This window comes from Streptomyces sp. NPDC005181, from assembly GCF_040608395.1.
Classification (GTDB): domain Bacteria; phylum Actinomycetota; class Actinomycetes; order Streptomycetales; family Streptomycetaceae; genus Streptomyces.
This window is the reverse complement of the sequence record NZ_JBEXID010000017.1, coordinates 1-115343: the sequence shown is the minus strand read 5'-3', so window position 1 is coordinate 115343 and position 115343 is coordinate 1. Positions and strand designations below refer to the sequence as shown.

The 115343-nt window shown below is 70.1% G+C and carries 95 protein-coding genes and 10 pseudogenes (1 of these 105 running past the window's edge); 63 read left to right on the top strand and 42 right to left on the bottom strand.

The window, feature by feature from the left end:
* The 4 genes in view from ABZV38_RS14550 to ABZV38_RS14535 are tightly spaced (each overlapping or abutting the next) and all read right to left on the bottom strand, a layout consistent with a single transcriptional unit that may run on beyond the window.
* Positions 1-634, bottom strand: partial view of an amino acid adenylation domain-containing protein gene (locus ABZV38_RS14550; protein WP_356327147.1) — the beginning only. 2597 nt of this gene lie to the left of the window's left edge; only the first 634 of its 3231 coding nucleotides appear in the window; the start codon lies at positions 632-634; its stop codon lies off the left edge, out of view.
* Positions 627-1958 (bottom strand): ATP-grasp domain-containing protein, encoded by a 1332-nt coding sequence (locus ABZV38_RS14545; RefSeq protein ID WP_356327146.1) that lies wholly within the window; start codon positions 1956-1958, stop codon positions 627-629. Before ABZV38_RS14545 ends, ABZV38_RS14550 begins: the two co-directional genes overlap by 8 nt.
* A complete protein-coding gene (argH, locus tag ABZV38_RS14540; RefSeq protein WP_356327145.1) occupies positions 1955-3427 on the bottom strand; it encodes an argininosuccinate lyase in 1473 nt (490 codons plus the stop codon). The genes ABZV38_RS14545 and argH overlap by 4 nt, the downstream gene beginning before the upstream one ends.
* Positions 3424-4503 (bottom strand): cysteine synthase family protein, encoded by a 1080-nt coding sequence (locus tag ABZV38_RS14535; RefSeq protein ID WP_356327144.1) that lies wholly within the window; start codon positions 4501-4503, stop codon positions 3424-3426. The genes argH and ABZV38_RS14535 overlap by 4 nt, the downstream gene beginning before the upstream one ends.
* A gap of 1330 nt (positions 4504-5833) precedes the next feature.
* Here ABZV38_RS14535 and ABZV38_RS14530 point away from each other — a divergent pair.
* From ABZV38_RS14530 to ABZV38_RS14475, 12 genes are all read left to right on the top strand, one after another.
* The gene (locus ABZV38_RS14530) at positions 5834-7609 is read left to right on the top strand and encodes a non-ribosomal peptide synthetase (RefSeq protein WP_356327143.1); all 1776 of its coding nucleotides are present in this window, start codon (positions 5834-5836) and stop codon (positions 7607-7609) included.
* Positions 7606-8832, top strand: a complete 1227-nt coding sequence (locus tag ABZV38_RS14525) for a cytochrome P450 (RefSeq protein ID WP_356327142.1) — start codon at positions 7606-7608, stop codon at positions 8830-8832. The genes ABZV38_RS14530 and ABZV38_RS14525 overlap by 4 nt, the downstream gene beginning before the upstream one ends.
* Complete coding sequence (locus ABZV38_RS14520; RefSeq protein WP_356327141.1) at positions 8832-11933, top strand: amino acid adenylation domain-containing protein; 3102 nt, start codon at positions 8832-8834, stop codon at positions 11931-11933. Before ABZV38_RS14525 ends, ABZV38_RS14520 begins: the two co-directional genes overlap by 1 nt.
* 13 nt (positions 11934-11946) lie before the next feature.
* On the top strand, positions 11947-12240 hold the full coding sequence (locus tag ABZV38_RS14515) for a nuclear transport factor 2 family protein (protein WP_356327139.1): 294 nt from the start codon (positions 11947-11949) through the stop codon (positions 12238-12240).
* Positions 12161-12340: a hypothetical protein gene (locus ABZV38_RS14510; RefSeq protein ID WP_356327150.1), complete on the top strand. Its 180-nt coding sequence runs from the start codon at positions 12161-12163 to the stop codon at positions 12338-12340. Before ABZV38_RS14515 ends, ABZV38_RS14510 begins: the two co-directional genes overlap by 80 nt.
* Positions 12341-12381: 41 nt before the next feature.
* Positions 12382-13191 (top strand): alpha/beta fold hydrolase, encoded by an 810-nt coding sequence (locus ABZV38_RS14505; RefSeq protein WP_356327138.1) that lies wholly within the window; start codon positions 12382-12384, stop codon positions 13189-13191.
* A 22-nt stretch (positions 13192-13213) separates the two neighbouring features.
* On the top strand, positions 13214-19621 hold the full coding sequence (locus ABZV38_RS14500) for an amino acid adenylation domain-containing protein (RefSeq protein WP_356327137.1): 6408 nt from the start codon (positions 13214-13216) through the stop codon (positions 19619-19621).
* Positions 19611-25223, top strand: coding sequence for a condensation domain-containing protein (locus ABZV38_RS14495; protein ID WP_356327136.1), 5613 nt, complete (start codon positions 19611-19613; stop codon positions 25221-25223). The genes ABZV38_RS14500 and ABZV38_RS14495 overlap by 11 nt, the downstream gene beginning before the upstream one ends.
* An 8-nt stretch (positions 25224-25231) precedes the next feature.
* The gene (locus tag ABZV38_RS14490) at positions 25232-25990 is read left to right on the top strand and encodes a GNAT family N-acetyltransferase (RefSeq protein ID WP_356327135.1); all 759 of its coding nucleotides are present in this window, start codon (positions 25232-25234) and stop codon (positions 25988-25990) included.
* A 147-nt stretch (positions 25991-26137) separates the two neighbouring features.
* The gene (locus ABZV38_RS14485) at positions 26138-27559 is read left to right on the top strand and encodes an MFS transporter (RefSeq protein ID WP_356327134.1); all 1422 of its coding nucleotides are present in this window, start codon (positions 26138-26140) and stop codon (positions 27557-27559) included.
* A gap of 205 nt (positions 27560-27764) precedes the next feature.
* Positions 27765-28106 (top strand): ATP-binding cassette domain-containing protein, encoded by a 342-nt coding sequence (locus tag ABZV38_RS14480; protein WP_356327132.1) that lies wholly within the window; start codon positions 27765-27767, stop codon positions 28104-28106.
* Between the two features lie 26 nt (positions 28107-28132).
* Positions 28133-28378, top strand: coding sequence for a hypothetical protein (locus tag ABZV38_RS14475; RefSeq protein ID WP_356327131.1), 246 nt, complete (start codon positions 28133-28135; stop codon positions 28376-28378).
* A gap of 299 nt (positions 28379-28677) precedes the next feature.
* Here ABZV38_RS14475 and ABZV38_RS14470 read toward each other — a convergent pair whose 3' ends face one another.
* From ABZV38_RS14470 to ABZV38_RS14440, 7 genes are all read right to left on the bottom strand, one after another.
* Positions 28678-29376, bottom strand: a complete 699-nt coding sequence (locus tag ABZV38_RS14470) for an alpha/beta hydrolase (protein ID WP_356327130.1) — start codon at positions 29374-29376, stop codon at positions 28678-28680.
* 124 nt (positions 29377-29500) lie between these two features.
* Positions 29501-30136 (bottom strand): tetratricopeptide repeat protein, encoded by a 636-nt coding sequence (locus ABZV38_RS14465; RefSeq protein ID WP_356327129.1) that lies wholly within the window; start codon positions 30134-30136, stop codon positions 29501-29503.
* A gap of 17 nt (positions 30137-30153) precedes the next feature.
* A complete protein-coding gene (locus ABZV38_RS14460; RefSeq protein ID WP_356327128.1) occupies positions 30154-30498 on the bottom strand; it encodes a hypothetical protein in 345 nt (114 codons plus the stop codon).
* 920 nt (positions 30499-31418) lie between these two features.
* Positions 31419-31580, bottom strand: coding sequence for a hypothetical protein (locus ABZV38_RS14455; protein ID WP_356327127.1), 162 nt, complete (start codon positions 31578-31580; stop codon positions 31419-31421).
* Between the two features lie 575 nt (positions 31581-32155).
* Positions 32156-33163: a thioredoxin-disulfide reductase gene (gene trxB / locus ABZV38_RS14450; protein ID WP_356327126.1), complete on the bottom strand. Its 1008-nt coding sequence runs from the start codon at positions 33161-33163 to the stop codon at positions 32156-32158.
* Positions 33160-33576 carry an arsenate reductase ArsC gene (locus ABZV38_RS14445; protein ID WP_315890426.1) on the bottom strand — a complete coding sequence of 139 codons (417 nt, stop codon included), beginning with the start codon at positions 33574-33576 and terminating at the stop codon, positions 33160-33162. The genes trxB and ABZV38_RS14445 overlap by 4 nt, the downstream gene beginning before the upstream one ends.
* 49 nt (positions 33577-33625) lie before the next feature.
* Positions 33626-34261, bottom strand: coding sequence for an arsenate reductase ArsC (locus ABZV38_RS14440; protein WP_356327125.1), 636 nt, complete (start codon positions 34259-34261; stop codon positions 33626-33628).
* 74 nt (positions 34262-34335) lie between these two features.
* Between ABZV38_RS14440 and ABZV38_RS14435 the strand changes: the two genes are divergently transcribed.
* The 3 genes from ABZV38_RS14435 to ABZV38_RS14425 are packed head-to-tail and all read left to right on the top strand — an operon-like array spanning position 34336 to position 36501.
* Positions 34336-34644, top strand: a complete 309-nt coding sequence (locus tag ABZV38_RS14435) for a metalloregulator ArsR/SmtB family transcription factor (protein ID WP_356327124.1) — start codon at positions 34336-34338, stop codon at positions 34642-34644.
* Between the two features lie 34 nt (positions 34645-34678).
* Entirely contained in the window at positions 34679-35443 is a 765-nt protein-coding gene (locus ABZV38_RS14430) for an MIP/aquaporin family protein (RefSeq protein WP_356327123.1), read from the top strand.
* On the top strand, positions 35440-36501 hold the full coding sequence (locus ABZV38_RS14425) for an ArsO family NAD(P)H-dependent flavin-containing monooxygenase (RefSeq protein ID WP_356327122.1): 1062 nt from the start codon (positions 35440-35442) through the stop codon (positions 36499-36501). Before ABZV38_RS14430 ends, ABZV38_RS14425 begins: the two co-directional genes overlap by 4 nt.
* On the opposite strand, the gene ABZV38_RS14420 is transcribed toward ABZV38_RS14425, so the two are convergent.
* On the bottom strand, positions 36484-36903 hold the full coding sequence (locus ABZV38_RS14420) for a heavy metal-responsive transcriptional regulator (protein WP_356327121.1): 420 nt from the start codon (positions 36901-36903) through the stop codon (positions 36484-36486). The genes ABZV38_RS14425 and ABZV38_RS14420 overlap by 18 nt on opposite strands.
* A 54-nt stretch (positions 36904-36957) precedes the next feature.
* Here ABZV38_RS14420 and merB point away from each other — a divergent pair, with 54 nt between their 5' ends.
* Together merB and ABZV38_RS14410 are read left to right on the top strand one after the other, a co-directional pair.
* On the top strand, positions 36958-37920 hold the full coding sequence (gene merB, locus ABZV38_RS14415; protein ID WP_356327120.1) for an organomercurial lyase: 963 nt from the start codon (positions 36958-36960) through the stop codon (positions 37918-37920).
* An 83-nt stretch (positions 37921-38003) separates the two neighbouring features.
* Entirely contained in the window at positions 38004-38546 is a 543-nt protein-coding gene (locus ABZV38_RS14410; RefSeq protein ID WP_356327118.1) for a DinB family protein, read from the top strand.
* Between the two features lie 8 nt (positions 38547-38554).
* Here the strand turns inward: ABZV38_RS14410 and ABZV38_RS14405 are convergent, their stop codons facing one another.
* Complete coding sequence (locus tag ABZV38_RS14405; RefSeq protein WP_356327117.1) at positions 38555-38947, bottom strand: hypothetical protein; 393 nt, start codon at positions 38945-38947, stop codon at positions 38555-38557.
* Here ABZV38_RS14405 and ABZV38_RS14400 point away from each other — a divergent pair.
* From ABZV38_RS14400 to ABZV38_RS14390, 3 genes are all read left to right on the top strand, one after another.
* Positions 38933-39100, top strand: a complete 168-nt coding sequence (locus ABZV38_RS14400; protein WP_356327116.1) for a hypothetical protein — start codon at positions 38933-38935, stop codon at positions 39098-39100. The genes ABZV38_RS14405 and ABZV38_RS14400 overlap by 15 nt on opposite strands.
* Positions 39097-39933: a spore germination protein GerW family protein gene (locus tag ABZV38_RS14395; RefSeq protein WP_356327115.1), complete on the top strand. Its 837-nt coding sequence runs from the start codon at positions 39097-39099 to the stop codon at positions 39931-39933. The genes ABZV38_RS14400 and ABZV38_RS14395 overlap by 4 nt, the downstream gene beginning before the upstream one ends.
* 91 nt (positions 39934-40024) lie before the next feature.
* The gene (locus ABZV38_RS14390) at positions 40025-40201 is read left to right on the top strand and encodes a MerR family DNA-binding transcriptional regulator (RefSeq protein WP_356327114.1); all 177 of its coding nucleotides are present in this window, start codon (positions 40025-40027) and stop codon (positions 40199-40201) included.
* Between the two features lie 43 nt (positions 40202-40244).
* Here ABZV38_RS14390 and ABZV38_RS14385 read toward each other — a convergent pair.
* The 3 genes and pseudogenes from ABZV38_RS14385 to ABZV38_RS14375 all read right to left on the bottom strand — a co-directional run.
* Positions 40245-40364 (bottom strand): annotated as a pseudogene (locus ABZV38_RS14385) (MerR family DNA-binding transcriptional regulator); the annotation flags it as partial.
* Positions 40361-40690 carry a hypothetical protein gene (locus ABZV38_RS14380; RefSeq protein WP_356327113.1) on the bottom strand — a complete coding sequence of 110 codons (330 nt, stop codon included), beginning with the start codon at positions 40688-40690 and terminating at the stop codon, positions 40361-40363. The pseudogene ABZV38_RS14385 and the gene ABZV38_RS14380, both read right to left, overlap by 4 nt.
* A gap of 103 nt (positions 40691-40793) precedes the next feature.
* Positions 40794-41162 (bottom strand): metalloregulator ArsR/SmtB family transcription factor, encoded by a 369-nt coding sequence (locus tag ABZV38_RS14375; protein ID WP_356327112.1) that lies wholly within the window; start codon positions 41160-41162, stop codon positions 40794-40796.
* A 222-nt stretch (positions 41163-41384) separates the two neighbouring features.
* On the opposite strand from ABZV38_RS14375, the gene ABZV38_RS14370 reads away from it, so the two are divergent.
* The 3 genes and pseudogenes from ABZV38_RS14370 to ABZV38_RS14360 all read left to right on the top strand — a co-directional run.
* Positions 41385-42758 (top strand): NAD(P)-binding domain-containing protein, encoded by a 1374-nt coding sequence (locus ABZV38_RS14370; RefSeq protein WP_356327111.1) that lies wholly within the window; start codon positions 41385-41387, stop codon positions 42756-42758.
* On the top strand, positions 42755-43987 hold the full coding sequence (locus ABZV38_RS14365; RefSeq protein WP_356327110.1) for an MFS transporter: 1233 nt from the start codon (positions 42755-42757) through the stop codon (positions 43985-43987). The genes ABZV38_RS14370 and ABZV38_RS14365 overlap by 4 nt, the downstream gene beginning before the upstream one ends.
* Before the next feature lie 676 nt (positions 43988-44663).
* Positions 44664-44762 (top strand): annotated as a pseudogene (locus ABZV38_RS14360) (IS5/IS1182 family transposase); the annotation flags it as partial.
* A gap of 113 nt (positions 44763-44875) precedes the next feature.
* Here ABZV38_RS14360 and ABZV38_RS14355 read toward each other — a convergent pair.
* Both ABZV38_RS14355 and ABZV38_RS14350 read right to left on the bottom strand, forming a co-directional pair.
* Positions 44876-45874 (bottom strand): winged helix-turn-helix domain-containing protein, encoded by a 999-nt coding sequence (locus ABZV38_RS14355; protein ID WP_356327109.1) that lies wholly within the window; start codon positions 45872-45874, stop codon positions 44876-44878.
* Between the two features lie 627 nt (positions 45875-46501).
* Complete coding sequence (locus ABZV38_RS14350) at positions 46502-46786, bottom strand: hypothetical protein (RefSeq protein ID WP_356327108.1); 285 nt, start codon at positions 46784-46786, stop codon at positions 46502-46504.
* Positions 46787-46809: 23 nt separating this feature from the next.
* On the opposite strand from ABZV38_RS14350, the gene ABZV38_RS14345 reads away from it, so the two are divergent.
* Entirely contained in the window at positions 46810-49695 is a 2886-nt protein-coding gene (locus ABZV38_RS14345) for an AAA family ATPase (protein ID WP_356327107.1), read from the top strand.
* A gap of 209 nt (positions 49696-49904) precedes the next feature.
* Here the strand turns inward: ABZV38_RS14345 and ABZV38_RS14340 are convergent, their stop codons facing one another.
* From ABZV38_RS14340 to ABZV38_RS14315, 6 genes and pseudogenes are all read right to left on the bottom strand, one after another.
* On the bottom strand, positions 49905-53531 hold the full coding sequence (locus ABZV38_RS14340) for a carboxypeptidase regulatory-like domain-containing protein (RefSeq protein WP_356327106.1): 3627 nt from the start codon (positions 53529-53531) through the stop codon (positions 49905-49907).
* A 123-nt stretch (positions 53532-53654) separates the two neighbouring features.
* Entirely contained in the window at positions 53655-54167 is a 513-nt protein-coding gene (locus ABZV38_RS14335) for a DinB family protein (protein WP_356327105.1), read from the bottom strand.
* A 143-nt stretch (positions 54168-54310) separates the two neighbouring features.
* Positions 54311-54909: pseudogene (locus tag ABZV38_RS14330) on the bottom strand (TetR/AcrR family transcriptional regulator).
* 90 nt (positions 54910-54999) lie between these two features.
* A pseudogene (locus tag ABZV38_RS14325) lies at positions 55000-55512 on the bottom strand (lipase family protein); the annotation flags it as partial.
* 303 nt (positions 55513-55815) lie between these two features.
* On the bottom strand, positions 55816-58047 hold the full coding sequence (gene katG, locus ABZV38_RS14320; protein ID WP_356327104.1) for a catalase/peroxidase HPI: 2232 nt from the start codon (positions 58045-58047) through the stop codon (positions 55816-55818).
* Positions 58048-58080: 33 nt separating this feature from the next.
* Positions 58081-58372, bottom strand: a pseudogene (locus ABZV38_RS14315) (transcriptional repressor).
* A gap of 215 nt (positions 58373-58587) precedes the next feature.
* Here ABZV38_RS14315 and ABZV38_RS14310 point away from each other — a divergent pair.
* Both ABZV38_RS14310 and ABZV38_RS14305 read left to right on the top strand, forming a co-directional pair.
* Positions 58588-59004 (top strand): Fur family transcriptional regulator, encoded by a 417-nt coding sequence (locus tag ABZV38_RS14310; RefSeq protein WP_356327103.1) that lies wholly within the window; start codon positions 58588-58590, stop codon positions 59002-59004.
* 595 nt (positions 59005-59599) lie between these two features.
* Positions 59600-60580, top strand: a complete 981-nt coding sequence (locus ABZV38_RS14305; protein WP_356327102.1) for an aldo/keto reductase — start codon at positions 59600-59602, stop codon at positions 60578-60580.
* 105 nt (positions 60581-60685) lie between these two features.
* Here the strand turns inward: ABZV38_RS14305 and ABZV38_RS14300 are convergent.
* The 4 genes and pseudogenes from ABZV38_RS14300 to ABZV38_RS14285 form a co-directional block, all read right to left on the bottom strand.
* Positions 60686-61057, bottom strand: a pseudogene (locus ABZV38_RS14300) (RraA family protein); the annotation flags it as partial.
* 55 nt (positions 61058-61112) lie between these two features.
* On the bottom strand, positions 61113-61784 hold the full coding sequence (locus tag ABZV38_RS14295; protein ID WP_356327101.1) for a DUF6445 family protein: 672 nt from the start codon (positions 61782-61784) through the stop codon (positions 61113-61115).
* Between the two features lie 59 nt (positions 61785-61843).
* Entirely contained in the window at positions 61844-62266 is a 423-nt protein-coding gene (locus tag ABZV38_RS14290) for a metalloregulator ArsR/SmtB family transcription factor (protein ID WP_356327100.1), read from the bottom strand.
* A gap of 157 nt (positions 62267-62423) precedes the next feature.
* A complete protein-coding gene (locus ABZV38_RS14285) occupies positions 62424-63974 on the bottom strand; it encodes an esterase (RefSeq protein WP_356327099.1) in 1551 nt (516 codons plus the stop codon).
* A 386-nt stretch (positions 63975-64360) separates the two neighbouring features.
* Between ABZV38_RS14285 and ABZV38_RS14280 the strand changes: the two genes are divergently transcribed.
* The 3 genes from ABZV38_RS14280 (at position 64361) to ABZV38_RS14270 (ending at position 68645) form a co-directional block, all read left to right on the top strand.
* On the top strand, positions 64361-65140 hold the full coding sequence (locus ABZV38_RS14280) for a VOC family protein (protein WP_356327098.1): 780 nt from the start codon (positions 64361-64363) through the stop codon (positions 65138-65140).
* A 279-nt stretch (positions 65141-65419) separates the two neighbouring features.
* Positions 65420-67687, top strand: a complete 2268-nt coding sequence (locus tag ABZV38_RS14275; protein WP_356327097.1) for an ATP-binding SpoIIE family protein phosphatase — start codon at positions 65420-65422, stop codon at positions 67685-67687.
* Between the two features lie 397 nt (positions 67688-68084).
* Positions 68085-68645 carry a hypothetical protein gene (locus ABZV38_RS14270; RefSeq protein WP_356327096.1) on the top strand — a complete coding sequence of 187 codons (561 nt, stop codon included), beginning with the start codon at positions 68085-68087 and terminating at the stop codon, positions 68643-68645.
* Positions 68646-68909: 264 nt separating this feature from the next.
* Here ABZV38_RS14270 and ABZV38_RS14265 read toward each other — a convergent pair whose 3' ends face one another.
* Entirely contained in the window at positions 68910-69077 is a 168-nt protein-coding gene (locus ABZV38_RS14265; RefSeq protein ID WP_356327095.1) for a hypothetical protein, read from the bottom strand.
* Between the two features lie 55 nt (positions 69078-69132).
* On the opposite strand from ABZV38_RS14265, the gene ABZV38_RS14260 reads away from it, so the two are divergent.
* Positions 69133-69645, top strand: a complete 513-nt coding sequence (locus tag ABZV38_RS14260) for a MarR family winged helix-turn-helix transcriptional regulator (protein ID WP_356327094.1) — start codon at positions 69133-69135, stop codon at positions 69643-69645.
* A 107-nt stretch (positions 69646-69752) separates the two neighbouring features.
* Complete coding sequence (locus ABZV38_RS14255) at positions 69753-69920, top strand: hypothetical protein (RefSeq protein ID WP_356327093.1); 168 nt, start codon at positions 69753-69755, stop codon at positions 69918-69920.
* Between the two features lie 133 nt (positions 69921-70053).
* Here ABZV38_RS14255 and ABZV38_RS14250 read toward each other — a convergent pair whose 3' ends face one another.
* The gene (locus tag ABZV38_RS14250) at positions 70054-70938 is read right to left on the bottom strand and encodes an SIS domain-containing protein (RefSeq protein WP_356327092.1); all 885 of its coding nucleotides are present in this window, start codon (positions 70936-70938) and stop codon (positions 70054-70056) included.
* 185 nt (positions 70939-71123) lie between these two features.
* Here ABZV38_RS14250 and ABZV38_RS14245 point away from each other — a divergent pair, with 185 nt between their 5' ends.
* The 20 genes and pseudogenes from ABZV38_RS14245 to ABZV38_RS14150 all read left to right on the top strand — a co-directional run.
* Positions 71124-71924: a DeoR/GlpR family DNA-binding transcription regulator gene (locus ABZV38_RS14245; protein WP_356327090.1), complete on the top strand. Its 801-nt coding sequence runs from the start codon at positions 71124-71126 to the stop codon at positions 71922-71924.
* Between the two features lie 651 nt (positions 71925-72575).
* Positions 72576-73253 (top strand): annotated as a pseudogene (locus ABZV38_RS14240) (Gfo/Idh/MocA family oxidoreductase); the annotation flags it as partial.
* A 51-nt stretch (positions 73254-73304) separates the two neighbouring features.
* Positions 73305-73760: a ricin-type beta-trefoil lectin domain protein gene (locus tag ABZV38_RS14235; protein WP_356327089.1), complete on the top strand. Its 456-nt coding sequence runs from the start codon at positions 73305-73307 to the stop codon at positions 73758-73760.
* A 181-nt stretch (positions 73761-73941) separates the two neighbouring features.
* Positions 73942-74940, top strand: coding sequence for an MBL fold metallo-hydrolase (locus tag ABZV38_RS14230; RefSeq protein ID WP_356327088.1), 999 nt, complete (start codon positions 73942-73944; stop codon positions 74938-74940).
* A gap of 92 nt (positions 74941-75032) precedes the next feature.
* Entirely contained in the window at positions 75033-76397 is a 1365-nt protein-coding gene (locus ABZV38_RS14225; protein ID WP_356327087.1) for an ATP-binding protein, read from the top strand.
* On the top strand, positions 76394-76819 hold the full coding sequence (locus ABZV38_RS14220) for a roadblock/LC7 domain-containing protein (protein WP_356327086.1): 426 nt from the start codon (positions 76394-76396) through the stop codon (positions 76817-76819). The genes ABZV38_RS14225 and ABZV38_RS14220 overlap by 4 nt, the downstream gene beginning before the upstream one ends.
* Positions 76816-77169, top strand: coding sequence for a DUF742 domain-containing protein (locus ABZV38_RS14215; RefSeq protein ID WP_356327085.1), 354 nt, complete (start codon positions 76816-76818; stop codon positions 77167-77169). Before ABZV38_RS14220 ends, ABZV38_RS14215 begins: the two co-directional genes overlap by 4 nt.
* Positions 77147-77761, top strand: coding sequence for an ATP/GTP-binding protein (locus tag ABZV38_RS14210; protein ID WP_356327084.1), 615 nt, complete (start codon positions 77147-77149; stop codon positions 77759-77761). Before ABZV38_RS14215 ends, ABZV38_RS14210 begins: the two co-directional genes overlap by 23 nt.
* Complete coding sequence (locus tag ABZV38_RS14205) at positions 77758-79026, top strand: cytochrome P450 (RefSeq protein ID WP_356327083.1); 1269 nt, start codon at positions 77758-77760, stop codon at positions 79024-79026. Before ABZV38_RS14210 ends, ABZV38_RS14205 begins: the two co-directional genes overlap by 4 nt.
* Positions 79027-79130: 104 nt before the next feature.
* Positions 79131-79529, top strand: coding sequence for a cell division protein SepF (locus ABZV38_RS14200; RefSeq protein ID WP_356327082.1), 399 nt, complete (start codon positions 79131-79133; stop codon positions 79527-79529).
* A 55-nt stretch (positions 79530-79584) separates the two neighbouring features.
* Positions 79585-80793, top strand: a complete 1209-nt coding sequence (locus ABZV38_RS14195) for an ATP-binding protein (RefSeq protein WP_356327081.1) — start codon at positions 79585-79587, stop codon at positions 80791-80793.
* The gene (locus ABZV38_RS14190; RefSeq protein ID WP_356327080.1) at positions 80790-81149 is read left to right on the top strand and encodes a nucleotide pyrophosphohydrolase; all 360 of its coding nucleotides are present in this window, start codon (positions 80790-80792) and stop codon (positions 81147-81149) included. The genes ABZV38_RS14195 and ABZV38_RS14190 overlap by 4 nt, the downstream gene beginning before the upstream one ends.
* A gap of 124 nt (positions 81150-81273) precedes the next feature.
* A complete protein-coding gene (locus ABZV38_RS14185; protein WP_356327079.1) occupies positions 81274-81813 on the top strand; it encodes a DUF6099 family protein in 540 nt (179 codons plus the stop codon).
* Between the two features lie 124 nt (positions 81814-81937).
* On the top strand, positions 81938-82861 hold the full coding sequence (locus ABZV38_RS14180) for an LLM class F420-dependent oxidoreductase (RefSeq protein ID WP_356327078.1): 924 nt from the start codon (positions 81938-81940) through the stop codon (positions 82859-82861).
* Positions 82862-82931: 70 nt separating this feature from the next.
* Entirely contained in the window at positions 82932-83906 is a 975-nt protein-coding gene (gene mmuM, locus ABZV38_RS14175; protein WP_356327077.1) for a homocysteine S-methyltransferase, read from the top strand.
* A gap of 53 nt (positions 83907-83959) precedes the next feature.
* Positions 83960-85438: a 3' terminal RNA ribose 2'-O-methyltransferase Hen1 gene (locus ABZV38_RS14170; RefSeq protein WP_356327076.1), complete on the top strand. Its 1479-nt coding sequence runs from the start codon at positions 83960-83962 to the stop codon at positions 85436-85438.
* Positions 85435-88008, top strand: a complete 2574-nt coding sequence (locus tag ABZV38_RS14165) for a polynucleotide kinase-phosphatase (RefSeq protein ID WP_356327075.1) — start codon at positions 85435-85437, stop codon at positions 88006-88008. The genes ABZV38_RS14170 and ABZV38_RS14165 overlap by 4 nt, the downstream gene beginning before the upstream one ends.
* A gap of 68 nt (positions 88009-88076) precedes the next feature.
* The gene (locus tag ABZV38_RS14160) at positions 88077-89309 is read left to right on the top strand and encodes an arginine deiminase (RefSeq protein ID WP_356327074.1); all 1233 of its coding nucleotides are present in this window, start codon (positions 88077-88079) and stop codon (positions 89307-89309) included.
* Between the two features lie 160 nt (positions 89310-89469).
* Positions 89470-90474, top strand: a complete 1005-nt coding sequence (gene argF, locus ABZV38_RS14155) for an ornithine carbamoyltransferase (protein WP_356327073.1) — start codon at positions 89470-89472, stop codon at positions 90472-90474.
* A gap of 29 nt (positions 90475-90503) precedes the next feature.
* Positions 90504-91075: pseudogene (locus ABZV38_RS14150) on the top strand (APC family permease); the annotation flags it as partial.
* Positions 91076-91096: 21 nt separating this feature from the next.
* On the opposite strand, the gene ABZV38_RS14145 reads toward ABZV38_RS14150, so the two are convergent.
* The gene (locus ABZV38_RS14145; RefSeq protein ID WP_356327072.1) at positions 91097-91528 is read right to left on the bottom strand and encodes an ATP-binding protein; all 432 of its coding nucleotides are present in this window, start codon (positions 91526-91528) and stop codon (positions 91097-91099) included.
* Between the two features lie 235 nt (positions 91529-91763).
* On the opposite strand from ABZV38_RS14145, the gene ABZV38_RS14140 reads away from it, so the two are divergent.
* Positions 91764-92591, top strand: coding sequence for an enoyl-CoA hydratase family protein (locus ABZV38_RS14140; protein WP_356327071.1), 828 nt, complete (start codon positions 91764-91766; stop codon positions 92589-92591).
* A gap of 4 nt (positions 92592-92595) precedes the next feature.
* A complete protein-coding gene (locus ABZV38_RS14135) occupies positions 92596-94878 on the top strand; it encodes a bifunctional salicylyl-CoA 5-hydroxylase/oxidoreductase (RefSeq protein WP_356327070.1) in 2283 nt (760 codons plus the stop codon).
* Between the two features lie 44 nt (positions 94879-94922).
* On the opposite strand, the gene ABZV38_RS14130 is transcribed toward ABZV38_RS14135, so the two are convergent.
* From ABZV38_RS14130 to ABZV38_RS14120, 3 genes are read right to left on the bottom strand one after another with little or no spacing between them, the layout of a single operon-like run.
* The gene (locus ABZV38_RS14130) at positions 94923-95741 is read right to left on the bottom strand and encodes a GNAT family N-acetyltransferase (protein WP_356327069.1); all 819 of its coding nucleotides are present in this window, start codon (positions 95739-95741) and stop codon (positions 94923-94925) included.
* A 40-nt stretch (positions 95742-95781) separates the two neighbouring features.
* Positions 95782-96609, bottom strand: coding sequence for a PaaX family transcriptional regulator C-terminal domain-containing protein (locus ABZV38_RS14125; protein ID WP_356327067.1), 828 nt, complete (start codon positions 96607-96609; stop codon positions 95782-95784).
* A gap of 4 nt (positions 96610-96613) precedes the next feature.
* Positions 96614-98239: an AMP-binding protein gene (locus ABZV38_RS14120; protein WP_356327066.1), complete on the bottom strand. Its 1626-nt coding sequence runs from the start codon at positions 98237-98239 to the stop codon at positions 96614-96616.
* A gap of 88 nt (positions 98240-98327) precedes the next feature.
* Between ABZV38_RS14120 and ABZV38_RS14115 the strand changes: the two genes are divergently transcribed.
* Both ABZV38_RS14115 and ABZV38_RS14110 read left to right on the top strand, forming a co-directional pair.
* Positions 98328-99494 (top strand): acyl-CoA dehydrogenase family protein, encoded by a 1167-nt coding sequence (locus tag ABZV38_RS14115; RefSeq protein ID WP_356327065.1) that lies wholly within the window; start codon positions 98328-98330, stop codon positions 99492-99494.
* Positions 99491-99892 carry a RidA family protein gene (locus ABZV38_RS14110; protein ID WP_356327064.1) on the top strand — a complete coding sequence of 134 codons (402 nt, stop codon included), beginning with the start codon at positions 99491-99493 and terminating at the stop codon, positions 99890-99892. Before ABZV38_RS14115 ends, ABZV38_RS14110 begins: the two co-directional genes overlap by 4 nt.
* A gap of 28 nt (positions 99893-99920) precedes the next feature.
* Here the strand turns inward: ABZV38_RS14110 and ABZV38_RS14105 are convergent.
* Positions 99921-100091, bottom strand: a pseudogene (locus ABZV38_RS14105) (FAD-dependent oxidoreductase); the annotation flags it as partial.
* 136 nt (positions 100092-100227) lie between these two features.
* On the opposite strand from ABZV38_RS14105, the gene ABZV38_RS14100 reads away from it, so the two are divergent.
* The 7 genes from ABZV38_RS14100 (at position 100228) to ABZV38_RS14070 (ending at position 107973) form a co-directional block, all read left to right on the top strand.
* A complete protein-coding gene (locus tag ABZV38_RS14100) occupies positions 100228-103197 on the top strand; it encodes a Na+/H+ antiporter subunit A (RefSeq protein WP_356327063.1) in 2970 nt (989 codons plus the stop codon).
* On the top strand, positions 103194-103805 hold the full coding sequence (locus tag ABZV38_RS14095; protein ID WP_356327062.1) for a Na(+)/H(+) antiporter subunit C: 612 nt from the start codon (positions 103194-103196) through the stop codon (positions 103803-103805). Before ABZV38_RS14100 ends, ABZV38_RS14095 begins: the two co-directional genes overlap by 4 nt.
* Positions 103802-105460: a Na+/H+ antiporter subunit D gene (locus tag ABZV38_RS14090; RefSeq protein WP_356327061.1), complete on the top strand. Its 1659-nt coding sequence runs from the start codon at positions 103802-103804 to the stop codon at positions 105458-105460. Before ABZV38_RS14095 ends, ABZV38_RS14090 begins: the two co-directional genes overlap by 4 nt.
* Positions 105457-106089: a Na+/H+ antiporter subunit E gene (locus ABZV38_RS14085; RefSeq protein WP_356327059.1), complete on the top strand. Its 633-nt coding sequence runs from the start codon at positions 105457-105459 to the stop codon at positions 106087-106089. Before ABZV38_RS14090 ends, ABZV38_RS14085 begins: the two co-directional genes overlap by 4 nt.
* Positions 106086-106415: an MrpF/PhaF family protein gene (locus ABZV38_RS14080; protein WP_356327058.1), complete on the top strand. Its 330-nt coding sequence runs from the start codon at positions 106086-106088 to the stop codon at positions 106413-106415. The genes ABZV38_RS14085 and ABZV38_RS14080 overlap by 4 nt, the downstream gene beginning before the upstream one ends.
* Positions 106412-106765: a monovalent cation/H(+) antiporter subunit G gene (gene mnhG, locus ABZV38_RS14075; protein ID WP_356327057.1), complete on the top strand. Its 354-nt coding sequence runs from the start codon at positions 106412-106414 to the stop codon at positions 106763-106765. The genes ABZV38_RS14080 and mnhG overlap by 4 nt, the downstream gene beginning before the upstream one ends.
* 71 nt (positions 106766-106836) lie before the next feature.
* Complete coding sequence (locus ABZV38_RS14070) at positions 106837-107973, top strand: PP2C family protein-serine/threonine phosphatase (protein WP_356327056.1); 1137 nt, start codon at positions 106837-106839, stop codon at positions 107971-107973.
* On the opposite strand, the gene ABZV38_RS14065 is transcribed toward ABZV38_RS14070, so the two are convergent.
* Positions 107948-109441, bottom strand: a complete 1494-nt coding sequence (locus tag ABZV38_RS14065; RefSeq protein WP_356327055.1) for a DUF6056 family protein — start codon at positions 109439-109441, stop codon at positions 107948-107950. The two genes, ABZV38_RS14070 and ABZV38_RS14065, sit on opposite strands and share 26 nt — an antisense overlap.
* Positions 109442-109645: 204 nt before the next feature.
* Positions 109646-110164, bottom strand: coding sequence for a helix-turn-helix domain-containing protein (locus ABZV38_RS14060; protein WP_356327054.1), 519 nt, complete (start codon positions 110162-110164; stop codon positions 109646-109648).
* A gap of 63 nt (positions 110165-110227) precedes the next feature.
* On the opposite strand from ABZV38_RS14060, the gene ABZV38_RS14055 reads away from it, so the two are divergent.
* Complete coding sequence (locus ABZV38_RS14055; protein ID WP_356327053.1) at positions 110228-110632, top strand: nuclear transport factor 2 family protein; 405 nt, start codon at positions 110228-110230, stop codon at positions 110630-110632.
* Positions 110633-110689: 57 nt separating this feature from the next.
* Here ABZV38_RS14055 and ABZV38_RS14050 read toward each other — a convergent pair whose 3' ends face one another.
* The 5 genes and pseudogenes from ABZV38_RS14050 to ABZV38_RS14030 form a co-directional block, all read right to left on the bottom strand.
* Entirely contained in the window at positions 110690-112930 is a 2241-nt protein-coding gene (locus tag ABZV38_RS14050; protein WP_356327052.1) for a xanthine dehydrogenase family protein molybdopterin-binding subunit, read from the bottom strand.
* A complete protein-coding gene (locus ABZV38_RS14045; RefSeq protein ID WP_356327051.1) occupies positions 112927-113922 on the bottom strand; it encodes a xanthine dehydrogenase family protein subunit M in 996 nt (331 codons plus the stop codon). Before ABZV38_RS14045 ends, ABZV38_RS14050 begins: the two co-directional genes overlap by 4 nt.
* A gap of 11 nt (positions 113923-113933) precedes the next feature.
* The gene (locus tag ABZV38_RS14040) at positions 113934-114446 is read right to left on the bottom strand and encodes a (2Fe-2S)-binding protein (protein ID WP_356327149.1); all 513 of its coding nucleotides are present in this window, start codon (positions 114444-114446) and stop codon (positions 113934-113936) included.
* A 358-nt stretch (positions 114447-114804) separates the two neighbouring features.
* Positions 114805-115068: a hypothetical protein gene (locus ABZV38_RS14035; protein ID WP_356327050.1), complete on the bottom strand. Its 264-nt coding sequence runs from the start codon at positions 115066-115068 to the stop codon at positions 114805-114807.
* Between the two features lie 33 nt (positions 115069-115101).
* Positions 115102-115343 (bottom strand): annotated as a pseudogene (locus tag ABZV38_RS14030) (ISAs1 family transposase); the annotation flags it as partial.

The following is a 115343-nucleotide window of genomic DNA, read 5'->3' as shown; positions in this document are numbered from 1 at the left end:
CGTAGAGCTGTGTGTCGACCTCCGCCTCGGACAGCAGGCTCTGCCGGTCGTGCCGCTCCCCGGGACCGGCCACGAGCAGCCGCAGCGCGGCGAGGTGGTAGCCGGCGAGCCGCTCGGCGTACGTCGAGTCGAGCGCGCCCCGGTCGTACAGGACCCGCAGCGCGAGCTCGTCGCCGTCACGGTCCCAGGCGACGCGCAGGACGACGCCGTCGGCCAGGGCGTCGTCCTGGGCGGCGGCGGTCCGCGCTGCCAGCCCCGACAGGTCGAGTACCAGCTCCGGGCGGGTCTCGGTGTAGTGCCCGGTGGCGGCCGCTTCGGCCGCGGCGGAGACGAGGTCCGCCCAGGTGGAGTCGGCGACGTCCAGGCGCATGGGGGCTTCGATCGTGCCCGGCTCCTGCGGTATGTGGCCGATGAGCAGGTCGCGTTCGGCGGAGACGGCCGCCAGGACGCGCGCGTGCGCGGCGGTCAGCAGGGCGGCCGGCGTGGTGCCCAGCTCCGTGGCGGTGCGCTCCAGCGCGGCCGTCAGTTCGGCGGGCAGCGGCGTGCGGTGCGCGCTGGTGCCATGCTCGCCGCCGGACGGTGCGGTCCACCGGGGGATCCGCGTGAACGCCTGCTTCTTCGTGTCGTCAGTCATTGGGGCCCGACTCCTTGTGCGGTGCGTGCGGTGTTTCCGGGATGCGCGGTTCCTCCGGCGTCGCCGGGTTGTCCAGATGGACGCCGATCAGCCGGGTGGCGGACAGGGCGCGCTGTGTGGCCTGGTCCGCGTCGGGACCGGTGGCGACCACGCAGGCCAGGCGGTCCTGGAACGAGTGCGTGATGCGTACGGTCCGGCCCGCGGCCGTGCTGGTCGTCGCGGCTACGACTCCGGGGGCCGCTACGGCGTCTTCGATCCCGTCGACGGCCGTGACCTGCCCCTCCTGCTCCGCCCGGAGAAAGCGGACGGCCGCGTGCCCAGCGCCGGACGCTGCGGGCGCGGGGGCTTGGCCGGCCGCCCGCGCGATGACCGCGTCCACGAGATCGACGCCGATGGCGGCGCGTACGGCGACGGGGATCATGCCGCCCGCGAGGCGCGGGTTGACCTCGATGACGACGGGGCCTGTGGCGGACAGGCGTAGTTCGGTGTGGGCTGCGCCCCAGCCGAGACCGAGCGCTGCCAGGGCCTTCAGGGCGATGTCACCGAGGGCGGTGGTGGTCGCGTCCGGCACGGGCGCGGGCACGTCGTGCCCGGTCTCCACGAAGTACGGCTCCGGTCCGATGTGCTTGGCGACGACGGCGACGACGGCGCCGTCGAAGGTCTCGACCGAGAACTCCGGTCCCGTGACGGCCTCTTCGACCAGAATCCGCGTCGGCACGGGGTTGCCGCGCTCGTCGGTGGCCCGGCCGAGCAGTTCGCCCGCCCACGACCGGGTCTCGTTCCGGTCGCGGCACAGCCGTACGCCGACGGAACCCGACCCGCTCACGGGTTTGAGTACGACGGGGTGGCCGATCGCGTCGGCGGCCTGTACTGCCTGCTCCACGTCCTCGACGGCGGTGAACGCGGGCACTGGCGCTCCGCCTGCTTCCAGTGCCAGGCGCTGGATGTCCTTGGCGCGGCAGCGGGCGATGGCGTCACCGTCGGCGGCGGGCAGTCCCATCTTGGCGGCCGCGTGGGCGGCGGCCGACACGAAGTACTCGGAGCTGGACGCGACCCCGGCGAGGCCTCCATCGGCGGCGAGCGCGGCGCAGGCGTCGAGGACGGCCGGCAGGTCGCCGGTGTCCAGGCCCCGCGTGTCGATGCCGTCCTGGGCGACGTAGGGATAGCGGTCGGGGTCGCGCGTCAGCAGCACGGGGCGCAGCCCGCGAGCCCGCGCTGCGGCACAGAACTCGCGCCCGGTGCCTGTGGTGTTGCTTTCGATGAACGCGAACCATGGCCCGTGGGGCCCGGCCTCACTCGCGTCTCTCCGCACTGCCTCGCTCACGCCGTTCCTCCGGTTCCGTGTTCTGCCACGACGGCATCGACCGCCGCCTCGAGCTCCCGTCCCGCGTCCCGCACCCGGGACCGGTGGGCCGCCAGCCAGTCGCTGTGGGCGGCGAGGCCCTGCCGCAGGACGTCCACCACCTTGTCGCACTCGCCGGGGCCGCCGCCCCGGTCGTGCCCGGAGACCACGTCGCGCAGCGAGGAGAGTTCGGTGCCCAGGTCGACGGGCGTACCGTCCGGCAGCGTGATCTTGGTGAGCTCGGTGTCCCCGGCCTCGACGGCCTCCCGGACGGCGGCGCCCACGACATGATGCGCGGTACGGAATGGCACGCCCTGGGCGACCAGCCGGTTGGCGATCACGGTCGCGGTCACAAAGCCTTCCCTGGCCCGCTGTTCCATCCGCGCGGCGTTCGGCCGGGCGCCGGTGACGAGGACCTGGGCCAGCAGTACGGAGTCCCGTACGGCGGCGAACGCCGGCCACGCCACGGCGACTGCTTCCGTGCCGACCTCGATGGAGTTCGTGAAGGGGGTCGACTTCATGGCGGACGCCGCCGCCGTCCAGGCCCCGACAGCCACCGCGGCCTTCGCCTTGACGTGTTCGAGCAGGAACGCGTTGCGCTTCTGCGGCATGGCCGAGCTGCCGCCGACGAGTCGCTCGGGAAACTCGATGAAGCCGAACTCCTGGGTGCTCCACAGCTGAAGGTCGGTGGCGAGCCGGCTGAGGGTCAGTCCGGCCGAGGCGATCGCGGCGAGCGCGCGCAGCACCGTGTCGCGGGCGGCCACCGCGTCGATGGCGTGCAGCGGCGGCTCGGCGAAGCCCAGCAGAGCGGCGGTGCGCGCCGGTTCGATGGGCAGATCGGTTCCCGCCACGGCGCCCGCGCCCAGCGGGCAGCGGCGCAGCTCGTCGACGGCGTGCCGCAGCGCGGCGATGTCGCGGTCGAGCGCGGTCGCCAGGCCGGCGAGGTAGTAGCCGTAGCCGATCGGCATCGCGGGCTGGAAATGGGTGTAGACCGGCATGACGACATCGCGGTGAACGCGGGCCCGGGACAGCAGGGCCGCCTGGAGCCGCAGGATTTCACCCATCAGGTCCGTCAGCTCGGTGCGCAGCCGGATCGAGGTGATGGTCGCCTTAATGTCGTTGCGGGAGCGCCCGGTGTGCAGCTTTCCACCGATGTCCGGTCCGAGTTCGGCCACCAGATGGCCCTCGTACATGAGGTAGAGGCCGCGGGGCGCGTCGAGGCCGTACAGCTCGCGGAAGTCGTCCGCCCGAAGGCTCCTGATGCGGGCGAGGAGCGCGGCGGCCGCGGGCCCGGGCAGCAGCCCGGCCTCACTCAGCATCACGACGTGCGCGAGGTCGATGGTGCTGGTGAACTCCAGCTCCTGGCGGATCTCGGCGGGGCCCGGTTCGCCGTACACGACGCGGCGGGTGCGTGCGCCCAGGGTACGGGTGAGCCGCCCGGTGCCCGTCATGCCTCGGTCCGCTCGGTGAGAGCGTCGGCGAAGCGGGGCACTGCGCCCGGTACCTCGTCGTAGGAGCGGCGGCCCCAGGCGAACCGGGTCCAGCGGTCCTCGGCCTTGTCCGGGGCCTCAACGGTCACCGGCTCGGCCGGGCGGTGCGCCCCGGCGAGCAGGAAGCCGTTGTCGGCGAGCCACGCGTCGTCGTACACCGTGGCCTGGTAGCGGTAGCCCTCGTCGGGCAGCATGACAACGCACGTCTGGTCGGGGTGGCGCTCGGCCCACCACTGGGCGACCAGATAGGCGGCGCCGCTCGTCGGCCCCTGGAAGAGAGCATGCCCGGCGTGCAGTTCGCGGGTGTGGGCGAAGGCCTCGGCGGCGGAGCACCAGTGGACCTCGTCGAAGACACTGTGATCGAGGTTGGCGGGCCACAGGCTGTTACCCAGACCGCGCAGCGCACGCGGTCCGTCAGGCTGGCCGAACAGGACACTGCGGTGGGAGTCGACGCCGATGGCGAGGGTGTCCGGAGTGCGCTCGCGCAGACCGCGCACGGTCCCACACATGGAGCCGCCGGAGCCGACCGGGCCGACGACGCAGTCGACCGTGCCGAGCGTGCGGGAGAGCTGCTCCGCGACCACTCCGTACGAGCGAGGGTTGTCGGGGTTGCTGTACTGCTCGGGGCAGAACGTGTCGGGCATTTCCGCGCGGATCTCGGCGAGCCTGCGCAGCCGCGCCTCCTGGAACCCGCCGACTTCGGCGGGCTCCTGACAGATCTCGACCTGCGCACCGAGATCGGTCAGCCTTCGGTACAGATTCCCGTCGATGGCGGGATCACTGACCAGGATCAGCTCGCGCTTCATCAGCGCCGCCTGCATCGCCAGGCCCAGCCCGAAGGTACCCGACGTCGTCTCCACAATGACCGTGTCAGGACCCAACTCACCGCGCTCGTCGGCATGCTGGAGTATGTACGTGGCGGGTAGCAGCTTCATCAAGGTGAAGGCCGCGCCGTACAGGTTTGGGCCGAGCCGGATCAGGCGCGGCATCATCTGCGCGTCGGCGATCGAGTCGTACGTCCGGGTGGTCACCGGCATGGGGGCTCCTCGGATTCGGGTCGGACAGCAACTCGGGAATTCGGCTCGGCGCCGCTTGCGACAGCAGGACTCGGGCCCGCGTCTGCCGCCTCACCGGGCGAACCGTTTCGTCAGCGCCTGAGCGTCCTTTGTCCGACAGGGATCACGCGCGGTTCTGGGCCCCGATGAAACGTGCAAACCCGTGCGGTTCCTTCTGAAATCTCTGAGTGCGTCACACAACTGACGGGCAGTCGGAGGCTGGGGTCTCCGCCGCCCTGAGGGCATAAACAGGACATCGGCGTCGGTATGGTTCGGAACTCCTCTGCCGAGCGCACCGGCGCGTCGTTGTACGCACGGAGCGGAACAGTGGCTGCGAGGAAAACGCCCATCCGGGGTCGTTCCATCCGATGCCGAGCGCTCGTCTTTGGAGAAGCGGTCTTCGAGCTATTCGAGCATGGCTCGCATCGCGTCCCCGTAGTCGAGCGGGTGTCTCAGTGTTGAGCTCAGCGGTCCGCCCGTCGGCGGTGAAGTGCATGCCCGCCACCACCGCCTGGCTCGCCGCAGAGGTTTTCGCCGCCACCGTACTCTAGATCGTGGAGACATCAGTACTCATAGATCCCTCCAAGAGGAACCGGAATTGTGGGGTAGGCCACAAGTCCTAAAGTGGTGAACTCCAGCCTTGCCGCAGGCTCTTGCGTGTGGCAGGGTTCCCAGTCGATCACAGGAGATCACAAACGGGGGTTTGGTAGATGTCGTCCGATATTGCCTTTGAGGGCAGTTGTTAATGCGATGAGCCCCATCTTCCGAATGGTGTGCGTTCCGGGGTGCCCAGTGCTTCCGCCGTCGGCGTCTTCACGCCCGAGATGTGATGGTCTTCGTCCGGCGGTGCGGACTGGCGATGGCCGAGCCCTCCGCTTTGACTCCCGCCGGCGTGTCCGTCCTACTGGGCAGGGATGCCGCGGAGGTGCAGGTCAAGCTCGCTGAGCACGGACCGACCGCGGCGAACTGCGGCGGCCGGCTCGTCGCCGTCGGCGCCCTGGAGTTCCCGGCTGCGCTGAAGTCGGACCCACCTCCGGATTTTCGCCCCGCGAATGCCACCCGAGATGCGGAATTGCGACCTCCTGGGGCTTTTCTCGCATCTGGCGCGTGGGCTGCCTCAACACTCCCTCAGGTCTCGTATAGTGAGATGCCGTCAGTTATTATTTCGAGTCTGGTTGTGCCGGTTCGCATCAATCCACATCCCGAGAAAACGATCGGCGATGCATCTACCTCTGCCCGAAATGCGTCATTAGCAATACACGACACTGCCATTGGCAAACACCAGCATCGCATGGAAAACCAGGAGGAAGCAGTGACAATCAGGGAATCCGTGGGCACGCTGACGGAGCTCTTCCATCGTTCGGTGGAGCGCTATCCGGACCGGTCGGCGGTCAGCGATGAAACGCGGATCCTGACGTACGCCCAGCTGGATCGGGAGTCCAATGCCGTCAGCAATCTGCTCCGCAGCCACGGGGTGGGCGCCGAGGACCGCGTCGGCCTGTACGTCAGCCGGTCCGTCGACCTCTTCGTGGCGGTGCTCGGAATCCTGAAGTCCGGCGCGGCCTATGTCGCAGTGGACACCCGCTACCCGGACAATCGCCGCGACCTCATGCTGGCCAGAAGTGGCGCAAAGGTTGTACTCACCGAGGCCGGTTGGGAGGAACGGCTGGGCGCGCTCTCCGCGAAGGTCGTTCCCATGTCGGACCGCTTCGGATTCGACGACGGTCCCGGCGGGGGGATCGTGGAGCCGGACGGCGCGGCCAGCGTGCTGTTCACCTCCGGTTCTTCCGGCGAGCCGAAGGCGATCGTCCTTGAGCACCGGAACATGGTCTCCTTCGCCTGCAACCCGAGCCTTCCCGCGCTGACGCCCGAGGACCGTACCGGACAGATTTCCAGCGTTTCCTTCGACGCTTTCCACTTCGAGATCTGGCGGACTTTCGCGTACGGTGCCCAGGCAGTTGTCCTGCCTCCCGTGCCGGACCTTCTTGCCGCTGACTTCCAGCGGCAGATGAAGAAGTACGGGATCACCGCGATGCTCGTCCCCACCATGGTCGTCAACCATGTGGTCAACGAGGACCGGGACGCCTTCGCCTCGCTGCGCATTCTTCAGGCAGGTGGCGACGTCATCCTTCCGTCGGCCTGCCGGGCGCTGCTCGACGGGCAGTTCACGGGGGAGCTCTACAACCTCTACGGACCGGCTGAGATCACCACTGCCTGCACAGCGCACCGAGTAACCGTCGAGGACGCGCAGTCCGACGTCATCCCGATCGGTCGTCCCCTCGCCGGGGTGTCCGTGCAGATCCTCTCCGCTGAGCTCGAGCCCGTCGCCGGCGGCGAGATCGGTGAGCTGTTCGTCAGCGGCCCCGGAGTCGCCCGCGGCTACCAGGACCGTGCCGACCTCACCGACGAGCGCTTCCTGACCCTGCCTTCCGAGGCGGGCAGCACCCGGATGTACCGCACCGGCGACCTGGTGCGGCAGCGGGAGGACGGCGTGCTCGTGTTCGTCGGCCGCGCCGACAACCAGGTGAAGGTCCGCGGCTACCGGATCGAGCCGGGCGAGGTCGAGCGGGGCCTGCGGCGCTACACCGAGGTGCAGGAGGCCGTGGTGCTGCCCGACGGGGAGGGCGACGACCGGCGCCTCGTCGCGTTCGTGGTACTCGAAGACGGCCTGGGTATCAAGGAGTTGCGCGAGCGGGCCGAGCGGGACCTGCCGGACTTCATGGTGCCCAGCCAGTTCATCGTGCGGGACCAGATCCCGGCCACCGCGCACGGCAAGCGTGACCTGGACGCCCTTCGGGCCGTCCTTGCCCAGCACTTGGAGCGCGAAGAGGCTTACGCAGGGCCGCAGACCGACACCGAGCGGTTCCTCGTCACCCTCTGGGAGGGCCTGCTGAGCACCGAACGCGTCGGCAGGGACGAAGACTTCTTCGGGCTGGGCGGCCACTCGCTCCTCGCCTTCCGCATGCACCACCGGATCAACCGCGAGCTCGGCGTCTCCTTGGCCTTCCCCGTACTGCTCGACAACACGGTTCTCAAGGACCTCGCGTCGGCCATCGACGCGTCGCGTGGAGGTGTCGAGACCGTATGAGCCCGCAGACACAGGCCGTCACCGGCATTGACCTCACAGACCTCGACCTCTTCGCCCGGGGCGAGCACACGGCCGCCTTCGCCACCCTGCGCGCAGAGCAGCCGATCTACTGGAACGAAGGCGCCGACGGCAGCCGGTTCTGGGCTCTGACCACGTACGACGACGTGATGTGGGCCTACCGCAACCACGAGAATTTCAGCTCCGGGCGCGGGGCCATCGTGGGCGGCTCCTTCCGCAGCGAGGACGACACCTCGGCCGGTCGCATGCTGGTCACCACCGACCTGCCCCGGCACCGGATGCTCAAGCAGGTGATCCACCCGTCGATGTCCCCGGGCGTCGCCAAGCGGGTTGCCAAGCAGGTCACCGAACTCGTCGCCAAGGCCCTGGAGCGCGTTCGCGCGACCGGCGGCTGCGACTTCTCCACCGACATCGCGCCGGAACTGCCGGCCGGCGCCCTCATGGTGATCATGGGCATCAGTCATGAGGAGGCCCACCACCTCATCGGGCTGACCCGACGGATGGTCGGCTACCGCGACGAGATCTTCGTGGACACCGGCGGCGACGCCCGACTGCGGCTTGCCTGGCTCCAGGCCGAGGTGTTCGAGTTCTTCTCCGACATCGTCGCCGAGCGCCGCCGCAACCCCGGCGACGACCTCATCAGTACGCTCCTGGAGGCGGAGGTCAACGGCCGTCGGCTGAACGAGGAGGAGATCTTCTACAACTGCATGAACGTCGCAGTAGGCGGCAACGAGACCTCCTCGTACACGGCGTGCACTGGACTGGTCGCGCTGATGGATCACCCCGAGCAGTACCAGCGGCTGCGCGAGACGCCGCAGCTCCTCGGCAGCGCGGTCGAGGAGATACTTCGCTGGAGTTCGACCAACGCGTACGTGCAACGGGCGGCCAAGCACGATGTCACGCGCGGCGGGATCGAGATCAAGGCGGGCGACTCCGTCACACTGTGGAACTACTCCGCCAACCGCGACGAAGCCCAGTTCCCTGACGCGCACCTCTTCGACATCGCGCGCACCCCCAACCGGCACTTGACCTATGGCTCCGGGCTGCACCGCTGCATCGGCGCCCCCATCGCGCAGGCCGAGCTGGCCCTGGTCTTCGAACAGATCATGGCCTCGGGCCTGACCTTCAAGATCGCCGGTGAGGTCCGCAGGCTGCGCTCGAACTTCCTGCTCGGAATCACCCGGCTCCCGCTGGAAGTCGTGTGATGGATGTTCCCACCAGCCGCAGCCCCTATGTATTCGGTGAACGCATAGACCGTGCAGTGGCGCACCATGCCGCGCAGCGGCCGCACGCCGTCGCCGTGCAGCAGGCCGAACGCACTCTCAGCTACGGAGAGTTGACTGAGCAGTCCGTCGTGGTCGCGGCGGCACTGCGGGGGCTCGGTGTCACACCCGGGCAGCACGTCGTCGTACGGATGGTGCGTTCGCCAGAGCTGGTGACCGCGCTGCTCGGTGTGCTGAGGGCGGGCGCCGCCTACGTGGCAGTGGACCCCGAATGGCCGCAGGGGCGAGTCGCCGAAACCGTACAGGGCACGTCCGCCGCGCTGGTCATCACCGACCTGCCGGGCGCGCCGGCCGAGGAGCAGGTGCGCTCCTTCTCCATCGCTTCCCTACTGAGCCTCGGAAGCAACACACCGGCACCCGAACAGCAGGACGACGGCACGGTGACGGCCAGCGTCTTCTACACCTCCGGGTCGACCGGCAAGCCCAAGGGGGTGCTCTCCCCGCACCGGGGAACGATCCGCACCCTGGTCAACTGCCCGGCCATTCCGCTGGATCAGGACTCGGTGTTCCTCCAAGCAGCACCGCTCCCCTGGGACGGTCTGTCGCTGGAGCTCTGGGCGCCACTGCTGAACGGCGGACGCTGCGTCCTGCTGGACCAGGGCCTCCGCGCCCTGGACTCGGAGGCCCTGGCGGAGGCGATACGGCAGGGTGTCGACAGCCTCTGGCTCACCAGCTCGCTCTTCAACGTGATGGCCGAAGAGCGGATCGAGGTCTTCGGCAAGCTCCGGCTGCTCCTCGTCGGCGGCGAACGGGTGTCGGTGACCAGCGCCCGCCGGGTGCTGACCGAGTACCCCAGTTTGCACATGGTCAACGGCTACGGCCCGGCCGAGAGCACCATCTTCGCCACCAACCACGTGATCCGACCTGTCGACGTGGCTGAGGACAGCACCGAGATCCCGATCGGGACGCCGGTGCCGCACACCACAGTGGTACTGCTCGGCGCCGACGGCCGGCCCGTCGCCGACGGGCAGACCGGTGAGATCACAGTCGGCGGCGACGGAGTCGCGCTCGGCTACGCGGGTAACCCCGAGGAGACCGCCCGCCGGTTCTACTCCGCGGACGGCATGCGCTTCTACCGGACAGGCGACCTGGCGGTCCGCGATGTGCAAGGACTGCTCCGCTATCGGGGGCGGGCCGACCACCAGTTCAAGATCCGAGGCATCCGGATCGAGCCCGGCGAGGTCGAAGCCGTCCTTGAGGCCCACCCGGAAGTCACCGCTTGCTGCGTCCTGCCGCTGGAGTTGGCGCCCGGCCGGGTGCAGCTCGCCGCGGTCTACACCACCGCCGACGGCCGCCCGGTGGAGGCCGAACAGCTGCGCAAGCACGCGGCGCTGGTCCTACTCGACGCGATGGTGCCGACGCTGGTGCACCACGTCGACCAGCTGCCCCTGAACACCAATGGGAAGGCCGACCGCAAGGCGGCCGAGCAACTGCTCCGCGAACAGTTCACCGGCACCGACGACGTAGCTGCAAGCGGGGACGACAGCGCGGTGCTCGGCGAGGTACGCGCGCTCCTGGGGCTCGTACGGCTGACCGAGCGCGACGACCTGCTCCTGGCGGGTGCGAACTCGCTCGACGCCATCAGGCTCGCGGCGCGGATCGGCGCCCGCTTCGGAGCCCGGATCACGGCTTCGGACATCTACCGGCTCCGTACGGTCGAGGCGATCACAGCCCACTGCGAAACGGCGATGGCACCCGCCGAGGAACTGCCCTCCCCCCAGGGCGACAGTGCGGCGGCCGCGCCCCTGTCCCACGCCCAGCAGCGCTTCTGGCTCACAGAGATGATGAATCCGGGCGCTGCGGACAACATGATCGTGCTGGCCTACTCGCTCACCGGGCCTCTCGCGCCACAGGTGCTTGAGGAGGCGCTGAACGATGTCGTCGCGCACCACCCCGTGCTGCGCACGATCTATCCGTGGGTCGACGAGGCGCCCGTGCAGCAGATCCTCCCGCCAGAAGCCGCGGTCCTCGCCCTGGAACACGTCGACCCGCCCGCGGCGGCCGCCGGCCCGGAGCCCCTGGGGCTGCAGGATCTGGCCGAAGCGGCGACGGCCGACTGGTGGCATACACCGTTCTCGTTGGGCGACGAAGTCCCGTTCCGGGTCCGACTGTGCCGGCTCGCCGACGAACGGCACCTGCTCTGCCTCCAGGTGCACCACATCGCCTTCGACGGGTGGTCGGAGTCAGTACTCATGACCGCGCTGCAGCGGGCCTACGGGGACCGGTTGGCCGCCCGAGCGCCGGAAGCGGCACCCCAACTCACCTACGGACAGTTCAGCGCCTGGGAGGCGACGCGCCTCGACCACTGGGCACAGCGCGACCTCCCCTTCTGGCGCGAGCAGTTGGACAGCGTTCCTCCTGCGTTCCTGCCCGCTCCCTCCGCAGCGCCGGCCGGATCCCCCCGTCGGCACGAGCTGGTGCTCACGGTCGACGCGGAGACGGTCGGCAGGCTGTCGCTTGCGGCTGCACGCCGCGGCGGCCCGGTCGTCGCGTCGCTGGTCGCCGCTGCCGGACGGGCGATCGCGCGCACTTTCGGGACCGGTGAGCTGGCCCTGGGGTCCGTCACAGCGGGCAGGTTCGATCCCGCCCTGGAGCCGGTGGTGGGTTACTTCGTCAACCCGTTCACGGTGACGCTGACCGCGGCCTTGGACAGTTCCCCCGTAGACCTGCTCAACCAGTCCGTCGCCCGGGTCGTCTCGTATCTCACCCACGTGAACACGCCCTTCGACGAACTGGTCCGGGCCTTCGCCCCGCCCCGGAATCGGCACCCCTGGTTCCAGGCGTGGGTCGTCCTGCAGGGACAGCCCCCGTGCGGGGACCTCGGCGGACAAGTGGCCGTCGAACCGATCCGCGTGCGCCCGCCGAACACGGACATCGAGCTGATGCTGGAGGCATTCCCGGCCGCCGGCGGCTCGTGGGACCTCGTCGTGCTCTGGCGCGAGGACGGTATCAGCGCGTCCCAGGCAGAGCTCCTTGTGGCCGAGCTGAGCACCGCGCTCGAAGAGACAGCAGATTGCGTTTGAGGGGGTAGCGCATATGGCGTCGCATGAAACTGAATCGGACGGGCAGGAGCCGCAGTCCTCGCAGCTGAAGCGCGTTCGCGAGTACTACGAACTCGTCGACTCCGGCCGGGTGCGGGAGCTGGTGGAGTTGTTCGCAGACAATGCCGAGTACCACCGGCCCGGTTATGAACCGCTGCAAGGGCGGGCCGGGTTGGGGAACTTCTACCAGACCCGGCGGGTGATCCGGGATGGTGCACACGCTCAGCACGGTCGTGGAAGCCGACGACTGCGTTGCCGTGCAAGGGGAGTTCAACGGGGTACTGCGTGACAACCGGGAGACAAGTCTGCGGTTCGCCGACTTCTTCCGGCTGTCCCCAGCCGGGCAGTTCATCCGGCGCGACACGTACTTCTTCGCCCCACTCGTCTGAACCCCCTACCCGCCGCCGAATACCGAAAGGCCCCGCGAGTCATGAGTTCGAATACAGCAGGGCGGTGGCTGCGTCGCTTCCATCCGTCGCCCGAAGCCGCCGTCCGGCTTGCGATCCTGCCCCACGCGGGCGGCTCGGCAAGCTTCTACTTCCCGTTCTCGGAGGCGCTTTCGGGGGCCGTCGAGGTGCTGGCCGTCCAGTACCCCGGCCGCCAGGAGCGCAGCCGTGAGCCCGGTATCACCGATCTCATGCAGTTGGCCGACCGCATCACCGAGGCGCTGACCGCCGAGGCGGACGACCGGCCGACCGCCCTCTTCGGGCACAGCATGGGGGCCATGCTGGCCTTCGAGGTCGCCAGCAGGCTCCAGTCGGCCGGCGCCGCGGTGCCCGTCCTGTTCACCTCCGGGCGGCGGGCCCCGTCACGCCACCGGGACATGGAGAGCGTGCACACCTTTACCGACACCCGCCTGGTGGCCGAGTTGAAGGAGTTGGACGGCACCGACTCCGAACTACTCGATGACCCGAACGTGCTGAGCATGGTGCTCCCCGCGATCCGCAGCGACTACGAAGCCGTCGAGACCTACCGCTACCAGCCGCAGCCGAAGCTGTTCTGCCCTGTCATGGCATTGGTGGGCGACAGCGACCCGCGCGTCGATCTCGACGAGGCCCGTGCCTGGGCGGACCACACGGCGCACTCCTTCGAGCTCCGGGTGTTCCCAGGCGGTCACTTCTACCTTTCCGCGCAGCGGACTGCGGTCGTCGAGGCGGTCAAGCAGCGCCTTGCCGCATCAGCTCTGCTCGGCATCGCTGGGGTGACCGTGCGGACTACGACGCGGCAATCCACGAACTAGAGGAAATGAAGAAGTGGTGAGCATGGACAGCACCGTGAACCCGAACGAAATCGCCCCCGCGCCCGCAGCCGACTGGTACCCGCTCTCGTCGGGGCAACTGGCGATGTGGCTGGTCGCCCAGACAGGTTCGGCGAACGCGGCCTACACCGTTCCGTCCATCTACGACGTGAGGGGCGAGCTTGACGCTGGTGCGCTGCGCTGCGCCTTCGAGTCCCTGCTTGCCCGGCACGAGTCCCTGCGCACCGCCTACGGTGACGAGGACGGCATCCCCGCGCAGCGCGTGGTCGAGGACTCCCCTCTCGACTGGTGCACCGAGACCGTGGCCGACGTCGACGAGGCCGACCGCCGGATCGACGACTTCGTCGCCCTCGACTTCGACCTCGCGGCCGGCCGGCTGCTGCGCGTCCTGCTCATCGAGCGGTCGAGCAATCACCATGTCCTGGTGGTCTCGGCCCATCACATCGCTGTCGACGGCTGGTCCCTCACCGTCCTGATCGACCAGGTCGTCACCGCGTACCAGGAGTATGCGGCAGGTGGCCAGCCGTCCGAGGACGTCCCGGCCATCCAGCAGAAGGACTACGCGGTCTGGCAGCAACGCCTGCTCGCCGAGGGCGCGTTCGACGAGTCGCGCCAGTACTGGCTGGAGAAGCTCGAGGGCGGCCTCGAACCACTCGACCTGCCGACCGACCGTCCCCGCCCCGCGGAGCGGACCTTCAAGGGAGAAGTGGTCCGCAGGGCGATCGCACCGGAGTGCCTTGCCGGGCTCAAGGCACTGTGTCGCGAGGAGCAGGCGACGCTCTTCGCCGGGCTGAGTTCGGTGCTGCGCGTTCAGCTCCACCGCTACACCGGGCAGCGGGACTTCGCGCTCGGCACCTCCACGCTGGCGCGTCCGGTCCCCGAGCTCTACGAGCAGATCGGCTACTACCTCAACAGCATCGCGCTGCGGGACGCCGTCGAGCCTGGTATGAGTTTCCGGAGCCTGCTGCGGGCTTCGCAGACCACCCTGCGCGAGGGCCTGCGGCACCACGACTACCCCTTCGACCGCATGGTCCGGGACACCGGCGTCGCTACGGACGGCAACCGCAACGCGCTCTTTGACGTGCTGGTGATGGTGGGCCAGGGCTGGGGGAGCCCGACCGAAGCGGCGGACGGGCTGAGGATCCGCCACCTCGGTGCCTCCAACGGTCACAGCAAGATGGACCTCACCCTGTTCTTCGAGGAGACCCCCACCGGGCTGAAGGCCGCTGCCGAGTACTCGACCGAGCTCTTCGACGCCGAACGCATCGAACGCCTCCTCGAACACTTCGAGACGCTGCTGCAGGCGGTGACCCGGGCACCCGACGAGCCGGCCGAAACGCTGCCGCTGATGACCGCGCGCGAACGCCACCAGGTACTGGTCGAGTTCAACCGGACGGACACCGCGTACGAGCTCGACACCCCTGTCCAGCAGCTCTTCGAGGAGCAGGTCCGGCTCAACCCCGACCGCACGGCGACCGTCGACGACCAGCAGACTCTCACCTTCGCCGAGCTCAACGCCCGGGCGAACGCGCTGGCCTGGACGCTCCGGGAGGACCACGGGGTGGGACCGGGGACCCTGGTCGCGATCCACATGGAGCGCTCGGTCGACCTCACGGTCGCAATCCTCGGCATCCTCAAGGCCGGCGGTGTCTACCTGCCGATCAGCGTCAAGGACCCGGGCGAGCGGATCGCCGCCATCCTCGACGACAGCGGCTGCGGCCTCGTCCTGGTACGGGACGCCCAGGCCGGTTCGTCGCCCGTGGCGGGCCGCCCCGTCATCGACGTCAGCGCCCTCAACGCGCTGTCGCCGCGCGTGGACGACCTGGCGCCGCTCGCGGGCCCCGACGACCCCGGCTACTGCATCTACACTTCCGGCTCCACCGGGATGCCCAAGGGCGTGCTCATTGAGCACCGCGGCATCGTCAACCGGATGCTCTGGATGATCGATGACCTGGGTCTCGACGCGAACGACGTCGTTCTCCAGAAGACCCCCTATGTTTTCGACGTCTCTGTGTGGGAGATCCTGCTCCCCGGTCTGATCGGCGCCAAGCAGGTCATGCTGCGGCCGGGCGGAGAGTCGGACCCGACCGTGATCCGGGACGCCATCGAGCGGCACGGCGTCACCACGCTGCACTTCGTGCCGTCGATGCTGAGCCAGTACTTGGCAGCGGTGGACGACGGATTCCACGGCGTGCGCCAGTGCGTGTGCAGTGGCGAGGCGCTTGACCGGGACCTGGCCGACCGGTTCTTCGCGGCCACCGTGGGCGGGCCGACCCGGCTCATCAACTACTACGGTCCCACCGAGGCGACCGTCGATGTCACCGCGCTGCACATCGAGCAGGGCCCCGGCCCCGTCACCATCGGACGCCCGGTGCCCAACACCCGGCTGTACATCCTCGACGAGCACGGTCACCCGTGTCCCGTCGGCGTGACCGGTGAGCTGTGCATCGCGGGCGTTCAGGTTGGCCGCGGCTATCTCAACCGCCCGGAGCTGACGGCGGAGCGCTTCACCACCGACCCGTTCCGCGCCGGGGACCGGATGTACCGCACCGGCGATCTGGCGCGCTGGTTGCCCGACGGGGAGATCCTTTACCTCGGGCGCCGGGACGGGCAGGTCAAGATCCGCGGTTTCCGGATCGAGCTGGGCGAGATCGAGCAGGCCCTGCACGAACAGCCGGGTGTCGAACGCGCCGTGGTCCTGGTACAGCGCGACGCGTCGGGCGCCGGTTTCCTGTGCGCCTACCTCACGGGCCCGCAGGAGCTCCCTGCGGGCCGGCTGCGGGACGGCCTGGCCCGCCGCCTGCCTCCATACATGATCCCTTCGCACTATGTGCGGACCGAGTTGATCCCCGTCACCCGCAACGGGAAGACGGACCGCAAGGCCCTGCTGGCGCTGGCCGGTGCGCAGACCGCAACCACCGAGTACCTACCCGCGCGTACTCCGTTGGAGCAGGAACTCCTCGACATCTGGAAGTCGCTCCTCCCGGCCGGCCGCATCGGAGTCACCGACGACTTCTTCGCCGTAGGCGGTCATTCGCTCAGCGCGCTCCAGCTGAGCTCGCGCATCAGCCGGGGCTACGGCGTACCGATGACGGTCGCCTCGATCTTCCGCCACCGGACGGTCGCCCAGCAGGCGCGCCTGGTCGGCGACGCGCCCGCGGGAGCCGAGGGCGGATCGGTCGAGCTGGTCCCGTGCCCGCGGACTGAGCGGCACACGCTCTCCTTCGCGCAGGAGCGCATGTGGTTCCTGCACATGCTCGACCCCGACAGCTCGGCGTACAACATCCGCGCGTTGGCCAAGCTCGACGGGCCGCTGGACACTGGGGCGTTCGAGGCCGCTGTACGGAGCTTGGCGGCACGGCACGAGATGCTGCGGACGACCTTCGTCAACGCCGGCGAGCGCGCCTTCCAGGCGCCCCACACCGACCTTCCGGTCCGCTTCGAGGTCCGTGACCTCACCGCACCGGACACCGACGCGGCCCGGGAAGAGGCACGGCGGGCGGTGCGGGAGGACGACGCGAAGCCGTTCCGCCTGGAGGAGGAGGCCCCGCTGCGGGTCGTCCTGTTCCGGATCAGCTCCACCGAGCACCAGTTGCTCGTCACCCTGCACCACATCGCAGGTGACGGCTGGTCGCTGCGGCTGATCATGCATGAGCTGTCCGTGCTGTACATGCGCCACCTCGGAGAGCCGGTGGCGGAGCTGCCGCCGCTGCCCGTGCAGTACATCGACTACGCGGAGGCGGTGCGCCGCCCCGGCCACCAGGAAGCCGTTGAGGCCGACCTGGATTACTGGGTGGACCGCCTTGCCGGCTGCCCCGCCCTCGAACTGCCCACCGACGTGCCGGAGCCGGGAGTCGACCGCACGGCGAGCGGGCGGGCGTCCGCACGGATTCCAGCAGACACCGTCCAGAAGCTGAGGAACCTCGCCGACCGGACCTCGACGACCTCGTTCGAGATCACCATGTCGGCCCTGAACCTGGTCCTGGCACGCCTGAGCGACCAGCAGGACCTCGTCGTCGGCTTCCCCGTGGCGAACCGACAGAGCGTCGAACTGGAAGGAGTCGTCGGGCTCTTCCTCAACACCCTCGCACTGCGCACCGACGTCTCTGGAGCCCCCGCCTTCACCGAGCTCCTGGAACGGGTCAGCGCCGGGATCCGCGCTGCGTACGACCACCAGACGGTCCCGTTCGAGCTGCTTGTGGAGCGGCTGAACCCAGTCCGGCACCTCGACCGGACACCGGTCTTCAACGTTCTCCTCAACTACCTGGGAACCCTGCGCGAGGAAGTCTCGATCAAGGGCGTCTCGGTCGAGTTCGACAACCAGCTCTTCGAGCCTGAGGCCAAGTTCCCGCTCTCGTTCTACGTAAGCGACGTGGACGACGGCATGCACGTCGAGCTGGTCTACCGGCCAGACCTGTTCTCCGCCGCCCGGGCCCAGTCGATGCTCCAGCAGCTCGGCTCCGTACTCATGCAGGCAGCCGAGACCCCGGACGAGTCCATCGCCCGCTACTCACTGGCCGCCCCCGGAGCCGACACCTCGGCCGCCGAGCTGACCCGGGCGATCGACGAGCCCGACCAGCTGCCGCTGACCGAGCTGATCACGGAGCGTGCCGCGGCCGCCCCTGAACACATCGCCATCACCCAGGGAGCCCATGCTCTCCCGTACGGCGAGCTGGTGCACCGCGCCGAAGTCATCGGCCGCGAACTGGCCGGCCACGGCTGCGGACCCGGCGATGTGATCGCAGTGACCGGGCCGCGCGGCATCGGCTTCGTGGCGAGCCTGCTCGGCGTGCTGCGCAGCGGCGCTACGGTCTTCCCCATCGACCCTGAGCTGCCCGAGGGACGGCGCCGGCACCTGCTGGAGATCGGCCGGCCGAAGATGTTCGTGCAGGTCGAAGACGGCACAGCCGACGCGGTGGACACGATCACCGCGGGGATGCCGACGGTCCGCGCGGACGCCTTCACCGGGCTGCTGTGCACCGCCCCGACGGAGGCCGCCGAACAGGCTCCGCTCCCGCCGGTGTCCGCTCAGTCGCCGGCCTACCTCTTCTTCACCTCCGGCACCACCGGCACCCCGCGTGGGGTGCTCGGCCGGCACGGGTCGCTCAGCCACTTCCTGCGCTGGCAGAGCCGGTCGTTCGAGATATCGACGGACGACCGTTGCGCCCAGCTCACCAGTGCTTCCTTCGATGTGATGCTGCGTGACACCTTCCTGGCGCTGGTCTCCGGCGGCACCCTGGTCGTCCCGGAGCCGAAGGACGTGCTGGGCGGGAAAGCGATCTTCAGCTGGTTGGAGCGCGAGCAGGTCACCGTTCTGCACGCGGCGCCCACGGTGCTCCAGTCGTGGCTCCTTGATGCGCCGTCCGGCGCTCGACTGCCCGCTCTGCGCTGGACGTTCCTCGCGGGCGAGCCTCTGAAGGCGTCCCTCGTCGAGAACTTCCGGTCGACGTTTCCCGGTAGCGGCGAGATCGTGAACCTGTACGGGCCGACCGAGACCACGATGGCGAAGTTCGCGTATCCGGTCCCGCACGGCCCCCTGCCGCCCGTGCTGCCCGTCGGATCGCCGCTGCCGCAGTGCCAGGGGATCGTGATGCGGGACGATGTCCTCTGCGGTGTCGGCGAGCCCGGCGAGATAGTCATCCGCACCCCGTTCCGCACCCTCGGCTACCTCGACAACCCGGAGGCGAACGCGGCCGCCTTCTTCCGCAACCCGTACCGCGACGACGAGCGGGACCTGCTGTACCGCACCGGCGACATCGGACGGCTGCGGCCCGACGGGCTCCTCGAAATCGTGGGGCGCCAGGACCATCAGATCAAGATCAGCGGGGTGCGGATCCACCCGGCCGAGATCGAGAACGCACTCGGCGCACACCCTCTGGTGTCGGCCTGCCTGGTGGTGGCCCACAAGTTCCCGCAGGAGCCGGACAGAGACGCCCACTTGGTCGCGTACGTCGTGGCCGACACGTCGGCCACGACCCTCACCGACCAGCTGCGCGGCCATCTCTCCGGCCTGTTGCCGCGAGCCATGGTCCCGGCCGAGTTCATCACCCTGGACCGGATCCCGACGACGTCGAACGGAAAGCCGGACCGGGCCGCGCTGCCCGCGCCCCGGTTCGCCCAGGGCGTCCCGGACACCCCGGCCGAGGCCCCAGGCACCGACACCGAGCGCACCATCCGCGACGTATGGGCGACGGTGCTCGACCGGCCGGTCACCGGTGTCAACCAGAACTTCTTCGAGTTGGGCGGCACTTCGCTCAAGCTGCTCAGGCTCTTTGCGCTGCTTGGTGAGAGCTTCCCGCGGACCTTCCGCGTCGCGCAACTGTTCACCTTCCCCACGATCGCCACCCAGGCACAGCTGGTCGACCCGGCGCCGCTGCACACCGAACACGAGGTTTCCGAGTATGACTTCTGACCAGACCGCGGCGCCCGCAGCGCGTGACGAGGCCGGGACGCGCGACATCGCAGTCATCGGAATGGCCGTCCGGATGCCCGAGGCCGACGACGCACAGCAGTTCCTGGAGAACCTGCGCACCGGCCGGGACAGCGTCCGTGAGCTGTCGGCCGAGCGCCGCAGCCGCACCTCGATGTCCGCCGACGCGGAGTACCAGCTCAACGGCTACATCGAAGACATCGACTCCTTCGACCACGCGTTCTTCGGCATCTCCAAAGGCGAGGCGCAGAACATGGCGCCGGAGCACCGGCTGCTGCTCCAGGTCGCCTACCAGGCGGTGGAGAACGCGGGCTACGACCCGGCCGCTCTGAAGGACCGCCGCGCCTCGGTGTACGTCGGCGACACCCGGCTGATGTACCAGCAGCTTGCCCGGACCGTCGAGCCGACGATGGTGATGGGGACGCACGCGTCGGCCACCGCCGGTCGTATCTCACGGTTCTTCGGGCTGCGCGGGCCGGCCGCCATGGTGGACTCCTCGTGCTCGTCGGCCCTGCTTGCGGTACACCATGCGGTGAACGACCTGCTGCTCGGTGACGCGGAACTGGCGCTGGTCTGCGGCATCAACCTGAACCTTTTCGGCGAACCGAAGCACGGGGAGGACGAACTCGACCTCGGCATCCGGTCTGCGGATGGCAAGACCCGCACCTTCTCCGCCGACGCGGACGGCACCGGTTCGGGTGAGGCCGTGGCGACCGTCCTGCTCAAGCCGCTCGACCAGGCGCTGCGGGACGGGGACCCCGTCCACGCCGTCATCAAGGGCATCGCCGCCAACAATGTCGCGGGCCGCTCCAGCACGCTCACCGCACCAGACAGCGCGGCTCAGGCCGAGGTGATCGAGCGGGCGTGGGCGAAGGCGGGCATCGACCCGACAACCGTCTCGTACATCGAGGCCCACGGCACCGCCACCCGGCTCGGCGATCCCATCGAGATCGAGGCCATCGATCTTGCGTTCGGCCGGGTCACCGACGAGAAGCACTTCTGCGCGCTGTCGTCGGCGAAGAGCAACATCGGGCACACCTGGAGTGCGTCGGGCCTGGTCGGCCTGGTCAAGGCGGTGCTCGCACTGCGGCACCGGCAGCTCTTCCCCAACCTCCACTCGCAGACCCTGAGCCCGCTGATCAATTTCGCGGACTCGGCGGTATCCGTCACTCAGGATCTGACGCCCTGGGAGCCGGCCGCCGGAGTGCGCAGGGCAGGGGTCAGTTCCTTCGGCGTGATGGGCACCAATGTGCACGCAGTCCTGGGAGAGGCTCCCACCCGCGAGGAGGAGGCCGCCGCGCCGCGGGAGGACGGGTACTGGGTACCGGTTTCGGCCAAGAGCGCGACTGCCCTGCAGGAGAACATCGCCGCGCTGCGGCAGTGGCTCGCCGACCGCCCGGAGCTGCGGATCGAGGATGTCCAGCGCACCCTGGTCGACGGACGGGGCCACTACCCGTACCGGGCCTGCGTGACTTCGGGTGACCTGGCCGGGCTCTCCTCGACGCTCGCCGTGCCTGCGACCGTCGGGCCCGAGAGCACCTGTGCGGTCACCGTGCTCCTGGTGTCGGGCCGGTGTACCGCGTCCCCGGAGGTCACCGGGGCCTTCCGCCGCGCCCACCCGCGGTTCGACCTGCTGTACACGCAGGTGGAGCAGGCCGCCGGAAGCACCGCCGCCGACCCCCGGGTCGGCCAGTTCGCCTTCCAGTACGCGATGTACGGGCTGCTGCGCCACCTCGGCCTGGAGTTCCGCCATGTGGTGGGGGAAGGCGCAGGCAAGCACGTGATTGACGCGAGCGCCGGCCGGGTCGAGCTCCGCGAGGCGCTGCGCAGGGCCGTGAGCGAGCACGGGACCGAGGTCACCGACCTCGATGCCCGGGTCGACCGGCTGCTGGCCAAGATGACCGGGGACCAGCGGGTGATGTTCGTCGAGGCGGGTCCGCTTTCGACGGTGTCCGCGGCGCTGACCGAGCGGGACGGCGCCGGGTACGCCGTGGTGGCGGTCCCGGAGCGCCTGGACGCATACGCCGCCTTCCTGCGGGATCTTTACCTGGGCGGCGCGCACTGGACCTGGCGGGAGACCGCGGGTGCGGGCCGCCGGATCGAGCTTCCCTCCTACCAGTTCGACCGCGTCCGGTGCTGGCTGGACGAAGCGAACACGGTGACGGCGGACGCGGCGACCACGGGCCCGGCGCCTGCCGGGGCCGCGGCGCTGAGCCGCCCCGCCGATGTGCTCAGCTCCGTCCTGCAGGTCTGGATGGACGTGCTCGGCATGGACGCCCTCGACGCTGACGCCTCGTTCTTCGATCTCGGCGGCGACTCCATCAGCGGCACCCAGGTACTCAACCGGCTGCAGACCGTCCACGGCATCGAGCTCGACCCGTTCGCGATCTTCGACCACGAGACCCCGCGCGCACTCACCGAATACATCGAGACGGAGCTGGGCGCAGGGCAGCCCGCCGAGGCGGAACCGGTCACGCAACCGGCCGAGCAGCCCGCTGCCGAGGCGGAGCCTCCGGGGACGGACCCTTTCCCGGTCTCCCCGGCCCAACTGCACATATGGATGGCCTCCCAGTTCGAGGGCGGCTCCGTCGCCTTCAACCTCACCCGCACGTTCGAGCTGACCGGAGCAGTGGACACTGAGGCCCTGCAGCGCGCCCTCGACGCGTTGGCCGGCCGCCACGACGCCCTGCGGGCGTCGTTCTCCTTCGTCGATGAGGTGCTGAGGCAGCGGATCGCGCCGAAGGACGGGTTCACCGCGCCGCTGGAGCTCCGTTCCCTGGACGGACAGCTGGTCGGTACGCCGGCCGCCGCCGACCTGCTGCGGGAGTTCGCCGCCCGCCGCTTCGACCTGCAGCAGGGCCCGCTGCTGCGGGCACAGCTGGCGTCGTTCCGCACCGACAGGCACCTGCTGACCCTCAGCACCCACCACATCGTCGCCGATGGCTGGTCGCTCGGGCTGCTCGTCCGCGATCTGGGCGCGCTCTACGCCTCGTTCGCCCGGGGCGCGACCCTCGAACTTCCCGAGGTCGGCGTCCGCTACCGGGAGTACCACCTGGAGGAGGCCCAGCGGGCGCAGAGCCGCCGCGAGCAGGCTGCCGCGTACTGGCTCGAGAGGTACCAGGAGCCCGTACCGACCCTCGACCTGCCCGTGCGGTCCGATGCAGGCGGCCCCGGCTTCATCGGCGCCTACCGCAACTACTCCCTCCCCCCGGAGCTGTGGCAGCGGCTGAAGTCGTTCAGCCAGTCCGAGGGCGGGACCGCCTTCACCTCGGTCCTGAGCGCGTTCGCCGCCGTGTTCTCCGGCTACAGCGAGCACGGCGAGTTGGTGCTCGGCACCTCGATCGCCGGCCGGAGCCGCCAGTCGCTGGAGCAGCTGGTCGGGATGCTGGTGCGGATGCTTCCGCTCCGGCTGCGGGCCGGTAGCCAGAGCAGCTTCCGGGAACTGTACGAGCAGGTGCGCGGCACCTTCGCCGACGCCCTGCGGAACGTCGACTACCCGTACGAGGAGCTGGTCCAGGAGCTTCAGCGGAGTGGCCGGGCCCACGCGCCAAACCTGTTCGACGTACTCATCGAATTCGAGCAGTTCGCCGGCTCCGGCCAGCCGCCGCTGAGCGCGATGGCGGGCCCCGCCCTTCAGGTGACCCCGGTCGAGGTGACACTGGACACCAGCGTCTTCCCGCTCAACATCATGCTGGCGGAGCAAGCCGCCACGCTCGAAGCGGCCATCCGCTTCGACACCCGCCTGTTCGACGAGCACACCGTCGATCAGCTCTGGTCTGCCTTCGCAAGCCTGCTCGAAGCCGCACTCGCCGACCCCTCTGCACCCCTGGAGAAGCTCCCGCTGCTCTCGGAGCGCGAGGAGTTGCGGGAGCGTACCTCTGGTCGGACCGATAGCCAGGTCGGAGAGCTGCCGCTGACCTCCGACGGCAAGGTTGACCACAAGGCGCTGGAACGTCGCGAGGCCCTGCGCCCCCGTACTGCGGATGCACTCCTGCCCCGCACCGACGACGAGCGAGCGCTTACGGAGATCTGGCAGGAGGTACTGGGAGTCGACGGGATCGGGGTCACCGACCGGTTCTTCGACGTGGGTGGCAACTCACTGCGCGCCATCAAGGTCCTGGCGAGGATTCACGGCCGGCTCGGCGTCAAGCTGGGCCTGGAGACACTGTTCGCCCAGCCCACCATCGCTGGTCTGGCGGCGGTCCTGGTCACCGCCCAGATGCCGGCGGTCGAGCCGATCGCCAGCCTGGGCGGCCCGGGTGCCTATGACGCAGCGTGCACCCAGGACCTGCTCCTGGAGATCGAGCGGACCTCACCGCAGCGAGGTGCCTTCCATCGCAACGACTTGCACGAGCTGCGCGGCTCCGTCGACCACGCCGTCCTGGAGCGCAGCTTCGCGCTTCTGGTGGAGCGGCACGAGAGCCTGCGGACGACCTACGGCACGGTGGCGGGGCGCGCGGTCCAGACCGTGCACGCGCCGGGAATCCTCCCGCTGTCCTATCGGGTCCACGACCTCTCGGGGCAGCCGGAGGAGGCGGTCCGCGCATTCGTGAAGACCCGGATCGGTGAGCCGTTCGACATCGCCGAGCAGCCGCTGGTCAGGGCAGATCTGATCCGTACCGGCGAGGACAGCCATCTCCTGGTCACCTCGATGCACCAGCTGGTGTCCGACGGCAGCTCTGCGCAGGTGCTGCAGCGCGATTGGCACGAACTGTACGAGGCCCTGGCGGCTGGCCGCGACGCCGAACTGCCGCAACTGGAGGTCCAGTACAAGGACGCGGCCGCCTGGCGCAACGGCCGGCTCACCCCCGAGCTGCGCGCGGAGCACCGGGAATTCTGGCTCCAAGAGCTGGAGGGCGCCTCCTCGTTCATATCAGTGCCCGCCGACCTGCCACGGCCCGCAGTCAGTGCGCTCGCCGGCACACGGCTTCGGCTTCCCCTCCCGGCCGGACTCACCGAGCAGTTCGCGGCGCTGGCGAGCAGGCACGCGGTAACCGAGTTCATGGTCGCGCGGTGCGCCGTCGGTCTGTTGCTGGCCGGGGCCGGGAACACGGACGTCACGATGGGGACGTACACTCTGGGCCGCAATCGGCTGGACTTGGAGAACCAGATCGGCTTCCACATCAACACCGTCCCGCTGCGGTTCCGGCTCCAGCCCGACGACGACGTGCGGTCGGTCCTGACCCGGACGCAGAACGAGGTCCTGCGGGCGTTCCAGCACGAGGACTATCCGTACGGCGAGATCATGCGGGACCTGGGCTGGAAGCGGGGCCCCGACCGGAGCCCGGTCTTCGATGTTGTGGTCGCTCTCGACCAACTGGATGCCGTCCCGGACGTCCAGCCGACGTCGACTCGCATCGAGTTCGTGGCGCAGGAACTGCCGCGCCGGTCCAAGGAGGCCGACCTGATGTTCGTCTTCCTGCGGTCCGCGGACAGCCTTGACCTCGCGATGACGTACAACAGCGAGATCTTCTCGCCCGAGCGGGCGCAGTCGATTCTGAGCCGGCTGCGGACGGTCGTCGAGGCCATGGTGGCGGAGCGGCCGATCATCGAGATCCTGAAGCAGGAGGAGTCCCCGAAGTGAGCGAATCCATGAGTGCAGACATCCTGGCGGACCTTGACGCCGAGCGCTTGGCCTCGGGTGAACCGGCCGGACGCGGGGGCGTGGTCCGCGAGTACGCAGCCGACGGTTCGGAGTGCCGGATCGTGTTCTCGCGGCTCTCTCTCGAGGACGCCGACGACGTCATCCGCGAGGAGATGGCCCTGGCCCGGGACGGCGGCTACACCCTGGAGTGGAAGCTCTACGGTCACGATGTTCCGTCCGGTCTGGATGAGCGTCTGCTCGCCGCGGGTTTCGAGGCCGACGACACGGAGCAGGTCCTGGTGCTGCCGGTGAACGAGGCGACCTTGGAGACCTTCAAGGCCCCCGGGTACGACGTCCGCCGAATCCACGACGAGGCGGGCCTGGCCGACTACGCCGAGATTGCCCGCGAGATCGGCCGCAAGAACCCGGAGGAAGAGAAGAAGCAGCTGGCCGCGGTTCTGCTGGAGGCGCCGGACTCGATGAGCGTCCATATCGCATACGTCGAGGGGGAGCCGGTGGCGTGCGGGCGCATCTACTTCAAGGAGGGCAGCGGCTACGCGGAGCTGGCCGGCGGCCGGACGAAGACGACTCACCGCAAGCGGGGACTGTTCACCGCAGTGGTCGGGGCCAGGCTGACGGAGGCACACGAGCGGGGCCGCGCGCTGGTCTTTACCGACGCGCTACCCACCTCGGAGCCGATCCTCAGGAAGCGCGGGTTCCGTGTGGTCACGTCTACCCAGCCCTTCGTGTACGAGCCCGCGTCCTGATCCCGTAGGAGCGACCGGCAGCCTACGGGTACCGCCGGTCGCTCCAAGGCCAGTACGAACCGACGAAGAGTACTGACAGTACCCAGTCGGCCACCACCAGTCCCCATTCCTCCTAGTAGCCCGTGAACGGGCAGGAGCTCCTCGCCCATGTCTTCCGATCGACCCGACGTCGCTCCGGCGACGGACACTCCATCCGAACCGCCGTCCTCCGGGCAGGAACCGCCCGCCTCGGCCAACCGCCTGCGTACCCTGACCCGTCGTGTACTGCCGGACCTGGCACCGTGGCGGTCCTCCCGTGACTTCCGGCTGCTGCTGAGCTCCGGGCTGATAACCACCTTCGGCAGCTACCTCACCTATGTCGCGGTTCCCCTGCAGATCATGAGGATGACCGACTCCCCGCTGGCGGTCGGCCTGGTCGGCCTGGTGGAGTTGGTGCCGCTGATCGTCTTCGGCCTGTGGGGCGGGGCGCTGGCGGACGCCATGAACCGGCGCCGTCTGATCATGGGCTGCGAGGCGGGGCTCGCCCTGCTTAGCCTGCTCCTCCTGGTCAACTCGCAATTGCCGAGCCCACAGCTGTGGCTGCTCTATGTGGTCGCCGGACTGACCGCGGTACTGGATGGGATGCAGCGTCCCTCTCTGGACGCCTTGACCCCGCAGGTTGTGCCCCACGACCAGCTGCCCGCAGCCAGCGCCCTGCTCTCGCTGCGCTCGAAGGTCGGCGCGATCCTCGCCCCGGCCCTGGCCGGCGTGATCGCGGCCACCGCCGGGGTCAGTGCCGCTTACGCCCTGGACTTCGTGACCTTCCTGGTGTCCATGGCGCTGCTCTCCCGGATTCGTGCCACCCCGCCGCCGGACGGCGGCGAGCCTCCCTCCCTTGCCTCGATCCTGGTAGGCCTGAAGTACGCCTGGAGTCGCAAGGACCTGCTGGGCACCTATGCGGTGGATGTCATCGCCATGATGTGCGCCTTCCCCACAGCGATCTTCCCGTTCCTCGCCTACCAGCTGCACGCTCCCTGGGCGCTCGGCATGCTCTATTCCGCCGGCGCGGTGGGTGGACTCGCGGTGTCGCTGACCAGCGGTTGGTACTCACGGGTGCACCGGCACGGGCGACTGGTCCTCATCGCCGCCGCGATGACCGGCGTTGCAATGGCCGGAGCCGGCTTCACCCAGAATGTGTGGTTGGTGCTGTTCTTCCTCGCGGTGGCGGGTGGGGCGGACATGGTGAGCGGCCTGGGCCGCGACACCATGTGGAACCAGTCAATCCCCGACGAACTACGCGGCCGGATGGCCGGCGTGGAACTGCTCAGCTACACCGTCGGACCGAAGCTCGGCGACGTCCGCGCCGGCTACTCGGCAAGCCGCTGGGGCGCATCAGGTTCCATGTGGGTGGGCGGCCTGGCCTGCCTGGTGGGCGTCGCGGCCCTCGCGGTGGCCCTACCGAAGATGCTGGCCTACGACGATCGCACCGATCCGAACGCGTTGGCCGTCGGCAGCAAGCGGAAGGCAGCCGAGGCCCCAGCAGCGGCTGAAGCCGGGAAGACGGCAGGGGAGGCGCTGCAGCCGGGCTGAGCAGGACCTGCCTGAAGAACACCGGCGAACGCCCCGGCTCGGCACCAGGGAACGGTCACGGCGTCTGCTTCCCACCGTCACGTTGGGAAGCAGACGCCGTCCTGCTCCTGTTCGGGAGTATAGAAACAGTTGAATTGTGCTATTCGTTCGACTATTTGGCACCTGCGGGTATACGGCCTCTGGTGGACGCCGCCGTGCCCACCTGATGGCTGTCGGCGCGCACCGGAGTCCTCGCCCGGGGAGGCGGCTGACATGGCGGGACTGCGCATCACCGACCTCTGCCAGGCCTATGGCAGCGTCCAGGCACTGGCTGGTGGGAACCTCACCGTTCGCTCCGGAGCACCGGTGGGCCGTGCTCGGCCCCTCAGGCTCGGGCAGGAGCAGGCTGCTGCGCGGCATCGCCGGCTTCGAGGTACTGGACGCGGGTGAGATCCGGGTCGACGTCCGCCGTGGGGCCACCCCCGGCGCCGCGGTACCCGCCCGAAGAGCGCCGGATCTCGGTGGTGGCCCAGGAAGGCGCGCTCTTAGCAGCAGCGCGTCGCCATAGCCCGCGCAATCGCTCCCCGACCACCGGTGGTCCTGCGCGACGGCCGGATCATTCCGAGCGGACCGTCGGAACTCCTCTACCGCTCACCAGCCGACCCATGGGTCGCCGGATTCGTCGGCGAGGCGGTCTGGCTGCCCGCAGCGCTGGAAGGCGACCGGGCCCGCACCCCGCTCGGCGCCCCCCACGACGCGGCGCTCGCCCTGCGCCTGGACGACGGCACACCGGTGGCCGCCCGGATCTTCGACCTGGCCGCAGCCGCGCCGGCCGTCTGAGACGAGGTCGGCCTACACGGCCGCGGCACCGCACGCGCCTTCCCATTCAGCGGACACCCGGCTCCCTCTCAGCCATCCGCCCCGGCAACCCCACCCGGATTCCACTCGGGACCGCTGAGCCCGAGCAACCACCCCGGTAGCCTCCGGCATTCACCGCTGCCCGGTTGGTCCGTGCAGAGGGGAACGCAGGGTGAGATCGGGTGCCATGAGGGAACTCCCGGGGTGGTGGGCTGGGTCGGGGTGTCCCGCCCGGGCGGGGTCGCCGCCCGGGCGGTGCGGCACGGTGGCGCCCGGGACCGCTAGGGCCGGCCGTTGAGGCTCTCGGCGGCCTGGGCGATGACGGCGGCCACCGTGGCCGGACGGGAGACGTAGACGGAGTGGCTTCCCGGGGATTCGGTGACGGTCGCGCCGGCCCGCTCGGACATGGCCCGCTGAGCGGGCGGCGGGATCATCCGGTCGTCGGTGGCGACCAGGTACCAGGACGGCTTGGTCCGCCAGGCCGGTTCGGAGACCGCCCCACCGAGCGCGTCGACGCCCCACGGTACCTGGGAGTCGGCCATGAACGCCGCCTGCGCCTCGGGTACGTCGGCGGCGAACGATGCCGCGAACTTGTCCCGGTCCAGGAACAGGAACCCGTCCTTGGGCGGCAGGATCGGCGGGACCGGCGCGCCAGGCGGCGGGTCGGCGATCAGAGAGCTGACCGACTCGGCCTTGTCAGGGGCGAACGCGGCGATGTAGACGAGCGCGGCGACGTTGGGGTGGTTGCCGGCTTCGGTGATGACGACGCCGCCGTAGGAGTGGCCGACCAGAAGAGCAGGGCCGTCGAGACCGTCGAGGACCTGGCGGGCGGCGACGACGTCACCGGCCAGCGACAGGGTCGGGTTCTGCACGACGGCCACCCGGTAGCCGTCGGCGGTCAGCTGCTCGTAGACGCCCTGCCAGCCAGATCCGTCCACGAAGCCACCGTGCACCAGCACGATGTTCCTGATTGCCGTCATGGTCACTCCTGACGTGGATGGACAGGCCCAACGCCCGTCCCGCGCAGCCAAGTCAAGTCGCGTGGAAGCGGCCGGACCATGCAGAACAGCACGCAGAAGTTCTGCACACATCGGCTGAGGCGGGTCAGGGTGCGCCGGTCGCCAGGTCGTGGCAGCGGCTGTGCGCCTCGGCGTCGCCGATCACCTCGTACACCTCCGCCGCACGCGCATAGGCTCGGCGGCTCCCGCCGGTTTGGCCTTCCTCGGCCAGCAGGGCCGCGAGCGTCTCCAGCGCGAGAGCCTGCATAATGTTGGAATCGAACGACTCCATCACTGCGGTCGCCGCGGTGAGCGTGGTGATCGCTTCGCCGCGGTGGCCCAGCAGCCCCAGACACCGGCCGAGATCAGCCAGCGTGTACGGCCGGAGGTGCGCCGCGATGCTAGGAGTCATCCCGGACTCGTCGTCGCTCACCAAGGCGAACGCTTCGCGGTATCGCTCCAGCGCTTCGTCGTAGCGTCCCTCGTCACGAAGGCAATGACCGAGGTTGCTGATGGACGCATAGTACGAATCGATGTCACCGAGGGACTTGAACAGCCCCGTCGCCTGCGACGCCGACGCAACGGCTTCGTCGCTCCTCCCGAGCTTGCGGAGTGCGATGGCGGTGTAGTGGTGCGACCAGGCGATCTGCACTGTGGTGCCGTTGCGGGTGGCGAGGTCGGCATCAGGTCGCTCGGGACGGCCGTACGCCGGCTCGAACCACCGTCCGGCCGTCGTTGCCATCCTCAGCAGCCACGACGTCACCCTGCCGGTGAGCACATCGCGGTCGACCGGGCTCTCCCCTTCTGAAGCCGCTCGCGGGCGAGGAGTCGCACCAGGTCGTGGAAGCGGTAACGGCCCGACGTGCTGTCCTGCAGCAGACCGAGGTCGACGAGTTCGTCCAGCGCGTCCCAGGCATCCTCGATCGAGGTCCCGCCGACGACTGCCGCGAGGGCGGCGCCGAAATCCTGGCCAGGCACCACGGCCAACCGGCGGAAGACCCGCCGGGCGGAAGCCGCCAGCTGTTCATAGGACATCCCGAACGCATTGGCGATCTTGAGGTCGCCGGCCTTGAACTGATCGAGACGGCGCTCCTCATCCGACAACCGGACGGCGAGTTCGACGGCGCTCCGTCCGGGCCGGCTGGCCAGCCGATTTCCGATAATGCGCAGCGCCAGCGGCAGCCCTCCGCACAGCTGAGAGGGGGTTCAGGCGTTGCACGTGGCTCTCGGCCCATGCGATCCATGCCTCGGCTTCGTCCCTGGCCGATCCGGTCGGCAGACTCTCTGCGTGGACGCGGAGCGCGCTGACGTACTCGGCCAAGCCCGCTGAGCGCCGCCACGCTTCTGCTTGCGCTTCGAGGTGCCGGACACGGTATGCCTCTGCGTATTCGGTCGTTGCCCGCCGCTTCGCGGCTTCCCAGCGCAGGCGCTGCTGCTGTGCTGCCTCCAGGTCGGCCTGACGCTTGCGTTCGGCCGCCTCTCCGCGGAGACCGACCTCTTGCGCGATCTCGGCGAGCTGGTCCTCAAGAGGGTGTGCGACCGTGTCGGCCCACTCACCGGCCCGGTGCGGCCGCCCACCGCTGACACAGATTCTCAAGCGGTCAGCGGGGGAGTAGTCGTAGCGAGGGATCCTGACCCAGGAGTGCTTCCCAGCGTCCGCGAGTTCCTTCTGTGTGGGGACGTGCGCGACCCGGTCCTTTTCCTGCAGGACGAGGAATTCGCATTTCTGACCTTGTGCCGTGATGGTGAAGTGAGGTGGGCCGCTTCGCCGACGATGCGGTGGCGGTGCACCGTGCGCTGTGCCGATTGCGCTGATGTGACCCACCCTCTGCGTTGCCGTGAGCAGGGCGTGGATGAGCCGGAAAGCTCGGCTTTGGACGGACTTGGTGAGCCCCATGGGCTGGGGAAGGCCCTGTAGGGCTTTGACGACTGGGTGTGGTTTTGCGAGTCGTGCTGGTACCGGAATGGGTGGCAGCGTGGCCAAGCGCCAGGCGGGGGTGTCGACCAGCCGGATCTCGTAGCCGTCACGGCACCAGCCCCCGTACAGCTCCTTCGCCTTCGGGATCCTTCCCGACCTGCGCGCCGCAGGTGGACGGCCAGTTCACGGAGTCCGGAGCACCGCCGCTCTTGACGATCCGGCCTCCGGCGTCCGCGAGGTCTCGCAGCAGCTGTTCCGTGAACGTCACGCGATTCTGTTAGGGGGCGCGTGGCTTTCGCGCAGGGGCAGGAGCCGCCTGCTCTCCGGCGGAGGGAGGCTGCCCGGCCTGGGTCTTCCGCGTGGGCAACTCGCCGGAGGGATACGTACCGTGAGTCAGGTAGTGTCGGCCGACGCTCGTCAGGACGACGTTCCATTGCCTGGCCCGCCGGGAGACCTTGACCAGGCCCCTGTTCTGCAGTGCTTGGCAGCTGGTCTTGTAGGAGCTGAACTCCCATACGCCAGGAGGGCACCCCGCCCCCACCCACTGCAGTACCGCAAGCTGACGTTCATTGACTTGCCGCTCCAATGGCCCGCCTTCGACTCGAGGCTGACGTTCGGCGGTCGGATGTTCTCAGCTTTGGCCGTCAACGACGGGGGCTTCACGACAGATTCGCTCGAAGGAGCATTTGACGTCGGTTCCCTTTCCGGTTCTGGTCTGACGCCAGAAGGCGGGGCCGAGCTGGAGGCCGCTCGCGCTACCAACTGGGAGTTGACCCGCTCGCTGAACCAACGTGTCCGACCAGTGCGGTGGGCAGGACCCTGAGAGGCCCTGCCCACACGTGATCAGGCGGAGACGCCGACTGGCTCCACGGGAGAGGCCAGTGCGGCGAGGTAGCGCTCGGTGTCGAGGGCTGCGGCACAGCCGGATCCGGCGGCGGTGATGGCCTGACGGTACGTGTGGTCGACGACGTCGCCGGCGGCGAAGACGCCGGCGATGTTCGTACGGGTGGAGGGCGCCTCGACCTTGATGTAGCCCTCGTCGTCGAGGTCGATCTGGCCGGTGAAGAGTTCGGTGCGCGAGTCGTGGCCGATGGCGATGAACAGGCCGGTGACGTCGAGGGCGCGGGTCTTGCCGGTGATGGTGTCGCGCAGGACGGCGCCGGCGAGCATGCCGCTTTCTTCCTTGATCTCGGCGATCTCGGCGATCTCGCTGTCGAAGGCGAAGGAGATCTTGTCGTCGGCGAACGCGCGGTTCTGCATGACCTTGGAGGCGCGCAGAGTGGAGCGGCGGTGGACGACGGTGACGGAGCGGGCGAAGCGGGTGAGGAAGGTGGCTTCCTCCATGGCGGTGTCGCCACCGCCGACCACGACGATGTCGCGGTCGCAGAAGAAGAAGCCGTCGCAGGTGGCGCACCAGGAGACGCCCCGGCCGGAGAGCTCCTCCTCGTTCGGCAGGCCGAGCTTGCGGTAGCCGGAGCCGGTCGCGATGATCACGGCCTTCGCGCGGTGGACAGTTCCCTCGGAGTCGGTGACTTCCTTGATGTCGCCGGTGAGGTCGACAGAGACGATGTCGTCGTCGATCATCTCGGCGCCGAACTTCTCGGCCTGGGCCCGCATGTTGTCCATGAGGTCGGGGCCGTCGATGCCGGTGGGGAAGCCGGGGTAGTTCTCGACCTCGGTCGTCGTGGTCAGCGAGCCGCCGACGAAGATCGAGCTGCCGAAGAGCAGGGGCTTCAGCTGGGCGCGCGCGGTGTAGGGGGCGGCGGTGTATCCGGCGGGGCCGGAGCCCATGACGATGACGTTGCGCACGTCGCCGCTGGTGGCGGCGGTCGTGTCGGTCACTGAGGTCATGCCTCCTGCTTCGCGTCGATCTCGGCGATGAGGCCCTCGATGAGGCCCTTGATCTCGTCGCGGATCGGGCGGACTGCCTCCACGCCCTGGCCGGCCGGGTCCTCCAGGGCCCAGTCGAGGTACTTCTTGCCGGGGAAAATCGGGCAGGCGTCGCCGCAGCCCATGGTGATGACGTAGTCGGACGCCTGGACGGCCTCGGTGGTGAGGATCTTCGGGGTGGCGGCGGAGATGTCGACGCCGACCTCCTTCATCGCCTCGACCGCGGCCGGGTTGACCTGGTCGCCCGGGATGGATCCGGCGGAGCGGACCTCGATCCGGTCGCCGGCGAGGTGGTTGAGGAATCCGGCGGCCATCTGGGAGCGGCCGGCGTTGTGGACGCAGACGAAGAGCACGGAGGCGAGCGGAGCGGTCATCGGTTCTTCCTTAGGGCAGGGATGGAGCGTGGTGCGGGGACGGAAAGACTCAGGCGCCGGGCAGGGTGTCCAGCAGGGCGGTGATCCGGGCGTCGAGGGCGTCGCGGATCGAGCGCACGACGGCGATCGGGGCGCCGTCGGGGTCGGGGACGGGCCAGTCCAGGTAGCGGTGGCCGGGCACTACAGGGCAGGCGTCGCCGCAGCCCATGGTGATCACGATGTCGGCGGCCTGGACGATCTCGTCGGTCAGCGGCTTGGGGTAGACCTCGTCGAGCGCGACACCGGCCTCGGTGAGTGCCTGGACCACGTGTGGGTCGACGGCACCGGAAGGGTGGGTACCGGCGGAGGAGACGATCACGTCGTCCCCGGCCCGGTGGGCAAGCAGGGCTGCGGCCATCTGGGAGCGGCCGGCGTTGTGGCTGCATACGAACAGCACCCGCGGCCGTTCGCCGCCGGTCGGGCTCTCGATGTGCGCCAGTGCGTCCAGGCGCTCTGCGGCGAACCGCTCCGCCAGCACCACGAGGTGGGTGCGGACGTGCGCGTTCGCGGCGAGCTGCTCGTAGGAGTCGGCGATCAGCCGCTGTACCGTCTCCACGGAGTACCGGCCCTGGTGACGTACGGCGAGGCGGGCGACACCGGCCGCGAGCCGTTCGTCGGGGAGGACCGGGTACGAGGACGCGGTCATGGCGAGAACCCCCTGGGTTCAAAGAGGTCAGCCCAGGCTGGTATCAGCTCCAGGTGATGTGAGAGTATCAGCCCATGATGACGTCAGTCGATACTGATCTGATCCGGGTTCTGGGTGATCCCCTGCGCCTCCAGATCGTGACCCTGCTCGCCCGCGAGACGCTGTGCACCACCCATCTCGTGGAGGAGACCGGTGCCAAGCAGACCAACCTCTCCAACCACCTGAGAGTGCTGCGCGAGGCCGGGGTCGTCGAGACCGAGCCTTGCGGCCGGTTCATCTACTACCGGCTCAAGCCGGACGTCATCGAAGCCCTGGCCGGCCAGTTCGCCGCCCTCGCTGAGACCGCGCGCGCCAACGCCGACACCAAGAGAGCCTGCCCGTAGCCTCTCGCCTCACCTGCCCGAGGAGACCCTGCCCGTGACCGCCACCGAGCCCGCCGCGAGCGACGCCATAGCCGTCGACACGTCGCCGCAGCCCGCGCCCGGCGCCACCCCGCCCCGTACCCCGCTTGCCGCCCGAGCGGCCGCGGAGCTCGTCGGCACCGCCGCTCTGGTGGCGATCGTCGTCGGCTCCGGCATCCAGGCCACCCAGCTCACCGACGACGTTGCGCTGCAGTTGCTCGCCAACTCCACCGCCACCGTCTTCGGCCTCGGCGTCCTCATCGCCCTCCTCGGGCCCGTGTCGGGGGCGCACTTCAACCCGGCGGTCACGCTGGCCGAGTGGTGGACCGCCCGCCGCGGCGGCGGCGGGGGCGTGAACGCGCGCGAGCTCGCCGTCTACGTCCCCGCCCAGATCGTCGGCGCGATCGCGGGCGCGCTGCTCGCGGACGCGATGTTCGGCGAACCGCTGGTGAAGTGGTCCACGCACGACCGCTCGGCGGGGAACCTGCTGCTCGGCGAGGTGGTAGCCACCGCCGGCCTGATCCTGCTGATCTTCGGCCTGGCCCGTACCGACCGCCTCCGCTTCGCACCCGTCGCGGTCGCCTCGTACATCGGCGCCGCCTACTGGTTCACCTCCTCCACCTCCTTCGCGAACCCGGCGGTCACCATCGGCCGCGCCTTCACCGACACCTTCGCGGGCATCGCCCCCGCCTCCGTGCCGGCGTTCATCGGCATGCAACTGATCGGCGCGGTCGTGGGCCTCGCCATGGTGGCGGTCGTCTTCGCCCGGCCCAAGGGATGACGGACCACACCGATGTCGTGGTGATCGGCGGCGGCCAGGCCGGGCTCGCCGCCGGCTACCACCTGCGCCGCCTCGGCCTCGACTTCGTCATCCTCGACGCCCAAGCCACCCCGGGCGGAGCGTGGCAGCACACCTGGGACTCCCTCCACCTCTTCTCCCCGGCCGCGTACTCCTGCCTGCCGGGCCGGCTCATGTCGCCCCAGCCCGGGGAGACGTACCCGGACGCCGCACACGTCGTCTCGTACCTCACCGACTACGAGCAGCGCTACGAACTCCCCGTTGTCCGCCCCGTCCGCGTCGAAGCGGTCCACCGCGACGGCGACCACCTGCGCGTCGAGGGCGACACTGGTACGTGGCGGGCCCGTGCGGTGATGAGTGCGACCGGCACCTGGTGGCGGCCGTTCGTCCCCGCAGTCCCCGGGCGTACAGAGTTCAAGGGCACCCAACTCCACACCGTGGAGTACCGGCGACCGGCCGACGGCGCGAGGCAGCGCGTGATCGTCGTTGGGGGTGGGAACTCCGGCGCCCAGATTGCCGCCGACGTCGCCTACGACACCGATCTCACCTGGGTCACCCTCCGCGAGCCCCATTACCTCGCCGACGACATCGACGGCCGCGCCCTCTTCGACCACGCCACCGCCCGCCGCCGCGCCCTCGACGGGGGCGGTACGGACACGGGAGGCGTGGCCTCGCTCGGCGACATCGTCGCCGTCCCGCCCGTACGCGAAGCCCGCGACGCCGGACTCCTCAAGGCCCAGCCGATGTTCACCCGCGTCACTACGACGGGAGTGGAATGGGCGGACGGTACGACCGCCGAGGCCGACGCGATCATCTGGTGCACTGGTTTCCGCCCGGCTCTCGCCCACCTGGCACCGCTGGGACTCCGTGGCCCGCGCGGCCACATCCCCACCCACGGCACCCAGGCCGTCGACGAACCCCGACTTCACCTCCTCGGCTACGGCGACTGGACCGGACCGGCCTCCGCCACCCTCATCGGCGTCGGCCGCCCCGCCCGCGAAGCCGCCCGGCAGATCGCCGGCCTACTCGGCGCTGCGTGAGCCGGCGGGGCGCGTGAGGATGGTGCAGATGTCGCCGTCCGTGCACGTGTCCGGGTCGGTTGCGGCGGCCCGGTGGGCCAGCTCGCGCAGGGCGGCGCGGGCCTCACGTAGTTCGGTCATACGGTGTTCGATGTCGGCCAGGTGCTGATCGATGAGTGTGCCGACCTGGGCGCACGGGGCTTGGCCGCTGTCGCGCAGGGCGAGGACCGAGCGGATTTCGGCCAGGGTGAGTCCGGCGGTCTGGGCGTCGCGGACGAAGGACAGTCGGGTGGTGGCCTGCTCCGGGTAGTCCCGGTAGCCGCCGGCGGTGCGCGGGGGTGCGGGCAACAGGCCCGCCTGTTCGTAGAACCGGATCGTCTTGGTCGACAACCCGGACTTCGTGGCGAGCTCTCCGATGCGCATACCGCCAGGGTACGGCTTGACCTTCCAGCGCACTGGAAGGTCTACGGTCGCCCTATGAGCGTCACGAGGATCACCGTGCTGACCGTGCCGGACTGCCCCAACGCCCCCATCGCACGGGAGCGGATCACCGCCGCGCTGGACGGGCGCGAGGCGGAGCTGGAACTGGTCGAGGTACAAGATGAGGCGGAGGCGGCCCGGCGGGGCATGACCGGTTCCCCGACCGTCCTCATCGACGGTGTCGACGCGTTCGCCGTGCCCGGAGCGCCGCCCAGCGTCTCCTGCCGCCTGTACCGGGACGAGGAGGGCCGGGCAGCTGGTGCGCCCAGCGTCGAAGCACTGCGGAAGGCGCTCGCCGGCGCGAAGGAGTGCTGCGACGACGATCTCCTTGATCCGATCGGACGGGCGGGACGTGGCCGCCGGGCACCCGTCGAGCGGGGACTGCGCGCCGTCCACCAGGCGGTGCTGCGGCACTTCGCCACGACCGGCTCCGCACCGAGCACGTCCGATCTCGAAGCGGTTGCCGCCGAGGCCGGCCGCATCGCCCACGACGTCCTCGCCGAGCTGGACGCCGAGGACTTCCTCGCCCTCGACGCCGAAGGCAGGGTGCGAGCCGCGTACCCCTTCTCCGCAGTTGAGACGCCTCACCGGGTCAAGCTCGGCAATGGGGTGGAAGCGTGGTCGATGTGCGCGATCGACGCCCTCGGCATCGCCGCGATGCTCGACCAGGACATCCGGGTCACCTCCTCCGACCCGGTCAGCGGTCACCCGGTCACTGTCTCCTTCACCAGCGTCACGGCACGGTGGGAGCCCGAGGGTGCGGTCGTCTTCGTCGGCCGACGACCGGGACGCGGCCCGGCAGCCGACGTGTGCTGCGACGCCCTGAACTTCTTCGCCGACCGCTCCACAGCCGAGACGTGGGCGCGCCGCCACCCCGACGTCCCCGGCCGCATCATCAGCCAGGCCGAGGCCGTCGCCATCGCAACACAGACCTTCGGACCGCTGCTCGCCGAGGACTGAACGAGAGCATCGGGTTCCACAGCGCATCCGGGCGGGAATCATCCAGGCCCCGGGGGCCCCGGGCTCCGAACAGGAGCGGAGTGATGACGGGCGATCGTTCAGAGTTGGACCGGCAGGCCGTCCTCGACGACTACGCCAGGGCCCGCCGGACCTTCCACGCGCTCCTGGATGACGCAACGCCGGCCGACCTCGCCCGCCCGACCAGCGGCACCCGCTGGACCAACAGGCAACTGATGTGGCACATGCTCTTCGGCTACCTCATCACGCGCGTCCTGCTGGGCCTCGCACGCGTCTTCGGCCGGTTGCCCCGGAGCGCGAGCAGGGGCTTCGCCGGAGTGCTGAACGCGGGGACGAGGCCCTTCGACCTGATCAACTACCTCGGGCCGTGCGGGGCGGTGAAGGTCTTCGGGCCCCGAAGGATGGGCGCGGCGTTCGACCGCATCACCGGCTCGCTGGAGGGGCGGCTCGCGAAGGAGTCCGAGCGGGACCTGGCGCGGGGCATGCGCTATCCGGTCCGGTGGGACCCGTTCTTCAAGGACTTCATGACCCTCGCGGACCTCTACCGATACCCCACCCAGCACTTCGACTTCCACCATCGCCAGCTCACCCTCGGCGAGAGCGGCTGAGGCGCCTGTCAGTCGATGTGAGGGCTGCGGCGTTCGACCAGGACGGTGTCGCGCCAGCGGCTGTGGTGGCGGCCGATACGCTCGCGGGTGCCGATGACGCGGAATCCGGCCCGCTCGTGGACGGCGAGGCTGGCGGCGTTCTCAGGGAAGATGCCGGACTGGATGGTCCAGATCCCGGCCGCCTCGGTGGACTCGACCAGCGCCCCAGCGACCGCAACCGCTCGATCACAACCTCCACCCCCCTGGAACGCCTCCAGTTGCGCGGCAGGCATGTCACCGAACAGCACGGCGGCCATGGAGTCGCGGCCGCCCCGCAGGGCAGCCGTGACCGTACGGCCCTTCGCGGTCAGGGACACCAGGGTCGCGCGCCGGTCTGGCCGCTGCTGATGGGCGGCTGCCACACCGGCCGCGACACCCAGTCCGCCATCACCGCGGCCGGGTTCACCCTCACCACGGTCGATCGGTTCGCCTTCCCCGAGACCCGTCTTCCCTCGCCCTCCGCCACCCACATTTTCGGCACCGCCGAACGCAACCAGGCGGGAGGCGCCGTATGACCACTCAACCCGCCAGCCCGACCGAGGAGCCGAGCGCGGCCCATGCGTCCGTCACCTTGCTGGAGCGCCTCGCCGAGAAGCTCGGCAGCCGGGCCTCCGTCACCGCCGTCTACGCCGAACCGATCACGCGGAACGGCATCACCGTCATCCCCGTCGCCAAGGTCGGCTTCGGCTTCGGCGGCGGCGCGGGTCGCGAAGTCGGCGCCACCAAGAGCGGCGAGGGTGGAGGGGGCGGTGGCGGGGCGGAGGCCCGCCCGCGCGGTTTCATCGAGATCAGGGACGGGACCGCGACGTACAGGCCGATCCCCGACCCCTGGGTGGATGTCGGCGTACCACTGGTGGCGCTGCCGGCGGGAAGCGCGGCCCCGAAGATTGTCCGCGCGTCCAGGTCGCCGGGAACGGGTGCGTGGCCGGTGGCCGCGAAATGCCGCAGCACCGCCTGCTGTACGGCCCGCAGGCCGCTGGTGGGCGGCGCGGAGGCGCCCTCGTCCGGCGCGCCCGGCAGCATCCATCGGCAGATCCTCACAGTCCGCGGTGGCGTCCGCGACGTGCAGCGCACGCTGCAGGTCGGCCACGCTCGGTGTCCCCTCGACCCGTCCGTCCGGTCCCCGGTACAGGCGGCAGAAGACAGAGGCGGGAACCCCCAGCACGGCGAAGGGGTCGACGCCGTCGATGAGGATGGTCGGCGAGCCGTTCATGCCGAACCGGGCAGCCTCTGCCTCGTCGGCGACCTCGACCACCTCCGCGCTCCGACCGTCGAGCGCCTGGTCGATCCGCTCCCGCGCCAGCGGCCTGTGTGTGTGGGGGGCAGTCGGGCACCGTCAGAACCGTGATGCGCATGGTCGTGTCCTCCCAGGTCACTGCGGCTGCCACCGACGTTAGACCTTTCAGCGCACTGGAAGGTCAAGGCGTAGCCTCGGTCGTATGCGCATCGGAGACCTGGCCGCCGCGAACGGCCTGACGGTCACGACCATCCGCTTCTACGAGCAGACCGGGCTGCTGCCCGCACCTCCCCGCACGCCGGGCGGCTACCGCGACTACCCGCCGCAGACCGGCACCCGGCTGGCCTTCGTCCGCGACGCCCAGTCGGCCGGGCCTTGATCACCCGCAGCACGGTGACCGCTTCCTCGCCGTACAGGCGGTGCCCGCCCGGGCTGCGGACGGGCTCGGCCAGCAGACCGCGCCGCTCGTAATAGCGCAGGGTCTGGATGTTCGCCCCGGCCGCATCCGCGACCTGCCCGCTGCGCAGCTCTTCGCCGGTCACGGCACATCCCGGCGGGCGGCGGCCCGCTCCTGGAGAGCGTCCAGCACGGCCTCGTGGGCGCCATCGACGGAGATGTCCAGACGGATCAGCTCCGGGTCAGGGCTGACGGTGAACGTGAAGAACGAACAGCAGCCGCTCTCGCGCGCGACCAAGTCGCGCACCTTTTCCTCGACACCGTCACCGCCGGCGAGCGCAAGGGACAGCCGGAGCCGGTCCGGCCGGGCCAGATGCGTCAGGCTACCGGTGAACAACGTGTCGACCTCGGCGACCCGCAGCGGCTGCTCGGTGGTAGGCAGGGTGCAGGAGTCCGGTACCCAGGTACTCATCGTGGCCGCTTCCGTCGACGTCGTTTCCCCCTCGTGGGCGGGCACATCTCCGACGGTAAACCTGTACCTGGGTACAGGATGCAAGTCCGAGCCCCTGCCAGGACTAAGCGGCGGCAGCCTTGGTGAGGAGCGCGCCCATGGCGGCGAGGACGGCGGGCTCGACGCGGTAGTAGACCCAGGTACCGCGCCGCTCGGAGGAAAGCAGCCCGGCCTCCTTGAGCTTCTTCAGGTGGTGGGAGACGGTCGGCTGGGAGACGCCGACGTCGGAGATGTCGCAGACACATGCCTCGCCGCCCTCGTGCGAGGCGACCGAGGAGAACAGCCGCAGCCGGACCGGATCGCCCAGCGCCTTGAACATGACCGCGGTCCGCTCGGCCTCCTCGGCCGTCAGGGGGCGCTCGGTCAGTGGCGGGCAGCAGGGCTCCACAGCGGCTTCCGGCTCCAGCAGGGGCAGCACCTTCGCGTTCGACATACGTCTATGTTGACACATGTCGAACCAACCCCCCAGAGGCTGCGAGCTGGCACGTAGTGGGGCGGCCGGCGGCCAGGGCGGGCCCCCTAGTGGCGACATCGGGCGCAGTTCGGTTCAACGAAGCCCTCCGATTCGATGAATGTCTATGTTGACGCTTATCGATACAGGTGTAATGCTGAGAGCGCAAGAGATCGACAGATGTCGAAACAAAGGGGAGTCGCCATGAACGCCACCGCCACCGAGCAGCTGCCGGTCGTGGTCATCGGGGCAGGCCCTGCCGGTCTGGCTGCCGCTGCCCATCTCGTCGAACGCGGCCTGGAGCCTCTGGTCCTGGAGACGGGTGCGCAGGCGGGTGCGGCGGTGCGCGAGTGGTCGCATGTGCGGCTCTTCTCCACCTGGGCCGAGGTCACCGACCCGGCGGCCGAGAAGCTCCTCGCCCCCACCGGCTGGGTGAAGCCGGACGCGGCGACCTACCCGACCGGCGGCGACTGGGCGGAGCAGTACCTTCAGCCGCTCGCCGATGTACTGGGCGACAAGGTGCGCGTCGGCGTCCGGGTCACCGGTGTCTCCCGCTCGGGCCGCGACCGGATCGTCGACGCCGATCGCGAGACCCAGCCCTTCACCGTCCACGTCGCCTACGCCGACGGGCGAGAGGAGCGAATCCTCGCCCGCACTGTCATCGACGCTTCCGGCACCTGGGCCACCCCGAGCCCGGCCGGCGGCGACGGACTCCCCGCACTCGGCGAGCGCGCGGTCGTCGACCGGATCTCCTACCGCGTCCCGGACCTGAAGGACCCCGCCGTACGGGTCCGTTACGCCGGGAAGCGCACCGCCGTGATCGGCTCAGGTGCCTCCGCCTTCACGGCCCTGGCCTCGCTCGCCGACCTCGTGAAGTCTGAGGACGGCACTGGCACGCACGCGACCTGGATCCTGCGTCGGGGCATCTCCGGCTCCACCTTCGGCGGCGGCACCGCCGACCAACTCCCCGCCCGTGGCGCCCTCGGCCTCGCCGCGAAGGCCGCGGTCGACGAGGGGCACGCGGACGCCGTTACCGGTTTCCGTACGGACGCGATCGAGCGCGACGGCGAGCAGCTCGTGCTGGTCGCCGAGGACGGCCGCCGGCTCGACCCGGTCGACGAGATCATCGTCCTGACCGGCTTCCGCCCCGACCTGTCCTTCCTTGACGAACTCCGCCTCGGACTCGACGAACGCCTCCAGGCTCCCGTCGAGCTGGCACCGCTCATCGACCCGAACCAGCACTCCTGCGGCACCGTCTACCCGCACGGTGTGAAGGAGCTCTCCCACCCGGAGGAGGGCGTCTACCTCGTCGGCATGAAGTCCTACGGCCGCGCCCCGACGTTCCTCGCCCTCACCGGCTACGAGCAGGTCCGCTCCGTCGTCGCCGCGATCGCCGGCGACCACGAGTCCGCTGAACGCGTCGAACTCGTACTCCCAGAGACGGGGGTCTGCGGCGGCGCCGGCCTCTTCGACCAGCCGCGGACCGACGACGCGGCCGACGGCGGCGGCTGCTGCCCACCCGCACCCGCGCTCATTCAGCTCGGCGCCACGACCCCGGCGCCCTCCTACGGCTCGTGACCGATCTCAACACCCGCCTGGACGGGGCCGCGACCGGAACTGGGGACCGGTCGCGGCCCCGCGCCGTCCTGCCCGCGCTGTGCGCCACCCAGATCACCAGCTGGGGAATCGTCTACTACGCCTTCCCCGTCCTGAACCCCCAGATCACCGCCGACACCGACTGGTCCGCGAGCGTCACGATGGCGGCGTTCTCGCTCGCCCTGGTCATCTCCGGTCTCGCCGGAATACGGGTCGGCCGGACCATCGACCGACGTGGCCCCCGTACGGTCATGACCGCAGGCTCCGCCGTTGGCACCCTGAGTCTGGTGATCGTGGCCCTGGCCCCCAACTTGCAGGTGTTCTTCGGCGGTTGGATCCTGGCCGGCTTCGCCATGGCCGCCACCTTCTACCACCCTGCCTTCGCCGCCGTTACCCGCTGGTGGGCACCCGACCACGTCCGTTCTCTCACCATCGTCACCCTTGCCGGCGGCCTCGCCTCCACCGTCTTCGCCCCGCTCACCGCCACCCTCGCCGACCACCTGACCTGGCGCACCACCTACCTCGTGCTGGCTGCCATTCTGGCCGTCGTCACGATCCCTGCCCACGCCTTGGCCCTCAAGGCGCCCTGGCCCCCGGCCCCGGAGACACCGGCCGACATGGAGGGAACGCCCGGGACGGTCGTACGCAGCAGGCCGTTCCTGATGCTCGCGGTCGCCTTCGCCTTCTCGGCGTTCGCGATGTACGCCGTCGTCGTCACCCTCGTACCGCTCCTCGAAGGACGCGGCTACACCACCAGCCAGGCCGCCTGGGCCCTCGGGCTCGGCGGCGCCGGCCAGACCCTCGGCCGCACGCTCTACGCTCCGCTCGCCCGCAACACCGGTACGACCGCCCGCACGGTGGCCCTCATCGCACTCGGCGGCTTGACCACCGCGGTCTTCGCCCTCACCTCCGGCCCGTACGGCCTCGTGATCGCCCTATCGGTGATGGCAGGCATGGTCCGCGGCAACCTCACGCTCCTGCAGGCCACCGCCATCACCGACCGATGGGGCACACAGCACTACGGCAGACTCTCCGGACTCCTCAGCGCACCCGCCATGACTGCATCAGCCCTCGCCCCCTTCGCCGCCGTCCTCCTCGCAACCGCGATGGGCGGCTACCCACGGTTGTTTGGACTGCTCGCCGCCCTCGCCCTGCTCGCCGCACTCATCGCCACCGGAACAGCCGTCCGCGCAGGACGGCGGAGAGCTTGAATCAGGGACCCGTGGAACTCCAAGCCGATGTGCCTGCGCTCACCACTGTGCACACCAGCATTGGGACGGCGCGGTGCGCAGCCAGAAGGGAGGACCTGGGGCCGCGGCAGCCCGAAGGTTGGAGCTGGTCGTGGTCGCGGGCAGCCCGGCCAGCCGTGCCGGGTCCGGTAGGCCCGGCAGGACAGCCCTCAGGGCGGTTGGGGCGGCGAACGCGGCAAATCAGCGTCGCGTTTCCGAGCGTAGCGCCGATAACGCACACCATTCGCGTCGCGGAGTCAGTCCCGCAAGGCTCTGACGCGTAAATACCAACCGGTGCGGGCAAAACCGCAGGTAGCTGACCTCGCCTCCTGCGCTGCCACCCCGCGGCGCGGTGTTGATCAAGGGCTACGGGGTGTCCGATGTGCCCATTTACCTGCCTCACGGCGGGCGGCGAAGCCGCCCTGAGTCGCTGACCTGCGGTTTCCTTCCACCTGTTGTGGATAGACCTGTTTCTTGTGACGCACCACGTGGAGTGCGTCGCGATCCTTGAGCCCGCCGACAAGGGTGCCTGATCTGCTGTTTTCACGTGTGCGTCAGGTGCGTTGAGTGCGTTACCTCGACGCTGAAATGACGCTCGTGAGGCTTGTCCTGACAGGGCATCACCTCGCTGCTGATGCTGATGACGGTCACGGTCACTGCGCTGGTGAGACCACAGGGTGGTGGCCAGCGTCGGCGGGGGCCGTGGGGTGCTGCGGCGATCGTGTTCGTGGCCACGCTGGGCTGCACGTGGCAGCAGTGGCACAGCGTAGGGCGTTGACGCGCCGCCGGGGGTGCGTGTCCCAGTTGTACGACCTCGCCGGCATCACCGCCGCCGAAGTAGTCGCAAGGTTGGCCGGCCTTGAGAGGAACTCAGCCTCCCTCTGGGGTGTTGAGGAGGGTCAGGCCGAGGGGGGTGAGGCTGTGAAGCACGGAGTTTCGATGGCGGAGGGAGCGGATTAGTCCGGCTTCGCGAAGAATGGTTGCGTGTTCGCTTGCGCTCGCGGGTGCGATACCTGCACGAGCGGCCAATTCCTTGGTGGAACAGCCTTGGTGCTCTGCGATGGTGGTGAGCACCGTAGTGCGCGTGCGGCCCAAAAGCGTCGACACACCGGGGGAGCGCGCCTGCTCATGTGCGGAAGCAAGGGTGGTGAGCTCACGGGGGCGCTGGTCGGGGAAGGCGGGATAGCTCACGGAAACGGGCCGGCCGTCGGTGACGATGGCGCGTGTGCAGAACATCGACGGAATGAGTAGGAAGCCCTCCCCGTCCAGGTGAAGGTCACGGTCGGCTCCGCTCACCATCCGGACTTCCAGAACGGGCGGGTTCCACCGCATCCACTGGGGGTTGGCCTGGGTCAGCAGCTGCTCGACACCGCCGGTGAGCAATTGCTGCAGGCGCAGAGTTCGATCGACCGCCAGGTGTTCCGTGAACTGGACCCAGTACGGACCGAGCAGGCATGTGTGGAGATGGCTGAGCCCCGTGCAGAGCTCAGCAAACAGAGACGCATCGTCTGCCAGGCGGCGAGTCCACGCCGGCAGGGAAGGTCGATGCTGTGCAGTTTCCAGCAGATTCGCCCTCACGCGTTCGCGAGGCGTGCCGCGTACCTGTTCCAGAAGTTCTTCGACAGCGCCCACTTTGGTGGGGCTGAGGAAGCCTGGCGAATATCCCACGGCAGGCATGAGGGCCAGGGCCATGCGCGCCTGTGCAGACAGCTGTGCGCGGGCCCGGTGCCGCCAGGCACCGAATCGGGCCGGCTGGCTGCGGCTTTGTACGGCTCGCGCTGCAAGTTCCAACTCGTGCAGCGGCATCGGCCCCTCGGCCACACGAGTCCGGGCCAGATCCTGAACCGTGAAGTGTATGCGGTAGACCATGACAGCCTGAGGCGTTCCTTCCGGAATGTCGTTCTTCGGTCCAGGCCGAATCAGATCGAGATCGTAACGTTCGAAGGTGAGGCTGAACCCACAGTCAGCAGGAGTCGACGGCGCACGGGTACCTGAGCAGCCACGAGTTGGTCATGCAGTCAAACGACCGATGCAACCCTGGGCCCGGGTGCATGGTCGGTAAACGCACCCCCAGGTGGTGGCGGAGGACGCCCGACAACGTACGTGCTCTTGCGTTTTCACCTCACTCGAGGGGTCTCCTTGCCCAGCGTTCCCATTCCACGACCAGGGACGATCGCGCTTGCCGCGGTCGCCGCTCTGACGGTAGGGGTCACACCAGCCACCGCCGCGCCGGGCGGACCGGCAGGCCCAGCTGACGGTGACCGCCTCCCATCTGTCCGGCACGACAGCCGTCATCGGCAAGTCCTCGCTCGAGGTCTCGTACGACGACGGGGTGACCTCCTAGGGGGCCAAGCCGAGCCGTAAGGGTGACGCATGGCGGACGGCCCTGCACATGCCGAAGTCCGCGCACTTCGTCACGCTCCGGGTCACCGCCAAGGGCAGCGCCGACAACAGCGTCTCTCGGACGATCACCTGGGCCTTCGGCCTGCGCTGACGTCACCTGATGTAGCAACCCCGGCGGGCAGGGCCGCAGCCGGCGACCCCGCCCGGGATCGCGACGAGGCCGCTGAGCGGCCCGAGAGTGGTGAGCACCAGCCGATGGCTACCGAAGATGTGGTCACCGTCCGCACCCGCTCTGTCGAACTCGAAGCGTCCCCCGGCGTCCAGGGCCACGCCCTCGTCCCTGAGGACGTGCCCGGTGCGACGGGAGCAGCTGTGCGCCAAGAGCCCCAGCACACCGGGGCAGCCCGGCGAGCTGCTGGCCGGCCACCTGCCGAACACATGGGAAGCGTTACTTGAGATCCGTGACCGCACCGACGACATCCCCGGTATGCCGCCGCCCCCGTTTTGTCGGGCGCGAAGCAGAACTGAGGCGTGTGACGGACGCGCTGCGGCGATTGCCCGCGCTTGTGCTGGTGGAGGGCGAGGCGGGTATAGGCAAGAGCCGCTTGGTGCAGGAGGCCTTGGCGGCGGTCGCCAATGGGGGTCCGCGCACGCTGGTGGCGGTGTGCCCGCCGTTCCGTGAGGCGCTGACCCTTGGCCCGATCGTTGATGCCGCCCGGCAGGCCGCACCGAGTGGCGCCGATGTGGCGGACCTCGGACTGTCGGCGTTGGCCGGTACGCTGCGGCCGCTGTTCCCGGAATGGGCGGACGGCCTACCGTCCGCGCCGGAGCCGCTGGCCGATGCCGGCGCCGCCCGGCACCGGTTGATCCGGGCCTTCGCCGAACTCCTGGACCGTCTCGGAATCGACGTCCTGGTCGTCGAGGACGTGCACTGGGCGGACGAGGCGACGCTGGAGTTCCTGCTGTTCCTGGCCTCCCGGCAGCCGTTCCCGCTCACTCTGGTGATGACCTGCCGTCCCGAGGAGGTGGCCGCCGACTCCCTGCTGCTGCGCCTGTCCTCCCGGGTACCGACGAGTGCGGGGATCAGTCACGCACGCGTCGGCCTGGCCGGACTCGCGGTGCCCGACACCGCGGAGCTCGTGTCGTCGATGCTGGACGACGAACACGTCTCCACCGAGTTCGCCACATTCCTGCACGACCGCACCGAGGGCGTGCCGCTCGCGCTGGAGGAGTGCGTCCGACTGCTGCGGGACAGGGCCGACCTGGTCCGGCGGGACGGCGAATGGATGCGGCGCACCCTCGACGAGATCGCCGTGCCGCCGACGATCCGGGACGCCGTCACCGAGCGGGTGGCCCGGCTCGGGGCCGACGCCCGGCGGGTGCTGCTGGCGGCTGCCGTCCTGAGCGATCCGGCGGACGAGAGAACGCTGGGTACGGTCAGTGGGCTGACCGGGGTCGGGAGCGGCGAGGAGGCGGGCCTCGGGGACCGGACGGGCCGTCCGGCAGGTTCCGCCATCGCGCCGGCCTGGGGGTCTGGCGCCGCTACGGTGGTCGAATCAGCCGTCTCCGACGCGGTACGCAGTGGCCTGCTGGTCGAGGACGGCTCCGGTTCGGGCCGTATCGCGTTCCGGCATACGCTCGCCGCCCGAACGGTATATGACCGGGCGTCGGCGTCCGAACGGCGAGCCGCCCACCGCCGCGCCGCCGCGCTGCTGGAGACCGCCCGGCCCCGGCCCGTCGGCCGGCTCGCCCGTCACTTCCGGCAGGCCGGCGAGGTCGCGCGGTGGTGCGAGTACGCCGAGCAGGCAGCGGACATCGCCCTCGCGTCCGGTGACCACGTCACCGCCCTCGCCTTTCTGCACGAATTGATCACCGAACCGGAGCTGCCCGCGGAAGCGGTCGCCCCATTGGTGCGGAAGATGCCGTTCCAGGCGTTCACCGGCTACACCCGGCGTGCGGATGTCCTGGCCACGTTGCGCGCCGTCCTCGAAACGGACCGGCTCAGCGCGCGCGACCGCGCGGAAGTGCGGGGCCAGCTCGCTCAGATCCTCATCCAGCTCGGTGAGTACGCCGCCGCGGCAGCGGAGTTGGAGCCGGCGATACCCGACCTCGTCGACGGAACATACGCCGTCGCCTGGGCGATGACCGCTCTCGGATACCCGGTGCTGAGCGGAACGTGGCCGGCCAAGACCCATCTGCGCTGGCTGGAGCGGGCTCGGCAGTTCACTGCCGGTGCGGCGCTCTCCCCGCATGAGCGGCTGTCCTTGTTGGTCAACCGTACGACCGCGCTGCTCGAACTCGGCGAGGAGTCGGGCTGGGTGCTCGCCGAGGAACTGGGCGACGACGAGTCGACACCGCAGCTGGCCCTCCAACGCGGCCGAGCCGAACTGAACATCGGCGACGCGGCGATTCGGTGGGGACGATACGCAGAGGCCCGACTGCGACTGACGAGCGCCGTCGACGTCGCGGGGCGGCACGCGTACCAATTGCTCGCGGACCTGGCCGGGGTGACGCTCCTCCACCTCGACTACCTGACCGGCACGTGGCAGGGCCTGGCCGAGCGGGCCGGGCAGTGGTCGGACGTGGCCGAAGAGCCCTTGTGCCGGCTGCAGGCCCTGCTGGTGGTGGCTCAGGTGAAACTGGCGACCGTGGGCGCGGATGAGGACGTCGAAGATCTGCTGCGGACGGTGCGGGAGGAGGGCGAACGCCGCGGCGCCATCGGTCTGTGGCTGGAGCCTGCAGCGGCGCAGGCACGGCTCAGGCTCGCCGCGGGTGACACCGAGGAGGCACTCGCACTGACCGAGGACCCCATACGTCTGGTCATGCGCAAGGGCATCTGGTTCTGGGCGACGGATGTCGCACCCGTGCGAGTGGCGGCACTGGCGGCGGCCGGGCGGCATGCGGAGGCGGAGCATCTGGTGACCGCGTTCGAGGAGGGGCTGAGCGGGCGGCGCACGCCCGCTGCGCATGCGGGACTGGAGGAGTGCCGGGCGGCGCTCACCGAGGGCCGGGGAGAGTTCGAAGCGGCGGCGCGGGCCTGGGGCAACGCGGCTCAGGCGTGGTCGCAGCTGCCGAGGCCGCATGCAGCGGCACGGGCGCAGGAGGGCGTCGAGCGCTGCACGCCCGCCACGCGGGGCGGGCGGCGCGGATACGGGAACCAGTTGTCGCCGCGGGAGGTGGAGGTGGTCCGGCTGATGCTGCAGGGCCTGACGAACCGCCAGATAGCCGTCGAGCTGTCGAGGTCGCCCAGCACCGTCACGGCGCAGTTGAAGTCGGCCATGCGCAAATACGGGGTGACGTCCAGAACGGCATTGGCCGTGAACGTGACGCAGGCGGGGAGCGTCTGAAAGCGCGGACTCGTCCTTGCACTTCCACGCACTCTTCAGCCCATTTGGCAATCGCGCATGCCTACGCTGCCCGCTGCCCGCTGCCCGACCAGGCCCGGCGCCCGGAAGCTCTCGGCGCGCGACGAGCGTCGCCGACGGCACTTCGTCTGCTGACAGAGCGGTGGGACCGGGCGCGATTGCACCCGGTCCCACCGTCGATTCGGACGTCGTCAGTGACGGTCGCCGGCGCCCTTCGCCGGCGTCTGCACCGTCATCGAGACCGGGACGGTGTCTCTGTCGTAGAACCCGTCGGTACCGAGCCCGAGAGTCGCGGTCACCGTCCCCGGCTGAGCCGGCGCCGCATGACGCGCGTTCAACCGCACCCGCACGGTGGTGTGACGGCCCGGCTGGATGGTGAGCGTCGTCTTGCTCTCCGCCAGCCACGGGACGTCGACCGGTCCGGCCTGGTTGAAGCCGGACAGCACCGAGCCGGCCGTCAGCGCGAGCGCATCGGAACTCGAGCCGCCGAGCGCGTAGAAGCCCCGCGCACCGACGACACCGATCGCGTTGTTCCGCGCATGGTCGGCGCTGGGCAGTGCCGTCCACCAGTTCATCGCCGGATCGTAGACATAACCCCGCTCGGTCGCCGCCGCGTTGTTGTCCGTGAACCCACCGGAGACGAGCAGGCGTCCATCGGCCACGCCGTATGCCGACTGCGCCAGGTCGATCGGGAGGTCGGCGATCCGCTTCCATGTGTCACGGGCGGGGTCGTAGACGAAGGCGTCCTTGACCTCCCGACCTCCGGGGGCGTCGACGAGGTTGGTGTAGCCCCCGGCGCAGTAGAGCTTGCCGGCGATCCCACCGCACGAAGCGCCGTTGATTTCCTCGGGATAGGGGTGGACGGTGCTCCAGGTCTTCGTCTTCGGGTCGTAGGCGCTGACGGTGGAGTGGAAACTGTCGTCCACGGACATGCCGCCGACGACGTACAGCTTGCCGTCGAGCACCGCCGCGCCGCCGCCTGCCAGCGCGTGGGGATTGTCAGCTGCGGTGCTCCAGGTGTCGGCGGCGGGGTCGTAGACCTGCGTCCTGGTCTCGATCCCTATCGCCGAGAAGTCCGCCGCCACCCAGTAGCCGCCGCTGACATAGAACTTGCCGTCGATGAAACCGCCGGACGCCGATGCCACCGCAGACGGCGCGTCGGCCTTCTGCCGCCAGGTGTTCGCGGCGGGATCGTAAGCGTAGAAGGAAGCCAGCGGTACAAATCCGTCGGTGCCCAGACCGAGCCCCGTGTACACCGTGCCGTGAGAACTGCCGGCGACCATGGCAGTGGCGGAGGCAGGCAGGTCAGCGGTCGATGTCCATGCCGGACCCGAGGCCGTCGTGCTGGTGGACTCGTTGAGTTTGACCCTGAGGGGCGCGTCGCCGGTGTTGGTGAGCGTCAGGTCACGGGTCGCCGAACCCTTCCATGGCACGGTCGCGCTGACCGGACCACTGGTCACAAGCCGGCCGGCATGCAGGGTCAGGTCGGCCGCGGTGACCTTGTTCACGGCCAGTTTCACCTTGTGGGATGCCGAGTGGTACGGGTACTTCGCCGCGGTGACCGTCCGGTGGCCCGTCAGCGAGGAGAAGAACCAGTAGAAGCCACTGGCCCGACCGGGGATACCGGCCATGGGCGCGCTGGTCACATACTGCGCCGGCCGGTCCGTGAGGGAGACGGTCACGCCGTCGACCGGCTTCGAGGTGTTGCCGTCGGTGATGTTGCCGACGACGAGGCCTCCGGGCTGCGGGGTCACCCATGCGCCGCCCAGTCGGACGTTGTCGATCCACCACCCTCCGCCTGGGCCGGCGTTCGGTGTGTCGATCTGGCGCCGGAACCTGACCCGCGCGGAAACTGCCTCTCCGCTCGTGGGCAGTGCGACCGTCACCGAGTCCAACTTCAACGAGTCGTCCGACCACTCGGTCGTCCAGGTCTTGCCGCCATCCGTGCTGTAGTCGACGCTCGCAAGGCCGAAGGCGTTGTCGGTGCGGAAAGACACAAACGGCGTCTGAGAGGCGGGAACCGTGAATTCGGGGGAGAGCAGCGACGTGTCAGTCGGCTTTCCAGCCGTGTGACCCATGACGTACGCAGATCTACCGGTAAAGGTCCATGGATCTCCCGCCGCGGTGTCGACAGTCCGGCCGGCCGGCGCCGTGGTTTCGTCGAAGGTCTCGGTGTCGCCTTCGGACTTCTGGGTGTAGCCGGACGCGGAGCCGAGCGACGACACCGGCGACGCGCTGAGGCCGATGTTGTGGACCACGCTCGTGGTCTTCGTCGTCACGCTGGTGTCACGCTCCAGGTAACCGGGGTAGTTGGAGGTGACATGCAGCGTGTAGCGGCCGTTCACCGGCAACCGGACCGAGTACTGGCCGGTGACCGGGTCGCTGTAGATCGGGCCACCGGGAATGCCGTTGTCGACGACGATTCCGGCGTAGAGCGACCAGCCGTGGCCCGATGCGTCGGCGACGGTACCGCTGACCGTCACCAGGGGTACCTTGGTCAACTTCACGTCGGCCGTAGTGGTCTTGTCAGCGCTGACCGTGACATCGTTCGTCGTCTTGTCCGCGTAGGCGAAGGCGCTCACGTCGAGGTCGTACGAGCCGGCGGCCAGCCGCATCCGGTACGTGCCGTCGGGGCCCGTGGTCGTGGTCATCGACGACGCGCCGGTGACGTTGACCTTGGCGCCGGAGACGGGCTTGCCGGTCGACGCCTCGGTGATGGTGCCGCTCAGTGTTCCGGCCGGTCCGCTGGAGAACGCAGCGGTCCCGTTCGGCGTGCCGAGTCCGGTGGGTCCGTCGTAACCGGGTCCCGCCGTGCACAGGTATGTGGGGTCACAGGCGCCGTTGGCACCCGAGGTCACATCGTTGAGGCTGCCGGTGTGAGCGTAGGGATAGCTGTTGGGATACGTGCCGTCGAGCATCGACCCGCCGAGTGCGTAGGTCGCGGCGATGATCGGCGCCGAAGCGCTGGTGCCGCCGTACTGCCCCCAGCCGGTGCCGTAGGTGGAGCCGTACGTGTTGTACACCGCGACCCCGGTGACGGGATCGGCGACCGCTGACACGTCGGCGACGGTGCGATGGGCGCAGCCGGTGTCCTTCTGGAACGAGGGCTTCGGTTGGGTGGTCGAACAGCCGGAACCGGGACCGCCGCCGAGGCTGCTCCACACCGATTCCCTCCAGCCGCGCGCCGTGTCCGGATCGCGTACCAGTGACGTGCCGCCGACGGCGGTGACGTGGGGCGAGGACGCGGGGAAGGAGACGCCGTAGCTCGAGTCGCCGCTGCTGGCGACGACTGCGACACCGGGATGGTCGTAGTACTGCTGCGCGGCCTGCCGGTCCGTCGGCCACTCGCCGCTTCCGGGTGTGGACGAGTACCCGGTTCCGTAGCTGTTCGACACGTAGCTCGCACCCAGCGCGACCGCCTGGTTCACTCCGGCGCCGAGGTCGGCCACGGCGGCGCTGTCGGCCTCGACCAGGATGATGTTGGCGTTGGGAGCGATGGCCGACACCATGTCGAGGTCGAGCGAGATCTCAGCCGCCCAGCCTTCGTGGGCCTGAGGGTAGTCGCCCTGGAGACCGCGCTGATTGACCTTGATGAACTGACCGGGCTTCAGCGGCGGCAGGCCGAACTGCTCGCGGTACACGGCAAGGTCCGAGGCTGCGTTCGGGTTGTCGTAGGCGTCGACGATGGCGATCGTCGCACCGGCACCCCCGTCCTTCGGCAGGTTGTAGGCGCTGAGCAGGTCGCCGGGCGCCAGCCCATGCGGAGTGGCGGAGGCGGCCCGGACGCCCTTGCCGCCCTCGACGCCGTTGACCCGCACCGCGAAGCACCGGGCCTCTGCTCCACAGGGTGAGCCAGGCGGGTAGCTGATCTGCTGCCATGCCTCGTCGGGGGACGGTGTGGATGGCCGTGAGGCCGCAATGCGGTCGTCTCGGTCCGGAGATCAGACGCCGGTGCTTCCGTCGATTCGCTCGCGGATGAAGTCGGCGTGCCCGTTGTGCCGGGCGTATTCGGCGATCATGTGCGTGTAGATCCATCGCAGGCTCACCTCGCCGCCCATGAACGGGCTGGTGTCTTCCAGCAGCCGGGTGGCGCAGTTGGCGCGGGCGCGGGCGATCTCGTCCTGCCAGGTGGCCTGGGCCGTCTCGAAGGAGATGGTGTCGGAGAGGCCGAACCCGTCGTCGCGGCCGTCAGGGCCGGCCTGCGGACTGTGGATGGCCGGTACGTCCTCGCCCGTCAGCACGCGGCGGAACCAGTTACGCTCGACTTCGGACATGTGCTGGACGAGACCCAGCAGGGTCAGCGGCGAAGGAGACACGGAGGCGGTCCGTAGCTGCTCCTCCGTGAGGCCGCCGCACTTCATGGCCAAGGTGGTCCGGTAGAAGTCGAGCCAACTCTCCAGGCTCGAACGCTCGTCGGCGTTCAGGGGCGGCATCGGCCGTTCAATGGTCGTCATGATCGCAGATCATGTCAGCGGGGTCTGACATCGCCTCCCTGCCTGCCGCCTTGAGGACTCGGCGCCGCAAGGTAAAGCGCTTATCCGCCGAATGAAGTGCTCAGCAACACCAGCGTCCCTATACGAACGTGCGCCGAGCAGCACTAGTAGGGCAGTCCTTCCGACGCGGCGTGCAGGGCGGTGTGCAGGCAGACGGCGATTTCGGCGTCCGAGGCGTCGTTGTCGTCGGCGAAGCGCTGGGCGAAATCCTCGGCCGCGGCGCGCAGCGCGCCGTTGATGGTGGCCGCGTGCACTTTCACCCGCAGGTCGTCGGGGCTCCTGCCGGACCGGCCGGCGAGTAGTTCACCGAGGACGGGCAGCGCGTCGTCGTGTGCCTGGAGCCAGACGGCGCGCAGGGCCGGCTCGGTGAGGGTCATGCGGATCAGGTCGAGGACGGCAGGGTCGGCGGTCGGCAGCGTCCCTGTCGGCAGGAGTCGGTGAGGAAGTCCAGCAGGCCGGTCTGCGGCGGCCAATGGCGCAGCCGGTCCGTGGCGGCGTCCAGGCTCGCCGTGAGCAGAGGGCGCACACAGCTTTCCTTGGTGGGGAAGTGGCACCACAGCGTGCGGGTCGAGATGCCCACGGCCTGGGCGATCTGCTCACCCGTGGTGCCGGTGACGCCTTGTGAGGTGAACAGGCGGACGGCCTCGCGGGCGATCTCCAGGCGGAGTGCCGTCCTGCGCCGCTCGCCGAGCGACGGCCTCATGGCCGGCCCTTCTGTCGTCACCTGGTCCCCGGGTGCCGCATATTTGCCGGTGATCGGCGACACAGGGGTGGTGGGGCAACGGTGCGCGATCTACCGGCTGCTGGCCTCCGGCGCGGCGGTGGTCGCCACCAGGTCCTCGTAACCGACCGACACCGTCTCGCCGTTCAGCGTGATCGGGTGCTGGAGCCCGCCGGAGAGGCGGTCGGTGAGCCAGGAGATGGCGGCGCCCTGGTCGGTGAGGAGCGGTACCAGGTGGTTGGTGAGCAGTCCGTCGCCGGGGTTGGGCAGATTGATGGCCTCATAGGTGACGTTGGCGCCCTTGGGGCACCAGTCGACGGCGAGTTGGCGTGCCTGGGGGTGCGGGACGATGTCGTCCTGGATGCCGGTCGCCAGGCGCACCGGGCCGGCCGGCTTGAGCGTGCCGATGCGCTGGGCGTCGAGCGGGGCCCGGAGTCGCGGCTCATGCCGGACGATGTCGTTGACGGACTCACCGGTGGTGGTCCACGCGGTGCTCTTCTTGAAGGCGTATCCGAAGATGGCGTCGCCGACACACATGGTGGACAGGTCGTTCAACGCGGCCTTGCCGGCGGCGTTGAGCGCTGACGGAGAGATTCCAGCCGGGACCCCGAGCCACGGCCCGCAGGAGGGGGCCAAGCGATCACGACCCCCTCCTGCGCCGACCTGGAGGGCACGGAGCACGGGCCGGGCCCGTACGTCCTGGACGGCGCGCTCACCCCGGGCACCACGGGAGCGTACAACCCCTCGATGACCATCGCCGCCGTGGCCGGCCGGGCGGCCGGGCGCCATCGACACCCAGGACGTCGGCAGCGTCGTCTGAACCGGGGCGGACAGACCATCGCCGAGTCCAGGCCGGCGGGCGCGGGCCGGCCGGCCTGGACGTCGTGATCAGACGAGGTCGAACCGGTCGAGGTTCATGACCTTGACCCACGCCGCGACGAAGTCGTTCACGAACTTCTCCTTCGCGTCATCGCTCGCGTAGACCTCTGCGAGCGCGCGGAGCTCGGAGTTCGAGCCGAAGACGAGGTCGGCGCGGCTGCCGGCCCACTTGACCTCGCCCGTGGCGGCGTCGCGGCCCTCGAACGAGTTCGCGTCCTCGGACGTCGCCTTCCACGTCGTGCCCAGGTCGAGCAGGTTGACGAAGAAGTCGTTGGTCAGCGAGCCGGGGGCTTCGGTGAAGACGCCGAGCGGCGACTGCCCGTAGTTCGCGCCCAGGACGCGGAGGCCACCGACGAGGACCGTCAACTCGGGGGCGCTCAGGGTCAGCAGGTTCGCCCGGTCGAGCAGCAGGTACTCGGCCGGGAGCCGGTTGCCCTTCCCGAGGTAGTTGCGGAACCCGTCGGCGGTCGGTTCGAGCGCGGCGAACGACTCCACGTCGGTCTGCTCCTGCGACGCGTCCGCGCGGCCCGGCGTGAAGGGGACCTCGACGCCGATGCCGGCGTCCTTGGCTCCCTGCTCGACGGCCGCGCCACCGGCGAGCACGATCAGGTCGGCGAGCGAGACCTGCTTGCCGCCGGTCCGGCCGGCGTTGAAGGCCTCCTGGATTCCTTCCAGGGTGCGCAGCACCGTCGCCAGCTGGTCGGGGTCGTTGGCCTCCCACCCGCTCTGCGGCTGAAGGCGGATGCGCGCGCCGTTGGCGCCGCCGCGCTTGTCGCTGCCGCGGAAGGACGAGGCCGACGCCCACGCGGTGGACACGAGCTGGGACACCGTGAGGCCCGAGGCGAGGATCTGGTCCTTGAGGGAGGCGATGTCCTCGGCGTCGACGAGCTCGTGCGTCACCGCGGGAAGCGGGTCCTGCCACAGCAGCGTCTCGCTCGGGACCTCCGGGCCGAGGTAGCGCACGATCGGACCCATGTCGCGGTGGGTCAGCTTGAACCAGGCACGGGCGAAGGCGTCCGCGAACGCGTCGGGGTTCTCGAGGAAACGACGCGAGATCTGCTCGTAGGCCGGGTCGAACCGGAGCGAGAGGTCGGTCGTCAGCATCGTCGGTGCCTGGCGCTTCGACGGGTCGTGCGCGTCGGGGACGGTGTCCGCACCAGCGCCGTCCTTCGGCCGCCACTGGTGGGCGCCGGCGGGGCTCTGGAACAGCTCCCACTCGTAGCCGAACAGGATCTCGAAGAAGCTGTTGTCCCAGGTGATCGGGGTGTTGGTCCAGATGCCCTCGAGGCCGCTGGTGATCGCGTCGCCGCCCTTGCCGGTGCCGAAGGAGTTCCGCCAGCCCAGGCCCTGCTCCTCGAGCGGGGCGGCCTCGGGGTCGGGGCCGACGCTCTCCGCCGGGCCTGCGCCATGGGTCTTGCCGAAGGTGTGACCGCCCGCGATCAGCGCGACCGTCTCCTCGTCGTTCATCGCCATCCGGTGGAACGTCTCGCGGATGTCGCGGGCCGCCGCGATCGGGTCCGGGTTACCGTTCGGACCCTCCGGGTTGACGTAGATGAGGCCCATCTGGACCGCACCGAGAGGGTTTTCCAGCTCCCGGTCGCCGGTGTAGCGCTCGTCGCCGAGCCACGTGGTCTCGGGACCCCAGTAGACGTCCTCGTCGGGCTCCCAGACGTCCGCACGACCGCCGCCGAAGCCGAATGTCTCGAAGCCCATCGACTCCAGGGCGACATTGCCGGTGAGGATCATGAGGTCGGCCCACGACAGGTTCTTGCCGTACTTCTTCTTGACCGGCCACAGCAGGCGGCGGGCCTTGTCGAGGTTCCCGTTGTCCGGCCAGCTGTTGAGGGGGGCGAAGCGCTGCTGGCCGGCGCCGGCGCCGCCGCGGCCGTCGCTGATCCGGTAGGTACCCGCGCTGTGCCACGCCATCCGGATCATGAACGGGCCGTAGTGCCCGAAGTCGGCGGGCCACCAGTCCTGCGAGGTCGTGAGGACCTCCGCGATGTCCCGCTTCACGGCCGGGAGGTCGAGGGTCTTGAAGGCCTCGGCGTAGTCGAACTCCTCGCCGAGGGGGTTGGCCACAGCAGGGTTCTTGGCGAGGATCTTCAGGTTGAGCCGATCCGGCCACCACTGGCGGTTTCCGCCGCCCTGAGTCGGGTGCGGGGCACGCCCGTGCGCGACCGGGCAGCCACCTGCGCCTCCCGTCTTGGCGTCTGTGACGATTGCATCGGGGTTCTCAGACATGGCAATCCTTCTTGACTTGGTGGATCACGGAGCTCAGGAACTACGGGCGGCAGAACAGTCGGAGCGCAGGCCCCAGGGGGTGACCTCGGCCTCGTCGATCGAGAAGCCGTGGTCGTCGGACGCGGCCGGGCAGGGGCCTCGCCGACCTCGGCCATGCCACGGCACGATCTGCACACGGTGCGGTGAGCGAGGGGCGGGCCCCTCGCTCACGACGTGAAGAGAGAAAGTGGCCTGCACGATCACGCGCCCCGGAAGCCATCGCCTCGGCGTCGAGGTGGTCACCGTCCTGGACGGCCCCGGACAGCGTGACGCGGGCGGCCACCACCCGCGGGCCGGCACGGTGCACCTCCGCGACGGTAGTCGCCTCACGTCTCTGTCTCCTGCCGGGCCGGAGTCTTTCTGTCTCTGGTCTATCCTCGGCACCGAGCCTACGATAGACAGAGTCCAAGTCAAGAAGTACGCCAAGCCCATATCCAATCGGAACACGGACGCGCACTTCAGGTTCCGTGTATCCCACGGAACCTGAACAGGTGAAGCGATATGAGTGACCTGCTGGAGCGGTTGCGAGGGCGTGGCTGGCGGATGACGTCCCAGCGGCGTGTTGTTGCGGAAGTCCTCGACGGCGACCACGTGCATCTCACGGCAGACGAGGTGCACGTCCGCGCGACGCAGCGACTGCCCGAGATCTCCCGGGCGACCGTCTACAACACCCTTGGCGAGCTGGTCTCCCTCGGTGAGGTCATGGAGCTCTCCACCGAAGGCCGCGCCAAGCGCTACGACCCCAACGCGCACCACCCGCACCAGCACCTGGTGTGCTCCGGCTGCGGCGCCATCCGCGATGTCCACCCGACCGGCGATCCGCTTGCCGACCTCCCGGCGGAGGAACGGTTCGGGTTCACGCTGTCCGAGGTCGAGGTCACCTATCGCGGACTGTGTCCATCCTGCGCCTCCCGATGAGGTCACGCTGTCGTGACGCCGAAATGGCGCCCGTAACGCCCATGTGACGTTCGTTCTGATGGATCGCCGGCTTGCGCGTCGCAGCCGTGCCGACCTGGCCGGCTGATTCGCTCGCCCGGCAGCGGCTCATCGCTGCTGCGGATCAGTCACCGCGCCCGGATGGAGAGCGGGCCGGCCGGCTTCAGGGGTGTGGTGCCGCTCGCCGTGGGCTTGTCGGTGCCGCACTCGCTCGGACTGACCCATCCCGGGCCAACTTCCAGCACATCCAGCGAGCATGACGTTGCGACAGCACAGCCACGATGCGGCTGTGGGGCACACTGCAGGGGGCGGCGTCGCTCGCGCGCCTCGCTCCCTGCCACGCAGTCCGGCAGCACTGTGACCTGCGGGGCAGCTGAGTGAGGGGCCCTGCCGCACCCCGCTGGTGGCTCCCCGGAACAGCACGGCCTGCCACGCGGCGAGCCCGTCCAGCACGCTGGACGGGCGCTGAAGATCTGCTTCCCGTACGACGCGTCGGGCGAGCACGTCACCGACGAGGAGTACCCGGCGAAGCCCTCCTCGAGCTGATCCGGACCGAAACGACCGAGAGGAAGAACGCATGCGTACCACCACACTGGGCAGCAAGGGACCGGAGGCCGGTGTCATCGGCCTGGGCTGCATGGGCATGAGCTTCGGCTACGACATGGCGGCACCGCGGGACGACGACACGTCGATCGCGGTGATCCGTCAGGCACTCGACCTCGGTGCGACGCTCATCGACACCGCCGACGTGTACGGGCCGTACACCAACGAGGAGCTGGTGGGCCGGGCACTGGCGGGCGGGCATCGCGAGCGCGCGGTGCTGGCCACCAAGGTCGGCCTGGTCGTGAGCGACCCGACCGGTGGCCCCGACAACTCCCCTCTCATCGTCAACGACGGCCGCCCGGAACGCGTACGCAAGTCGATCGACGAGAGCCTGCGCCGGCTCGGCACCGATCACGTGGACCTCTACCAGCTCCACCGGGTGGACCCGCAGGTGCCGATCGAGGAGACCTGGGGAGCCATGGCGGAGACCGTTGCGGCGGGCAAGGCGCGGCACATCGGCCTGTCCGAGGCGACGGTGGACGACATCAAGCGGGCGCAGGCGGTACACCCCGTGACGTCGGTGCAGTCCGAGATGTCGCTCTGGACCCGCGACGCGCTGGCCGATGTCCTGCCCTACTGCAACGAGCAGGGCATCGCCTTCCTGCCGTTCTCGCCGCTCGGGCGGGGCTTTCTCACCGGGCGGTCCTCGTCGTTCGACGACCTGCCGGAGGACGACTTCCGGCGCCGGCTGCCGCGCTTCCAGCAGGACGCGCTGCGCACCAACCTCGCCATCGTCGGCCAGGTGCGGGAGATCGCCGAGCGCATCGGTGTCACCCCGGCGCAGGTGGCGCTGGCCTGGGTGAGGGCCCAGGGGCAGTACGTCATCCCCATCCCCGGGACCAAGACGCCCAAGTACCTGGCGGACAACGTCGGGGCAGGGGACCTGGAACTGGGCGCGGCGGACCTGGCCGAGCTCGACGCACTTCCCGCGCCGGAGGGCGGCCGCTACCAGTGAGCCGCTGACACAAGGGCCGGGCGTGATCGCCCGGAGGCCTGCGTGACCCCGGGCGACCGCCGGCCTCGGGCCGGGGCGCGGGGGCGCCCCGGAGCCGGTGGGCTGCTACGCGGCGCCGTTCTCGCCCAGGATCATGTCGATGCGGGCGCGATGCGCCTCCTCCCACGCATCGAGGGATTCGGCGGCCTTCTTGGCCAACTTCGCCCGGGCATCGAGGAGTACCTGCTCCCGGCGGGCGCGGGGAGTGACCACAATGCCCTCTTCGTCGGCCACCACGATGTCGCCGGCATGCAGGTTCACCCCGCCGCACCGTACCTGGCCACCCAGCGGCACAACGGCCGACTTCGTCCCCGGGACGGGGATGACTCCCCTGGCAAAGACGGGAAAGCCCATCTCGCGCACCTCGGCGAGGTCACGGATCATCCCGTCGAGCACGAACCCCGCGACCCCTCGGCGCTGGGCGACCGTGCATCGGTGGCGTCCTTCATGTTCTTCCTTCGTTCCGGCATTCGTCCCACCGTGGGCCGTGGAGTCAGGCCTTCCAGAAGAAGACGGCCGTCATCCGCTTCTCCGCCAGGGTGCGACCCCAGTAACCGCTGGCGCTGTGGATCATATTGGCGGAGTAGAGCAGCAGTCGGTTGGCGCGGTGCGGGACCCGTACGTCCTCGACGAAGGAGTCCGGCGACACGAAACGGGTGCCCAGCGCGTCGACGAGGTTGTTGTGCGGCGCGGTCACCTGGTTGCCGCCCAGGACTCCGCCGGGCAGGCTCTGGCGGTAGAAGCTGGTCCCGCAGTCCTTGGGCACCCCGGGGTTGAGATAGAGCACCGCGGCGTAGCGGCAGAGTGTCCGCGAGTCGGTGTGGGGGCGCGGCTCGCATTCACCCTCACCGACGACCTGGACACAGTTGTGGTTGAACGTGCCGCCGCCCGAGGGGTGTTCGGCCCGGAGTTCCTGGGCGCCGGTCGCCTTTCTCACCAGCCGCTCCACCTGCGCCAGTTCGCCCGGCTCGAGCCCCGGCATGGCGCGCAGCCCCGGCCAGCTCTCGGGTTTGTGAGGGTAGCCCTCCGTCCAGTCCTCCCTGGCCAGGCAACGCTCCCGGGTGGTGTCCGCATCCGGCAACACGTCGTCCAGCACCCAGTAGTCCCGGCCGCGCGTCGGCTTGCGGTACGGGAGGACCGGGAGGGGAGGAGGTCTCAGAGACATGGGAGGGACCGTAGCCGCCGGGGTTCCCTCGGATCTCCAGGCAAGCGGTCAACCTTACGTCAAGGGTTTCCCATGCCGGTTGTGCCTGCCGTCTCGTCAAGGTGGCTCACCGGAGCCTCGGTTGGGGTGTCGGTGAGGCCGGGGCGGAGGTGCTCCACGCGGTACAGGGCCTGATCGAGGAGTGCGGCGACCTGGTCGTCGTGGAGTGCGTAGACCACGGAGCGGCCCTGGCGGGTGCCGGTGACCAGGCCGAGATTGCGCAGCAGGCGAAGCTGGTGGGAGCAGGCGGACTGCTCCATGCCGACAGCGGTCGCCAGCTCGGTCGCGGCGCACGGCCCTTCGCGCAGCCGCGCCAGGATCAGCAGTCGGGAGGGCGCGGACAGCGCCTGGAGCATGGTGGCGACCTGCGGAGCGTTCTGCGGGGTCAGGCGGGTATGCGGCGCCGCGGCTCTGCTGTCGGGGGTGTTCACTCCGTGGCCCATGGTCACCATCCTACGGAGATGAATACATGAATGAATGTTCAGGCATACCTGCGCGGCGAGGTTCGGCAGCGGCCAAGGACGCGGGAGGACCCGGTGCCCCGGAGCTCGCGCTCCGGGGCACCGATGACGCATGACGGACGGGTGTCCGGCACGCCCGTCAGTCGTCGATCGCCGCCCCGTACAACGCGTCCGCCGTCGGGCCGCCGAAGGCGCTCGCGCCGTAGCTCCAGGAACCGGAGGTGGTGATGCCGCCGGTGCCCGCGGAGAAGACCCAGACGAAGCCGTCGTTCGTGTTCTCGCTCGGTGCCGAGACGAGCAGGCCGAACCGGCCGTCGTCGTTGGGGTCGGTGAAGGAGACCTGGCCGCCGAACTTGTCGCCCTTCTCGACGGTGCCCGGGACACGGGTGGTGCCCTGGTTCGCCGACAGCGCGCCGGTGGACGTCAGGCCCCGGGCCGCACCGCGCAGGACGATGAAGGCGCCCGCGTCCGGCACGGTGCCGATGTCCTCGCCGGAGACGCCGATCGCCAGGTCCGCGAATCCGTCCTTGTTCGTGTCGCCGACGGAGAGGTCGGTGCCGAAGCCGTCGCCCCGCTCGTTCGTGCCCGGCACGCCCGGCGAGTCCTGGGTCCACCACACCGGCGGGGTGCCAGGGCCCTCCTGCCCCGCGGGTCCGGCCGAGCTGCCGTAGTAGACGCCGACCATGCCGCCGGTCATGCTCTCGCCGCCGTCGTCCGGGCTGTGCGGCTCACCGGTGACCAGGTCGTCGTAGCCGTCGCCGTTGATGTCGCCGGAGGCGACGACCGGGCCGCCGCGTACCGCGGTGACCGGCAGCGGCTCGTCGTTGGACGCGGTGCCGGGGAGGATGTACGACCAGCCGTGGCCCGGTTCGTCACCCACGCTGGTGCCGGAGACGATCAGGTCGGCATAGCCGTTGTTGTCGTAGTCGCCGGTGGTCATCGACTTGGGCTGGATGCCCGGCGGCTCGTCGGCACCGGACCTGGCGAGCGCCGTCTTCGGCGGCGAGGTGAGCGTCGTACGCGCCTTCTGCTGCGGCTGCCGCGACTGCGGGCCGACGCTCTTCGCGCCGGGCTCGGTGGCCGGCTCGAACTGGTAGGTGGTCAGTCCGACCGAGTCCATGACTGCCAGCAGGTCGCCGGGTGTGGTGTCCGAGAAGCGGGCCGCGGCGAGTGCGGTGCCGAATCTGCCGCTCGTGGTGAGATCGTCGGCCTGCAGCCAGTTGCTCACCGACCCGGTGAGGCCCTTGGGCGTGCCCCACAGGACGACCACGCCGCCCGCGTTGGAGACGGCACCGATGTCCTCGCCGGGGATACCGACGACCGCGTCGTCGTAGCCGTCGCTGTCGAGGTCGCCGGTGGCCACGGCCTTGCCGAAGTTGTCGCCGGTCTCGGCGGCTCCGGCCACCCCGGAGGAGTTCTGGCTGAAGGCCCGGACATTGGTCGTGCCCATGCCCTTCGGGCCGCCGTACTGCACGGTGACCATGCCCGCGCCCTTGTACCCGCCGACCGCCGCACCGGGAGAGCCGACGAGCACGTCGTCGTAGCCGTCGCCGTTGAAGTCGGTGTTGCGGTCGTTGGCGTGCGTGCCGCCGGGGGTACCGGCGTACGCGGACGGGGCCGAGGCGATGGCCGCGCCCGTCACGAGGAGAAACGATGCCGCCGCAACGGCGGCCGAGCGGTTCTTGCGCATGAGCGGCTCCTTGGCTCACGAAGGGCCGGGCTTGCTCGGGGGCGCGGGGGGTAATCCGGAGAGGGCCCGTTCCTTGTCCGGTGCCGTGTATGACAGCGCATGGGGCACAAGGGTTGTACGTAGGGTGTGTCCGGTTTTCCGAAGAAGATCACTTTGGGGTCGTTGCGGTCCGTGCGGGCGGTTCACGCCGGGTCCAGGTCCTTCGGAGGAACCTCATGATTCGGAGGACTCCGGAGCGTCATTCCCCCGTCCCCAGGGCTTTGGGTGTCAGATGGCCGTGACCATCTCCGGGGCGACCCGTGCGGGACTCGGTCCGGTCGATACGGCAGCGTGACCGCGGTCCCACCGGATCGGCCGCGCGTCGATCCGTCGAAGGAGGACATCCCATGCTCAGCACTCATTTCGTGACCGGCGCACCCAGCTGGCTCGACCTCGGCAGCACCGACACCGCGGCCGCCGCGAACTTCTACGGCGCGGTGTTCGGCTGGAACTTTGATTCGGCAGGGCCCGAGGCCGGCGGCTACGGCTTCTTCCAGAAGGACGGCAAGACCGTCGCTGCTGTCGGCCCGCTCACGGAGGAGGGCGCAAGTCCGGCCTGGACGGTCTACTTCCAGACCCCCGACGCCGACGCGACGGCGAAAGCCGTGGAGCAGGGCGGCGGGACCGTACGGGTCGAGCCGTTCGATGTCATGGACGCCGGACGGATGTCCTGTTTCACCGACCCGGGCGGCGCCGAGTTCTCGGTCTGGCAGCCCGTTGGTGTCAGGGGCCTGGAGAAGACCTCGGAGCCCAACACGCTGTGCTGGGTCGAGCTGCACGTCGGCGACACTTCCGCGGCACTGGCCTTCTACCGGTCGCTGTTCGGCTGGCGGAGCCAGGAGATGGAAGTCCCCGGAATGACCTACATCGTGCTCTCCACCGCGGACGGCGATCAACAGGACGCGAGCTTCGGCGGCCTCGCCCAGGCCCAGAACGGCATGCAGCCGCGCTGGATGCCGTACTTCGACGCTGCGGATGCCGACGACATCGTCTCCAGGACGCAGGAGAACGGCGGAGCGGTGCTGATGCCCGCGGCGGACGTTCCGGACGTCGGCCGGATCGCCTGGCTCGCCGACCCGTTCGGCGCGCCGTTCGCCGTCCTCAAGCCCGCACCCCCGTCGGCCTGACGGGGGAGCCGCACACCTCCGGGAGGCCGCTCTGCCCGTCGGCCGGCGGGCCGAGCGGCGTCCCGGCCTGTCCGCGACCGTACGCACAGGGCGGGCATTCCGGGGCGTGGCGCCACTGAGGGCATCGGATCACGGATGCCACGCGGGTACCCGGATGGCGCCGCGAGGGGGCGCGTACCTAGCGGTTTGCGCCCATACTGAAATGGCTACGGCATATATCGCCGAGCAGCGGGGCAGCCGCACCCCCCCACCTGTCGTCGATGCCCCGGGGTGGATCTCATGGACTCCCCATCCTCCGCGGCACACCCCCAGGGGCCGACCGGGCCGCCGCTGACGTCGCGCGACCGCGTCATCGCCGTCGCTCTGCGGCGGCTCGACCGCCGCCTCGACTGCAGCACGTGCACCGCCTATCTGCTGACCGAGGACGACCGGGCGCTCGCAGCAGCGATGATGGTCGACACCACCCTGAGCTTCACTGTTCCGTCGGGCATGGCGGCGGACGACCGTAACTTTTCCACGGCGAGGGCGCACCAGGCCGGGAAGCTGGTGCTGTTCGAGAACACGGATCTACGGGAGCTGACCCGCCGGTCCCCGGCGCTCTTCCTCCACAATCCGTATCCGATGATGGTCGCCTCCGCGCCGGTGCGGACCGTCCGGAACCGGTTCGGTGCGCTGAGTGTGCGCTGGGTGCCGCCGCGGCCGGTGGCCACCGATACGCTGGATTTCCTTCAGGCCGTCGCGGACGACCTGGCTGTCGAGCTGACGGATCTCGCGGCGCGGGGCGCGTGGATGAAGGCGCCGTACGTCCCGCTGTTCATCGCCGAGGTGCCGCGTGACCGGGGCGCCCCCGTCACGGGAGCGGCTGTTCAGGCCGACCCAGGCGGACCGTGGGCACCGGCAGTTCCCAAACCGACCGGCAGCACGTTTCTCTACCAGTTGCAGAGGCTCGCCGCCGAACTCACGGCCGCGGTGCACATCCGGGACGTCCTCGCCGCCGCGGACAGCCAAGTGGTCCGACCCTTCGGCGGCCGGGCGGTGATGCTGTGTCTCGCCGAGCAGGGCCGCCTCCATGTGGTCGGCGCGGCAGGGTTTTCGCGCGAGGCGGTCCAGCGGGTCGAAGGCACCCTGCTGTCCCACCGCACCCCGGAGACGGACACCCTTCGCACGATCGAGATCCAGTCCTTCCCGACGGCCGAGGCGCTGCGGCAGGCCTATCCGGACATCGACCCCGACCCGGAAGCCCAGGCCCGCGCCTACCTCCCCCTGGTGTCCAACGGGCGGGCCATGGGCTGCTGCGTCCTGGAGTTCCCGGAACCCGCGCCTCCGTTCGCGCCAGAGCAGCTTGCCGTACTGACGATCATGCTGGAGCAGGTGGGCCAGTCCCTGGAACGGGCCCGCTCCTACGAGATCGAGCACGCGCTCACCCAGACCCTGCAGCGCAGCCTGCTGCCCCGCAGCCTCCCGCACATGACCGAGGCGGTCGCCACGGCCCGCTACCTCCCGGCGACCGACCGGGCGGAGGTGGGAGGCGACTGGTACGACATCGTCTCGCCGCCCGGCGGCGGAATGGGCCTGGTCATCGGCGATGTGGAGGGCCACAGTCTGGAGGCGGTGGCGGTGATGGGCCAACTGCGCAGCGGCGTCAGGGCGTACGCCGCCGAGGGGCACGACCCGGCCACGGTGCTGGAACGGAGCAACCGGCTGCTCTCCGGGCTGGGAACGGATCTGTATGCCACGTGCTGCTGTGTGTGGCTCGACCTCGCGAGCGGGACCGCCACCACGGCGACCGCGGGCCACCCGAGCCCGCTCATCGTCGACTCGGACGGAAACGGCGTTACCGAATCGCTGCCCGTGGGGCCGCCGTTGGGCGTCGATGCACAGGCCCGGTACGAGCAGAGCGAGGTGCAGGTGGCGGCGGGGTCGGTGATGGCGCTCTTCACGGACGGTCTGCTGGACGGGCGGCTGCTCGGGTCGGACGCGGCGATGGAGAGACTCGGCCGTGTGCTGGCCGACCACTGCGGCGACAACCTGGAGGTGCTGGCCGACCGTCTCGTCCAGGACCGCCGCGGGTGGCGGGTCCTCGCCGACGACGCGGCCCTGCTGCTGGTGCGGTACGAGGGAGCCCAGCCCCGGGGGCACCGGCGGGTGGCACGGACGTCGGTGCAGCGTCACCACCTGCAGGGGGTCTCACAGGTCCGGGAATTCCTGCGGGACCTGCTGAGTGAATGGGACATGGTGCCGCTGCTGGAGACCATGGAACTGTTGACCTCCGAGGTCGTCACCAACGCTCTGATCCACGCTCACAGCGAAGTGGAGCTGCGGTTGCGGGAGTACCCGGACCGGATCCGGGTCGAGGTCCGTGACAGTGACCCGCACCCACCCGTGCCCACCTCGATCGTCGCGGACGAGGAGAACAACCAGGAAGCCGAGTCCGGGCGCGGTCTGCTGATTGTCGACGCGCTGGCCGGCGATTGGGGTAGTTCGCCGGCGGGGCGCGGAAAAACGACCTGGTTCGATATTGCGATTCCGGATTGCGATTCCGGCTGAATGACGGTGTTGATGCGCCATCTCGCGGGGTGGCAGGAATATCGCTGTGCGGGAGGGGTGGAGATGACGAGCGCGGGGCCCGTTCGTCGAAGAAGTCCCAGCGTGCCGCAGCTGGTGCCGTCGATTCCACCGAATGATCTGTCGGTGAAATGTGTGGGGCGGGCACGGATGCCGTGTCCGCCCCTTTTCTGGTCGGCGGGTGAATGACGGTCAGATCTCTGCGTGACCAGTGGTGTTGGTCTATCTGGCGGTGTGCGGTCCGGCGGCGTCGGCCGAGGTCCGGTCTTCCGTGCGGCGAGGTCCGCGCTCGTCCGGAGCGTGCCGGCGTGCGCGGCCCGCGCCGACTCCGTCCGGCACTTGCTGGTCTCGTACAGGTTCGTCGGCCATACTGCCCGCCGTGGAGCAGCGCATAGACCCGAAGACTCAGCCCGCGTACGCCGCAGGGACAGACCCGGCGTACATCCCTGGTCTCACGGCCCCCCGCATCGCCGGGGCGTCCGACGAGGACCAGGAGAAGACCGAGGAGCCGGCGCCCGAGGACGCCACCCCCGAAGACCCGGCCGCCGCAGAGGCTGCCGCTTCCGACGCGCAGGACGCGCAGGACGCGGCGGACGCGGCGGATGCGGCGGATGGGGCGGACATGGAGAAGGGGGGAGAGGAGAAGGACGAGAAGGCAGCGGACGGGCCCGTATTCGAGGTCAGCGACCGCCGGGGTTCGATCACCGCGGACCGTCATGGCATCCGGTTCACGCTGGACGATCAGGAGGCCGATTTCCGCTGGGACGAAATCGGTGCGGTCGAGGTGAAGTCGTCCCGGTTCGGGCGCAGGTTCACCGTCACTGTCCATATGTCGACCCGCCGCTGGTTCAATGCCGAGGTCGAGGCGGCAGCCAGGAGCAGCCTCAAGGAGTGGGCGGAAGAACTCGACGCCGTACTGGACGCCTACTTCGAGGAGTAGTGAAAGGCAGCCCGACCCGTGTCGGCAGTGAGAGTCCGGGGCCCGCGGCCGTGAAGGCCGGCGGGCCCCTTCGCGGTTGCACATCCACCGCAAGGACTCGGCGGACCCGACCCGCCCGGTCGCCACGGGCAATGAGGAGCTGTCGTCGGGCAGACGCTGCTGAGTGCGTGCAACGCCGACGGCATGGCGAGGGGGACCGGAAGTTCAACTTCCAGTGCCCCTGGCGGAGCGCCGCCTGCGTGGATGCGCTCGGTGCAGGTGCGCTCAGTCGGTCACGGCGACGGTCTGGGACGCGCCCGACTCGGTGCCGTCCGCGTAGTGGACCGTGACGCGGTAGTACACCGTGGTGCCGGTCGGCTGGGTGCTGTCCCACCAGTAATCGGTGTGCGCGGCACAGGGGCCACGGCCGCATTCCGGCAGTTTTAACGTCACACAGACATCGTGGCACGATGACATGATTACATCAGAAAATTGCTACGCCGGTTCCATGAAGGAAGCCGAGATCTGTGGCCCGGGCGCTCCGGGGCAGCCGGGCGGCAGTGAGGTGCTGCGGCCGCCGGGCCTGCTCACCCTCCCCTCCTGTCTGGCGAGCCATGTCGCCGGGATCGGGCACGACGCGCTGATCTGGGGCATCGCCGAATACGGCCTGCGGCTACCGCACTTCGCCGCACTCACGGCGCTCGCGGACTTCGGCGTGCTGCCCCAGCACGAGCTGGCCGACCGGCTCGGCCGCAACCGCAGCCACCTCGTCGGCCACCTCGACACCGTCGAGAAGCGCGGCCTGGTGCGGCGCGACCGCGACCCGGCCGACCGCCGCAGACAGGTTGTCGCGCTCACGGCCGAGGGGCGGCGGCTCCAGCGGGAGCTGCGGGACGTGGCCGAGCGCTCACAGGCGGCGTTCCTCGGGGAACTGTCCCCGGCCGAGCGGGCGACCCTGTCCGCACTGCTGCGCCGGGTGCTCGTCGCCGACGACCGGGCCCGCACCCGGGTGGAGGTATGAGCCGGTGACGCGAGGGCCGCGGTGGGGCGCGGACGAGGCGGGGTTACGGAACGGTCCAGAGGGGCGACGGCTGCCCGGGGGGACACCCGCAGGGTTCTCAGCGGCAGATGGTGCGCTCGGTCGCGCGCACCAACGCACGCCTGTGGCAGGTCCCCGTCGGCACGGTCTACCGCCTGGCCAGCGAACAACGCCGGCGCCGGTACAGCCGCTCCGGCCGCACCTACTACGCGGAGACCGACGCCCACAACTGCATCGCCCGGCGCCGGGCCGCCTGAGCCCGAGCCGGAGACAGCAACAGTCACCGGCCAAGCCGGCCGCCTCAGGTGCCGTCCGGCCCCCGGCAGCACATCAAGTGCGTACGGCCGGGCGGCAGCGCCGAGTGCCGCGTCGACGATGTCCATCCACCGGTCAGGCGTCCGCGAGGACCACCGAGCGGGTCAGGTGGCGAGGGCTGTCCGGGTCGATGCCGGCGGCCTCGGCGCGGGCGATCGCCAGGCGCTGTACGCGGACCAGCTCGGCCAGGGGGTCCAGGCCGCTCTCAACCCAGCGGGCCCCGGTCGACAGCACCTGGTCGTCGAGCCCCTCCGGAGCGGCGCCGAACATCCAGGTGGCGGTGCCGGTGGTGGCGATGCTGATCGGGCCGTGGCGGTACTCCATCGCGGGGTACGACTCCGTCCAGGACAGCGATGCCTCCTTCATCTTGAGCGCGGCCTCGTTGGCAAGGCCGGCCGTCCAGCCCCGGCCGAGGAAGGTGAACTGGGTGCAGTCCAGCAGGCCTTCGGGCAGCGGCTCGGCGAGTGCGGTCTCCGCGTCGCGGACCGCGGCGTCGGTGTGCAGGCCGAGGTGGGCACGGAGCAGCGTGAGCGCGGTAGTGGCGAAGCGGGTCTGCACCACGGACTGCTCGTCGGCGAAGTCGAGCACGACGACATCGTCGGCCGAGGTCATCACCGGGGTGTTCGGGTCGGCCGTGATCGCGACGGTACGGGTGACGCCGCGGAGCCGGCCCAGCAGGTCCAGCACCTCGGTCGTGGTGCCCGAGCGGGTGAGCGCGACGACCCGGTCGTAGCGGCGGCCGAAGGGGAACTCCGACGCGGCGAACGCGTCGGACTCACCCTGTCCGGATTCCTCGCGGAGCGCGGCGTACGCCTGAGCCATGTAGAACGACGTGCCACAGCCGACGACGGCGATGCGCTCGCCGGTGGCGGGCAGGGCGGCCGACTGGCTCGGTGCCAGGTCGGCGGCGCGACGCCAGCACTCCGGCTGACTGGCTGTCTCAATCTCTACAAATGACACTTTTGCACTCCGTACAGGTGATGGGATGCTTGTTCGCGCACGTTATAGCTGAACTGCAAGCATTATCAAGCATTCTTGTTGCAGGCGGCTTGACTGATCAGCACCTTGTGCGACGCTTGCGCGTGTCCGGTGACCGCGCCCAAGGGGATGGGTGCTCGAATCCCGGACCTGTAAGGAGAATTCTCTTGTCCAGGGATACCCGGTGGAACGCGCTGCTGGAGCTGGTCGGGAAGCACGGCAGGGTGGAGGTCGAGGACGCCGCGACGACGCTGGATGTCTCGGCCGCGACCATCCGTCGTGACCTGGACCAGCTTGCCGAGCAGCAGCTGCTCACCCGTACCCGCGGTGGCGCCGTCGCGCACGGGGTCTCGTACGAGCTGGCACTGCGCTACAAGACGGGACGCCACGCCCCGGAGAAGCAGGCCATCGGCCGCGCCGTGTCCGAACTCGTGGCCGTGGGCGAGGTGGTGGGACTGACGGGTGGCACCACGATCACCGAGGTCGCCCGCTCGCTGGCCGTGCGCTCCGACCTTGTCGGCGACACCGGCCCCGGGATGGGGGGCCAGCCGACGCTGACGGTGGTGACCAACGCCCTCAACATCGCCAATGAGCTGGTGATCCGGCCGCAGATAAAGATCGTGGTGACCGGAGGCGTGGCCCGGCCTCAGTCGTACGAGCTCACCGGCCCGCTGGCCAGCGGCGTGCTGGGCGAAATCACTCTGGACGTCGCCGTACTGGGCGTCAATGCGATCGACACCGAGCGCGGGGCGTACGTCCACCACGAGGGCGAGGCCAGCATCAACCGGCTGCTCGCCGAGCAGGCGCAGCGGGTGGTCGTGGCCGCAGACTCCTCGAAGATCGGCAAGCGGGCCTTCGCCCGGGTCTGCGATCTCAGCCAGGTCGATTTCCTGGTCACCGACACCGGCATCACCCCCGACGCGAAGGCCCGCTTCACCGAGGCCGGCGTCACCGTCATCGCTGTGTGACGGTGACACCGGTCCGTCCGGCGAGGATGCCGTCGCGCAGGATCAGCTGCGGGGCGCGGTCCACCGCTGGTCCGCCTTGCCGGTGCAGTCGCGCAGCTCCACGCGGTGCCCGGTTGCGTGACCGCCCGGCGTGTACAGGCACTTGGCCGGTCGCGTCGTTCACGATCGAGCCGTGTGCGCCGTACGCCCAGGTCGTCAGCGGCCCCGGGGTGCCCGGCCGCGGTAGTGGACACTTCCTGGTCCGGCCTCAAGTGGCAGTGCCTCGACGGCACTTCCGGCGATGCGGCCGAGCCGGCCGAGCCGGCCGAGGCTGGGCGCAGCATGCGGGGCATGCGGGTCCGCCCATCTCTGCTTGAAAATGTTGGAACAGGCACCGTCGGTGCAAGTTTGAACGCGTTGAGCATTCTGTGGTGAACCCGCTGATAAGAGACTTGGCCATCTCATTAGGGCGCTTTCGCACTCCCACCGCGCCTCTGCCGCGCCGGACTTCGGGCGCCAACGGGCTTAAAGCGGATGTCCCCGCTGCTATTTCTATGTCTATAAATACTTGATACCTCATCAAAAAGAACAACTCTTGCCATCTAGACGCACCGTCGTGAACTATGTGGTGTGTGTCGTGAGCGACACCGTCCTCGACGTCGTCGATGTCAGCACGCCGACCGGACCCGCACCACCGGACTGCTGCTCCAGAAGGCCGCGCACGACATCGACGTCCTGCACTGGCTGGCCGGCGGCTACACCCGCCGGGTCAACGCCCTCGGCGATCTCCTCGTCTACGGCGACCTGCCGCGCCGCGAGGCGGACACCCCGCGGCCGGACAACTGGCTGCGGGAGTTCGACTGGCCGCCGACGGCCCGCAAGGACCTGCACCACATCGTGGACGTCGAGGACGTCTCGGTGATGAACATGCAGCTCGACAACGGCGTCGTGGCCGCGTACCAGCAGTGCCACTTCACCCCGGACTGCTGGCGCAACTACACCGTCATCGGCACCGAGGGGCGGCTGGAGAACTTCGGCGACAGCCCGGGTGACGAGGTCAAGGTCTGGAACACCGGCCCCAGCGGTTACCGCGCCGAGGCCGATATCACCTACCGGGTGCCGGAGGCGTACGGCTCGTACGGCGGCGGGGACAGCCGGATCATGGCGGAGTTCTGCCGGTTCATCCGCGACGGCGGCGTCACCGACACCTCTCCGGTCGCCGCCCGGATGAGTGTCGCCGCCGGTGTGCTCGCGACCCGCTCTCTGCGTGAGGGCGGTGCACCGTACGACGTGCCGGGTCTCGACCCCGAGTTGATCGCGTACTTCGAACGCGGTCAGGTTCGCGAGTGAGACCCGTCGGACAGGGCCGAAGCCCTGTCCGACAACGACAGCCAGGCATGGGTGAAGGCGGCCGACGCCACCCTGCGGCTGTCCTCCGACTACTGCCTGACTGCGGCCGGTACGGGTAACGGAGCGGCCGTTCTGGTCCGCGACTGTGCCGGTACGGGCACCGGAGGCGCCGTCACGGGCACGGCCAAGCAGTGGACGTACAACACCTCCACGCACGCGCTCGTCAACGAGGCCTCCGGCCGCTGTCTGGATGTTTCGGGGAGCGACAGCACCAGAGTGGGACCGCACTCGATCTCTGGGACTGCCACGGCGGCGCCAACCAGCAGTGGACGGTGCCCGCCACGTACTGACCACTCCCGGCCACGATGTCGAGGAGGCCTCCGGGGGCAGCGCTGTCCGGCGCTGTCACCGGGGATCCCTCCAGCGTCTGTTTTCAGCCATGCTCGGTGGGTAATCGACGCATTCCGGTGCGGCGACCACTCGATCGGCCGTCGCCGCGGTACGTGACGCCGGCGGGCGAATTGAACCGATTATCCGGAAGGTGTCGTACGGAGGCGCCGGAGGCCGGTCTCGCACCGTCACCGCCGCACTGTCACCGGCAGGCATGACCGTCGATTTTGCGCCAACCAGGACGCCCGGCGGCCGGGCTCGAACGCGCGGCCGGATCGGGGTCGGCATAATCGCGTCCATGTCGATCACGGGTGGAGATTTCGTCGAGCTGGGGCGGGACCTGTACGCGTGGCTCCCGCCGAAACGCGGATGGGGCCTCGCCAACTGCGGTCTGCTCACCTCGCCGCGTGGCGCGATCTGGATCGATACCCCGTACGACCCGGTACTCGCCGGCCAGTTCCTGGCCGAGTCCACGAAGCGACTGCCCGACGGTGTTTCCATCGACCGGGTGATCGTCACCCACGCCAACGGGGACCACTTCTGGGGCGCGGGCGTGCTCCCGGACGCCGAGATCATCGCGACCCGCGAGGCCCGGGAACACATCCACTACGAACCCACGCCGAAGCAGCAGCACGCGCTCGTGCAGGGAAGCGATTCGGCCACCGCGCTCGGCGCATACCTCAAGCGCCACTTCGGCACGTTCGACTGGTCGCAGACCGAACCCGTGCAGCCGACCACATACTTCACCGGGGAGCTCGAACTGACCCTGGGGGAGTACCCGGTCCAGGTGTCGGCCCTGCCCGCCGCCCACACCACGGGCGACCTGATCGTGCACCTGCCCGCGCAGCGCACCGTGTTCAGCGGCGACGTCATCTTCGCCTCCACACCGCAGCAGCCGGGCGACCACCCGGTGCACTGGGCGGGCCCCCTCTCCCAGGTGATCGCGGCCTGTGAACAGGTGCTGGCCACCGGTGCCGAGACCGTCGTCCCCGGCCACGGTCCGGTCCTCGACCCGGCAGGGGTGCGCGCTCACATCGGCTACCTCGAGTACGTACGGGATCGCGCACACGCCCTCCACGCGGCCGGGGTGCCTGCGCTGGAGGCGGCCCGCCGGGTGATCGGCGAGCGGCGCCACCCCGAACTCGGCCTGGCCGAACGGCTCGTGGTGACCATCGGCAGCGAGTACCGGCAGCTCGACGGTTCCGAACTGCCCAGCGTGCTGCAGGTGATGACCGATGTCGCCGTTGTCGCCGAAGAAGTCGCCTCTGCAGAACTCTCCGCTCAAGAAGGGGAGTAGTCCCGTGGGGCAGCAGGCCGCGCGGGGTGACAGCCGGATCTCCCGCCGCCCGGGCAGGGAGACGGCCCCGACAACAGAAATGCGGTGACGGCATGGCATGGATCGTGGCGCTGATCGCCGTCGTCGCTGCCGTGACGGCCGTGGTCCGCTCCCAGAACGCGGCCCGTGACGCCCATGTGGCGTGGACCCGCGTCGAGCTGGCCGAACGTCAGGCAAAGGCGGCCGATGCCCGCACGGTCGCCCTCACCGACGAGATCCGGCAGCTCGCCCAGAAGCGGATACCCGCTGCCGCGCTCGCCCTCTCCCACCCCAGCGCGCCGGTGCCCGGCCTGCGCGAGGCGGCCGAGGTCGACGGCGGCTCCGCACGGCTGCTGACCGAGGCGGTTCAGGCCGCCCGAGCCGCGGTCATCGAGGAGCGGCAGCGCGTCGACGCCGCCGCCCGCGCGGCGATGCGCGGCACCTCCGCCAAGATCCAGTCCCTGCTCAACCAGTCCCAGCAACTGCTGCACGAACTTCAGCACGAGTACGACGACCCGCGGATCCTGCAGCTGGACTTCCGTAACGAACTGGCGCTGCGCCGCACCCAGGCCACCGCGGTGCTCTGCGACGCCTGGCCGGGGCTGGCCCGGCAGAGCTCGCCGCTCGTCGAGATCGTGCTCGGCGCCCAGTCCCGCGTCGCCGGCTACGAACGCATCAAGGTCGCCAACCATCTGCGCGACGAGTGGCTCGCCGTCGTCGCCCGAGCCGCCGAACCTCTCGCGATCGCCCTCGCCGAGCTGCTGGCCAACGCCACCGCGTACTCGCACCCCGACACCGACGTCCAGGTGACGGTCCAGCAGAGCGGCGGCCGCGGTGCCTTCCTGGTGGTCGACGACGCGGGCATCGGCATGGATGACGAGGCGCTCGAACGGGCCCGCACCCTGCTGGTGGGCCCCTCCGAAGTGCTCCTGACCGAGCTGGGTGATCCGCCGCAGACCGGCTTCGCCGTCGTCGGCCGGCTGGTCGTTCAGTACGGCCTCAGCTGCCACATCGAGCCCTCGCCGTTCGGCGGGATGCGCACGATACTGCGGGTCCCCGCCCACCTCCTGACGGTGCTGGAGGACGACCGCAGCCTTTCCGCCCTCGCCCCGAAGCCGGTGCCCACGCACACCGCCACCACGTCCGATGCCGAGCCGGAACCTGCTGCCGAGCCGGAATCCGACACCGAGGAGCGGGGCGGACTGCCCAGCCGGCGCCGCCGCGCACCCCGCCCGGCACCCGTAGGGTCCGCGTCCGCCGCCGTGACTTCGGCCGGCCCACCGGTGCCCCGTACCCCCGAACAGGCCGAGGCGTCGTGGGCGGCACTCCAGCAGGGCACGCTCAGCGGCCGCAGTGCCCCCGCGTCACTGGAAGCGGAACGCCATGACACCAACGACGGCCAGGACGACCGGAACGACCAAGGAGACGACGAGACGTGAGCACCCGTACCCCCACCACCGGTGACCTCGCATGGGTGCTGACCCCGCTGCTGGAACTGCCCGGAGTGCAGCACGCCGTGGTCGCCACCGGCGACGGCCTCGTCGAAGGGGCCTCACCCGGACTGGACCGCGCCTCCGGCGAGCGGGTCGCCGCCATGACCGCCACCCTGCACGCCGCGGCCCGGGCCTTCACCACCGCGTTCACCGATGTCGAGGTGCCGCAGCTGGCCCAGACGGTCGTCGAATCCGACCAGGGCTTCGCCATCGTCGTCCCGGCCGGGAAGAACACCACGCTCGCCCTGTTCGCGGAACCCGGGGCCAAGCTCGGCGACATCGCATACCAGATGCAGGTGCAGGTCACCGCGCTGACCCGGGCGATGAACGCACCCGCCCGCCGACCGGACACCGCCCCCCGGCCATGACCCCTGGTCCAGGACGCCGTCTGATCCCCGCCTACCTGGTCACCGGTGGCCGGGCCCGGCCCACCGGCCCCGCACTCGACCGGCTCGCCGTGCTCGTACGCACCGACTCGGTCCTGCCCGATGACACCGGCTCGGAACAGCGCAGCCTGTGCGCGCTGCTCGAACCCGGCGCCCTCAGCGTCGTCGAGTGCGCGGCCCACCTGGACCTTCCGGTCAGCGCCACCGTCTTCCTGGCCACGGACCTCGCGGCCGCCGGACATCTGCACACCCGACCGCCGATCCCCAGCGCCGGGGAGATCGACCGGTCGCTCGTCGAGAGGCTGCTCGTTGGACTCCGCTCCCTCCACTGACCGGACCGGCATCGGCTATCTGCCGCATGCCGACCAGACCCTGATGAAGCTCGTCGTCACGGGTCCCTTCGGCGTGGGCAAGACGACCCTGATCCGTACGCTGTCGGAGATACCCACGCTCCACACCGAAGAGGTGATGACCCAGTCCAGCACCCATCTCGACGACACCGCGGGACTGCCGGACAAGACCACCACCACGGTCGCCGTCGACTTCGGCCGGCTCACCGTCCTCGACGACCTGGTGCTCTATATGTTCGGCACCCCCGGCCAGGAACGGTTCTTCCCACTCTGGGAGGACATCGCGCGCGGCGCCCTCGGCGCTCTCGTGCTGGTCGACACCCGCCGGCTCGGCGACTCCTTCGCCGTCATGGACATGGTCGAGGAGCAGGGGCTGCCGTACGCCGTCGCCGTCAACCGCTTCCCGGACGCCCCCGCCCACCCCGACGAGGTGCTGCGCAAACACCTCGATCTCCACCCCGGCACCCCCCTGCTGCAGTGCGACGCCCGCGAACGCCGCGGCAGCATCGACGCCCTGATCGCCCTCGCCGAGCACGTGCTGACCCGCCTGCCCCAGCCTCAGGACCCGTCATGACACCTCCCGTGGCCTCCGTGCGCTCCGTACAGCCGCCGCAGCCGCTCGCGCTGTACGGTCCGGACTTCGCCGCCGATCCGCACGGCCACTACCGGCGGCTGCGGGCGCACGGCCCGCTCGCCCCGGTCCGGATCGCCGCCGGCGTCGACGCCCTGCTGGTCACCGACTACCAGGCGGCCGTCGATCTGCTGCGCGACACCCACACCTTCACCAAGGACCCCCGGGCGTGGCAGGCCACGGTTCCCGCCGACTCGCCGGTCCTGCCCATGCTCGGCTACCGGCCGACGGCACTCTTCAGCGACGGCGACGTGCACGCCCGCTACCGCGACGCCATCAACGACGGCCTTGCCATGATCGAGCCGCACATCCTGCGGGCCGAGGTCGCCCGCGTCGCCCGCCGGCTCATCCGGGAGTTCGCCGCCTCCGGCAGCGGTGACCTTGTCGCCCAGTACGCGCGACGGCTCCCGCTGCACGTCTTCACCACGTGGTTCGGCGTAGCCACCGAGGACCGCGACCGGATCGTCGACGGCATCGGCGGCATGTTCAACTCCGCGGATGACGCCGCCGCCGCGTACGCCGATCTTGTCACCGTCGTCACCGGTCTCGTCGCCGACCGTCGCGCCCGGCCCCGCCGCGACCTCACCTCGTACTTCCTCGGCCACCCGGCCGGTCTCGACAACGACGAGACTGTGCGTCAGATCACGCTGGTGATGAGCGCGGGCCACGACCCGACGACCAATCTGATCGGCAACGCGCTGCTGCACATGCTCACCGACGCGCGCTACGCCGGCTCGCTGCAACGCGGCGCGATGACGGCCCACGAGGCCATCAACGAGGTCCTCTGGCAGGACCCGCCGCTGGCCAATCTGGCCGCGCACTACCCACGCCACGACACCGAGTTCCACGGCGTCCGGCTGCGCGCCGGACAGTTGCTCCTGGTCTCCTACGCGGCGGCCAACACCCAGTCCGCGCCCGCCCTTTCGGACCCCGGCGTGCGCTCCGGCGGCAGCGCCCATCTGGCCTGGTCGGCGGGGCCGCACCGGTGTCCGGCGAAGCAGCCGGCGCTGCTCATCGCGATGACCGCGATCGAGCAGCTGACCAGCCAGCTGTGCGATGCGGAATTGGCTATTCCGGCGAGCGAACTGATGTGGCGGCCCGGTCCCTTCCATCGCGCGCTGGTGCATCTCCCGGTCCGTTTCACCCCGCTCGACATGACCCCGGACGCGGAGCCCGCGGGCCCGCCGGAGGTGTCGATCGGCGACTGACCCGTGTCGCTGGTACGCCGAACGGGTGAGGGGCGAGAGAATTGCCCGATGAACAGCGAGCGCAGCCGGCGCAACGCCGACCGATGCACAGACGGAGTGGTCCGGTGAGCAGATACGACAGGTACGACGTCACGGACGAGCAGTGGGAGGGGCTGGCCCAGGTCGTACCGCTGCGCAGCCGCAACGAGTGGCCGTCCCGGGTCGACCACCGCACGGTCCCCGACGACCACGGGACCGCCGAACAGCGCCGCCTGGTCGTGCTGCGGGTGCAGGTCTTCGCGGACGCGCGGGAGGTGGCCGAGTACCTGGTCGCACAGATCCCCGTGCTGCTCGATCTGACCACTGCCGAGACCGATGTGGCCAAGCGGATCCTGGACTTCACCAGTGGTGTGGTCTTCGGGCTGGGCAGCGGAATGCACCGGGTCGACCGGAACGTCTTCTTGCTGTCGCCGGTCGGCATGGAGGTCGAGGGGGTTGCGGCGGCGGGCGTACCCCGATCGTAGGAAGGTCCACCCGGCGGAACGGTTCGCCGGTCGGTGGCGTGCGTACGGTCCGCTCATGACTGCACTCTGTCCGGGGGCCACTCCGCTGCCGCCCGCTGCCCCCGATGTCCGTTCCGAACCGATGTCCGCCCCCCGGGGTGCCCGTTCCGCCGGCCCCGTCGTGACCGAACTGCGGCTCTCCGCCTTCGCCTCGCACCAGGGCACCGTCCTCCCGATCGGGCCGCTCACGCTGTTCGCCGGGGCCGCCGGCAGCGGCAAGTCCACCGCGCTGCGGGCCTATGAGGCACTGGCCCGGCTGGGGGCCGGGGACCCCCTCGCCGAGGTGTTCCCGGACCCGGCGGCGTACGTACCCGAGCGGGCCGGGGCCGATGCGCAGGGCCGCCGCGGCTTCCGGATCGGCTGCACGGCGGACGGCCCGGCCGGTCCGGTCCGGCTCGATCTCGCCGTCCAGGTCGAACCCACCCTCCGGATCGTCGGCGAACGGCTGACCGGCGGCGGCGAGACCCTGCTCACCACCGCGCTGCGGGATCCCGGGCGTTCGACGGTCCAGGCCGCCTGGCACACGGCAGGCGCGGTCCCGGTGACCCGCGCACCACTGCCGGACGACGTGCTCGGTACGGCGCTGCTGCCGCTGCGGGTCGCGGGAACGACCGACGGACAGTTAAGGGTCCTGGCCGCCGCCGAACAGATGGTGGTGGCCCTGCGGTCGGTCTTCGCTTGCGAACCGCAGCCGCAGCGGATGCGGGCGCCCGTGCCGAGCGGCGAGGACCGGCTGCGCCGCGGCTGCGACAACCTGGCGGCGGTGCTGGAACGAACGCATACCCAGTGCGGCCAGCGGCATGCCCGCCTCGTCGCTGCGGCCGGTGGCGGATGCGCGGGGACGGTGACGGGGCTGGGCGTCGAGCGGCTCGCGAACGGGACGGTGCGTGCCCTGGTCGAGCGCGACGGCGGGCACCGCACCCCCGTCGGGCGGCTCGGTGACGGCGAGTTGAGGTATCTCGCGCTGGCCCTGGTGCTGCTCACCGGACCCGGGGTGCTGGCCATGGAGGCCGCGGGGGAGGTGCCTTCGGCCCTGCAGACCCTCACTGTGCTGGCCGACGGACTCGACCGGGACCTGGACGGACGGCAGCTGCGTCGGCTGCTGGCCCTGGCGGCGTCGATCGGCGCGGCCGGACACCTCAGGCTGGTGGGCACGGTTGCGGAGGCGGCCGCCACCGAGGCCCGCGGGGCGGCAGGTGTGACGGTGGTAGACCTGGAACCGTGACAGAACTTGATGTGCAGACACTGCAGCGACGGCTCGCCGCGTTCGCGGCCGAACGGGACTGGGAGCAGTACCACACCCCGAAGAACCTGGCGGCGGCACTGAGCGTCGAGGCGTCCGAACTGGTCGAGATCTTCCAGTGGTTGACGCCCGAGCAGTCGGCGCGGGTGATGGAGAAGCCCGAGACGGCGCATCGGGTGGCGGACGAAGTCGCGGATGTGCTCGCGTATTTGTTGCAGTTCTGCGAGGTGCTGGGCATCGATGCGCTGGCGGCGCTGGCGGAGAAGATCGACCGGAACGAGGCGCGCTTTCCGGTTCCGGAGCGGCCGGAACCCCAAGATCGTCACTCTTCGGAGTGATCGATTTATCCACAATCGACTTCGTGTCCACAGATTTCCGAAATCCCCTGGCCTTTCGGTGCCACTCCCCTCACTGTGGGTAATGGATGAGGTGAGCGGGTTTTCGTACGGACGGGGGCAACGCATGGAAGCGGAGCGGCTCATAGGGGTAAGCCGGCGAGCTCTGGCGCAGAGCCGGGGCACGCCGTCCATCATGGCGGAGGCCTGGCAGGCCCAGGCGCTGGCCCAGGCGATCGGCGACCGGCTGGCGGCGAGCGGGCCGAAGGAGCTGCGCGGCGAGGCGCGCGGGCTCAGTGAGATCGGAGGGAGGGGCAGCGGGGCACCCGATCATCCGGTGGTGCGGACCGGTGTGGCACGGGCGGCTCAGCTTTCCGAGGTCGCCGATCCGCGCGCGACGTTGACCGGTCTCGGCGCGCTGCTCGGGGAAGTGGGGATGGCCCTCGTCGCGGTGGCCTGCGACACCGACGAGGAGAGTCTCTACTGGCAGTGCATAGAGGCGATCGACGCCACGGACGAGTCGCTGGACCGGGTGCACGGGATGCTCCGGCGTCTTTCGGAGCAGGACCGGGAGCGGCAGCACGATCTGGAGCGAGGGAGAGGGCGGGACGGACCGCGCGGTGCGGTCCGCGGATCGGCAGGCTCGGCGGCGGCGGGCCAGCCGTGACCGCCCCCACAGGCACACCCGACCGCACCTGACCGCACCCGAACGACCGTGTGCGGCCCCGCCACCGGGCCGCACACGCAGTGAGAGGAGGAAGGACCGGCGTTCGGAGGTGCAGGATGGATCCATGGATCTTCGAATCTTCACCGAGCCCCAGCAAGGGGCGAGCTACGACACTCTGCTCACTGTCGCCAAGGCTGCCGAGGACCTCGGCTTCGATGCGTTCTACCGTTCCGACCATTACCTCCGCATGGGGACGGGGGACGGGCTGCCCGGCCCCACCGACGCCTGGATCACCCTGGCCGGGCTGGCGCGCGAGACCAAGCGGATCCGGCTCGGCACGCTGATGACCGCGGGGACCTTCCGGCTCCCCGGTGTCCTCGCGATCCAGGTCGCCCAGGTCGACCAGATGTCCGGCGGCCGGGTCGAACTCGGCCTGGGCGCAGGCTGGTTCGAGGAGGAGCACAGGGCGTACGGCATCCCGTTCCCCAAGGAGAAGTTCGGCCGGCTGGAGGAGCAGCTGGCGATCGTCACCGGACTCTGGGCGACCGGGGTCGGCGAGAAGTTCAACTACGACGGCAGCTACTACCAGCTCACCGACTCGCCCGCGCTGCCCAAGCCGGCCCAGGCCAAGGTGCCGATCCTGATCGGCGGTCACGGGGCGACGCGTACACCGCGGCTCGCCGCGCAGTACGCGGACGAGTTCAACATCCCGTTCGCCTCGCTGGAGGACAGCGAGAAGCAGTTCGGACGGGTCAGGGAAGCCGCGCAGGCGGCCGGGCGCGGCCCGGACGACCTGGTGTACTCCAACGCCCTGGTGGTCTGTGTCGGCAAGGACGACGCCGAGGTGGCCCGCCGTGCGTCGGTCATCGGCCGCGATGTGGAGGAGCTGAAGGCGAACGGACTTGCGGGCTCGCCCGCCGAGGTGGTCGACAAGATCGGCCGGTACGGCGAGATCGGGTCGTCGCGGATCTACCTCCAAGTCCTCGACCTGGACGACCTGGAGCACCTGGAGCTGATCTCCTCGCAGGTCCAGTCCCAGCTGAAATGACCGGTCCCCACCGAGGTGAACAGGGACAGGTGAACACGAGCGTGAACACGAGTCGCTGAGAGGAGCACCTGTGCAACCCGACCGCCCGCTGGCCGCCGCCCTCGCCGAGTCCACGGTCCTGCTCGACGGAGGTCTCTCCAACCAGCTGGAGGCGCAGGGCTGCGATCTGTCCGACGAGCTGTGGTCGGCCCGGCTTCTGCTCGACGAGGACCAGCAGATCGAGGCCGCGCACCGGGCCTATGTGCGGGCGGGTGCGCAGGTGCTCATCACCTCGGGCTATCAGGCGACGTTCGAGGGATTCGCCCGGCGGGGGATCGGCCGGGCCCGGGCGGCGGAGCTCTTCGCCCGCAGCGTGGAGCTGGCCCGGCGGGCCGGTGGCGCCACGGACCGGGAGATCTGGGTCGCCGCCTCGGTAGGCCCGTACGGGGCGATGCTCGCAGACGGCAGCGAGTACCGCGGGCGGTACGGCCTCTCGGTCCGGGAGCTGGAGCGCTTCCACCGGCCCCGGATCGAGGCGCTGGCCGCCGCCGGACCCGATGTGCTGGCACTGGAGACGGTGCCGGACGTCGACGAGGCCGAGGCACTGCTGCGGGCGGTTGAGGGATGCGGGCTGCCTGTCTGGCTCTCGTACAGCGTGGCGGGGGACCGGACCCGGGCCGGACAGCCGCTGGAGACGGCCTTCGGGCTCGCCGCCGGGCACGAGCGCGTGGTGGCGGTGGGGGTGAACTGCTGCGCTCCGGCCGACGCCGACCGTGCGGTGGAGACGGCGGCGGAGGTGACCGGGAAGCCGGTCGTCGTGTATCCGAACAGCGGTGAGCGGTGGGATGCCGGGGGCCGGGCGTGGACCGGGGGTGCCACCTTCGATCCGGGCCGGGTGCGGGGCTGGCAGGCGGCCGGCGCCCGACTGGTCGGCGGCTGCTGCCGGGTCGGGCCCGGCCCGATCGCGGAACTGGCCGAGCTCCTGGAGACAGAACGGACGGGGCGGACAGGACAGACAGGAGGGCCGGCAGGGGCAGGAGAGCCCGGAGGAACAGCAGAACCGTAGACATCAACAAAATGCCTGGTGGGAGGCGAGTGAACCGGACCATACTCGGACGTGTGTTCCTGACAATCAGTACGACCGGCACGCCGGAGCGACCCGCCACCGACCTCGGCTTCCTGCTGCACAAGCACCCGGATAAGGCACAGAAGTTCTCCACGTCCCACGGCGCGGCGCATGTCTTCTACCCCGAGGCATCCGCCGAGCGCTGCACGGCCGCGCTGTTGCTGGAGGTGGATCCGGTGGCGCTGGTGCGGCGCGGCAAGGGAAAGGGCCGGGGCGGCGCCCCCGACGCGGCGCTCGCGCAGTACGTCAACGACCGCCCGTACGCGGCGTCCTCACTGCTCTCCGTCGCGATGAGCACTGTGTTCAAGTCAGCTCTGAACGGTGTGTGCCGGGCCCGGCCCGAGCGCGCGGCGGACCCCATGACGCTCAGGATCGAGGTGCCCGCACTCCCCGCGCGCGGCGGTCCGGAGCTCGTCTCGAAGCTCTTCGGGCCGCTCGGCTGGACGAGCGTGGACGCCGTGGCCGTACCACTGGACGAGCAGTTCCCGGAGTGGGGCGACTCGCGGTACGTACGGCTCGTGCTAAAGGGCGAGTTGCGGCTCGCCGAAGCGCTGCGGCAGCTGTACGTCCTGCTGCCGGTGCTCGACGACGCCAAGCACTACTGGGTCGCGCCCGACGAGGTGGACAAGCTGCTGCGGGCCGGTGACGGCTGGCTGGCCGACCACCCCGAGCAGAAGCTGATCACCAGCCGCTATCTGTCCCGGCGCTGGGGGCTGACCCGGCAGGCGATGGAACGGCTGGAGCTGGTGCGGCTCGCCGAGCTGGACGACCTCGCGGTGGAGAGCGTCGACAACGCAGTGGACGAGACGACGGACACCGAGGAGAAGCCGGTGCCGCTCGCCGAGCAGCGGCGCACGGCGATCCTGGAGGCGCTGCACGCCGCCGGGGCGAGCCGGGTGCTCGACCTGGGCTGCGGACAGGGCCAGTTGGTCCAGGCGCTGCTGCGGGACGTGCGCTTCACGGAGATCGTCGGCGTCGATGTCTCGATGCGCGCTCTCACCATCGCCTCGCGCCGCCTGAAGCTCGACCGGATGGGGGAGCGGCAGGCCGGCCGTGTCACGCTGCGGCAGGGCTCGCTCACGTACACCGACAAGCGGCTGGCCGGCTATGACGCGGCGGTGCTCAGCGAGGTCATCGAGCACCTCGATCTGCCGAGGCTGCCCGCGCTGGAGTACGCGGTGTTCGGTGCGGCCCGGCCGCAGACGGTCCTCGTGACGACACCGAACGTCGAGTACAACGTCCGCTGGGAGAGCCTCCCGGCCGGTCATGCGCGCCACGGTGACCACCGCTTCGAGTGGACCAGGGCGGAGTTCCGGGGCTGGGCGCAGGAAGTGGCGCAGCGGCACGGATACGGAGTCGGCTTCGTGCCGGTGGGGCCCGACGACCCCGAGGTGGGGCCGCCCACGCAGATGGCCGTGTTCACGAGGACCGCCGATGACGACACGATGAAGAAGGAGGCGAAGGCAGCATGACCGACAACGGCACCGACACCGAGAAGCACACCGGCGCGCACCGCACGCTGCCGGTGACCGACCTCTCCCTCGTCGTACTCGTCGGGGCCAGCGGTTCCGGCAAGTCCACCTTCGCACGCAGGCACTTCAAGCCCACCGAGATCATCTCCTCGGACTTCTGCCGCGGCCTCGTCGCCGACGACGAGAACGACCAGAGCGCCAGCGGTGACGCCTTCGACGTGCTGCACTACATCGCGGGCAAGCGGCTCGCCGCCGGGCGGCTGACCGTCGTCGACGCCACCAACGTCCAGGCCGAGAGCCGCAGGCAGCTGGTGCAGCTGGCCCGCAGCCACGACGTGCTGCCGATCGCGATCGTGCTCGACCTGCCCGAAGAGGTCTGCCAGGCGCGCAACGCCACCCGCCCCGACCGCGCCGGCATGCCCCGCCATGTTGTCCAGCGCCACCGCCGCGAGCTGCGCCGTTCGCTGCGCGGCCTGGAGCGCGAGGGCTTCCGCAAGGTGCACATCCTGCGCACCGAGGAGGAGGCCGAGCACGCCGAAGTGGTGCTGGAGCGCCGCTACAACGACCTCCGTCATCTCACCGGCCCGTTCGACATCATCGGTGACATCCACGGCTGCAGCTCCGAGCTGGAGTCCCTGCTCGGCAAACTCGGTTATGTCGACGGCGAGCACCCCGAAGGGCGCACGGCGGTCTTCGTCGGCGACCTCGTCGACCGCGGCCCCGACAGCCCCGGGGTGCTGCGCCGCGTCATGTCCATGGTGTCCGCGGGCAACGCCCTGTGCGTGCCGGGGAACCACGAGAACAAGCTGGGGCGCTACCTCAAGGGCCGCAAGGTCCAGCACACCCATGGACTCGCCGAGACCATCGAGCAGTTGGACCGGGAGGACGCGAGGGACCCGGCCTTCCGCGAGCAGGTACGGGAATTCATCGACGGGCTCGTCAGCCACTACGTGCTGGACGACGGCAAGCTGGTCGTCTGCCACGCCGGGCTGCCCGAGAAGTACCACGGACGCACCTCGGGACGGGTCCGCTCGCACGCCCTGTACGGGGACACCACCGGCGAGACCGACGAGTTCGGCCTGCCCGTGCGCTACCCGTGGGCGGAGGAGTACCGCGGCCGCGCAGCCGTGGTCTACGGCCACACCCCCGTGCCCAGCACCTCCTGGGTCAACAACACCCTCTGCCTGGACACCGGTGCGGTCTTCGGCGCGAAGATGACCGCGTTGCGCTGGCCGGAGCGCGAACTCGTCGACGTGCCGGCCGAGAAGGTCTGGTACGAGCCCGCCAAGCCGCTGATCACCGAGGCGCCCGGGGGGCGCGAGGGCCGCCCGCTGGACCTCGCAGATGTGCAGGGCCGCCGGATCGTGGAGACCCGGCACCTGGGCCGCATCTCGGTGCGCGAGGAGAACGCCGCGGCGGCGCTCGAAGTCATGAGCCGGTTCGCCGTCGACCCGCGGCTGCTCGGCTACCTCCCGCCGACCATGGCGCCGACCGCCACCTCCCGCGAGGAAGGCTTCCTGGAGCACCCGGCCGAGGCGTTCGCCCAGTACCGGGCGGACGGCGTCGCCACGGTCGTGTGCGAGGAGAAGCACATGGGCTCACGCGCGGTGGCCCTGGTCTGCCGCGACGCGGAGGCGGCCCGGGAGCGGTTCGGGGTCGAGGGCCCGACCGGGGCGCTGCACACCCGTACCGGACGGCCGTTCCTGGACGATGCAGCCCTGACCGAGGTGATCCTCGGCAGGCTGCGCACGGCCGTCACCTCGGCCGGACTCTGGGAGGAGTGGGACACCGACTGGGTGTTGCTCGACGCCGAGCTGATGCCTTGGTCCCTCAAGGCCGGAGGCCTGCTGCGCTCGCAGTACGCGGCGGTCGGCGCCGCGTCCGGTGCCGTTCTCCCCGAGGCCAACGCGGCTCTGGCGGCAGCGGCGGCCCGCGGTGTCGATGTCGCCGGCCTGGCTGCGCGTCAGCAGGACCGGACAGTCGACGCGGCGGCGTTCACCGACGCCTACCGTCGCTACTGCTGGTCCACCGAGGGCCTCGACGGGGTACGGATCGCCCCGTTCCAGATCCTCGCCGTGCAGGGCCGCTCGCTGGCCTCCGTACCGCACGACGAACAGCTGGCCTGGCTCGACCGGCTGGTGGAGCACGACCCCACCGGCCTGCTCCAGGTCACCCGACGGCTCGTCGTCGACACCGGCGACGAGGCATCGGTCCACGCCGGCATCGACTGGTGGCTCGAGATGACCGGCCGCGGCGGCGAAGGCATGGTCGTCAAACCGCTCGCGGCGCTCGTCCGGGACGAGAAGGGCAGGCTGGTCCAGCCGGGCATCAAGGTGCGCGGCCGGGAGTACCTGCGGATCATCTACGGCCCCGAGTACACGCGTCCGGAGAATCTGGAGCGGCTGCGCTCCCGGTTTCTCGGCCACAAGCGGTCGCTGGCGCTCCGTGAGTACGCCCTCGGGCTGGAGGCGCTGGACCGGCTGGCCGAGGGGGAGCCGCTGTGGCGGGTTCACGAGGCGGTGTTCGCGGTGCTCGCCCTGGAGTCGGAGCCCGTCGACCCACGGCTCTGACCCCAAGGACGAAGGATCAGGTGGCGATTCGCCGGGTGAACGGCGCTCCGCGCGGTGAGGATGGAGGCATGGGATTCCATGTCGACTCCGAGGCCGGGCGGCTGCGCCGCGTCATACTGCACCGCCCCGATCTCGAACTGAAGCGGCTCACCCCCAGCAACAAGGACGCGCTCCTCTTCGACGACGTGCTGTGGGTGCGCCGCGCCCGGCAGGAGCACGACGGCTTCGCGGACGTCCTGCGTGACCGCGGGGTGGAGGTGCATCTCTTCGGCGATCTGCTCCGTGAGGCCCTGGACATTCCGGTGGCCAAGCGGCTGGTGCTGGACCGGGTCTTCGAGGAGAAGGAGTACGGCCCGCTCGCCACCGAACATCTACGGGCCGCCTTCGAGGAGTTGCCCACCGCCGAGCTGGCGGAGGCGCTGGTCGGCGGGATGACGAAGCGGGAGTTCCTGGAGCGGCACAGCGAGCCGACCTCCGTCCGCTTCCATGTCATGGATCTGGACGACTTCCTGCTCGGTCCGCTGCCGAACCACCTCTTCACCCGGGACACCTCGGCCTGGATCTACGACGGGGTGTCCATCAACGCGATGCGCTGGCCGGCCCGGCAGCGCGAGACGGTCCACTTCGAGGCGATCTACCGCCACCACCCCCTCTTCACCGGCGCCGAGGCGGGGGCCTTCCACCACTGGTCGGAGGGACAGGACGACTATCCGTCCACCATTGAGGGCGGCGATGTCCTGGTCATCGGCCAGGGCGCCGTCCTCATCGGGATGAGCGAGCGCACCACCCCGCAGGCGGTCGAGATGCTGGCGCGCGGACTGTTCGACGCCGGTTCCGCCCGGACGATCGTGGCGCTCGACATGCCCAAACGCCGGGCCTTCATGCACCTCGACACGGTGATGACGATGATCGACGGGGATACGTTCACCCAGTACGCCGGGCTCGGCATGCTCCGCTCGTACACCATCGAGCCCGGCGGTGGACCGCGGGATCTGAAGGTCACCGACCATCCCCCGGAGCACATGCACCGGGCCATCGCGGCGGCGCTCGGCCTGGACTCGATCCGGGTGCTCACGGCCACCCAGGACGTGCACGCGGCGGAGCGCGAGCAGTGGGACGACGGCTGCAATGTGCTGGCCGTCGAGCCGGGTGTCGTCATCGCCTACGAGCGCAACGCCACCACCAACACGTATCTGCGCAAGGAAGGCATCGAGGTCATAGAGATCCGCGGCAGCGAACTGGGCCGGGGCCGGGGCGGCCCTCGTTGCATGAGCTGCCCGGTGGTCCGTGACGCCGTGTAGCCGGGGCGGGGCACCGTACGGAAACGCCGGGAACCGGACGGATACACCGCGGACCGCGCGGACACGCAGATGCAAGGACTGTATAGTGATGCGTCGCCTCGTATAGACTTCCAGGAACTGTGCGTGCGACCCTCGCCCGACCGACCCAGGAGCAGCCACCATGGCGATAGACCTCGCAGGCCGCCACTTCCTCAAGGAGCTGGACTTCACGGCCGAGGAGTTCCGCGGCCTGATCGACCTGGCCGCCGAGCTCAAGGCGGCCAAGAAGTCGGGCACCGAGGTGCAGCGGCTGCGCGGCCGGAACATCGCGCTGATCTTCGAGAAGACCTCGACCCGTACACGCTGCGCCTTCGAGGTCGCCGCCGCCGACCAGGGTGCCTCCACGACGTATCTCGACCCCACGGGCTCCCAGATGGGCCACAAGGAGTCGGTGAAGGACACCGCCCGTGTGCTCGGCCGGATGTTCGACGGCATCGAGTACCGCGGTGACAGCCAGGCTGCCGTCGAGGAACTGGCGGCGTACGGCGGGGTGCCCGTCTTCAACGGGCTCACCGACGACTGGCATCCGACGCAGATGCTCGCCGACGTCCTCACGATGACCGAGCACAGTGACAAGCCGCTGGAGCGGATCGCCTTCGCCTACCTCGGCGACGCCCGTTTCAACATGGGTAACTCCTACCTGGTCACGGGTGCGCTGCTCGGCATGGACGTCCGGATCGTCGCCCCGAAGGCGTACTGGCCGGCCGAGGAGATCGTCGCGCAGGCCCACCGGCTCGCCGAGTCCAGCGGCGCGACCGTCACTCTCGCCGAGGACATCGCCGGGGGCGTCCGGGGTGCCGACTTCGTCGCCACCGACGTCTGGGTCTCCATGGGTGAGCCCAAGGAGGTCTGGGACGAGCGGATCGCGGCCCTCGCGCCGTACGCCGTCACCATGGACGTCCTGAAGGCCACGGGCAACGCGCACGTGAAGTTCCTGCACTGCCTCCCGGCCTTCCATGACCTCGGCACCAAGGTGGGTCGCGAGATCCAGGGCAGCCACGGTCTGACCGAGCTGGAAGTCACCGACGAGGTCTTCGAGTCCGCGCACTCGGTGGTCTTCGACGAGGCCGAGAACCGGATGCACACGATCAAGGCCGTCCTGGTGGCGACCATGGCCGGTGCCTGACGCCGCACGGCCGGGGCAGCGCCGAACCGGCCGCGCTCTCGCTGACCGTCGACCAGGTCACCGACTCGACCGTCGGTGGCGGCATCATCGCGTTCGGGGCGGTCGTCGCCATCGCGTCGGTCGTGCTCGCGGTGATGTACGGCAGACCCGCATCCTGATGTCGATGTCCCGCGACGGCCTGGTCCCGCGGGTCTTCGAACGTGTCTCGCCGCGGACGGCGGCGCCTGTCGCCAACACCTGGATCGTGGCCGTCGTCTTCGCCGTGCCGGCGGCCTTCGCGTCTCTCGACGTGGTGGTGAATCTGACGACCATCGGCACGCTCGCCATCATGGTCGCGGTCAATGTCGCGGTGATCGCGCTGCGCCGCAGCAACCCGGGGCTGAAGCGCTCCTTCCGGGTGCCGCTCTACCCGCTCAGCCCGATCCTGGGCGTCCTCTTCTGCCTGTATCTGATGTACGGGACGGGCTGGGCGACCTGGGTGCAGTTCGCGGTGTTCGTGGCGGTCGGCGCGGCGGTGTACGCCGGCTACAGCCGGAGCCGGTCGCGACTGGCCGGGGCGGATCAGGACCGAGAGGCGCCGATCGGCGCTGAAGGGCGGTAAGGGGCACCGATCGGGTGCCCCTTACCGCCCGTGCTGATGCGGCAGGGTGAACCACACGGCCTTGCCGTGCTCCGTCGTGCGATGACCGCAGGACGAGCTGAGCGTGCGGATCAGCAGCAGGCCGCGGCCGTGCTCCTGCCAGGGGTCCGGCTCGCTGCCGGGCTGGGGCCGGGAAAGATCGCCCGGCGGGGCCGGGTCGTGGTCGTGGACCTCCACCTGACAGCCGGTCTCCAGAAGCTCCACCACCAGCTCGACGGGCTCGTCCCCGCCGGTGTGCTTCACGGCGTTGGCGACCAGTTCCGCGGTGAGGAGCTCGGCCGTGTCGGTGGTGTCGGCCGGTGTGTCGATGTCCGCCAGCGCCGTACGGATCAGGGTGCGGGCGATCGGCACTGCGGCCGTGGAGTGCGGCAGCGCGATACGCCAGGAGGCGGGCATCGGTCCATCGGGCGGCAAGGCGGGTTCCGTTCCGGAGGCACGGCTGTCCGGAGCTCCTTTCTCTGGAGCTCAAGACTTCTTCCTTTCAACCTTACGAAGCGCAACGACACAGACAAGGGACTGCGGTCCGGTCAGAAAGGGACCTTCGCCACATATCCCGATCGACGCCTATCGCGTACTCGTGACGGGAGTCACATAAGAGTGATAACTTCGAGGCAGGTAGCAGCCCGACGGCTGAAGGGGACCACCCTCCATGAGCCCGTTTCCCAGCTCCGCCCGCCGCACGGACGACTGGCGCCATCTGCGGCTGACGACGGACGACGGCGTCGCCACCGTCACCCTGGCCCGTCCCGAGAAGCTCAACGCGCTCACCTTCGGCGCCTACGCCGACCTGCGCGACCTCCTCGCCGAGCTGTCCCGCGAACGCTCCGTGCGCGCCCTCGTGCTGGCCGGTGAGGGACGCGGTTTCTGCTCCGGCGGCGATGTCGACGAGATCATCGGCGCCACGCTCGCGATGGACACCGCGCAGCTGCTCGACTTCAACCGGATGACCGGGCAGGTCGTACGGGCGCTGCGCGAGTGCCCCTTCCCCGTCATCGCCGCGGTGCACGGCGTCGCTGCGGGCGCCGGCGCGGTCCTGGCACTGGCCGCCGACTTCCGTGTCGCCGACCCGTCCGCCCGGTTCGCCTTCCTCTTCACCCGGGTCGGGCTCTCCGGCGGTGACATGGGGGCCGCCTATCTGCTGCCGCGCGTCGTCGGCCTGGGCCATGCCACCCGGCTGCTGATGCTCGGCGAGCCGGTCCGCGCCCCCGAGGCGGAACGGATCGGGCTGATCAGCGAGCTGGCCGAGGAGGGGCAGGCCGACGCCCGGGCCGCGGAGCTCGCCCGCCGCCTCGCCGAAGGCCCCGCCCTCGCCCTCGCCCAGACCAAGGCGCTGCTCACCGCCGAACTCGACATGCCGCTCGCCGCCGCCGTGGAGATGGACGCCGCCACCCAGGCCCTGCTGATGCACGGCGACGACTACGCCGAGTTCCACGCCGCGTTCACGGAAAAGCGGCAGCCGAAATGGCAAGGCAGGTAGCGCCATGGCGTCCGACACGAAGCGGATCGCGGTCATCGGCGGCGGCCCCGGCGGGCTCTACGCCGCGGCCCTCCTCAAGCGCCTGGACCCGGAGCGCTCCGTCACGGTCTGGGAGCGCAATGCCCCCGACGACACCTTCGGTTTCGGCGTCGTCCTCTCCGACGAGACGCTCGGCGGCATCGAACACGCCGACCCCGTGGTGTACCGGGCCCTCCAGGCCGAATTCGTACGGTGGGACGACATCGACATCGTCCACCGCGGCCGGATCCAGACGTCCGGCGGCCACGGCTTCGCGGCGCTGGGCCGCCGCCGGCTCCTGGAGATCCTGCACAAGCGCTGCGCGTCCCTCGGAGTACGGCTCCGCTTCCGCGCAGAGGCCCCGTCCGTCGCGGAGCTCGCTGCGACGCACGACCTGGTGATCGCCGCCGACGGGGTGCACAGCACCACCCGCGAGACGTACGCCGATACCTTTCTGCCCACCGTCACCACCCACCGCAACCGCTACATCTGGCTCGCCGCGGACTTCGCGTTCGATGCCTTCCGTTTCGAGATCGCCGAGACCGAACACGGCGTGATGCAGCTGCACGCCTACCCCTTCTCGGCCGGTGCCTCCACCGTCATCGTCGAGATGCGCGAGGAGGTCTGGCACGCGGCCGGTTTCGACACCATGGACACCGCCGCATCGACGGAACGCTGCGGCAAGATCTTCGCCGACGCCCTCGGCGGCCGACCGCTGCGCTCCAACAACTCCTCCTGGCTCACCTTCCGTACCGTCGTCAACGCCCACTGGTCGCACGGCAACACGGTGCTCATCGGCGACGCCGCCCACACCGCACACTTCTCCATCGGCTCCGGCACCAAGCTCGCCGTCGAGGACGCCCTGGCTCTCGCCGCCTGCATCGAGGAGCAGCCGGACCTGCCCGCAGCCCTCGCCGCGTACGAGGCCGAGCGGCGGCCCGTCGTCGCCTCCACCCAGCGCGCCGCCGCAGCGAGCCTGCGCTGGTTCGAGGAGCTGGGTACATACGTCGACCAGGCGCCCCGCCAGTTCGCCTTCAATCTCCTGACCCGCAGCCGCCGCGTCACCCACGACAATCTGCGGCTGCGCGACGCCGGATTCGCCGCCGCCGTCGAGGAGGAGTTCGGCTGCGCCCCCGGTACCCCGCCGATGTTCACCCCGCTGCGGCTGCGCGGCCTCGAACTCCGCAACCGCGTCGTCGTGTCGCCGATGGACATGTACTCGGCCGTCGACGGCGTCCCCGGCGACCTCCACCTCGTCCACCTGGGCGCCCGCGCTCTCGGCGGCGCCGGGCTCGTCATGACCGAGATGGTGTGCGTCAGCGCCGAGGGCCGGATCACCCCCGGATGCACCGGCCTCTACACCCCCGAACAGGCCGCCGCCTGGACCCGGATCACCGACTTCGTCCATACCTCCGCCCCCGGCACGGCGATCGGCATCCAGCTCGGTCACTCCGGCCGCAAGGGCTCCACCAAGCTGATGTGGGAAGGCATCGACCAGCCCCTCGACGAGGGCAACTGGCCGCTGTCGGCCGCCTCCCCGATCCCGTACCGGGAAGGCGTCAACCAGGTCCCGCACGCGCTGGACCGGGCCGGGCTCGACGTGATCCGCAACCAGTTCGCCGCAGCGGCGCGGCACGCCGCCACCTGCGACTTCGACCTGCTCGAACTCCACTGCGCCCACGGCTATCTGCTCTCCGGGTTCCTCTCCCCGCTCACCAACCGGCGCACCGACGGCTACGGCGGACCGCTGTCGAACCGACTCCGCTTCCCCCTCGAAGTCTTCGATGCGGTCCGCGCCCGGTGGCCCGACGACCGGCCCATGACCGTTCGTATCTCCGCCACCGACTGGGCCGACGGCGGCACGACGGCCGAGGACGCCGTCGAGATCGCCCGCGCGTTCGTCGCGCACGGCGCCGACGCCATCGACGTCTCCACCGGCCAGGTCGTCCCGGACGAGCACCCCGAGTACGGCCGCTCGTACCAGACCCCGTTCGCCGATCGGATCCGCAACACCCTGGTCGTGCCCGTCATCGCGGTCGGTGCAATCTCCTCCTGGGACGACGTCAACTCGCTGCTGCTGGCAGGCCGCGCCGACCTGTGTGCCCTGGCCCGCCCGCATCTGTACGACCCGCACTGGACCCTGCACGCGGCGGCCGACCAGGGCTACGGCGGACCGGGCGCGTCCTGGCCGCTTCCGTACCGCGCGGGCAGCCGCACACCGCCGACCGGCCGCACGGACGCACCGAAGCCGCGGCTCACCCTGGGGTGAGCGCCGGACTCTCGTGGCACGGACGGAGGACGGGGTGTGCTCGCTCACTCCTCCGCGCTGATCAACAGCCGGTCCGAGACCGGCCGGTAGCCGATGCGCTGGTAGACCCCGTTGCTCGTCGGGTTCGCGAGATCCGTGAACAGCAGCACCTCCTGCGCGCCCGCCTCCCGCGCCGCCCGGCTGACCTCGGCCGTCACCGCCGCCGCGTACCCGTGGCCCCGGTGCTCCGGCGGGGTGTACACGGCCGTCACCCGCACCGCGCCGGAGCACCGGGGAGACACACCCGCCATCGACACCGGGACCCCGCCGGTCTCCCAGAGCGTCAGACCGCCGGACGCCGTCCGCTCGTCCACCATCCGCTCGGCGTGGGTGTCCGGCTGGTCGACGTCCGCGGCGAACGCGCGATGCCAGGCCACCAGCAGGGCCCGGTCGGCGGCCGTGGCGGACCTGGGCCCGCCCGGTGGCGCGGGGGAGGGCGGGATCAACTCATCCAGACGGTAAAGCCGTTGCACCTGTTCGACCCGGTAGCCGGGCCAGCCGGCGGCCAGCGCCTCGGCGGTGGCCCGGTCCGCGTTGACGGCGGTCAGCGGGAGCGCGGCGGCCAGCGGACCGACCGCCTCCGGGGCGACGACGCCGAGCAGCGGCCGGTACGGCGGGGTCTGCACCAGGGTCCCCGCGACCTCGCCGTCCGGCCCGCGCCACCAGCCCAGCACCGGGGCGTCCTCGCCGTACGCATGCGGGCCGCTGCTGCGCAGGGTCGCGGTGATGGTGAGTACGAGGGTGTTCTCGGCGGGCCGGGTCGCCAGCCACGCACCGGCGGTGTCCAGGAACACATCGACGTCATCAGTGAAGGTCCAGGTCATGGTCCATGATGACCAGCCGGGTCCGTACGGTGCACACGCTTTATGAGCCGCCCGGCACGCCTCGTACGAACCCCGCCCCCGCGTCCCGCAACCGGGCGTGCAGCAGCCCGAACACCTCCGCCGACCGGCCCCCCGGCCAGTCCTTCGGCAGCAGCTCCTGCGGCAGCCCCGGATCGGTGTACGGCAGCCGCCGCCAGGAGTCCAGGGCGGTCAGATAGTCCCGGTAGGCGGCCTCCGCGTCCGGCTCGCCGGTGCGTGACTCCCAGGCCCGCAGCACCGGTTCGTGCTGTGCCAGGAAGTCCAGGTGGAGCCGGGCGATGGCGTCCAGATCCCACCAGCGCGCCACCGACTCCCGCGTCGCGGCGAAGCCGAGGTGTTCCCCGCGGAACAGGTCCACGTACGGCGCGAGTTCCAGCCGCTCCAGGGTGTGCCGGGTCTCGTCGTACAGTGCGGCGGGCGCGATCCAGACCCCCGGCGCGGCCGTGCCGAAGCCCAGCCGGGAGAGCCGGGAGCGCAGCAGGTGCCGCTTGTGCCGTTCCGCTTCCGGTACGGAGAAGACGGCGAGCACCCAGCCGTCCCGCAGCGGTGGCGACGGGTGTGCGTAGATCCGCAGGTCGCCGTCGTCCAGCAGCTGGCGGGCGTCCTGCGACAGCGCGTATCCGGCCGCGCCGCTCGCGGTCCGCGCCGGTACGAGCAGCCCGCGCCGCTTCAGCCGGGAGACGGAGGAGCGCACCGACGGGGCGTCGACACCGACGGCGTTCAGCAGCCGGATCAGCTCGGCCACCGGCAGCGGCACGTTGCCGGGGGTGCGACCGTATGCACCGTAGAGGGTGACGATCAGGGATCGGGGGGTGTGCAGGTCGGCCACACGATCACTCTAGGCCCTGGCCCCGGTCCGCCTCGGCACGCAGCCGGAAGCGCTGCAGCTTGCCCGTGGCGGTCCGGGGGAGAGCGGGCAGGAACTCGATGACGCGCGGACACTTGTGCGGCGCCAGTTCGTCCTTCATGTACGTGCGCAGGTCGTCGGCCGACGGTTCGGCGCCCTCGCGAGGCACCACGTACGCAACCACGACCTGGCCGCGCAGCTCATCGGGCCGGCCGACCACCGCCGCCTCCGCGACCTGGGGATGGCGCAGCAGGGCGTCCTCGACCTCGGGGCCCGCGATGTTGTACCCGGACGAGATGATCATGTCGTCGGCGCGGGCGACGTAGTGGAAGTAGCCGTCGCTGTCGCGGGTGTACGTGTCCCCGGTGAGGTTCCAGCCGTGCTGTACGTACTCCGACTGGCGCGCGTCGGCGAGATAGCGGCACCCCGTCGGGCCGCGTACGGCGAGGAGCCCCGGCTTCCCGTCGGGCACCGCGCGGCCGTCCCGGTCCAGTACGCGCGCCTCCCAGCCGGGCACGGGAACCCCGGTGGTGCCGGGGCGGATTGCGTCGTCGGCGGCAGAGATGAAGATGTGCAGCAGTTCGGTGGCGCCTATGCCGTTGATGATGCGCAGACCGGTCCGCTCGTACCAGGACCGCCAGGTCACCACGGGCAGATTCTCGCCCGCCGAGACGCAGCGGCGCAGCGCGGACAGATCGTGGTCGCCGAGATGGTCGAGCATCACGCGGTACGCGGTCGGGGCGGTGAACAGGACCGAGACGCGGTGGGCGGCCAGCGCGGGCAGCAGTTGCCGCGGACCGGCCTGCTCCAGCAGCAGCGCTGAACCACCGGCCCGCAGCGGGAAGACCACGAGTCCGCCGAGACCGAAGGTGAAGCCGAGCGGCGGGCTGCCCGCGAACACATCCTCGGGGCCCGGCCGCAGGACGTGGCGCGAGAAGGTGTCGGCGATGGCCAGCAGATCGCGGTGGAAGTGCATACAGCCCTTGGGACGCCCGGTGGTGCCAGAGGTGAATGCGATCAGCGCGACATCGTCCGCGGCTGTGTCCACGGCCCGGTACGGCCCGGGCCGGTGCTCGGCCAGCCGCAGCAGATCGTCCGCCCCGTCCCCTCCGTATGCAGTGATCCGCAGCCCCGGCACCTGAGCCTTCACCAGATCGTCGACCGACCGGGCATCGCACAGCGCATGGCCGACCCGGGCGATCGAACAGATGGTGGCGAGTTCCTGGGCCCGCTGTTGCGCCAGTACGGTCACCGCGATCGCGCCCGCCTTCAGCACGGCGAGCCAGCAGGCGGCCAAATGGGGGGTGGTGGGTCCGCGCAGCAGGACCCGGTTGCCGGGAACGACGCCCAGATCCGAGGTCAGGACATGAGCGATCCGGTCCACCCGGTCCTGGAGATCCCCGTAGCTCCATGTCGGGCCGTCAGGCGTACGGAAGGCGGGACGGTCGGGTCCGAGACGGGCGACCGTGGTGTCGAGGAGTTCGGCGGCGCAGTTCAGCCGGTCCGGATAGTCCAGCTCGGGGAGACCGAAGACCAGTTCCGGCCACTGGTCCTGGGGTGGCAGATGCTCTCGGGCAAAACTGTCGATGTGCGCTGAGGTCTTCGGGTCCATAACGGATCGCCCCCTTGTCGCCCTAGGACCGTATCGTTTGAATGACGGTAGTCAATACTTCGCGATACGATCCAGGAGAGGCGCCGGTATGTCGGCATTCTCGCTCGATCCGTCACAGACCGCCTGGTGCGAGGAGCTGCGCGCCCTGGCCGAGCAGCAGCTGCGCCCCCTCGCCGAGAAGGGCGGACCAGGACACGTCAACCGCCCGCTCGTCGCCGCCCTCGGCGAACTGGGCCTGCTCGACCGGCTGTTCTCCTCCGGCGCCCTCGACCTCTGTCTGCTGCGCGAGTCCCTGGCCCGCGGCTGTACGGAGGCCGAGACCGCGCTGGCCCTCCAGGGGCTCGGCACGTACCCATTGGTCCAGGCGGGTACCCCGGCCCAGCGCGAACACTGGCTCCCCGAAGTCCGCGCGGGCCGCGCCGTCGCCGCCTTCGCACTCAGCGAGCCCGGCGCCGGCTCCGACGCGGCGGCCCTCGCCCTCAATGCGGCGCACGCCCAGGACGGCTGGCGGCTGACCGGCGAGAAATGCTGGATCTCCAACGCCCCCGAGGCCGACTTCTACACGGTCTTCGCCCGTACGACGCCCGGCGCCGGAGCCCGCGGCGTCACCGCGTTCCTGGTCCCCGCCGACCGCCCGGGGTTGAGCGGCACCGCGCTGGACATGCTCTCCCCGCACCCCATCGGGGCGCTCACCTTCGACGGAGTGCCGGTCACCCCCGACGACGTGCTCGGCGAACCCGACCGCGGCTTCCGGGTCGCCATGAACACCCTCAACCTGTTCCGCCCGAGCGTCGGCGCCTTCGCCGTGGGCATGGCCCGCGCCGCCCTCGACGCGACCGTGGCCCACACCGCGCAGCGCACCGCGTTCGGCGGTCCGCTGGGGGATCTGCAGGCCGTCTCGCACCGGGTCGCCGAGATGGCGACCCGCACCGAGGCCGCCCGGCTTCTGGTGTACGCGGCCGCGGCGGCGTACGACGCAGGGGAACCGGGGGTACCGCGCAGAGCGGCGATGGCGAAGCTCTACGCCACGGAGGCGGCGCAGTATGTCGTCGACGCCGCCGTCCAGCTGCACGGCGCCCGCGCGCTGCGCCGCGGCCATCTGCTCGAACACCTCTACCGGGAGGTGCGCGCCCCGCGGATCTATGAGGGCGCCAGCGAGGTCCAGCGCACGATCATCGCCAAGGAGCTGTACACGACGGCGGCGCAGCCGACCGTGCAGCCGGAGCCGTCCGGGAACCAGGAGCCGTCCGCATGAGTCCGATCCACCGAATCAATCCCGCCGAGCTGTCCCCGCCCACAGGCTTCTCGCACGCCGTCACGGCCACCGGCGGTCAACTGGTCTTCCTGGCCGGGCAGACCGCCCTCGACCGGAACGGCAAGGTCATCGGCGACACACTGCCCGAACAGTTCACGACGGCCCTCACCAATCTGCTCACCGCACTGCGCGCGGCCGGTGGCTCCCCGGCCGATCTGGCCCGGGTCACCGTCTATGCCACCGATGTCGCCGACTACCGCGCCCATGCCCCCGAACTCGGCCGGATCTGGCGCCGGTTGGCGGGCCGCGACTACCCGGCGATGGCGGTCATCGGGGCGGCCCGGCTCTGGGACGAACAGGCTCTCGTCGAGCTCGACGGGATGGCCGTACTGCCGTGAGGAGACCGGACGGGCGTGACCCCGCCTGATACATCGGTTCGTCAGTGATCGGGGTGAGCCGCGCCTCGGCGTCCTTGCCGGCAGCGCCGCTCACCACCCCCTGAGCTTCGGGCTGACGCGCCACCGTCACCCGCCAGTTGGTGAAGCCCGTGTGCTCGGGGACGTGACGGTCGCCGTACAGCCGCGTCCGCAGCGGTGTCCTGCATCTGCGCGGCGCGCCGTACGGGTGATAGCAGACGGGGGATATATCTCTATTTAGTGCGCTCTGCCCGTGATGCCTCGCCCAGGCCCCGGACGCCCGCCCCGCGCGGGCGCGGGATGCCCACCGGGGCCGTATGACAGCGCTCATCGTCTGCCACTTCGTCCTTGCCGCGTGCGCGGCCCCGCTGGTGCGGCGCCTCGGCAGCCGCGCGTTCGTCGTGCTCGCGCTGCCGCCCACAGCCGCCACGGTGTGGGCGGCCACGCAGTGGAACACCGCGGCGTCCGGCGGATCCGTCACCCGGTCGTGGCGGTGGATGCCGGCGTACGACGTCTTCGTCGAACTGCGCCTCGACGCGCTCGCCGAACTCATGGTGCTGCTCGCCGCCGGAATCGGTGCGCTCGTCCTGCTGTACTGCGCCTCGTACTTCTCCGACGACGCCCCACGGTTGGCCGGCTTCGCCGGCAACCTGCTGGCCTTCGCGGGCGCCATGCTCGGCCTCGTCCTCGCGGACGACCTGATCACGCTCTATCTGTTCTGGGAACTGACCACGGTCTTCTCCTACCTGCTGATCGGATACAGCAGCGAGCAGAAGCACAGCCGCCGCTCCGCGCTCCAGGCGCTGACCGTGACCACGCTCGGCGGTCTCGCGATGCTCGTCGGCTTCCTGATCCTCGGTCAGGCGGCGGGCACGTACCGGATCTCCGCGCTCGTGACCGACCCGCCGGCCACGAGCCTCGCCGTCTCGGTGGCCGTGGTGCTGATCCTGTGCGGGGCGCTGTCGAAGTCGGCGATCTGGCCGTTCAGCCTCTGGCTGCCGAACGCCATGGCCGCCCCCACCCCCGTCAGTGCCTATCTGCACGCCGCGGCCATGGTCAAGGCCGGTGTCTACCTGGTGGCCCGCCTCGCTCCCGGCTTCGCCGACGTCCCCGTCTGGCGGCCTGTCGTCCTGGTCCTCGGCGGCGTGACCATGCTGCTCGGCGGCTGGCGGGCACTGCGGCTGAACGACCTCAAGCTCGTGCTCGCCTACGGCACCGTCAGCCAGCTCGGCTTCCTCACTCTCCTCGCCGGTATCGGCAACCGCGACGCCGCGCTCGCCGCCGCGGTCATGATCCTGAGCCACGCCCTGTTCAAGGCGCCGCTGTTCCTCGTCACCGGCATCGTCGACCATGCGGCGGGCACCCGCGATCTGCGCAGACTCTCCGGTGTCGGCCGGGCGCTGCCGTACGTCTGCGCGGTCGCCGTGCTTGCCGCCGCGTCCATGGCAGCACTGCCCCCGCTGCTCGGGTTCGTCGCGAAAGAGGCCGCGTTCGATGCGCTGCTGCACGGCGACGCCGTGGACCGCTGGGCGCTCGCTGTCACCGTGGCGGGCTCGGCGCTGACCGTCGCGTACACCGTACGGTTCGTCTGGGGCGCGTTCGGCCGTAAACCCGGGGTCGAAGACACCCCGGTGCACCGGGTCGGCTGGGCGTTCCTCGCCCCGCCCGCCCTGCTGGCGCTCTGCGGGCTGGTGCTCGGACCGGGCGTCGGCCGGGTCCACCGGCTGCTCAGCGCGTACGCCGACGAGTTCCCTGTACCCGCGCACCCGTACCACCTCGCGCTCTGGCACGGATTCGGCACCGCCTTGCTGCTCTCGGCCGTCGCCTTGGTCGGTGGTGCGGTGCTCTTCGCGGGGCGCACCACCGTGACCCGGCTCTCCCGGCGGATCGCCTGGCCTACCGCCGACCGGGTCTTCGGCCGTCTGCTGCTCGGCCTGGAGCGGACCTCGCTGGAGATCACCGGCTTCGTCCAGCGCGGCTCGCTCTCCGTCTACCTCTCCACCACCCTGCTCGTCATGCTCGCCGGACAGCTTGCCGTGCTCGCGGTGGACCGGCCGTGGCACGGAGCGCCGGCGCCGCGGCTCTGGGACGTTCCGCTGCAGGGCGCGGTGGCCGCGCTGACCTGCGCGGCCGCACTTCTCTGTCTCACCGTCAGCCGGCGGATGAAGGCGGTGGTCCTCGCGGGGCTGACGGGGTACGGGACCGCGCTGCTCTTCGTCGTCCAGGGCGGCCCCGATCTGGCGCTCACCCAGTTCTGCGTCGAGACGGTGTCGATGGTCGTGTTCGTGCTGGTGCTGCGGCGGATGCCGGTGCATTTCCAGGAGTCGGTCAGCACGTGGCGGCGTGCGGTACGCATTCCCGTGGCGCTGGCCGCGGCCGCCACCTTGAGCGTGGTGGTGTGGGTCGCGGCCGCCGCACGTACCGCCGACCCCGCCGGGGCGGCCATGGTCGAGGAGACCGCGCACCACGGGCTCAAGGACGTCGTCGCCACCATCCTGGTCGACCTGCGGGCCTGGGACACGATGGGGGAGTCCGCCGTGCTCGCCGCCGCGGCGATCGGCGTGACCAGCCTGATCTATCTGCACCGCCGCGCGGACGGGTCCGGGCTGCGCGAGGACGTACCCGGGCGTACCGCCTGGTCGCTGACGGCGACCGGGCTGACCGGCCTGCCGCACGGCGACGAAGGCGCGCCCGAGCGGAGCTGGCTCGCGGCCGGCGCCACGCTCGCCCCCGAGCACCGGTCGGTGGTCTTCGAGGTCGTGGCCCGGCTGCTGTTCCATCCGATCCTGGTGCTCTCCGTCTACTTGCTGTTCTGCGCCGAGAACATGCCGGGCGGCGGGTTCGTCGCCGGACTCGTCGCCGGTGTCGGGCTGATCACCCGCTATCTGGCAGGAGGCCGCTTCGAACTCGCCGAAGCCGCACCGCTGCAGCCCGGACTCTTCACCGGCCTCGGGCTGTTCCTCTCCACCGGAGTGGCGCTGCTCGGCCTCGCCGAGGGAACCGTCCTGCACGCCTGGACGTATCACGGCCGGCTGCCGGTGTTCGGCTCGTACCACCTGAGCACGGCGGTCCTCTTCGACTTCGGCGTGTACCTGCTGGTGCTGGGCGTGGTGCTGGACATCGTGCGCGCACTCGGAGCCAAGATCGACCGCCAGATCGAGCGGGCCGCGGCGGAGAAGGCGGCGGCGGAGAGGGCGGCGCCCCCGGCGGGATCGGGGCCCGGAGCCACGCCCGAGACGGACGCCGGACCGGGTACGGCGCCCGAGGGCGGAGGTGCCCCCGGATGACGGTCAGCGCTTCGCTTCTGGCCACGGCCGCCGTGCTCTGCGCCGTCGGCGGCGTCCTCATGCTCACCCGCCCCCTCACCCGCATCCTGCTCGGCGCGGTGATCGCGGGCAACGGCATCAACCTGCTCGTCCTGTCCGCCACCGGATCGGCGGGCAGGGCGCCCCTCCTGTACGGCGTTCCGCTGTGGCAGGTCACCGACCCGCTGCCGCAGGCCATTGCCCTGACCGCGATCGTCATCACCCTCGCCACCACGGCGTTCCTCTTGGCCATGGCCTACCGCAGTCACCAGCTGACCGGCACCGACGAGGTCCACGACGACCTGGAGGACCGGCGCATCGCACTGCGCGCCGAGGTGCTGGGGGAGCGGGACGAACTGCGCGAGCAGTACCGGTCCGAGTCCGAACGCACAGCGGAGGAACGCGCCCGGTACCGGGCGGAACGCAAGCGCCTCCGGGCCCGGCTCCGCGCCGACCGCGCCCTCCAGGCCCGCGGCCGGGACGCCACCGGGGACCTCTGGCACGACGTGCTGGGCGCCGACCCGCAGGACTACGCCGAAGCCCGTACCGAAACCCCTGCCGAGGACGCGAACCGAGGAGACACCGGGTGAATGCACTCGTCCCGCTGCCGGTGCTGCTGCCGCTCTGCGCCACCGGCGTGAGCCTCGCCTTCGGCACCCGCCTCAAACAGTTCCAGCGCATCATCAGCGTCGCCGTGCTCACCGCCGTGCTCGCGCTCTCCGTCGCCCTGATGATCGCCGCCAACTCCCGCGGCCCCCTCACCGTCCACCTCGGCGACTTCGCCCCTCCGCTCGGCATCACTCTGGTCGCCGACCGGCTGTCCGGGCTGATGCTGACCGTCTCCTCGGCCGTCACCCTCTGCGTGCTGGTCTACTCCCTCGGCCAGGGCATGGCCGACCGCGACGAAGAGACACCCGTGGCCGTCTTCCACCCCGCGTATCTGATCCTGGTCGCCGGAGTCTCCTGCACCTTCCTCGCCGGTGACCTCGTCAACCTCTACGTCGGCTTCGAGATCATGCTGGTGGCGAGCTTCGTGCTGCTCACCCTCGGCGGCACCGGCCCCCGGGTCCGGGCCGGCTCCACATACGTGATCATCTCGCTCTTCTCGTCGATGCTGTTCCTCACCGCCATCGCGATGACCTACGCGGCCACCGGCACCGCCAACTTCGCCCAGCTGGCCGGGCGGCTGGGCGGACTCCCGCTCGGCGTACAGACCCTGATCCAGGCCATGCTGCTGACCGTGTTCGCCATCAAGGCGGCCGTGTTCCCGCTCGCCGCCTGGCTCCCCGACTCGTACCCCACCGCACCCGCTCCCGTCACCGCCGTCTTCGCGGGCCTGCTCACCAAGGTCGGCGTCTACTGCATGCTCCGTACGGAGACCCTGCTCTTCCCCGGCAACCGGCTCGGCGACCTGCTGATGGCGGCCGCGCTCGCGTCGATGGTGATCGGCATCCTCGGAGCCGTCGCCCAGACCGACCTGAAGCGGCTGCTCTCCTTCATCCTCATCAGCCACATCGGCTACATGGTCTTCGGTATCGGTCTCGCCTCCCGCGAGGCGTACGGCGGCGCGATCGTCTACGTCGCCCACCACATCACCGTCCAGACGACGCTGTTTCTCGTCGCCGGACTGATCGAGCGCCGCACCGGCACCACCGAACTCACCCGGATCGGCGGACTCGCCAAAGGCGCCCCGGTGCTCGCCACCCTCTTCTTCGTGCCCGCCATGAATCTCGCCGGGATCCCGCCGCTGTCCGGCTTCATCGGCAAGCTCGGACTCATGCGGGCCGGTGTCGCCGACGGCGGCGTCTGGGCCTGGATCCTGGTCATCGGCTCGGTGGCGACCAGCCTGCTGACGCTGTACGTGATGGCCAAGGTCTGGAACCTGGCGTTCTGGCGGGCCGCACCACCCGGCCAGGCCGCCGACGGCACCGTCCTGGAGTCCGACGACGAGGACGGCAACGACGAGGACGCCGACGAGGGCCCGGACCGTATCCCCGGCACCGGCGACGAACCGGTCTTCCCCCGGCACCAGCCCGCCGGGCTCGCGGTCGCGGCCACCCTCCACGGCCATGCCGTCACCACCACGACGAAGCTGCCGACGCTCATGACCGCCGCCACCGCGGCAGCCGTCGCCCTCGGACTTTCCTTCACCGTGCTCGCCGGACCCCTGACCTCGTACACCGACCGCACAGCCGCCGAACTCCTCGCACGCTCCCCCTACATCGAGGCGGTGCTCGGCCGGTGAAACGCTGGATCACCCTGTCCCACCGGAACGCGGATCTGCCGCCCTTCAGCTGCGCATTCGCCGGCCGCCGACAGCGCGTCCTCGACCTTCCGCTGATCGCCTGGCTCACCGTCATCTGGGTGCTGCTCTGGTCCAGTCTGAGCTGGGCGAATGTGGTGACCGGCGTCGTCGTCGCGGTGGCGGTCTGTCTGGCCTTCCCGCTGCCCCGCGTCGATCTCGGGCTCCGGCTCCACCCGTGGGGCATCGTGGTGCTCGCCGGCTATCTGCTCTACGACATGTACACCTCTGGCGTGAAGGTCACCCGGCAGATCTTCGTCGACCATCCGCACCGGGCCGCCGTCATCGCCGTACCGCTGCGCTGCCGCTCCGACCTGATGCTCGCGGCGACCGCCGTCGCCGTGTCGAACGTGCCCGGCGGATCCGTCGTCGAGGTACGCCGCGCCACGGCCACGGTCTTCGTCCACGTCCTCGACGCGGACCGGCCCGCCGTGCTCGACGCGGCCCGGCGCTCCGTCTGGCGGCTGGAGGAGTTGACGGTACGGGCCTTCGGCACCCCCGACGAGATCGCCCGGGTGGCCGGACCACCACCGCCGACGCCATGGACGCACGGGGCGGGGGCGGGCTCATGAGCGTTCCGGAGACCGTCGACCGGGTGCTGCTCACCGCCGCCGTGGTGGTGCTCGTCCTTGCCGGAGTGGGACTGCTCGCCCGCATCTGGCGCGGCCCCTCGATGCTGGACCGGGCGATCTCGCTGGATGTGTGCGCCGCCCTCATCATTGCGGGCCTCGGCGCCAAGTCCGCCGTCGCACGCGACCCGTTCTATTTCCCGATCATGCTGGTGCTGGCCTTTCTCGGGTTCACCGGCTCGGTGGGCATCGCCCGCTTCATCGCCGTGCGCGACCGGCCGAGGAAAGCCGTACCCGACCGGCCGAAGACCGAGGAGAAACCGGAGTGAATGTCTTGCTCCAGATCGCCGACACGACCGGTGCGGTACTGGTCTTCATCGGCGCGGCCATCTGCCTGCTCGGGGTGATCGGCATGCTGCGGCTGCCAGACGTCCTGTCGCGCAGCCACGCCGCGACAAAACCGCAGAGCCTCGGCCTGCTGCTGGTCCTCGCCGGAGTCGCGCTGCGGTTGCGCAGCGGCATGGACCTCGCCACGCTCGCGCTGATCGGGTTCTTCCAGCTGATGACCGGACCGGTCGCCGCGCACCTGGTCGCGCGATCGGCGTACCGGACCGGCCAGATCGACCACGGCGAGCTGCTCTTCGACGAACTGGACGCCCAGCTGACCGAAGAACACTGACCCGGGAGAGCCGACAGCGGCCGGACCGACCGACAGGGCAGGCCGGACACCCACAGGTGTAAGCAGGAGATATGCGCGTCCGGCACAGTGTCAGCCGTCTCACCACTTCGTGGCGCCCGAACCACGGACTGCTCATCGTGCCGCTCGCGATCATCGCGACGACCGCGCTGATCGACATCAACGCCCCGGAGACCATCCACCTGGGTCCGTTCCTCATCGCGGCGCCCGCGCTCACCGCCGCGTTCGCCGGCCCCGGACCGACGGCCGTCGTCGGGGCGCTGGCCGTCGTGGCCCAGATCGTCATCGCCGCATTCCACGGCGGCGTCACCACACCGAACCACGAGGCGCAGATCGCAGCCGTCCTCGTGATCTCCGTGTTCCTCGTGCTGTTCCGCCGGTTGCTCGACCGTTACGAGCGACAACTGGGCCGGGTGCGTTCGGTGGCCGTCGTCGCGCAGCAGGGCCTGCTCCGCCCGTTGCCCCGCCGGATCGGACCGCTCAGCATCGCGTCCGTGTACATCGCGGCCGAGTCGGGGGCCCAGATCGGCGGAGACCTGTACGCGGTGGTACCCGCCCCGGGCGTGACCCGCATGGTGGTCGGCGACGTCCGAGGCAGCGGCCTCCCCGCCTTCGGGGACGCCGCGGTGGTGCTGGGGGCGTTCCGCGGGTCGGCGTACCGGAACCTGTCGCTGCCCGGTGTCGTGTCACACATTGCCAATGCCTCGTACTGGAACATGGCGCAGCTCGCCGAGGCCGAACCGAACTACAACGAGTCGTTCGTGACCGCGCTGGTGCTCGACGTCCGCGACGACGACCACAGCGTTCAGCTGGTGAACTGCGGGCACCCCCCGCCGATGGTCCTGCGCGCCGGGCACGTACGGACACTGGACGTCAGTGAGCCTGCACTCCCGCTGGGGCTCGGCGCCCCCTCGGAGAGCGAGTACCAGGTCGAGACATTCGACTTCGAACCCGGCGACATCCTGCTCCTCTACACCGACGGAGTCATCGAGGCACGCGACCGCAGGGGCAGCTTCTACCCCCTCGCCGACCGGCTCGCCGCCTGGACGGGGAGCGGCCCCGAGTCCCTCGTACGCCACCTGCACGACGACCTGTTGCGCCACGCCGGCGGGTGCCTGGGCGACGACGCCGTCATGATCGCGGTCACGAAGACGTCCGGCGCCGTCAGGGGAGCCGCTGCGAGTAGGTGATCCGCTCCAGGCGGTAGTAGTCGGCGACACACGTGGCCGGCCAGACCCTCCGCCCGTGCTTCCGGAACGGTTCCACCATTCCGGCGACCGACACAGGCGTGTACGGGAGAACCCGGCCACCGGCCGCCGCACGGGCCCGCATCCACTGGTCCTGCCGGTCCCACTTCACAGCCCGAACGTGCATGTCCGCTTCGAGCCGCCACAGCGGGACGGCAAGTGCGAGGCACACGGCGACGCACACCGCCGCACCGGCCGCCTGCACCGCACCGGTGTGCCGTGCCCGCAGCCCCAGGGCAAGTCCCAGCAGCACACCGACACCGACGAGCACCGCGACGTACAGCAGGAGGTAGTCGTTCCAGATCCGCGAAGAGGTGGCCACGCTCTCCGCGAAGACGGGATAGGCGACGACCGTGCAGAGGTATCCGGAGAGCAGAAACGCGAGAACAGCCACGCAGGCCATCAGCCGCCAGCGCACCGGCAGGACCGCACGCCGCCCGCCCGGCCCCCTGATCAGCAGCCCCAGCAGGACCCCGGCCGCGACCGCGCCCAGGTAGGCCCACGTGGTGAGGAGCGTCCCCAGAATGTGCCCGAAGCCACGCAGGGACCCGAGGAGCGAGTCGGGCGCGAGGAAGGACACCCCGTCCGTGCCGAATCGCCCCCGCCGGATCCGGGCACCCGGCGACGTGTAGAGCACGAGCGTCCCGATCCCGGTCCCCGCCATGCCTGTCAGGCACCAGCCCCGTACGCAGCCACGACGTTGCCCGGCGAGGAGCAGCAGAACGGCCGACAGGACGACGAGCACGACGACGGACGCCTGCTCCGAGAGCGTCCCGATGCAGAGACCGGCCACGAAAACCGCGATCAGCGCCCAGCGCCTCCCTCGGCGCGACCGGGCCCGGAGCAGCGGCACCGCCGCGGCACAGGCGAGCACCGGCGCCATGGTGTGCGAGACGGACGAGGCGGGCCAGTAGAACGTCTTGTACGTATTGGGCGTCGCGAACAGAAAGACGGCCGTCACCATCGACGCCACGAGCAACGGGACTCCGCGCGGCGCCGTGAGACCGGCCCTGCGCAGCGCCGATACGGTCACCGCCCACAGGATGCCCAGCATGACGCCCCCGCTGACCAGCCCGAACCACTGGTGCCCCGCGACACCGAACCTCGCGTACGCCCAGACGAGCACGGCATTCGCGATCCGCCCGTTGTCCCCGAGATAGAACTTGCCGACCATCCCGGAGAGTCCTTCGTCGCGCACGACGGGCAGAAAACACCACTCGTCCCCCCCGGGCCGGACCCACCGCCCGAACCACGCCGCCGCACCGAGGAGCCCGAGCGGCAGAAGACAGAGCGCCGCCGGCCAGAGAGCGGTCCACGGCCGCAGGGATCCCGCGCGCTTCGCCGCACCGAGCGCCGGCTGCCCGCTGTCGCGCGACTGCAGTCCGGCCGGACTCGGGCCGACGGCTGTCATCGCGCTGCTTCTCCTGCCGTGATCATTACCGCTATCTGATACGGCGAGGCGGGCTGCCCGGGCCCCGTACACGCAATTCGGGCGCACGCTTCATGCGAATGGCGGACGAATGAAATGGGCCGCATTCCCGGTCTGCCGGGCAAGCCGATCCACCTCGGTCCCGGCGGTGGCCGCGGAACCGTGACGGGACCGACCTGGCGTGCCTTACGCCCCGTCCGCGGGGTCCGCCGATCGCTTCGCATAGCGGTTGCGCATGGCATCGCTGGCCGCGGGACCCGCTGTGAACACGTACGCGGCGCTGTCGTCGAGCCGGCGGCCGCTCCTGGCGTCGACGACCACGGGCTCGACCTGCTCGCCGCTGTTCGCGTCGACAAGGATCATGCTGCGCTCCTCCGGCGCGAGGCGGGAGTTCCCCCACGCGGCCAGGGCCACAATCACCGGGCGCAGAGAGCGTCCCAGCTCGGTCAGCACGTACTCGTGACGGACGGGGTTGGTCATGTACGGCAGGCGCTCCAGCAGCCCGTCCGCGACGAGACTCTTGAGGCGTGTGGTGAGCATGCTGGAGGAGATGCCCAGGTTCTCCTGGAACTGGTCGAAGCGGGTGTAGCCGTCGAAGGCGTCATGGAGGATCAGCAGCGTCCACCATTCGCCGACGTGTTCCACCGTCGTGGACAGCGGGCACTCCCGGTCCTCCAGCCTGATCCGGCTTGCCACGGCGACCATCCTCTCAGTTCCTGCTAAAATCGAAGTTACTAGCTTCCATTTTAGCAGCGACGGGAGCCGGCGGTGGCACCACTCCCACCGTCCGAAACCGTCACCACCTGGAGAACTGTCACGCAGGACCAGCCCCGCACCATCGCCCTGGATGCACTTCCCGGGACGATCACTCGCTACCTGAAGGCCCATGGTGCCCACGACACCGCCACCGCAGTCACCGCGTTCGCCGACGACGCCACAGTGATCGACGACGGCAACACCTACGAGGGCACCGCAGAGATCGAGCGGTGGCTGAGCCGATCCGCCACCGAGTTCACGTACACCACCGAACTCACCGGCGCTCAGCAGACCGACGCGACCCGTTACGTCGCCACGCACCACCTGGAAGGCAACTTCCCTGGCGGCACCGTCGATCTGCGCTATCAGTTCACACTCCGCAACGACCTCATCGAGCGCCTCGTCATCGAACCCTGACTCCGCTCCCGCGCCCCTGTCATCACCTACGCGTTCCGGGTCCCCGCCGGCGAGGCCTCACAGCAGGGCTTCGATGGTGATGGGCAGCTCGCGGATGCGGCGTCCGGTGGCGTGGTGGATCGCGTTGGCGATCGCTGCGGCAGCGCCGACCTGCCCGACCTCCCCGACGCCCTTGACGCCGAGCGGGTTGACGATCTTGTCTTCCACCTCGACGATCTCGACCTCGACGTCGGGGGCGTCGGCGTTGACCGGGACGAGGTAGTCGCCCAGGCCGGAGGCGACCCAGCGGCCACGGCCCGGGTCCATGTAGTTCGCTTCGAGGAGGGCCTGGCCCAGTCCCCAGAGCATCCCGCCCATGAGCTGGCTGCGGGCTGTCTTGGGATTGAGTACCCGGCCGGGGGCGAAGGCACCGACCATCCGCCGGACCCGGACGAGCGCGAGGTCGGGGTCGACGGCAACCTCGGCGAACTGGGCGCCGAAGGTCATCATCCCGTAGTTGTTGGTCCGGGGCCCGGGAGACCAGGCGCCGGCGGCTTCGACGTCGGGAAGGAAGTTTCGGTGGAGCAGATCTCCGTAGCTCTCCCCGGTCTCCGGCCGGTCGCGCAGCATCATGCGGCCGGCCTGCACGATGACGGTGCCGGGATCGGCGCCGTGCAGCGGTGACTGTGTATCGGCGACGGCCTGGGCCACGAGCTGGTTGCGCAGGTTGGTTGCCGCGGTGTGGACCGCGGCGCTGATCATGCCGGATCCCGAGGAGCCGACCGCGGCCGCGATGGTGGGCAGTGTGGTGTCACCGCCCTCGAAGCGGCAGCGCTCCATCGGGATGCCGAGGGCGTCGGCGGCGACTTGGGTCATCACTGTGGCGACCCCGGTGCCGAAGTCGGGCGTGGCGGCCTGCACCACGGCCGTGCCGTCGGAGTAGAGCCGGGCGCGGGCACGTTGCGGGTTGGTCGGCCCGTAGACGGGATATCCGGCCGTGGCCATGCCGTAGCCGATGAGCAGGTGGCCGTCACGATGCGAGCGGGGTTCGGGGTTGCGCCGCTCCCAGCCGAAGCGCTCGGCCCCGCGCTCGTAACACTCCTTGAGACCGCTGCTCGACCAGGGGTTGCCGGTGTTGGGGTCCGTATCGGTGTAGTTGCGCAGGCGTAGTTCGATGGGGTCGATGCCCAGTTGGTGGGCGAGGTCGTCCATCGTGCTCTCCAGCGCGAACATGCCCGTGGCCTCGCCGGGGGCCCGCATGAAGGTGGGCGTCATGGTGTTGGCGCGGATCAGCCGGTAGACGCCTTCGTAGTTCGAGCAGGCGTAGATCCGGGAGGCGACCCCGAGGGAGGGTTCGGCCCAGTCGTCGAAATGCGAGGTGGGCGAGAGCTTGTGGTGCCGCAGCGCGGTGATGCGTCCCTCCCTGCTCGCCCCCAGGGTGAGGCGCTGCTCCTGTTCCTCCCTGTGACCGACCGAGGTGAACATCTGCGCACGGGTCAAGTTGAGCTTGACCGGGCGTCCGACGTGGCGGGCGGCGAGCGCGGCCAGAGCGGGGTGCGCCCAGATCATGGCCTTGCAACCGAAGCTGCCGCCGACGTAGTGGGAGATGACGCGGACGTTCGAGGGGGTCAGGCCGAGCAGTGCGGCGACGGTGAGCTGGGTGGTGGCAACACCCTGCGTGGCGTCGTAGAGAGTGAGCCGGTCGCCGTCCCAGGCCGCAGTGGTGGCCGAGGGCTCGATGGGGTTGTGGTTGTTCGCGGCGTAGGTGAAGGTCGCGTCGATGCGCACATCGGCCTGGGCCAGCCCGGTCTCCACGTCGCCGCGTTGGTTCCGGCCCGGGATGAAGCCTGCGAAGATCGCCTCGGGCTCGTAGGCCTTGTCACGTGCCAGTTCCAGCCTTGTGACCGACGGCGTCTCCTCGTAACCGATGCGGATCAGCGCGCCTGCGTGCTGCGCGCGCTCCAGGGTGTCGGCGACCACGACGGCAACGGGCTGGCCCGTGTAGTGCACGACCTCGTCCTGCAGGGGGAAGAAGGTCTGCCCCGGGGCAGACATGCCCGCGAGCGAGGGAAGCAGCGGCGGCTGCGTGGCAACCTTGGGCAGATTCTCATGCGTGAGGATCGCGAGGACGCCCCTGGCTTCCAGCGCCTCGGAGGTGTCGATGTGCGTGATCCGCCCGCTGGGCACCCGCGCGCCGACCACGACGGCATAAGCCATGTTGTCGAGGAGGAAGTCCGCTGAGTAGTGCGCACCGCCGGTGACCTTGTGGCGGCCGTCGACCCGGTTGACGGGCTGTCCGATCGCGAGGGGCGTGCTCATGACGGACTCCCGGTGCCGGTGAGGGTCTCCAGGACGCGGACCATGGTCCGCTGGGCCAGCTCGACCTTGAACTCATTGAGCGGGGTGGTGCGGGCCGAGGCGAACTCCTCGCGGGCCGCCCGCTCGAACGTCTCGCGACGGGCCGGCGCTCCGCGCAGCAACTCCTCCGCACGGCGGGCCCGCCAGGGCTTGGTGGCAACGCCGCCGAGGGCCAGCCGCACCTCGCCGATGACACCGTCCGCCGCAGTCACCGCGGCGGCCACGGAGGCCAGGGCGAACTCGTACGACTCGCGATCACGGACCTTCAGGTACAGGGAGCTACGGGCCGCGGGCAGGCCCGGCACCTCGATACCCACGACCAGCTCACCGTGTTCGAGCGGGTGCTCCAGGTGCGGAGTCTCGCCCGGCGACAGGAAGAAGTCGTCGATCGGGTGGACCTGACGGCCGCGGGGACCCTCGGTGTGAATACGGGCATCCAGCGCCATCAGCGGCACGGCGACGTCCGACGGATGGGTGGCGATGCACTGATCGCTGACACCGAGGACGGCATGACCGCGGTTGAAGCCGTCCAGGGCGCTGCAGCCACTCCCCGGATCACGCTTGTTGCACGGCGACATCGCGTCGCGGAAGTAGCCGCAGCGCACCCGCTGCATCATGTTGCCCCCCATGCTGGCCATGTGACGCAGCTGCGCGGAGGCACCCAGGACCAGTGCCTGGGCCACCATGGGGAACCGCTCGCGCACCGCGGGGACATCGGCCACGTCGCTCATGCGCGCCAGGGCGCCGATGTACAGGCCGCCGTCGGGCCGCTCCTCGATCTGGGTGAGGGGAAGATCGTTGATGTCCACGAGCCGGCGCGGCAGCATGACGTTCTGGCGCAGCAGGTCCACTTCGGTCGTCCCGCCGGCCAGGAAGTCGCTGGTGGGGTCTGCGGCAACAGTGGCGACGGCGTCGACAACGGTACTGGCGCGGGAGTAGCTGATGGGCCGCACGAGAGATCTCCCTAGGCTTGGTCACGGACTGCACGAACGGCGGCTCGGATGTTCGGGTAAGCAGCGCAGCGACAGATGTTGCCGCTCATCCACTCCCGGATCTCGGCATCGTCGGAGGCATGGCCCTCTTTGAGCAGTGCCACCGCGGACATGATCTGGCCGGGCGTGCAGTAGCCGCACTGAAAGGCGTCCTGCTCAATGAACGCGCTCTGCATGGCGTCGAGTTCGTCGCCTTTTGCGAGGCCTTCGATAGTCGTCACCTCGCGCCCCTCGCAGGCGATCGCCAGCGTCAGACAGGCCAGCACCCGACGCCCGTCGACCCACACCGTGCACGCGCCGCAGGTGCCCTCGTCGCATCCCTTCTTCGCGCCCGTCTTGTGCAGCCGTTCGCGCAGCGCGTCCAGCAGGCTGACCCGCGGCTCGATTTCCATCGCGTGCTCGGCACCATTGACCGACAGCGCGACCCTCACCGGGCCGGGGCCGCGTTCCGGCAGGATGGGGGCCTCGGCAACCCGGGACGGGATATGCGGTGCAGCCACTGGCGGACCTCCTTGGTTTCCCGATTCATCCTGTTTCATCTCAAACAGGGCTGCCACTCGGGCTGGCCGGCGGCCACCGGGGGCTCAAGTCAGCCAAAAGGGCAATGAGCCCGTTTGGGCTGGCTGAGCGAGCAGCAGCCGTACACCAGCTTCCGCTCCGGCAAGGCCGACAGCCCCGGGTACACGGCGGAGCAGGCCGCGACGGTCGCCGACTTCCGGGAGAGGATGCGCCGGCTGAGCGTCCAGGTGGCGACCCACCGGTACTGTCACGCTCCGGCTCGTCCGGCTGCCGTAGCGGATCGTGATTCGGGGGAGGGTCCTCCGAAGTCGTTATTGGTCCCGCTCAGCCCACCTTTATCGAGGTGGGCAGCGTGCTGGGCACGACGGGCTTGTTCTGGCAGCCGAGCGTGTTCGTCATGACGCGCGCCGAGTGCAGGAGGAGCGCGAGATGGTCTCGAAGGTTCACGCTGTCGGTGAGCGTGTCGGTCAGCTCGCCCGTCAGGGGGACTTCCCGCTCCTGCCCTGCCGGGGTGCCCGGTATCTTGCACTGCACGTAGACCTGGTATCTGGCTTCCCTGTACCTATCGACCCCGTGGACGAGCTTCACGTCCGAATTGACCTGCGTCAGGTCAGGGCTTGATCAAGTTCCGTAGGTGTCCGGATCGTTGGTGATGCCCAGGATGGGGAGTGCTCGTTGGGGCTCGTCGCGGATCGCCCGGGTCGTCTTGGCGATGTTGTCGGCTCCGAGGGTTTTCAGCGCGCCGATGGCGAGGTTGCGGAGGGTCGCCATGGCCCGTGGTGCGGTCCCGCTGTGGACGGTGGAGGCGTCCTCGGCGAAGGTGACATCCCTGATGTGGTGCGAGGAGTTCTCCACCGCCCAGT

What these genes read in the sequence shown, in the direction of transcription:
- argH (WP_356327145.1), bottom strand. Translation starts at nt 3,427, where the DNA reads ATGACGGGCACCGGGCGGCTCACCCGTACCCTGGGCGCACGCACCCGC.
- ABZV38_RS14535 (WP_356327144.1), bottom strand. Translation starts at nt 4,503, where the DNA reads ATGCCGGTGACCACCCGGACGTACGACTCGATCGCCGACGCGCAGATG.
- ABZV38_RS14525 (WP_356327142.1), top strand. Translation starts at nt 7,606, where the DNA reads ATGAGCCCGCAGACACAGGCCGTCACCGGCATTGACCTCACAGACCTC.
- ABZV38_RS14520 (WP_356327141.1), top strand. Translation starts at nt 8,832, where the DNA reads ATGGATGTTCCCACCAGCCGCAGCCCCTATGTATTCGGTGAACGCATA.
- ABZV38_RS14515 (WP_356327139.1), top strand. Translation starts at nt 11,947, where the DNA reads ATGGCGTCGCATGAAACTGAATCGGACGGGCAGGAGCCGCAGTCCTCG.
- ABZV38_RS14510 (WP_356327150.1), top strand. Translation starts at nt 12,161, where the DNA reads ATGGTGCACACGCTCAGCACGGTCGTGGAAGCCGACGACTGCGTTGCC.
- ABZV38_RS14505 (WP_356327138.1), top strand. Translation starts at nt 12,382, where the DNA reads ATGAGTTCGAATACAGCAGGGCGGTGGCTGCGTCGCTTCCATCCGTCG.
- ABZV38_RS14500 (WP_356327137.1), top strand. Translation starts at nt 13,214, where the DNA reads ATGGACAGCACCGTGAACCCGAACGAAATCGCCCCCGCGCCCGCAGCC.
- ABZV38_RS14495 (WP_356327136.1), top strand. Translation starts at nt 19,611, where the DNA reads ATGACTTCTGACCAGACCGCGGCGCCCGCAGCGCGTGACGAGGCCGGG.
- ABZV38_RS14490 (WP_356327135.1), top strand. Translation starts at nt 25,232, where the DNA reads ATGAGTGCAGACATCCTGGCGGACCTTGACGCCGAGCGCTTGGCCTCG.
- ABZV38_RS14485 (WP_356327134.1), top strand. Translation starts at nt 26,138, where the DNA reads ATGTCTTCCGATCGACCCGACGTCGCTCCGGCGACGGACACTCCATCC.
- ABZV38_RS14480 (WP_356327132.1), top strand. Translation starts at nt 27,765, where the DNA reads ATGGCTGTCGGCGCGCACCGGAGTCCTCGCCCGGGGAGGCGGCTGACA.
- ABZV38_RS14470 (WP_356327130.1), bottom strand. Translation starts at nt 29,376, where the DNA reads ATGACGGCAATCAGGAACATCGTGCTGGTGCACGGTGGCTTCGTGGAC.
- ABZV38_RS14465 (WP_356327129.1), bottom strand. Translation starts at nt 30,136, where the DNA reads ATGGCAACGACGGCCGGACGGTGGTTCGAGCCGGCGTACGGCCGTCCC.
- trxB (WP_356327126.1), bottom strand. Translation starts at nt 33,163, where the DNA reads ATGACCTCAGTGACCGACACGACCGCCGCCACCAGCGGCGACGTGCGC.
- ABZV38_RS14445 (WP_315890426.1), bottom strand. Translation starts at nt 33,576, where the DNA reads ATGACCGCTCCGCTCGCCTCCGTGCTCTTCGTCTGCGTCCACAACGCC.
- ABZV38_RS14440 (WP_356327125.1), bottom strand. Translation starts at nt 34,261, where the DNA reads ATGACCGCGTCCTCGTACCCGGTCCTCCCCGACGAACGGCTCGCGGCC.
- ABZV38_RS14435 (WP_356327124.1), top strand. Translation starts at nt 34,336, where the DNA reads ATGATGACGTCAGTCGATACTGATCTGATCCGGGTTCTGGGTGATCCC.
- ABZV38_RS14425 (WP_356327122.1), top strand. Translation starts at nt 35,440, where the DNA reads ATGACGGACCACACCGATGTCGTGGTGATCGGCGGCGGCCAGGCCGGG.
- ABZV38_RS14420 (WP_356327121.1), bottom strand. Translation starts at nt 36,903, where the DNA reads ATGCGCATCGGAGAGCTCGCCACGAAGTCCGGGTTGTCGACCAAGACG.
- merB (WP_356327120.1), top strand. Translation starts at nt 36,958, where the DNA reads ATGAGCGTCACGAGGATCACCGTGCTGACCGTGCCGGACTGCCCCAAC.
- ABZV38_RS14410 (WP_356327118.1), top strand. Translation starts at nt 38,004, where the DNA reads ATGACGGGCGATCGTTCAGAGTTGGACCGGCAGGCCGTCCTCGACGAC.
- ABZV38_RS14400 (WP_356327116.1), top strand. Translation starts at nt 38,933, where the DNA reads ATGGGCGGCTGCCACACCGGCCGCGACACCCAGTCCGCCATCACCGCG.
- ABZV38_RS14395 (WP_356327115.1), top strand. Translation starts at nt 39,097, where the DNA reads ATGACCACTCAACCCGCCAGCCCGACCGAGGAGCCGAGCGCGGCCCAT.
- ABZV38_RS14390 (WP_356327114.1), top strand. Translation starts at nt 40,025, where the DNA reads ATGCGCATCGGAGACCTGGCCGCCGCGAACGGCCTGACGGTCACGACC.
- ABZV38_RS14380 (WP_356327113.1), bottom strand. Translation starts at nt 40,690, where the DNA reads ATGAGTACCTGGGTACCGGACTCCTGCACCCTGCCTACCACCGAGCAG.
- ABZV38_RS14375 (WP_356327112.1), bottom strand. Translation starts at nt 41,162, where the DNA reads ATGTCGAACGCGAAGGTGCTGCCCCTGCTGGAGCCGGAAGCCGCTGTG.
- ABZV38_RS14370 (WP_356327111.1), top strand. Translation starts at nt 41,385, where the DNA reads ATGAACGCCACCGCCACCGAGCAGCTGCCGGTCGTGGTCATCGGGGCA.
- ABZV38_RS14355 (WP_356327109.1), bottom strand. Translation starts at nt 45,874, where the DNA reads ATGGTCTACCGCATACACTTCACGGTTCAGGATCTGGCCCGGACTCGT.
- ABZV38_RS14335 (WP_356327105.1), bottom strand. Translation starts at nt 54,167, where the DNA reads ATGACGACCATTGAACGGCCGATGCCGCCCCTGAACGCCGACGAGCGT.
- katG (WP_356327104.1), bottom strand. Translation starts at nt 58,047, where the DNA reads ATGTCTGAGAACCCCGATGCAATCGTCACAGACGCCAAGACGGGAGGC.
- ABZV38_RS14310 (WP_356327103.1), top strand. Translation starts at nt 58,588, where the DNA reads ATGAGTGACCTGCTGGAGCGGTTGCGAGGGCGTGGCTGGCGGATGACG.
- ABZV38_RS14305 (WP_356327102.1), top strand. Translation starts at nt 59,600, where the DNA reads ATGCGTACCACCACACTGGGCAGCAAGGGACCGGAGGCCGGTGTCATC.
- ABZV38_RS14295 (WP_356327101.1), bottom strand. Translation starts at nt 61,784, where the DNA reads ATGTCTCTGAGACCTCCTCCCCTCCCGGTCCTCCCGTACCGCAAGCCG.
- ABZV38_RS14290 (WP_356327100.1), bottom strand. Translation starts at nt 62,266, where the DNA reads ATGGGCCACGGAGTGAACACCCCCGACAGCAGAGCCGCGGCGCCGCAT.
- ABZV38_RS14285 (WP_356327099.1), bottom strand. Translation starts at nt 63,974, where the DNA reads ATGCGCAAGAACCGCTCGGCCGCCGTTGCGGCGGCATCGTTTCTCCTC.
- ABZV38_RS14280 (WP_356327098.1), top strand. Translation starts at nt 64,361, where the DNA reads ATGCTCAGCACTCATTTCGTGACCGGCGCACCCAGCTGGCTCGACCTC.
- ABZV38_RS14275 (WP_356327097.1), top strand. Translation starts at nt 65,420, where the DNA reads ATGGACTCCCCATCCTCCGCGGCACACCCCCAGGGGCCGACCGGGCCG.
- ABZV38_RS14260 (WP_356327094.1), top strand. Translation starts at nt 69,133, where the DNA reads ATGAAGGAAGCCGAGATCTGTGGCCCGGGCGCTCCGGGGCAGCCGGGC.
- ABZV38_RS14255 (WP_356327093.1), top strand. Translation starts at nt 69,753, where the DNA reads ATGGTGCGCTCGGTCGCGCGCACCAACGCACGCCTGTGGCAGGTCCCC.
- ABZV38_RS14230 (WP_356327088.1), top strand. Translation starts at nt 73,942, where the DNA reads ATGTCGATCACGGGTGGAGATTTCGTCGAGCTGGGGCGGGACCTGTAC.
- ABZV38_RS14225 (WP_356327087.1), top strand. Translation starts at nt 75,033, where the DNA reads ATGGCATGGATCGTGGCGCTGATCGCCGTCGTCGCTGCCGTGACGGCC.
- ABZV38_RS14215 (WP_356327085.1), top strand. Translation starts at nt 76,816, where the DNA reads ATGACCCCTGGTCCAGGACGCCGTCTGATCCCCGCCTACCTGGTCACC.
- ABZV38_RS14205 (WP_356327083.1), top strand. Translation starts at nt 77,758, where the DNA reads ATGACACCTCCCGTGGCCTCCGTGCGCTCCGTACAGCCGCCGCAGCCG.
- ABZV38_RS14195 (WP_356327081.1), top strand. Translation starts at nt 79,585, where the DNA reads ATGACTGCACTCTGTCCGGGGGCCACTCCGCTGCCGCCCGCTGCCCCC.
- ABZV38_RS14185 (WP_356327079.1), top strand. Translation starts at nt 81,274, where the DNA reads ATGGAAGCGGAGCGGCTCATAGGGGTAAGCCGGCGAGCTCTGGCGCAG.
- ABZV38_RS14180 (WP_356327078.1), top strand. Translation starts at nt 81,938, where the DNA reads ATGGATCTTCGAATCTTCACCGAGCCCCAGCAAGGGGCGAGCTACGAC.
- ABZV38_RS14165 (WP_356327075.1), top strand. Translation starts at nt 85,435, where the DNA reads ATGACCGACAACGGCACCGACACCGAGAAGCACACCGGCGCGCACCGC.
- ABZV38_RS14160 (WP_356327074.1), top strand. Translation starts at nt 88,077, where the DNA reads ATGGGATTCCATGTCGACTCCGAGGCCGGGCGGCTGCGCCGCGTCATA.
- argF (WP_356327073.1), top strand. Translation starts at nt 89,470, where the DNA reads ATGGCGATAGACCTCGCAGGCCGCCACTTCCTCAAGGAGCTGGACTTC.
- ABZV38_RS14140 (WP_356327071.1), top strand. Translation starts at nt 91,764, where the DNA reads ATGAGCCCGTTTCCCAGCTCCGCCCGCCGCACGGACGACTGGCGCCAT.
- ABZV38_RS14135 (WP_356327070.1), top strand. Translation starts at nt 92,596, where the DNA reads ATGGCGTCCGACACGAAGCGGATCGCGGTCATCGGCGGCGGCCCCGGC.
- ABZV38_RS14130 (WP_356327069.1), bottom strand. Translation starts at nt 95,741, where the DNA reads ATGACCTGGACCTTCACTGATGACGTCGATGTGTTCCTGGACACCGCC.
- ABZV38_RS14120 (WP_356327066.1), bottom strand. Translation starts at nt 98,239, where the DNA reads ATGGACCCGAAGACCTCAGCGCACATCGACAGTTTTGCCCGAGAGCAT.
- ABZV38_RS14115 (WP_356327065.1), top strand. Translation starts at nt 98,328, where the DNA reads ATGTCGGCATTCTCGCTCGATCCGTCACAGACCGCCTGGTGCGAGGAG.
- ABZV38_RS14110 (WP_356327064.1), top strand. Translation starts at nt 99,491, where the DNA reads ATGAGTCCGATCCACCGAATCAATCCCGCCGAGCTGTCCCCGCCCACA.
- ABZV38_RS14100 (WP_356327063.1), top strand. Translation starts at nt 100,228, where the DNA reads ATGACAGCGCTCATCGTCTGCCACTTCGTCCTTGCCGCGTGCGCGGCC.
- ABZV38_RS14095 (WP_356327062.1), top strand. Translation starts at nt 103,194, where the DNA reads ATGACGGTCAGCGCTTCGCTTCTGGCCACGGCCGCCGTGCTCTGCGCC.
- ABZV38_RS14080 (WP_356327058.1), top strand. Translation starts at nt 106,086, where the DNA reads ATGAGCGTTCCGGAGACCGTCGACCGGGTGCTGCTCACCGCCGCCGTG.
- ABZV38_RS14070 (WP_356327056.1), top strand. Translation starts at nt 106,837, where the DNA reads ATGCGCGTCCGGCACAGTGTCAGCCGTCTCACCACTTCGTGGCGCCCG.
- ABZV38_RS14065 (WP_356327055.1), bottom strand. Translation starts at nt 109,441, where the DNA reads ATGACAGCCGTCGGCCCGAGTCCGGCCGGACTGCAGTCGCGCGACAGC.
- ABZV38_RS14060 (WP_356327054.1), bottom strand. Translation starts at nt 110,164, where the DNA reads ATGGTCGCCGTGGCAAGCCGGATCAGGCTGGAGGACCGGGAGTGCCCG.
- ABZV38_RS14050 (WP_356327052.1), bottom strand. Translation starts at nt 112,930, where the DNA reads ATGAGCACGCCCCTCGCGATCGGACAGCCCGTCAACCGGGTCGACGGC.